We start from the raw sequence: 115,343 nt of genomic DNA on the forward strand, positions 1-115,343 counted from the left end.
TTGGCTTGGGGTTTTTCAATCCGAACATTGGTCGTATAAATAGAGCCAAGAGTGTACCGAGCATTGCCATGATCATCCAGACCCAGCCATGCAAGCTGAAGGAGGCAATACCGCCGAAATACGCTCCGATATTACACCCGTATGCAAGTCGTGCCCCGTACCCCATCAGTAGGCCTCCTATAATGGATGCCCCTGCTATGCCGGGCTTTATTCTCTTAGGTTTAAAGGTACCTTGCGCAGTAGCTGCAATGAAAGCCCCGAGTATAATCCCAAAGTTCATTACACTTGTGGAATCCGCAAGCACGGTCTGGGTTAAGGCCTCTCCATTTACTCCTGCGAAGTACCCCCAGTTTGATACGTCCACCCCTACTGCCATCAGGGCTTTTCCTCCCCATAGCGCAAATGCGGACGTGATGCCCCAAGGGTTCCCACGAACAGCTAACGTCAGGGCGTTTAGCAGTGCCAGTATAATGGCAGCCGCAAATAATGGCCAGGAACCTCGAACCACCTTTTTCCAACCTGTCGTTGTCGCTAGAGGTTTCATATGTGGTGGGTTCTTTTTCTTGGCAATTTGCACGGTAATCCAATAGATACCTGCGAATATAACCATTTGAACCGCCCATCCCCCAAAGAATCCAAGGCCTGTCGACTCTGCGATTGAAATTGGCGGAAGAGCTGGAGTTTCTTCCATCCAGAACGTGAAATGATACGCACCGATAACAGAACCTGCTATAAAGGAAATCAGTGTCAATATCATGGAGGAGGATCCCCCACCCACTGAGTATAATGTCCCCGATGCACAGCCACTTCCGAGCTGCATGCCGATCCCGAATAGGAATGCTCCTAAAAGTACGCTTATTCCCACAGGAGATACATACCCGGTCGGTGTGTTACCTGTAAAACTGAATCCCGTACTTAAAATGATGGCAAACAAGGTTGTTGCCACTGCAAGCATCAGCATATGTGCTTGCAAGCCTTGAACATTTCCGACAGATATCAGTCTTCTGAATGCGGAAGTGAATCCGAATCTGGCATGCAACAGCGTAATACCCAGTGCCACCCCTATTATATAGAGAGTTCCCTGTACCCAATCAGTGGTAGCAATTATCGCAACCAGTAACAGAATTCCTGCTGCCAATCCAAGTGTTAAAAATGGTTTCTGTATAGGGTTTAACTTTGTCACAATGGTTGTTTTCGATTTTTCCTGGTACATTGTATGTTCAGTAGTTGTAGTTGTGTACGGCACTTCAATCACACCTTATCCTATTGTTTTTATCGGAATTTATATTAGTTGCTATGATAACTTTTTTCGACATGGTTGTAAACCTTCTAGCTTGTATTCTATATTTCTTAAAAAAATTTGACCATTTCATCTACTTATCTATAATTCGATTAATCTATCGAATTTCTTACATGTTGATTATATAGTCGAATTGAAATACAATGAATGAAGATACTATCATGTAGCGGCGTTTGAAAGGATTGTGAATAAATGAAAAAGCCAATCTCCATATTCATAATGGATGTTACTAATTCTACAAAGAACTGGAATGAAATAACGGGTTATCTCGAGGAAGTGGAAAGTATTACAAAAACATGGACAAGAGGTTTACCCAGTACAAAAGTGAAGCATCGACTTGGTGACGAGATTGTAGGAATATTCGACCACTTTTCTACTGCCTATACGGTTGCTTTTTATATCAGCCAACTTTGGAAGCACAGAGAACAGCCGCCCTATTTCGGTATTACCTTTGGTATGGTTGAGGATGACATTAAGAATATTGATCTCGACAAATGGAATCATCCATTAATGAGTTTTGCACGGAATGCGAATGAAAAAATAAAGCATTCTACTCAAAGGCCGTCCATGCTGTTGTTACCTGAGGATGAGATAATGCCAAGCGCATCATTGGACATGGCAAACTTATTATTGGCTTACCAGCATAAATTAATGAGCGAACAAACCGCGCTACAGCATTTGATAACGAAGCTTTTCGCCATACTCGATGAGCAAAAAGCAATAGCAGGACTAGTAAATAAGTCTCCATCTACTATCTCCAGCCACTACAAGAAAGGGAATTGTGAGATAATATTGAAAACCCTTAAGACCATCCAGGAAACGCTAGATCAAATGGAAGCGAAAACTATAGGGAACTATCCGAACAATATTACGAAAGAATTGACAAAAACGATAAAAAACCAGCTTCATCAGAATATCAACACAATTATCTCTTCGTGAACTGGAAAGTTAGGAGCGGTTTAAATGATTGTCCTGTGCCTTATCTTAGCTCATATGGTAGCTGATTTTTATCTTCAGACAGAGAAAATGGTGAAGGATAAACGAAGATATTTCAAGCTTCACCTATCCCACCACGCGGTAATAATGTTCCTGTCCCTTTGCATCCTGTTTTTCATACAAGGACAGAATTTCTTGAATGAAGTGGTAATACCCTCCGTTCTCCTGGTGATTTTTCATGGGATTATCGATTTCTCGAAAATTGCCCTACAGGAGAAAGGTGCAAGATGGACACAGAGAAACACTTGGAATCTGGGACTGTTCATAGGTGATCAGGTCTTGCATATCATTACTATTTTGGCAGTTTGCTATTTTACTTTACAGGTAGATTTGAATGAATTGCTTCAACAGTTGCTGTTAACATTGAAATTAATTGAAGGAGTACAGCCGGAGCTTGGGCTTGCAAACAGTCTCTTGTTCATCCTAATCATGTTCATCCTATGTACCACGGTAACAGGACATCTAATTCGCATCATGCTGGGGTCCCTGACCAAGCATATCTCCTTATTTGAAGGTAAATACACCTTGCGCGATTTAGCAGTCAGTCCTAATAGTGAAAAAAACATGTCGGAAGAATATACCTATATGGTGATGAAACACCAGGATCTTTCGCGCGGTAAAGTAATCGGCTATTTGGAAAGGTTGCTGGTGGTCGCATTGATACTCATGGGGTCCTTTCATGCAGTCGGGTTCATTGTTGCTGCTAAATCTCTTACCAGGTTCAAGCAGATGGATGACCGGGATTGGGCAGAGTATTTTCTGCTCGGAACCCTGACCTCCTTCCTTTTGGCGATCATTTATGGAGTAATTTTGAAGGTTGTGCTATTCGGATGACTCTCCTAATTAACAATGGAAATTAATAGACTCTAAATAAATTAATAGAAAGCAGGTAAACACCCTGTCCAATTCTATCAACTTTCATATGATAGAAACAAAGGGGGTGACCAACATGTTACGTTATTACCGTTTTGTGACAAGGTTAGGGGAAAACCTGATCGAAGAGGGCGAAGATTTCTTGGAAAGACGAGCAAAAATGGCCAAGAAAGTCATTAAGAGAGTAGCCCGCCGCTTGGATGATCTGATTGACTAATCGATTTATGCTCCACTATTTAAAAGCCCTGTAAGTATCCTTCAGGGCTGGCATGGGAAACAGCACCGTTTTTGACGGTGCTGTTTTTCCATGCTACATATTTTTGCTTTGCTGAAGAAGCTTGGATTCTCCCGTTCGCTCCCACTCTTCTACGGTCTCATAGGCTTGTTGAGGGGAATACCCTTTTCCTACAAGAACCCCCATCAGGACGAATTCTTGTAGGATGTGAACAGCATTTATTCCTCTTTTCACATCCTCTAATCCTTCTTTGACCAAGAATTCTGTGTACTGGACCCATTCATCCGGTGTCTTTCCATCAATAATAGGCGGCCCTTCTCCATTCTCTTTAGCCGCTTCCGCAGCCTCCGCATCTGCCTTAGTAGCATGAACCGTTCCAAAAGGATGATTTGGAGGGGCATATATCGAGTAAAGCTTGAGCGGAGTATTACCAGTATTGGTCAGGTTATGCCAGGTGCCTGCCGGAATCACTATGGCATAGTCATCCGATACCATTCTCTCAAAGGTTAGATTATCCTTGCTTTCACCCATCTGAACCATTCCCTGTCCTTGTTCTAAACGCAGGAACTGATCCACGTTAGGATGCATTTCCAAACCGATATCTTCACCAGGATTCAGGGTCATTAATGTGATCTGAAACTGTGTTCCCGTCCATAAAGCGGTACGAAACGAATTGTTTTGCAAGGTGGCTTCATTTATATCTGCCACAAAAGGATTTGGCCCATAATCCGTTAACTCAATCGCTCGATGACCGTTATGAAAATGGTAGGAATTAAACGTGTTAGCATATGGCAGGTAATTGTTTCTTGCGTAGTTATAGACGGTCGGATTCACACTATTTGGGTATAGATATGGATACATATTTGGATGATAATACATTCCTTCAACCCCTTCAAATTTCATTAAGGTATCCTATGCAGTTTTTTTGGGAATGTACTTTGGGATGGTTGGTTAATTTTTGGTCAGTTAGCATGTTGTTTGGACGAAAGCGATAAACCAAAAAAAGCCTATCTCTTCGTGAAATAGAGATAGGCTGGTTTAAAAACTTATTCTGTTTTAAAGTCTTTTGTACTTCTGACTGTATCAATTGGTCTGACAAGCTTCTCGATTTGTTCCCTCTTAGGTTCGAGGAACGGAGGTAAAGAAAGTTTCTCACCTAATGTTTCATATGGCTCGTCTCCCATGAATCCGGGACCATCCGTTGCAAATTCGAATAGAATTTGAGGGGCAACCCGTGCATAAAGGGACTCAAAGAAATAGCGGTCCACATGTCCTGATGTGTTAAAGCCGAACCCCTTCAGTCTGGCATCCCATTCATCAATGACAGCTCGATTGTCCACTCGGAAAGCTGCGTGGTGTACTGTTCCGAATCCTTGCTGAGCTTGAGGCAGTGTCGCATTGTGTTCCACAACAATCTGTGCCCCGTTGCCTCCTTCTCCTACCTCAAACAAATAAGTATTCCCGTCTTGAGCAATTTCTTTGAATAGCAAAACTTTCTCCAATACTTCCTTGAAGTAGTCAAAGTTTGCCACACGAATGTGTAGAGGTCCTAAACCGGTAATCGCATTTTCTAATGGAATTGGCCCCTTCTGCCATGGTGTGCCTGACTCTACTCCCCTATTGTTTTCATCGGAAACAAGTTGATACTGCTGATCGTCAAAATCAACAAATGAAAGGGTTTTTGTCCCGAACTGATCTTTGACGCCATCGTGCTTTATATTTAATCGGTCGAAACGATCTACCCAATATACTAATGCTTTGTCTGAGGGAACTCTGAAACCGGTTCTGAAAATCTCATTCGTTCCATGGCTTCCTTTTGGAATACCGGGAAAATCAAAGAAAGTCATGTCTGTCCCCGGGCTTCCTGTATCATCAGCAAAAAACAGATGATACGTTTGAATATCGTCCTGATTTACCGTCTTCTTTACAAGTCTCATTCCAAGAACATATGTGAAGAATTCGTAGTTTTTTTCTGCACTGCTGGTTATGGCTGTTACGTGATGGATACCTTTAAGTCCGTTCATTTGAGGATCTCCCCTTTATATGATTGAGTTTGTTGTATTTTTGGGTTGAAATTAATTATCTTGAATTCGAGATAATTATACCGTGGTTTAAGGTGGATGTCAAATTGGCGGCTGGTGAATTAGGGTTGTTAAAGAATACTTTCTGGATCTTGTTTTTCCTGAAGTTGGTAGCTGTAGAGAGCAGAGAATCCTTTTGATGGTGTCAGGTGATGAGCAATGCAAAAACTCTCTTGCTTCTTCGTTTGTAATTGTCTCATTGAAAATAAGGAAAAAGTCTTTCAAGGCTGGTATGTGTGCATCCTTAGATTTGTGTAGACACTCATCGCAATGCCATAGTGCATTATTTCTTACCATAGGGATGTAACTACAGATTGGGCATTGTACTCCAGTTTTTATTTCTGAGGGGTCTATATCTAACAAACGAAGGATATGAGTGGTATTAAGTTTGTGGTGTTTTATTAATGTTCGTGCCAGCTTTTTCATCTCTTTCAAAGAATATACGGTCTTATTCGTAATGGTTTTTTGCTGTTCAATCTTAGTTGGTAGGTAATGACTATGAATTACTTTTTGAAAAGTAGTTCTATCAGCAGGATCTATTTTAATCATTGAAGAAGGATCGCTAATTACTACTAAGGAAATTATGGGGATTTCATTAAAATTGTGTTGTTCACACCACTGTCGGAGAAGTCTTTCTTGGTTACTAACTTGAATAATTGGACATGTATAACTGTTAACGTTTCCGTGATATGTTTGAATAAGTTGATTGAATTTCCTATCGAAAAATATGGTGCCACCAATGTTTTTCACCTCTAACAATAGAATAAAACGAGAGCAAATAAGTAAAGTGTCAATCTGAAAATGAAGTTTTTGGAACTGTAAGCGGATGTTATGGAGAATGAGGTTTTCCTTTTCTGGGATGATGCTTAAAGGGTAATCAATGGAGTGTTCGCCTTTGTGGCCTTTTCGGTACTTAGCTAATAGTTCTTTAACTCGAGGCATTTTTGGGTGGTCATTTTCAAGTCGTCTTTCAATAGCTTCTAAAACTAGTATATTGAGAGGTAATTCTCTCGTTTTAAGTATCATTTTCTTCCTCCAATCAGTTGTGTGTAGTAAATTATACATCATTATAGGGATTTAGTCCCGAATCACACGATGATTTTTATCAGTTTTTCTCATTCCGGCGAAAATATGGATAATTCAGCGATTTTGAAATTAATCCGGCGAAAATAGAATTAATTCAGCGATTCCAAACATAATCCGGCGAAAATGAATTTATTTCAGCGAAAACAAAGAACAATTCGGCGGCACCTTAAAATGCTACTACTTACACCACCTAAAACTCTAATTTGTTGTTTCTAATAAAAACGAAAACCGAAGTTCTAATGCTCCAATCTCCCCTTCAGTGAAAAAAGCGGCGTATCCCGGAAATTAGGCTCTCCTCCCGACCGGAACCTAGCCAACACGCTTATCCCAACGCCGCTCCCCCCACCACTACAATCTCGAAACTCACCCCCACCTACAACTCATACTCCCACTCTTCCTTCATCTGCAGATAAAGCACCAGTAGCATATCTTCCAACTCATCATAATGTTTACTCGTCGGATCAAGTCCGATCTTCGGAAATAGGATATCGGCTATTTTTCGGGTCAATACGATGCGGTCATCTGTGCTTAAGGATTCAAAACGTTCCGCGTATGTCTTCAGCAACTTCCATTCCTTTGCCCCGAGTGGCTTCAAAGCCCACTCATCCACCAGACGAACCTCTGTACTTAGACCTTTCTCAGCGATCAGTTTGTCTAGCTTCGTAGCCTTCTTTTTCTTCTTTCCTCTTCTTTCATGTACCACAATCGTTCCGGCAACAAGGTCTCCGAGGCGTTTGTGCTTGGAATGGAAAAAGATCATGAGCATTCCAACTAGGTAATTGACAGGCAGCATATCTATGATTCGCAGGAAGTTTCGTATCAGGCTGGACAGCAAGGTAATGCTGTGGCCGTTTTCCTGAATGACGCGGATTCCGAGCACTTTTTTACCCAGTGTTCGTCCGCCTGTAAAATACTCTAGCAGGAAGAAGTAGCTCCAGTTCAGAATAAACATTAGAATGATGACACCTGCAAACAGATAGGATGGAATGTCCGATTGGAAATAATCGAATAAGCTGGCATTAAGTCCGAATATTAGTGCTATCACAATGAGAATGTTGATGGCGATCAAGATGAGCGAGTCTATAATGAATGCTGCTGCCCGGCTGCCTAGGCCTGCTGCATGGAATTGCAAGGATACATATTCGGGAGTTTTGATATCCACTTGTTCTGTGTTCAAGATGATTCCCTCTTTCTATGGATAAATTTAACTAAGAAGTGTTTCTATTTCTCTACAATATTACTATAATGAAGTAGATTGCTGAAATCAGACACGAGGTGTATAAGAATGAATGTCAAACAATTTATTAAACAGCATCGTAATCAATGGAAAGAGCTTGAACAGCTTGCTTCCGACTTACATAAAAGAAAAAATATATCGGGTGAAAATCTGGAAAAGTTTCATCGTCTCTACCAGAAAGCAGCACAACATCTGTCCTATAGTCAGACCTACTTTCCGGATGAGGAAGTGACATCGTATTTAAATGGTCTGGTATCCAAATCTCATAATCTACTTTATAAAGATCAGATTACAAGCTGGAAGCAGGCTGGAGATTTTTTCGGACATAAATTCGTCGGTCTTTTATATGAACAGTGGAAATTCGTGGTAGTTGCCATGCTGCTATTCACCTTTGGAGGGCTTGGGGCATTCTTTGCCGTGTTGCAAGACCCTCTTTATGTGTATTCTATTCTTTCCACTGATATGGCACAAAGCATTGATCCGGATAAGCTTGGTACAAGTGATGGGATGCAGGATGCGCCAGTAATGTCTGCCAGTATCTTGACTAATAATATTCAAGTTGCAATTCTTGCGTTTGCCGGTGGGATTACATTTGGCTTGCTGACAGTCTATGTACTAATCTACAATGGTATCATTGTAGGAGCCATTGCCGCATTATTTTGGCACCATAGTATGACGTATGAGTTCTGGGCATACATTGTTCCGCACGGAATGATCGAATTGACAGCGATTTTTATAGCTGGTGGTGCGGGCCTGCTGATGGGATATAAGCTGTTCGTGCCTGGAGAATATTCAAGAGGCTACCAACTGAAAGTGAATGCCAAGCGTTCTGTCCAGTTGTTACTTGGAACAATACCGTTATTCATAATAGCAGGGATAATTGAAGGTTTCATTACCCCTGCTGCAATACCGTTAGAGGCTAAATACTTAGTTGCAGGCTTGACGGTCGTCGGTCTAATTCTTTATGTGGTATTAGGTAAATTCAGATTGCATAAAGAGCAGCTACAATAAACCTCTGTTTATGGTGTCAATATAATGGGATACAGCGGCTGTAGCAAGCCGTTCTTCACGGGCCTCCATCATCAGGAGGCCTTGTTTTTCCCATTTTGATTTCTCACGTTTCTTTATGAGGAGCTGCTGTTGAGCGATACTTTTCACCATGGTTTCTTCAAGGTTGTTGGCAGCTGCCTTTGCCCTAGTCACCAATGTCTCGTCCTCGACACCAATCATGAAGAAAAGGTGCCTTTGTCTGACTCTTTTCAAGTAGATAAGGACGCTTTCTTCATGCAGAAATGTTTTAACATCACTGAACAAAAGAATGAGACTTCGTTTCTTCTGTACAAGCTGTAGATATTGGAAAACTTCTGCATAATTGGATTCTGCTGCGTCAACTTGGACGTTATAGATCGACTTTAAGATGGTTTGCAAGTGTGCCATCCCTTTTGCGGGTGGTATATATGCTTTCACTTTCTTGGAAAAGGCCAGTACAGCGACATAGTCCCCTTTTTGCAGAGCCGCTGCCGCAACGGTTAAGGCTGCTTCAAGTGACTTTTCCAAGCGATTCCCACTTTTGAGCTCGGCCCCCATCATCCTTCCGCAATCTACAAGTATCGTAATATACTTCCCATGTTCAGGTTCATACTCATTTGTCATGACTTCATGTAGTTTTGCAGTCTGGCGCCAATTTATCTTCCGGGGGTCATCACCAACAACATAAGAACGGATTTTTGCAAACTCACCGACCCCGCTTTTTTGTTTGCGGATATTAACACCCTCATGAATCAGAAATCTTTGGGCATTCTCCAAATACTGCTTGGTTTCCGTCATATCAGGAATCACTTTAACGGAATGACTCTCCTCCACCACTAGTTGCTTTTGCCACAAACCGATTCGGCTTTTATACCGTAAAAAGAGTTTATCTACCTTATAGTCGCCTCTTACCGGTGCGACCGTATCATAGGTGAATTGTTTTCTAGAACCTTTCCCGACCGAACCTCTTACAGGAAACGGCCTGGTAAAAGACTGTGGGATTCCATCTTTTAACTCACAAGCCATGTCCTGGTCGCTTGAATTATCCACTACAATTTGAACAGGATATGTGATGCCGCGCTCCATCTCTGCAGGTAGAACCCTTGCAACTTTCACTGCTTTTTTACTTGGAGAGAATACAAGGTCCACCAAGTTGAAGAGAAAGAAAAATCCGTTTAGCAAAAAGATGACCGGCCAGGAAATTGCAACAAAAAAGCTGGCAATGATAAAGGTAAAAGAAAGTAAAGCATGTAGCAGTATCAGTTTTCTTGTTGGCAAAATACCTTTATCTCGGAACAGGAATCGACCCCACAAGTTCTTCAATGATTTGCTCAACAGTCGCTCCCTCCAATTCCATATGAGGCGATAATTGTATCCGGTGTCGCAAAGCCGGTTTTGTCACCATTTTTATATCATCAGGCGTTACATAGTTCCGGTTGCTCAAGTAAGCCCACGCCTGGGCAGCTCTACCGATTGATATTGCAGCACGTGTACTTGCTCCAAAGCGGATGGAATCCGATTCACGTGTCTTTCTGACGATTTGCATGATGTAATCCATGATGTTGTCACTAAGTGTGACCTGCTGTATTTCCTCTCTTATGGAAAGGAAGGTTTCCATGTCCAAGACGGGCTGGACATCAGTGTGGGTGAATTTCTTGCCTATTACCTGTTTCAGAACGGCGGTCTCTTCTTCAAGACTTGGAAAATCGATATTTAACTTGAAAAGGAAGCGATCCTGCTGTGCTTCTGGCAACGGATAAGTCCCTTCATACTCAATTGGATTTTGAGTTGCCACTACGAAAAATACCCCTGGCAAAGGGTAAGTTTCCCCTTGTATGGTTACCTGCTTCTCTTCCATTGCTTCAAGCAATGCCGCCTGGGTTTTGGCCGGGGTCCGATTTATTTCGTCTGCAAGCATAATGTTTGTAAATATGGGGCCTTTCAACGTTTCAAAAGTCCCTTCCTTCATATTGTAAATGGAGCTTCCCGTAATATCACTTGGCAACAGGTCAGGGGTAAACTGTATTCTGTTGAATGTACCTCCCAATAAAGTTGCGAGTGTACGGACAATCTGTGTTTTCCCCGTGCCAGGCACACCTTCCAACAATACATGCCCACCTGCTAATACGGAAGCTAGGAGAAGTCTTACATTCAACTGTTGTCCCAGTATTCTTTCCTCATATTTCTCAAGTAGAGATGCTAATTCCGGCTTCATCCCTCTTCCACCTCTTTTCGTAATGTATCCAGTTGTCTGGACCAGAGTATATATTCCTGTTTCGAAATCTTATCTTTTCCTAACACCATCGTTAACTGATGCAAAAATAAATCTATTTTCCCGTTATCCTTTGTCTTCCATTTCCTATGAAGAATCCCAGCACAATCTTTCCAATCCCTATTGAAAGGTACTCCCCATTTTTCCTGCAGTATGTATTTTACATACTCAGCCTGGGTTTCCAGGGAATCGTGATACGCATTTCCCTTAATATGCCAAGCTGCCAATGCCCGGATGCTCTCATCACTGAACCGGACCGTTTCTTCACGTGGCTGAGAAATAGGGCCAAACCTTTTACCGAGCATCCAAAGCAATAGAATCGTCAATAATAGACCTTGAAAAAGTAGAAGCAAGAACCAAGCCTGATAGACATCAATAGATGATGTTCCTGTCTCTCCATGATTGTACTCATCAAAGAGAATGGTGGTATAATCCATCTCATCTCCTTGTAAAAGTCCAAGCACTAAAGGAAGATGGTCCTTAGCCAATATCTCGCCATTCATAAGCCAGTTCGGTGCCAATGAAACAATAAGGGCGCCTTCCCCGTATTCCCGCTTCACAGCAATAGCACCGTGAGAATCAGAAAGCAGAACCTCATCATCCATCGATTCTTCTATTCTTACGGAAGAATGGATATCCGCTTCATAACTCGTTTCGGTTGAATCAAAAACTGTTTGTTCAGGAAACATCATCTCTATAAACGTGGTACGAATATCAAAAAATCCCCTCGGATTGCTTTTCAATAAAAAGATGGTATTACCCGCTTCCATAAATTCCATATACGCTTCCATCTCTTCTGTGTCCGGTGTGAAATATGGTTCCACCATCAGCAACAATTGACGTTCTTGGGATTGGGGAAGTAGTTTGGATGACTGTTCCCATCTGTTCACAACAGAGGTTTCATCATCCAAATAGTTGTAGAATCCCTTGATGCCGCTAGGAGAAGGTGACTCGGAATCATATGGTGAAAATTCCTGTGGCTGTTTGGATAATATAAGGTAGATGCAGATCAGGAATAGAAAAAATAATAGACCGAGCCATATCCAACCTCTTTTCTTAGCTGCAGAACTTTGCAAAATCCTCCCTCCTTCCTTCTAGCCTTCATCATGTGTTTCATGAATCCATTTCATCGCAACGTCCCGATAGCGTTGATATTCTTCCTTAAGCACTTGTTGCTTGCCATATGTTGCCCGGTCAAACAAGAGCGCAAAGTTGAAAAATAGATCTGCTTGATTTTTATGTCCTCTTTTCAATTCCTCGAAATACTCCCAGTTCGTTTTCCAGATTTTTGCCTCGAGCCATTCTTTTTCATGGAAAAATAGAAGTATTCCCAGAAAAAGATGGCGCGTTGCAAGCGAATAGTCTTCCAAGTCTTCATATTTTTTTGCCTCTGCCACATGTTGAAAATAGGACCATTCCATTTCATTGCTGGATTGAAATGGCTGTTTTGCTTTTATGGCACGATTTTTTCTGTATCTGCTTATGTACATTGACAGCACGACTACCATGAAAATAATGACAAGCCCTAAAATTAGAATCAAAATGTTACCGGCTGTCCCGCTTGTATTTTCCATAGATGGAAAAAGCCTGGAGAGTAAGTCCGCCAGCCAGGCTTTTACTTCATCCCACCACATCTGCAATGAGTTTCTATTGTCAGCATAATATATCCGGTATTCATCCTGTTTCAATATTTCCTCTAGCTTTCCCCTAGCTTCTTTTTCTTTCAGCATTACTCATCACCTGCCTTTTGAAAGCGTACGGATGCACGCATTAACTAGTGTGATAATCATCAATTAATTCTCTTAAATCGTCTGCATCATGACGAACCTTCAGATCCAAGTACATGACTGCATACCCCACGGACATGATGAGAGAAGTAAATAAAGTTGTAAAGCTTACAATTAATCCCAGCAGAACACTATTACCAAGTACTATCTGAAAGGAAAGCTCCACGGCTGCACCTATGGTAAGCGTGATTAAAAAGAAAATAATATAAATTCCTATTAACTTGAATGTTCTACCTTTGGAAAGCCTCCAACTCCGTGTTAATCCAGGAGAGTTTCTATCCAATACAACTGATCCGAAGTAAAAGCTCCACCTTGTAAGCAGGAATGCTCCAATAAGGAATAATGCGATTGTTAAAACAATGGAAATAATGATTCCTATAACCATGTCCATAGCTATTACAATTACGGAAGTGAATATTCCGACAAAAACAAAACCTACAATAATACCAAAAGCAATAATTATGTATAAAAGGGTTGAGCCGATTAATGGAGCAAACCGGCCAAATGCCTGTTTAATCAATGCCCCAAATGTAAATTCACGATTATGTTTGATGTGGTTAACACCTATTAATATAGCGGCTTGTGCAACTGGATAAGTAAATAAAATCAATAAAGAAACAAAGCCCAGTCCTATGTCGGCTGCAAAATTGGTGGAAGTTTCTTCTGTCAGTTCAAAATTGTTCATCATTTGCTCATACCAAGTGGCTCCCCCTCCCTCTTGCCGTAAAAAGCTCTTACCTGCAGCCAATTCGATTAGTGCTTGTAGTATATATACCGGTCCAACAAGGAGCAATAGAATGGTGATAAAATCCTTGAATTTATATTTGCTTATCCGGAATGTCTGATCCAAAATCTCTCCGAATCCTTTAGGTTTATTTAACTGGTTATTCATCCCTCTTCCTCCTTCATACTATTCCAAATGTTGTCATATCGACTATTTTACCATTAATCTATCAATTTTCGAGTTTTATTTATGTAATATCTATTTTAAATTCTACTTGTGAAAATAGAGAAGTGGCATCCGTTTTCATAGGACACCACTTTTTGTTTTTTCTATTCATACATCGTTTCAACTGATGGTTGATCATCTATCCTCATTACCATCCACCCACTCACGAACAAGATGATGGAACCTAAATAAAAGATGAAATCTACCGTAAATAAATCTATAAGAAAACCACTAACGATAACAGCAAATCCGGAAAAAATCGAGACCCAAAAATGATACTCACCAATCTGTTTTCCCCTTTGTCTAATATCTGTCATATCCGCCAACAACGCCTTTTCACTTGTTTTCTGCATTGCCCCGATTACTCCGAGAATGATTTGAAGGGAAAAGACCTGCCATATGGCATTGACCATCGGGAATAGCAGAAACAAGACGGAGGTCCCCCAAGCGTTGATTAAAAGGAAAACTTTCCTTCCTTTTTTATCCGATACTTTTCCAATCCAGCGATGAACAAGAGCTGCACTTAATGTAAATAAGCCGTAGGCAATTCCGAAATCTGTAAAGTTCCCTCCTGCTTCACGGAGGAAAATGATATAGAACGGAAATACGAGACCTGTTCCAAAAAGTACAACACTTTGGGAAACGATAATCCATTTTAGCCGCATTATTTTTTGTACCTTTCAAAGAAATAGTGGTAAAAACGTTCTTCCTGGTCAAATTGCTTCTTACTATCAAAGAATTCATCCAATTGAGGGTACGCTTGGCGAATTTGATCGTCTGTCGGAAAAAGTTGATAGGTTAAATAATAGGTTCCCTTCTGTTCCAAGGCAGCATCCACTATTTTTTGTTCCATTCTGTTAATATCTTTTTCATTCAATTTTTGATTGAAATATAGGACAAAGGCGAAAGTTTCTTGCTCTGAGTAACTCAGGAATGCTTCTTTGTTTGCAGGGGTATATCTTACCGTTACATTCAAGAGGTTCAAGTTCTCTTCTTCTATAATCTCTCGCAGGTCATCCACGAAACCAGCAAAGTTCTCAGTCGGAATGAAATACTCTTGTAAAATATCCGTATCTCGAGAAGAATCGTAATCAAGAAATTTTATCGGAGGTCTCATGGCATTATTTCTTGAAACAAGTTCCCCTTCTGTTCCATCACCATAGATTTTCTTCTGGAGATACCAGGTTAATGTTTTACCCCAGTCGTATTTCCTTGATAACCCTAGAAAGAATTTGTCTCTTGCAACATTTTTTTCTTCTACTAATAAAGATAATTCTTCCACATCTACATCAGCAGGATAGTTTGCGTTATCTGGTTCCAATTTTTCATAAGTGGTCATATACATTTCGCTCAACAGAGAGTCGGGTGTAACTGAAAGTCGGGCAAAATGAAGCCCTACTTGATCATTTCCTTTAATGTTCTCGTTAAAATGATTGACATAATCGTTGTAGTCCATCTTATTAGTGGTAGACATGTATAATGCATCATCCGTAAGCTCAAGGGTTACATCCAAAATGACTCCAAAGAGACCAAATCCACCGATTACTAGCGGAAACAGTTTTTGATTTTCTTCTCTGCTAACAGTGATAATGGAGCCGTCCGCCTGAAGCAGACGAAAAGATTTCACCGTTTCGATGATTGGGCCATAATTGGGATCTCTTCCATGAACATTGGAGCTCAAAGAACCTCCCACGGTAAATACGTTGGATGACTGCATCACTTTTACTGACAGACCGAAAGGGTTTATGTATTCTTGAATTTGATTCCAGGTAACCCCGCTCTGAACAGTGATGGTTTTATCCTCTTCATTCAGTTCCAGTATTTGGTTGTAATTTCTCATATCAAGGAATACCGAGTCCTCATAAAAAGAATGGCCCCCCTGGCTATGTTTGGTCCCTCCAATAGAAATTTTCCAGTTGTTTTCTGATGCTTCTTTGACTACATCAATTAGTTCGTTTTCCCCTTTACCGCTAATAATCTCTTTTACTTTCACTTTTGTAAGTCTGCTGACATCATGGATGAGCAAGTCATCTTTGGACTGGTTCAGCAGGATGGAAGTTGAGAAGATGCAGGTATAGAGAAGCAATGCTGCAAGCAGCATAATAGGCAATTTTCTCTTTGTCGGCCGAAATTTCATGTGTTTCCCCCATAATTTCAAGTTTCTTTATTTATATAGTTAAACGTTTTTTATCGAGTAAAAGTTTCATTGTTTTGTTTCGTCTGGGGAATTCGGGTGGAAAAGACATATAATCAACAAAAAAAGCCGTCCCCCACCTCTATTGGCGAAGAACAGCTATGGCATTACTTATAAAATACCTTCTCGACATTATATCTTGCTTGAAGAGTATTGGCGATGTATGTCTCATAGATTTCTCTTTCCATTGGATCTTCTACAATACAAACATCGATGCGATATACTTCATCGCGGTGGTTTTTGATTGGGGAGACGTTGTCCTCAAAATGTTTTTTAACTCGTTGGCGCAGCTTTCTCGCTTTTCCTACGAATAGCAGATCATCATTTATGTTAAAGAACATGAAGATTCCGCCTTGGTCTCTTGGTATTTTATGAAAATCAATAAACCCGTTGATAGGTGTAATGATCGGTTCATCCTGTACACGGATTTGTTGGCGTTCTGTGATGGAAACGCTCGGGTTTGGTATAGATATTTTTATCATGGTATATCACGTCCTCTTTTTCAGTAGAGCTAAATACTAACACAATCAGCTAGTAATAGCTAATCATTTTCTTACACTTGCTTTCTTAATGCACCACCGACATCGTAGTTGTGGATATCAAGTTCCATGGGTACCCCCATTGCGAGTCTTGCCAGCTCTGCACCCAAAAAGGGACCGCTGGTTAACCCCGATGCACCCAACCCATTTGCTATAAGGATATTCTCATGGGTAGGGATACTGCCAATGACCGGAAGAAAACCTGGTGTGAAGGGCCGGAAACCAACTCTTGTTTCTAGGAATGTACCATCTGACAGGCCAGGAGCAACCTCAAGACTCTTACTTAAAATTTCATTCATTCCTCCTGCAGTCACTCTTGTATCGAACCCTGCTTCATCTTCATGTGTAGCACCGACTACTACCCGTCCGTTGTCAAAAGTCAGGATGTATTGATTATTTGGCGGCATCACCACCGGCCAGCTCTGGGTTTCTTTATAATCTATTTCCAAGTGGATGATCTGAGCTTTTTGCGGGGCAACATCGAAATGAATCCCAAGCGGTTGAAGAATTTCCTGAGACCAAGCTCCATTTGTCAGAATTACTTGATCAGCTTGGATGCATTTGTCTCCTACTACCACACCTGTTACCATGCCTCCATCAATGATAAGCTTTGCATCACCAGACAAGTATGTTGCGCCATGTTTTTTAGATGCGTTTATTAGCGCATTACGTAATGCTCTCCCGTCAACCTTTGCACCTCCGCTTACATGAACCGATCCGTATTCTTCTGATAAAACCGGGAAAAGCTCTTTTGTTTGTGCAGGAGTAAGCACCGTTACCTCGCCTATTTCGGGTGCGTCTTCTCTCCGTTTTATGGCTCTTTCCGCCATTTTCATAAGTTTTTCCGGGTCTTTATGTAAACTGATAGCCCCAACCCGGTTATACCCGGTTTCTGTTTCACCGTCCTGTTGTAGCTGTTCAATTAGGGATGTGTAGTATTTCGCCCCTTTTTTAACAAGTGTGTACCATGCTTTGTTACGTCGTTGGGAGATCCATGGGCAAATGATTCCTGCTGCAGCATCTGTCGCCTGTCCTTTGTCAAACCGGTCCACTACGGTCACAGGTACTCCGCATTTTGCTAGATGGTAGGCGGTAGAGGCCCCAAGTATGCCTGCCCCGATTATTGCTACACTTTTCATTCATATGCCCCTTTTCATATATTCTTTATTGATAAGTGTACAGGATTTGTGGTCTGTTCTCAATTCCAACCGAAAAACAATAACCCATTCTCTGAAAAGAATGGGTTTCTTTTAAACTGTTAATTAAGTTTCATTTTCATCGCTTTTGCCATTAATTTTGGAAGATCTGTATTATCTAGCAGACCACTGAACATATCAGATTTAGGTCCGTATGCATAGACTGGAAGATCCGTCCCGGTATGAGCAGTGCTTGTCCACCCGATAAGGGCACGATCACTTACCACCTCATTAATAGCAATGTTAGGTTCCTCCGCATTTTTTATGCTTACCACTTCTTCCTCAGTCAAATTAAGGGAAGTGTATTTTTTTACCACTTCTTTTACGTTGCTTTTTTCTTCATTTAACTCACTGGCCATGGTGTCACCTGTCGCAGTAACATCATGCAAAATATCAATATTCAAGTCATACTTTCCGTTTGCTCCAACTGACATTCCGCCAGTCTCATGGTCGCCTGCTACAACAACCAATGTATTTCCGTCCTTTTCCGCAAATTTAAGAGCAGCTTCTACCGCCTTGTCAAATGCCTCTGTATCATTCATTGCCCATGCTGGGTCATGAGCGTGTCCTGCCCAGTCAATTTGTGATCCTTCCACCATTAAGAAGAACCCTTGCTTATTTTGCTTTAATGCATCTATGGCCGTGCTGGTCATTTCGGCTAAACTGGGCTCTCCAGTTTCTTTACGTTCCATTTCAGGAGCCATGGCATCTTCAGCAAATAATCCTAATAACTTCTCTCCATCCGCGTTTTTCAATTCGTCCTTATCCGTTACATATTGATACCCATTCTTCTTTGCTTTCTCTATTAAATTGTCGCCTTCCTGCTTTCCGCCTTCATCCTTACTGGTGAAATAATCTCTACCGCCACCAAGTAGTACGTCCACTCCATTTTCAAAATACTGAGGAGCTATACTTGCTTCATCATCCCGCGATAAAACACTTGCACCAAAAACTGCGGGAGTGGCATGAGTAATAGTCGAAGTAGCTACTAGACCAGTAGATTTCTTGGAGGATTCAGCTGCATCCAAAATGGAATCGACTTCCTCCCCATCAGGTGTCACGCCGATCATCCCATTATTTGTTTTCTCACCAGTTGCCATCGCTGTTCCTGCTGCTGCGGAATCAGTAACTTCCGTGTCAGCTGAATGGGTCTTGATCAGCCCTTTTACATGTGGATCAAACGAGGATTCCTCCCCTTTATACCAACGATAATTCGTTGCATAGTCTGAGTTATATCCATCCGGGATCATATAGATTACATTTTTAACTTTACCTTGTTTTTGCTGTTCATTAACCTCTGCCTTTTTTGCTTGAGCTTCATTAAAACCAAAATCCACCTGCATTCCTGAAAATAATAAACCTGCTGCGATGCCTACACTTGCAATCTTTTTGTACATGTTTTCTTCCTCCTTTAGCGCTTTTACTACAAGTCAAAGATAGCAAGGCCATGTAAAGGAGGTATGAAGAAACGTTTAATGTTATTTGACAAAAATAGTGTGATTTCTTAACAGTAGATTTACATTTTCAAAATGATCACCTAGTAATCTAAAATACTCTTAGACTGATTGACAATCTCCCTCATCACTTCATCCACACTTTGACCACTCTTCATCATCCTTACCCCTTGTCCAGCCCATAAGGAAAGATATTCTTGGTTCCCTTGCTGTTTTGCTGTTGATCTAATCGGAGATGTAAGGAGGTTTTGAATGGGATAATTAAGCGGTTGCATCCCTTCTTGTTGATGTAAATCAGTAAATTTGTTTTTAACGGCTCTGGCAGGTCTACCGGTAAAGGAACTGGTAATGACTGTGTCAACCTCAGTGCTTTCAAGAAGAGCGTTTTGATAGGTGGGATCTGTTCCGCTCTCCGTTACATGCAGAAAGCGAGAACCAAGCTGTACCCCCTGGGCCCCAAGTGCCAGGGAAGCAACCAATCCTCTCCCATCCATTATTCCACCTGCAGCGACGACGGGTACTTGAACTGCATCTACCACTTGTGGAATTAGCGCCATCGTCCCAACTAAAACACCTTGGCCATCGTTAATATGAAAAGTCCCTCGATGTCCTCCTGCTTCACTACCTTGGGCAACCAAAATATGTACACCTGCACTTTGAGCTTCCAAAGCCTCTTGAACAGAAGTGACCATGGTCATCAAGATAATGTTTTTCTCTTTTAAGCTATTTACTTCCTGTTTGCCCGGAATCCCAAATGTTGTGGATATAACAGGGACCATCTCATCAATCAAAAGATCAAACTGTTCATGATAATAATTTTTTGAAAGTAATGGATCTTTACCCGGGATTATATCCAGTTCTTCATAGATGGGAATATATTTCTCTTGAAGCGCACTTGTCCTGGAATCCGAAGCGGCCATCGCCACTTTAAAGATGTTCACACCGAACGTCTTATCTGTGAGACTACGCACTTTATCAATTGATACTTTTAATTCTTCGGGCGTCATATACCCTGCTCCTATCATACCAAGTCCCCCCGCTTCAGACACTGCAGCCACAAGTTCGGGTGTGGTGACGCCCCCGGCCATGCCGGCTTGAATGACGGGAAAGTCGATATTCAACATGGAACAAATTGGGGTCTTCAACTTCATGATTTCCCTCTTTTCTGAATCGTTATTATGGAATAACTCGCAAAGAATCAAACTGCGAGTATGTGTACATATATATATTAACATTTTGAAGCCCTGGTGACGGTAACCATGCTAGCTATAGACTATTTGATTTTTTATAAAATATGGTATCAAGTAAAAAAAGCAGGAGTGCTGCTACCAGTTCCGTATATAAAGGGACTACCATGGAACTCATCAGCTCATCTGTAATATACAAAGGAATCCATATAAATATAAATTTAATTCCTGCTGATACAAACATTACCAGCCATTTATTTGTTAAAAAAACAACGAATCTCAAAAAAATGAAAAATGTTGCGACTTCAAACAATAAAGTAAGCGGTATCAGTAGCATGACATAATACACTAGAGCACTTTTGGTTTCATAATGAACACTGAAGAGCTGGAAAAGTCCGGCGAAACCGAACACAAATCCCCCACCAATTACAAAAATGGCCAGGAACACAAGAAACGTCATGGAAATAGCTAAAATCAACTTTTCTGAACCGTTCAAATTCGGATCGTGATGTCCCATGTTGACAACCCCTTTATTTATCCTATTAATAGGTGTTATTCAGAACATAGGTTATTCATGACAATAAAAAAGTGATAAGTCTTATATCGACTTATCACTTTTTTATAATTACTCGTCCTCACGGTAGCCAAAGTTGATATTCTTCCCATAGAAAATTTCATCCATTTCATTGGTAAGTTTGTTGGTTATTTCATACCGTTCATCGTCTGACAAGGTATCCTTTGAGTAGCCGAAAAGGTAATTGTTCAGGTCAAAATCTTTTAGACGGCATTTAGTATGGAAAATATTCTCTTGATAAATATTAACATCAATCATATCGTAAAGGCTCTTTACATCATTTGGTATGTAGTTTTGGATGGAATTGATGTCATGATCGATAAACAGTTTGTTACCATTGATGTCCCTAGTGAATCCACGAACTCGGTAATCCATAGTCATAATATCCGTTTCAAAAGAATGTATCAGGTAGTTTAATGCTTTTAACGGTGAAATTTCTCCACAGGTTGATACATCAATATCTGCACGGAAAGTACTAATCCCTTCTACCGGATGGTATTCCGGATAGGTATGAACGGTAATATGGCTTTTATCGAGTTGGCATACCACAGAATCGGGTAATGGTCCGGGTGACTCTTCATAAGACTCTGTCGGCACCTCTACCACAGGTCCCTCAGAAACAAGCACTGTAACACTTGCACCTTGAGGAACATAGTCCTGTTTTGCAACATTCAGGACATGTGCTCCAATGAGATCTGCTACATTTTTCAATATCTTCGTTAACCGGTCCGCATTATATTGTTCATCAATGTAATCTATATATGATTCACGTTCCTGTTTTGTTTTGGTATAGCAAATATCATACATATTGAAACTCAGGGACTTTGTTAAATTATTAAATTCATGTAATGTAATCCTTTTTTCTGAAGACAACTTAAAATTCCCCCTTCATTATTTTTCTATTATCTATAGTACCCCTTCTGTTATAGAAAAAAACAATTCAAGATTTCAGGAATCCTCTAATTACTTCTTTCTGTTCATGATAGACCGCCTGCCCCAATTCAATTAGTTCTTCCATGTATGTAATATCATCAAACGATACTTCCCCCCCCAACTCTTTATTGAGCCGGATGTAATTGTCTCCCAAAAGGTTTCTGCATTGATAGGACACAGATTCAGAGGATAACTGTAAAGCTAAATCCAATAGTTTCGGAGTGACCTTCATTGATGGAAAATGAAATGGCAGCCACTGTTTCACTCCCCAGTATTTATTTTTTTGAATGGTAAAATCAATTTTTTGGAGCCCTGTCCCTATTGAGAGTATCGCCATGTCTTCCAGTTTCATTTTGAAATATCCCACCCCCTCCGTAATGCAAACCATAGATGGGTTGTTCGCCCACAATCCCCCGTCAATCGAGAGATAGTCGTTTCCAATATTGTTAGGAGGGAAATATACAGGAGCAGAACAAGAGGAAAGTACGGCATCCCAAAGATGAACGGAAAGATCCTTCGCAGCCTTGTTTCCATAATTGGAGCGGTGAACAAATGGCCGGCCATGTGTTAAGTCCACAGCTGGAATTAACAGGGGACTTGTAATGTCCGCCATCCTACGCTTACCAAACGCCTGCATGATGAATCGACGAAGCTGGCGGTCGCTATATATACTTTTAAAAAGTCCCACCTTTGCTTGACGGGTGAAAATCTTTTTTCCATATACCTTATATCCAACCAATACCTCTTCCATCGGCTTTTTGATGGAAATGGAAGAGGCGATGATGGAGCCTGTACTCGTTCCAGCAACAAGATCCACTAATTCCGCTATCGGCTGCTTGTATTCTCTTTCAATCTCCTGGAGAATGGAAACGGCAAAAACACCTCTTATTCCTCCCCCATCAAGGCATAACATTTTCATTTACACTAACTCCCGCACTCGTTTCTTAATAGGCTTTCCATCTAACAGGAAAAAACTCTAAGAAAAACCGGGCAGAAACCGCCCGGTCCTTTTAGTGCTAAAAAACTTTAGTTGTTTGGTTAATCGCCGCTGTTCCTTTACGCAAATAGCTTCGCTTTCCACGGGAAGATTGTCGCTACTCCCCCGTAGGAGTCTACGCTATTTGCTCCAATCTACAGCTAGAAACCAGTCACTTCTTTAAGATAGTTTTTAGTTATCCTTTCGGTAAATGAAATCAACCGGATTTTATATTTTCTTACTTTTTAAGAAAGGGTGAACTTGACCCTTCCTAGGAGTTCAATAATGAGTGGGAAGATTTCAGTGTATTCGCATACTTTTTTAAATGTTCTGCAGTAGAAATATCGTGTTCAAACAAAGGAATTTTAATAATTTCTTGTTTGTGAAAAATACCATGGATCTGTTGTAAATAGGGACGTTCATTTTTCCTCCTGTTTTGCATAAAAACACCGTCTGCATTATCAGGAATAACCTTATTTACAAAAACGGTTGATACTTTCATGTCATGCTTTTCCAACATGCCTATCGCTTTTTCCGTTTCAAGGATGGGTAGTCGTTCTGCATTCAGTACGAATCCATAACCCGTTTTACTTGGGTCTAGCAGAATATCCCTTACTTTTACGAACTTCTGTTTCCTTGCCTGCAATTTATCGAAAATTGGATCATCGACCGGCTCTCCATCATTTAACAACTGGGTATAGTTTTGTTGTACCTTCTTTCTTTTTTCCAGAAGGCCACTGATCCAAACGTTCATCAGTTCAGGCAATGTAAGCAGCCGGATCGTATGTCCAGTTGGAGCTGTATCAAAGATGATGTGGTCATAAGATTCGTATTCTTCCAATACTAAGGAAGTGATCTTGTCGAACAGAGCCGCTTCATCAGCTCCTGGTGATGCGCTGGCAAGATCAATTTGCCTGTGCACTTCTTCCACCATAGTTGCCTTTACCAGTCCCTTTAAATTCGTTTTCACTTCTTCTATATATCTCTTTGATTCCGCCTGTGGGTTAATCTCTAATAGATGCAGATATGGATTAATCGACAATGCTGTATCTTTGGGTTTTACATGAAAGATATCCCCAATATTGTGAGCAGGATCTGTCGATACCAGCAAGACCTTTCTATTGTCTTCGGATAATAATAGTGCAATGGCCGAAGCTGTAGTTGATTTTCCGACTCCTCCTTTACCGCCGATAAACATGATCTTATGGTTTAATAGTTTACTCATTCTGAATCCTCCTAGCAGCAACGTATTCCATTAAGCGGAGATTTCTCCATTCCCATTCGAAGGTGCCAATCATGGAACCTTTCAATGACAAATGGATATAGCTCTAGGGTATAGTAGAATGCAGGATTTTGGAGTCCCAGCATTTCCGAAAAGCAGAGTAAGGTGAAAAGGTCCTCTTCATCTCTCAATTCCCGAGCGATTTCGGTTCTGTGTGGCTGTTGTAGTATCTCATCATAAATATCTATGACTTTCTTGAATTTTTCCAGGATGTCCATTTGATTGGGAACTCCTTTCTTCTTTCTACACGTATATTTTGAAAAAAAGAGGATGCCGCATAATGCTTCATCCTCTCGTTATTTGTTACATAGACGGATCTATTGGAGGCTTATTGTCACTCTTAAAAAACACTCTGAAGGCCTCCAGTATGATCCAAAATGCGAATACAAAAATGATTCCACCAAGAATGAATAAAAGCATATTTGCGTCTGTTTCTCCAAGTCCTGACCATTGGAATACCACTTGAACAAACATGGCATAAAGCGTCATGGAGAAAACAAATACCATTGGCACAAATGTATAGAAGAAGTTCCTTCCTTGCTTCTTCAACCATACGGAAATTAACAATAGGCTGACTCCCGCCAATAGCTGATTACTTGTACCGAATAGCGGCCAGAGCAAGTAACCACCTGAACCGAACCCGTTTGGACCTTTAGGTATTAAAACCAATGCAGCACTGGATACCACTGCTACTGAGGTTGCCACATGCATTTTTGTCAATGGTTTAAAATTGTACTCGCTTCCAATTTCTGAGATGATGTAACGCATTAATCGTAGAGATGTATCCAAGCTTGTTGCCGCAAAACTTACAACAATGACCGTAACGATTGTTCTGGCAATATCAGCTGGTATCGCAATACCAGTAGCAAGCTGGGCAGCCCCGTTGATGAAGTTGGACATACCACCAAGGCTAGCTGCTCCGAAGTCAGAATAAGCAGCTCTGAAATCCCCTGCATTGGCGAAAAGTGTCGCTACTGCGATAATAGATATCAGTGCAAGGACCCCTTCTCCCACAGACCCCAAATAACCTACAAAACGTGCATCTGTTTCTTTATCCAACTGTTTTGAAGTAGTCCCTGAAGCAACAAGCCCATGGAATCCAGAGATTGCCCCACAAGCTATCGTAATGAAAAGCAATGGGAACCAGGAAACGTCGCTCACTTCATTTGTCATCGGAGCAGTAAGTTCAGGACGAAGGACAAGCAATCCGGCATAAAGCATAACTAATCCTACAACCAATTGATGGGAATTGATATAGTCACGCGGCTGAAGTAGCTTCCATACAGGTAACGTGGATGCGATATAGCAGTAGATCAGCAAAATAACTATCCAGACGAAAAAGGACATCGATACTCCATCCAATCCGAAGATTACCGTATTTTCCGCTCCTCCAAAGTAACGGACCAAGTCAATTTGTAAAAAGGCAACCTTACTTGTCAGTACGGCTGTTCCATACATCACCGCAAGGGCGATCAAGGAAGGAAGCAGCATTTTTGCTTTTCTTTTATAGACAGCATAGCCGATCCAAATTGCAATCGGAATTTCAATGAATATTGGCAGGACCGCTGCAGGAAATTGAATGAACAGGTTCGAGATTACCCATGCAAACACTGCATTAACCATAAGTACTAATATCAATATGATAAATAAGAATAGCATTTTTGCTCGTTTACCGATCAAACGGTCAGTCAATGTACCAATAGATTGTCCTTTGTTTCGCACCGAAAGCACCAGTGTTCCGAAATCATGGACTCCAGCAGCAAACACGGTACCGAGGATGACCCATAAGAACGCTGGACCCCATCCCCAATAAAGCGCAATAGCAGGACCTAAGATAGGAGATGCTCCCGCTACCGAGGAGAAATGATGTCCCCAAAGCACCACTTTCTTTGTTGGTACGAAATCCACCCCATCGTTGTATTTATGGGCAGGTGTTACATATTCAGGATCCAGGCGATAAATCTTTTCTGCAATGAACTTGGAATAATAACGATACCCTAAAGCAAAGACAACAATTCCGACAATTGCCAACCAAACAGAATTCACCATAACTCCTCCCTTGTTCTATGTATACAAGAAAAGAGTACTAATCAATGTAAGCGTTGTCAATATTAATTTCTGAAAATTCATACTAAATATTCGCTACTTTTATTAGTAGGTCTTAAATCAGGAAAATAGTCGGAGTTGTTGATTATTCATTATGTATGCTATAAGTACTAATAGCAGAAAGCACCTCACAATAAAGTTGTGAGGTGCTTTTATTCTACAGGAATTATATCTAACAGATATGTTAAAGTGGCTTCGTTAGTGGTGATATTTACAAGTGGTTTTCTGGAGAAAAGCATGCCACTAACAATCCACTTCCCTGTTCGTATCCATTCTATTTTTCTATAGGAAGGTGAGTTAGGGAACTCCGGAAACATATAGGGCGAGCTTATTCGGCCGAAACCAACGATTTGCTCTTTATCATTTTTAACAAAAACATAGTCCCCATCTTTCATCTCATGACAAAATTGATATAATACAGAGGTTTCTAAATAAGGTATTTGGGTCGCGTTATAAGCCTGGCGGTAGCTTTTCCATACGTCTTTTCGAGTTGAATAGTTTCTGATATCACCCAGTTTCCCATGGTTAAACGTCAACATACAATCTTCCAAAAAGGAGTTAGCATCAACTGATTTGGGAATCGAGTAAATCCAATATTGGCTATTTTCTTTCACTTTATTTTCTTTCACTTCATACCTTTCTACCGTTACACTATCTTCCGAATGTGTGTCGTATATATACTGTAGAAAGCAGTTTATTTCATAATAAATTGGAAGATCCGTCTTTCGACCTACAATATTCAAATATTTATTTAATAAATAGCTCTCATTGATTAATTTCTGAAAGTGGTAAATCTTTGAACCAATGGTGTATGTACTCTTTACAATGTCCGTGTCTTTAAACAATTTTTCTAATGCCATAATTTCTTGATTGGTAAATCGACAAAAGAAGTTTGGAAAAAAATAGTGAATCATTTCGCCGATTGCTTTATTACCAAAACCGATTAACCTTCGGTCAGAATCCCGATAAAAACTGTCTAAACGTTTATCAATACTGCCTTCTCCAAAAAGAAGTGATAAAAAATATTGCCTGTAGCGTTCAATAGGTGCTTTTTGTTTGGCAAAGATTCTTTCTTTTGGAGGAGTTACTTGTAACACCGACAATTGGTCCCCAAGATTCTGGAAATCTTCCCAGCTCATGGTGGATAAAAACTCCTCTCTTCTGAACGCACTGAAGAACTGATACTTAGAAGTTTGTTTCTCTATGTCACCTATCCAAACCTCTGCAACTCGACTGTACAAAAACAAATGTAAATCTAAATGATCATATTTTACTAAACCTTCAACTGATCCGGGTACTTTCCAGTAAGAATAAAGCAGTCTTTCCTCGTCTTTTTCCAATAAAAGCACTTTGATATCCGCTACTTTGAATATATCCAGATTTTTAAGCCCCCATAGCTTTCTTACGTATTTTAAAGGAAGAGGGTCTCCCAGATCTACTATATCTAAGGTGATGTTAATTTGATTGTACATGGTGATTGATTTTACCTGGCAGATGCAGATAATGTCCGTAGTATCGCAATAGAAGACTTTATCTCCTGCCTTCATTTCTTGTAAGTGAAATTGTTCATACATATCTAACTGAAATGAAATAGTGTTTGATTTCATATTTATGCTTTCACCACGTAAAATCCAAGTAGACATGTCGAACACTCCTCTCCCAAAGATACTCTTTTATATACTGTATTAAACATTTAAGGAAACATTCGAAAAAAAAAAGATCCCGCAGTTGCGGAGACCACTGAAAAAGCAATTAATTCTAGTCTTTGGTTAAACATCGCTGTTGATTTCCGCAAATGGCTTCGCTTTCCACGGGGCGACCTTGAGCCTCCTCGGGCTTTGCCCTGTGGGGTCTCAAGATTGTCGCTACTCTCCCGCTAGAGTCTACGCCATTTGCTCCAATCATCAGCTAGAAACCATCATAAACTAAAAGGTTTCGTTTTTCAGTGGCCACCAGCTGCGAAATCATTTTTTCTTTCAAATTTCCTTCGTTTAAATTTGGGTCAAAATGGACGTTTCATCTGGAAATTCTTATGTTTTTTCCGTATTTTGGAGAAGTGGCAGGCATCACAAACCGCATACTGGAAATCCGGATCCAGTTTTTTGCCGCACTTCTTGCATTGTTTTGTAAGTAATTTCACATCCGTTTGTAGTCGCTCATGTACTTCATCACTGAAAGATTCTCTTATCCGCTCCCAATATGCTGCCTCCGTCCTTCTATCCAGACGGTACAAAAATAACAAATGCAAGCCGATGGATTTATAGGATAATTCCACGTTTTCAAGTGTCTCCTTATTCATGAACGGCTCAGGCAAATCCGCTCTCGTTACAATAGCTTCCATTGTTTGATGCCATTGATTCACAAGGGTTTGTTCTTTCGTCGAGAATGGTAAGTGCAAGAAGCCATACAAATCATTTACCGATAGTTTCGCTTCTATTATACTGTCTTCAATGGTCTCATAAAGAAGTTGCTCTTCGGCAAGAGAGGCCTTTTCTGTACCTGCTGGACTTTCGAATTTTTCCCAGAGATCAAAGAAAATGCCTAGCTTGCTGGAGTACTTCTGAAAACGTTCCAGGATTGAACTTGTAGGTGCTATAGCAAATGTGTGAACTTGCCGGTCATTCACACTTAACAGTTTTTCCATTGCTTTAATATCCCCTGTAAATGCTACTTTTCCGATATTGTACATCCCTTTTCTTCCTGCTCGGCCTGCTATCTGTTTTACTTCCTGGGAGGTCAAGCGTCTCCTTCTTGTTCCATCAAATTTTTCATTTTGCAAAAAGACCACTCTTCTGATTGGCAGGTTTAAGCCCATACCGATTGCATCGGTGGCCACAATTACCGTTGTTTCCCCATCGAGAAAACGCTGCATCTGCTTTTTTCTAGTTTCAGGTGGCATACTACCATATATCATACTGACCTGATGCCCGTTGTTCTGGAGAACGGATGCCGTTTCAAGGACCCGTTTACGGGAAAAGCAGACAAGTGCATCTCCTCTTTTTGTATCTGAAAGGCTGAAAGGACGGTTCTCCACTTGAAGAGGAGTGTCCCTTTTATATTCGTTAATTTCGATATCCGCATTTCCTAAAAGCTGCAAGACCATTTCCTTCATACTGAAGCTGCCGACTATGTGCACTTCATCTGCATTAGCCTTTGTAATTGCTTTATACCATGAGAAGCCTCTGTCCTTATCCGCAATCATTTGTGCTTCATCGATGACAATCACTTCATAGAATTCTTTTTCATAAAACATTTCAACCGTACTGGAGAAATGGGCTGCTCCTCGAGAAAGCTTCTCTTCTTCTCCTGTTTTAAGGGAGCATGGGACTCCATCCGTATTTAACGTATCATATACCTCCAACGCCAAAAGCCTTAATGGGGCAAGATATAGACCACTTTTAGCTTCTTTCATTTTCTGCAGAGCCTGAAAAGTTTTCCCTGTATTTGTTTCTCCTACATGCAAGACATACCGTGTACTTCTTCCAGTAGAAGGAATATATTCTCTTCCGAAGATGTCTTCAAGCATTCTTTCCTCTTCTTCTTGTTTTCGGTGGATTTCTGCGAGGATTTCTTCTTCTTTCCGTTTGCGATCTATGATATCCCTTTCTAAAAATTGTTTATGATCTTTCAAGTCAAACGGTTTATCAGCAAGGTGATTGAGATCCGTTACAAATTCTTCTTGGAGTTTTTCCATATAATCATTGATCAATAAATAGAAGGAGTTTGCTAGCAGTTTTCTGAGCTTGGATACAGTAAACTTTTCCGTTGTAATTGTTTCGTATTCCGCTACAATTCCACTTGGAAGTTCCTCCATTATTAATCCGGGAAGAAAGCCGAATAGGTAATCCGTTATTCTTTTCTCATAGTAGAAATAATACGTTTCGTACTCCAGGTATTCTTCATAATAATCAAAGCTTTGATGAACAGCCCCGGTCAGTTCACTGAAAAAATCCGATAATGTATGGTAATCGGAAGCATCCAGAGGTCCCGCCTCTTTTAACACTTCCTCTCTTCTATTCGAATTAGTTTCTTCAAATTTCGGGTTCTGCTTTAGGTCCTCTTTGACTTTCTTGGCAACAAAATGTCTGACATATAGAAAGTAAGAGGCTTGATTAACTTCTACGATCTTATGGGCAGCTTGATCAACTTTATCCCTTACTTCCTCTATTCGAAGTTGCACACGTTTCTCTTCCAGTCTTTTTTGAAAATACTTACGGGCTTGAACATATTTTTCTTCCCAAACGGCTGGGTTTGAATATGAAGAATTCCGCAGCCACTCCACTGCGTCAAAGGGGTCGTATTTCCTCATTTCATTTTTAAATATTTGGTTAATTATTTTCTTGTCTACACCTTCCATTTCATAGCCGCGTTCACTCAATATCTGTTTCTTCTCTTTTCTGGCAATATCGTTTGTCGCCTTATTAAGCCAGACATTTAGCCAGATTTGCTCCACATAATGCATGCGATCCTGCAAATACTCTGCAAAGGTTGGAAGGTCTTCTTTTGTTTCAAAATATTGCTGAATATCCTCATCTATTTTATATTTAGTACGATCCAAGGATGTGGAATGAATGATGTTTAATTTGTCCATAAGTTAGTCTCCTTCTATGTATGTTTAGAGACTCTAGATATTTGTTTTAGTCCATGTCTAAAAGCTCTAATATTTGTTTAGTTGGTACTGCTAGTCCCTGGTTGTCATCGGTTGTAGCATATACTACTCCCACAACTTTCCCTTCAGGTGTGATGACGGGACTCCCACTGTTTCCGGAATGGACAGGAACATCTATGGTCAAGACGTCCGAACTAAGAGAAGTATGTACCATTTCTCCAGTGGTTCCTTCATTTACAATAAAGGTATGTGCGAGTGGATTTCCTATGATATATATAGGCTGATTGGGGTCAACCTTTTCGTGACTTAACGCTAATGATGGGAAATCCTTAATCTTCTCCTCCACCTTCAACAAAGCAATATCATTTTCGGGGTTTGTCTTGAGAATCTCCGCCGAAAAGATTTCTCCATTAGAGAAGGAAATCTGTATAGGATTCATTGTATCAATAACATGAAAGTTTGTAACAATTAATCCTTCAGGATCAATGACAAATCCGGTTCCTTTTCTCCCGTTTCCATTAATCGATACAACCGCTTCCTTCCATGCCTGTATATCACTATCTTTTGATAATTCATTGGATTTTAACAAAAATTGTATAGAAGGGATATTCACGATACGGGGAAAGATGCCCCAGATATTCACTAACAGGGCCATTATGATAAATAAAGTAATGTATTTTATCATTTTTTGACGTTTATGTTTTTTCTTTTCTTTAGCTTCCAATTCTTCTTCTGTTGTTTGGAAATCTTCAAATGAGGGCTCCTCGAACTCATTTGATTCACCTTCTTCTTCCTTTTTCACGATTCCACCCCTTCTCAAACTAGTGTTTCCTGCAACATATCATAAGGATATTCCCTTGTCACTATTTGAAATTTCCATTTTCTATATTGAGTAAAATTAAGGAAAAAATAGTTGTTGACAATTAACCATACCACGCATATAATTTATCTTGAAGTTATAAATCTTGAATTAAAGATATTTCAATAAAAGGGAATTTAGGAGGAATATTTGAATGGCTAAAACAGTTTGGAACGTAGACAAATCTCATAGTACAGTAGACTTCTCGGTGAAACACATGATGTTCGCTACAGTAAAAGGTGGATTTCATGATTATGAAGCAACCATCGTTGCGGACCCAACAGATTTAACTACAGCGGATATCGAGTTTACAGTGGATGTGGCGAGCATTGATACACGCAGCAGCGACCGTGACGCTCACCTTCGTTCTGCAGATTTCTTCGATGTAGATAACCACCCGAAGATGACTTTCAAAGCAATAAATATTGAAAAAACGGACGATAACGAGTACAACGTAACAGGCGACTTTTCCCTTCGTGGTACGAAAAAATCCGAAACATTCTCCGTTGTTTTCGAAGGAACTGGTCAGGATCCATGGGGAAATGAAAAGGCTGGATTTGCAGTGGAAGGTAAAATCAAACGTAGTGACTATGGTCTAACTTGGAATGCTCCACTTGAAGCTGGAGGCGTGCTGGTTGGAGATCAAATCAAGATTTCATTGCAGTTGCAGGCTGCTAAGGGATAAGGAAATCTTGTTATACAATACTAAAGGGAATTGCCACATTGGCAATTCCCTTTTACATTCACTCATTCACTTCTTCCCAGATTAAAACTGCAACTTGCAAGCATGTTATTGAGGAAAAATCGGTTGAAAAAGAATAATCCAGGCATAGTTTGATCCGGGCTGCGAATTCGTCTACGGTGTCGGTTTGATACAGCCCATCAACAATCTGTTCTATTTCAACGATATACCTATCTTCCCGTGCTCCCATCGCAATCAGGCCCATTGGATCCCAATCATTGATAATCTTGTTGACAATTTCTTTTTTTCTTTGCATGGATACACTAGAAGAACCTTCCATCTTTAACACCTGCCCCTGTTTAGTTTGAAAGAGCTTTGTAGAATTTGTTTGTCAACTCTATTGTGTATCTGCTTCCGCCTCTATCGATAACATCCTCAATCAGCATTGCGGTTAACAATGTCGGGTCCTTCTGGTCATAGGAAACCCAAAGGCCATTTTCAAGTCTTTCTTCTTTTTTGATTTCAGCAGTTCCTGTTTTCCCGGCAATTTCACGACCCGGAAGGCTTGCAACACTTGACTTTCCGTCAGTTACAGTTTTTCTGAGATTGTCCTGCAACAGTTTAGCATTTTCAGGAGAAACGATATCCTTCCAGACTTCCGAAGATTCTTCCTCTAACAGTAATGGCTTCATCATCGACCCTTCATTTACCACTCCTCCATAGATACTGGCCAAGTGAACAATGTTCATCAAGATCTCTCCTTGGCCATAAGCGGTATGCGCTAACAGGACCTCGCTGTCAATGGTTCCGGAATTGGAAATTTGGGAATCCCTATATGGTTGATATGCAAATGGAAGTTCTTCACCAATTCCAAGCTTTGCTAACCCTTCTTCAAAATCTTTAATTCCAATGTCTACAGCGGCTTTAGCAAAATAGATATTGTCTGAATTGTTCAATCCACTACCAAGATTGACTTTTTTATCATCCTCATACACCCTTGTCACTTTACTGCCTCCGATATCCCACTGTTTTTCTGGGATGTCGTATTGATGATCCGGATCAAGCTTACCGCTCTCAAGACCGATAATGGCAGTCAACAATTTCATGGTCGAACCTGGTGAATAAGTACCACGGAAGCGGTTTTCACTTGCAACGAGTCCCGACTCTTTCAAATCATCCAGTCTTTTTTTCTTACTAAGTGAAATTCCCATGTTGATAGCATTAGGGTCGTATGCAGGTGTACTGACAAGACTTAACACTTTACCAGTTGTTGGGTCGATGACTGTAGCATGTCCTGCGTCGTCCTTCATGACTTCATACAATTCAGTTTGCATTTCAGCATTGATTGTCAAAGTGATATCTTCCCCACGCTCAGGTTCAGTTCTTGCAATCGTTTTTTCAGAGCCGTCTTCTTTTACCTGGGTTACTTCCAACCCCTTTTCCCCTTTTAAGCGTTTTTCATATAATCCTTCTATCCCCGTAACGCCAAGTCTGTCCCCTGGCTCATAGCCTTCAAAATTCTCTAGGTCTTCTGCAGTTATTTCATCTATATAGCCTACAAGGTGTGCAGTGGCTTCTTCATATGGATAAACACGCTCCATCAATCTGCCATTGGTAACCCCTTCGATTTCAATTAACTCTAAAACTAAAGGCCTGTCCTTTTCACGGAAGTCTTTGATAGGCATTGCGTAATGAGGTTGTGCCCAACTTAGAGTATAGAGGCTAGTAATCTCTTCCTCTGACATATCTATCATCTCAGAAAGCTTCGCCAGATCTCTTTCAGCATTAAATTCACCTGGAACAATTTGAAGATTCATCACTTCTTCATTCGCAGCAAGCTTGTTCCCTTCGCTGTCCAGAATCTCACCGCGGGTGGCGTTGGTGTAATCTATTTCAAATTTATCTGTTAATTCGTAATCCGGGAAAATAAAGCTTGGTTCCCACTGAATAAACCACTGCTCGTTTTCCTCTTCATCTAGCACTTTTTCCATGACAAAATTCACTTCGTAATCTATCTTTCTAGCAAAAGTGTCATAGGTAATCTTGCCAGGGATGGTGACGGATTCCTGTTCTTCCCATACCACCTCTTGATTCAGCACTTCTATATTTAAATTTTCCATTTCAAAAATGTTATAAACCTCTTTATGCTTCTCTTCGAACAATTGTAATGGAACGTTTTCTTTTGACTGGGGTTGGAGATATTCTTCATACATAACCGAGAATTCCTGTTTCTCCCAGCTAGTTATGTATTCATTCAATACATCATAAGGATTGACGGGTTCTTTTTGACACCCGGCTAGTATAAACAACATGATTATCATCAAAAACAGTTTTTTCATTGAAGCCCCCATCCTTTCTTTATCTCTTTAATTTAAGGATACATGAATTTCCATATCTATAAAAGGAAAAAGATTCAATCGTTTCATAGAATAACCAATATTCCACCTCTTATTTTAAAGGAATCCGATGGCCATCCTGTTCCTGAAATTTAAAATACCTCTACCATAAAAGTAGAGGTTAGAGTAAATATTAGAGCTTCTGTTTTCCAAACCAGGTATCGGCAAGTAAATGATACGATTTCAACCTTGCTTGGTGGTCATATACATGCGTATTTACTATTATTTCATTGGCTTGTGTCTCTTCTGCAATGGCTGATAGCTTCTTCTGGATGGTTTCCGAATTCCCGGTAACCGTGTATTTGAGTTGCTGGGCAACCGCATGCTTTTCATACTCACTCCATAGAGTGTCCATATCTTCCACTGGAGGCTTCAACCTGCCCGGATTGCCACGGATCAAATTCAGGAACTGCTGCTGGATGGACGTGGCTAAATATTCGGCTTCCTCATCGCTATGTGCAGCAATTACATTCACACCTATCATCGCATAAGGCTTTTCCAGATGCCTGGACGGTTTGAAGGAATTTCGATAGATCTGGAGCGCCGGCAATGTGTAGTCCGGCGAAAAGTGACTGGCAAAAGCAAACGGCAATCCTTGTTCTGCCGAGAGCTTTGCGCTGAAACCGCTTGAACCAAGCAACCAGATAGGGACGTCCAATCCTTCCCCAGGAACTGCTTTTACTTTAGTTGACCCATCCGGATGAAAGTAGGAACTCAATTCCGCTAACTGGTTAGGGAAATCCTCTCCTCCGGTACTCCGATTCCGCCTGAGGGCAGCCGCTGTCAATTGATCACTTCCAGGAGCCCTGCCTAAACCAAGATCAATTCTACCAGGGTATAGGGATTCCAACGTACCGAACTGCTCAGCAATGACAAGTGGTGCATGGTTCGGAAGCATAATGCCACCAGACCCCACTCTGATAGAATTGGTTGCTCCTGCAATATGTCCAATCACAACAGATGTTGCAGAGCTTGCTATGCCTCTCATGTTATGATGCTCAGCAAGCCAATATCGGGTAAAACCCAATTTCTCCACATGTCTTGCAAGCTCCACACTATTTTTAAAGGAAGTCTGTGCATTACTACCTTCCACTATGGGAGCCAAATCCAGTACGGATAATGGTATTTGGCTTTCAATTTTATTCATATACAATTCACCTTTCTTACAAACGATCTATTATTTTGGAGCGTGTTCAAACTCCTCTTTAATTTTGACGAGAAGTTCTTTATTGGTTAATAGTTCATAGGCGGTTGAAGCCATTGCTTTCGCACCAAGAATCATCGCCTCTTTTCCTTGTTGACTCAATGCCGCATCGCGAAATTCTGTAGTGTGGCAGCTGTATAATTCATTGCAGATTTTTATATATGGATGAATGGACGGAACCAAAATGCTGACATTTCCCATATCCAATGAGCCTGATCCGTCTCTATTTTCTACAATCTCTCCAGGATCCACTCCCAGTTCTATTAGTTGGTGTGTGAAAATGTCCGACAAAGTTTCATTCGTAACCATGTTATCGTAGGACAATTCATAATTGGACATTTTCATCGATGCACCTGTCATCATTGCAGCGCCTTCTGCTATAGATTTAACTTTCTCAACCAATTCATTCACATAACTGCGTGTTTTTGCACGAACATAAAATTGAGCGACAGCATATTCCGGCACCACATTGGCAGCCTTCCCGCCTTCCGGGATAATTCCATGTATTCTTGTGTCAGAAGTAACATGCTGCCTAAGCGCATTGATGCCATTAAAGGTCTGGATGACTGCATCCAAAGCATTAATCCCTTTCTCAGGATTGGCAGCAGCATGGGCAGGTTTTCCAAAGAATTCAAATTGGATAGCATCCATGGCAAGGGAAGAGCCACTTTTCACATAAGAGTGTAGGGGGTGTACCATCAAAGCAACATCCAGTTGATCAAAGATTCCCTGTTCTGCCATTGTCACCTTTCCACCCTTTGTTTCTTCGGCCGGGGTACCAAAGACTATCACTTTACCCCCTGTTTCAGGTAACACTTTACTTGCTGCGATAGCAGATGCTATCCCCATTGTTCCAATCAAATTATGACCACATGCATGACCTATTTCAGGTAATGCGTCGTACTCGCACATGAAACCGATAACCGGACCGGGCATGCCGCTGTCAAAGACTGCTTCAAATGCTGTAGGAAGGCCGCATGTTCCCATCTCCACCTTAAAACCATGTTCCATCAGTTTTTCGGCCAGTATTTCGGAAGACTTATGTTCTTCATGTCCAAGCTCGGGATTTTCTCCGATATATGTACTGATTTCAAAATAATCTTGTTGATATTGATCAAGGAAATCAACTATTTTTTTCTTCATCCTGTATTCCCCTTTAAAGTTGGATAATTAGTGGTTAGAAAATATAGTAACACGAAGTTTCTTGGAATAATAATAATCTGCCTAACGTCTTTGTACCAAAAAAGGAGACCCTAAAGCGGGGTCTCCTTAAGTACCTTATACCCGTCTCATTTGAAACACATCTAAACCATTTTTCCATAATGACTGTAATAGGGCCACTTTTGGAGAAAGATCAGGTTTGGGTTCCTGTCCTTTTCCTATTCGTTCCAACTGATTGCTATACCATGTCAATTCCAGCATTGCAGTCTGATCGACCATTTTAATTCCTGTTTTTCGTGGCTTCAAATCAATTGTTTCTCGGTCTCCTTGAAGTAGCTCTTTGGGTAGATATGGATAAACAGCCATAGGACGCGCCAAGCCAATCATAGATGTTTCCCCCGTATGGACAGCATCACTCATCCCTTTTAACGTCCTGAACCCACCGGTTACAACCAACGGAGTTTTTGAAATCTTCCTTGCTTCTGCTGCAAATTCCAGAAAGTATGCTTCTCTCTTTCTTGTGTTCTCTTTCACATTTAAACCAGTCATCTGCGGGCTTTCATAGGACCCCCCTGAAATTTCGATCAAGTCAATACCCAGTCTGTCCAATGTTTTTATAACCTGAAGGGCTTCTTCTTCTGTAAAACCGGCCTTTATAAAATCTGCAGAGTTGAGCTTTACGCCAATCGGAAAAGATGGACCAACTTCCTCTCTGACTTTCTTGTAGACTTCCACAAGGAATCTCATCCTGTTTTCGAGTGGTCCACCCCAATAATCCGTCCTTTTATTGTGTCTCGGGGATAAAAACTGACTGATGAGGTATCCGTGTGCACCATGCAGTTGAACTCCAGAAAAACCAGCTTCCATTGCAATTTTTGCTGTGTTACCAAATCTTATAATGATATCCAGTATATCTTCTTCCCTTAGTTCTCTTGCAATAGGAAAATATCGCTGAAGCTTTGGTTCAAACACCACTTCCGACGGCGCGACAGCTTCTTTGACTATGCCTTTGAAGACCTGTTTGCCAGGGTGGTTTATCTGCATCCATAACTGCGTATTGTTTTTTGTCCCAGCTTCCGCCCATCTGCGCAATAAATCGAGATCTCTCCTGTCTTCCACCACCACATTCCTTGGTTCCCCCAAGGCCCTTCTATCAACCATGACATTCCCAGTCACGACTATTCCTGCTTCACTTTCCGACCATGTACGATAAAGTTGTATGAGCTTATCTGTAGGCTTGTTGTACTTGTCCGCCATCCCTTCACTCATAGCTGCCTTAAAAAATCTGTTTTTGATTTCCACTCCATTTGGTAACTGGAGTATGTCGGTTAGTTGAGTCATGATTCCTCCCACCTTCTGCTTGTCCGAATTTTTTGTAAGAAAAAATGGTTGGAACGAATCATCCAACCATTTACTCTTATATACTATTAGTATCTTAACGCACCGGCACCTGCGATAATTAGAATAATGAAAAGCACAACAATTAGCGCAAAGCCTCCACCATAATTCCCACCTGACATACAATTCCCTCCTTAACGTAGACTACAATACAATCTATGCATGGTACTTGTCCTACGTATAGGCTCAGGAATTACTTTTCAGTATATTATGCCCAATTTCCTTGTCGGAACAAAGGAACTCTTGCTCCATCATGAGTTATTCCATCGATATTCATATCACTTGATCCAATCATGAAATCAACGTGGGTTATACTGGAGTTTGCCCCAGCTGCTTCAAGTTCTTCTTCTGACATTTGCTTCCCGCCTTCAAGAGCGAAAGAATAAGCGTTTCCTATCGCCAGGTGGTGAGATGCATTTTCGTCAAATAGCGTATTATAGAAGATAAGGTTCGTATTTGAAATAGGAGAGTCATGCGGTACAAGTGCAACTTCTCCCAAATAATGTGATCCCTCATCGGTTTCAATCAGCTTTTGTAAAGTTTCATAGCCTTCCTCCGCTTCGAAGGAGACAATTTTGCCATTTTCAAAAGTGATGGAGAAATTATCTATCATGTTCCCGCCATAGTTCAACGGTTTGGAGCTTCTTACCGTTCCGTTTACACCGGTCTTCAAAGGCGTTGTGAACACTTCTTCTGTCGGCATGTTGGCGATAAAAGCCACACCTTTTTCATTGATGCTCTCTGGACCAATCCATACATGCTTTTCAGCCAGTTCAATAGTCAAATCAGTACCTTCTGCTTGGTAGTGAAGGGATTTGAATTTCTTATTGTTCAAAAACTCCACTTTCTCACTTAATTTTTCTTTATGTTCTATCCAGGCTTGGACAGGGTCCTCAAGATTTGCCCTTGTTGCATGGAAAATTGCTTCCCATAATTTCTCTTCCTGTTCCTGCTCTGATAGGTCTGGGAAAACCTTTGCCGACCACCCTTTAGAAGGAACGGCTACAATTGACCAGCTGATTTTATCTGCCATCACCATTTTTCGATAGCCTTTGGTAGCTTCTCCTGCAGCTTTCTGCAAGTTGGCAATTTTAGACGCATCCACACCCTTTAGAAGGTCCGGGTTAACGGATGTGATGGCAAGCATTGCTGCCCCCTCTTCATAGGCCTTTTCGAACATTTTCGCTCTCCAAGTCGGAAAATGTTCAAATGATTCATCCGGTGCGTGGTCGTAACGGATTCTTGTCGCCTGTTCATCGGTCCACTCGATCTGCACAAGCTTTGCTCCTGCTTCATATGCTTTTTTAGTTACAAGTCTGACAAATGGCGCTGTTGCAATGTCAGCGTTTACAATAAGTGTCTGCCCTTTTTGGACATTGACCCCGACTTTTACTGCAAGTTCCGCGTATTTCTCCATAGTTGTGTGTAAATTACTCATTATGTAAATACCCCCTAAGAAATTTCCTGTGTTCCCAAAAAATATCATGTTCACTAAGATTTGTCTAGTTTTTCCTGAATGAAAAGACAGTAACCATTATAGTTACTGCCATTGTTACATTTCCTATTTTAATACCGTACTTACTCTCGGAAGATTTGTACTGAAGAATGACATACCATGCTTGAATGCAGCCAATCCATAGAGCATACTGCTCCAGTCAATTAGGGTAACTTTTGTTGGATACCAGCGGTCCGGTTGATTCAGATGCCACCAGGAGATTCGGTGCAATCCGTATTTGTATGCCGCTCTGAACTTTTCTTCTTCTTCTTTATCTTGAGGGTTTGTATACACATCGTATGGGATGTGCAGGGAATATTGTGCATAAAGATCATAGATCCCAGCTGGGTACACCGGTAAGTAGCCACCGATAATATAGGAGGAAGCTATGTTGTGTGGTGCATTATTTATTTTATCAGCATGGTATCCATCGAAAAGTCCATCATTAGGCCCTGCACCATACCCCCAGATATAGGAAGGAACATCCTCAAGCTCTTTCCATTTCATCCTGTCAGCAAGACAAGCATTCTTAAAGTACTCCAAATAGGTTTTACTCTCTGCATACTCCGGAACTAAATAATATGGAAACTGATGTACAAAAGAAGATAAAAATGCACCTGGATGGTCATTTAAAACAGCTAGTCCACGGAAATCTTCTTGAGGGAGCTCGTTTATTTTATCTTCAGCAAAATTGTTTAACCAAAGTGCCTGAATATCCTCGTCATGAGGTTTCCCTAGTAGGGCCAGGTAGGAGACCATTACATATTCGTTATAGGCCGGAAGAGGAGCGATACCTTCCCCGTCCTTAGAAATCATGTTAATGACGTCATTTTCCTTGTCTGCCACCACTATGCTCCAGTCGATGGAATATAAAAGTTGTTCTGCCATTTCCATAATCTGTGGCTCTATTTCTGCAAAATGCTTACCTGCAAAAAGTGCACCTGTTACTAAAAGGGTTGTGTCAATGGTAGAAAACTCCGAATTAAGGTTCTCTCCTGTTTCCATATCAACGAAGTGAGCAAAAAATCCGGATTTTTCGTCTCGTGCAACACGGCATCCCTCTATTTCTCCGGATACCCCTTTCAATGTTAACAACGCCTTCTTGGCTGCATGTTTGTCCCAGCCTTCCATATCAGCCACGGATAAACTGATCAGTCCTACACCTGTAGCTGCAATAGAGCAGCGAAAGTCAGGATTCTCCCCTAGTGTCATATATCCATCTGCATAAAGACCTGTTCTTTGATTGCGTGAAGCTTCAAATAGTGCATAGGAATCAAAATATTGTTGGTCAAAGAATTCTTTTACTTTGGCCGGTAAGGTTTCATAAACGTTGGTTGGCATATTATCTTGCTCCTTTCATCTTATGTATTCTAAAGAACTTGTATATTTCATTGCTAGTCATTTACTATTTTATCTCACAAAAATACGTATCAAGGTAAAGATGATATAATTAATCATACAAAATTAAATAGAAAGTGAAAATAGATAAAACTATAATAGTTGTATGATTCATCGAATATAATAAAAGGGAGAGAATTTGATGTCCATCATCCATGGAGTTTTTTACGATATTTCTCCTCATTGGAATGTAGAAAAAGCAAAAGGTTTGGATACGCTTGTTTATGTTACAGAAGGAAAAGTGCATTATCAAGTGGAGGACCGCCCTATTGAATTGTCGAAGGGGAATCTTCTGTTCATTCCATCCACTAAAGTCCGAGCTTGGGAAAATGATAAAAAAGAGAGTCATCGGAAATACACAATTGTCTTTGAAAAGGACGACACGAGTGAACAAGGTTTTGTCGGAGGTGAAGTCTTTCTATTCAAACCTAGAAAATCTGCCTATTATGAACAGAGGCTTACCTTCTTGAACGACCAATGGCTAAGTAAAAGAACTTTTTACGAGGAATTGTCTCAAAACATTCTGTTGGAACTTTTAATTATGATTGCTCAAGAGAAAGCTGAATGGCATACATCACCTGTCAAGGAGACTTCCGTCCGTGAGATGCAAGAGTATATCCTGCAGAATTATCACAGAAACATCACAATAGAAGAATTGGCATCGATTTCCAGGGTTACACCAAATTATGTCACAGTTTTATTTAAAGAAGTGATCGGTATCACCCCTATCCAATACCTTCATCAGACTAGGATCAATAACGCTTGGAACCTGATTAGTACAACCAGCATGACCATAAAGGAAATTGCTGAATACCTTGGTTATTGTGATCAGTCCTATTTTAATCGGATGTTTAAGAAATGGATGGGTGTACCACCTTCTCAAGTGAAAAAGACACAAGAAAAAGCATAGAGCGAAACACTCTATGCTTTTTCAACAGTTTTGACTTCTGATTTAACTACGGTGCGGAAAGCTTCCTGGAACTTTAGTGTATAAGGACCCGGCTTCCCTTGGGAAAATGTAACATCATCAATTTTAACTATGGGCATGACTTCGCTGGTCGTGGAGGTGAGAAATACTTCGTCAGCTTCCATCAGAGCCTCTTGGGTGAATGACTCTGTTTTATACTCCCATCCGTTCTTATCCAAGATTTCAATCAGTTTGGTCCTCGTAATCCCGTTCAAAATTTTGTTATTGGCAGGATGGGTATACAAAGTACCGTCTTTCACAATGAAAATGTTAGAGGAAGAGCCTTCTGTTACCACACCATCTCTTACAAGAATGGCTTCAAATGCTCCAGCCTCGTGGGCTTTTTGCTTCACCATTATATTATATAAAAGGTTTAAACTTTTTATATCGCAGCGGAGCCAACGCAGATCCTCTGCCGTAATTACTTCAACCCCCTTGGATTGATATGCTTGCACGCTTTTATAAGGTAATGGATAGGCAACAAGCTGTGGCTTTAAAGAATGTTCATATTGATGCGCCCTTTGTGATACGCCTCTTGTAATTTGGAGGTACAGACCTCCATTGATCATACTATTTGCTTTAATAAGCTCAATTAGCCTAGTACTAAGCTGTTCCGGCTCTTCGTTTATTTCCATACCTATTTCTGTCGCACTTCTATATAAACGTGTAATATGCTCTTTTAGGGTAAAAGGGACACCTTCATAGATGTTGACTACTTCATATACCCCATCCCCAAATTGATAACCCCGGTCTTCAATATCCACTTTTGCTTGATTTCTCTCAATAATCTCATCATTCACCAATACTTTCATTATTCAGTACCTCCAGATGTGTTATTTAAAATCTGTTTAACACCGCTGTTGATTTCCACCTTTAACTTTACCTATCCCTTTATTTAAAAATAGAACAATAGGACAATGGTCGCTCCCCATAATAAGAGAATGTATCTCCGCGTCCTTCAACGAATTACGTAAACCTTGGGAGACGATAAAGTAATCGATGCGCCAACCGATATTTCTTTCTCGGACCTTATTCATATAGGACCACCATGTGTAATTGTCCGTCAAATCGGGATAGAAGTGTCGGAATGCATCTGTAAAGCCTTCTCCAAGCAATCTCGTCATTTTCCCTCTTTCTTCCTCTGTGAAGCCGGAATTATTGCGGTTGGATTTAGGGTTCTTCAAATCAATTTCTGAATGGGCCACGTTCAGATCACCGCATACAATGACCGGTTTCACCTGGTCCAACATTTTTATGTAAGCTAAGAACCGGTCCTCCCAATCAAGCCTGAACGGTAATCTCGCTAGGTCGCGCTGGGAGTTTGGTGTGTACACGTTCACCAGGAAGAAATTCTCGTATTCAAGTGTAAGAATCCTTCCCTCAGGTTCACATTCTTCCGCCTTTTCCTGATCCAATCCATAACAAACTTGTAGTGGTTTTATTTTGGTAAAGACAGCTGTCCCTGAATACCCTTTTTTAATCGCATAATTCCAGTATTGATGATAACCGGGAAGTTCCAATTCAATTTGACCTTCCTGGAGTTTCGTTTCCTGTATGCAAAATATATCCGCATCCATTTCGTTAAAATAATCCATGAATCCTTTCTTTACACAAGCTCTGATTCCATTCACATTCCAAGATATCAATTTCATAGGTGTAAATAATCTCCTTCTAAACTATTATTATATTTAGCCCAGTATATCAAAAAGAATCGCTTCTCATAAAGAAAAGCGATTCCAATTCGGGTCATTATACTTGGAATAGATGAAATTTTAATCCATAAGGGTCTTTTACCATCAGACTCTTCTCGCTAAACTCCTTTGTAAAAGTGCAGTTATTTGCGATTAAGGCTTCCTTTGCAACTGCAATATCTTCTACAGCGAATTCGAAAAATACGGAATTATCATCTTTATTATGATTCTCTATATAAATGTTCGTCCCATTAATTGTAAATAGCGTTTCAGAATCTGTACTTTTTTCAGGCTTCATCCCTAGAACCCTATGATAAAATTCAATCGCATTCTCGTAATCTTTCACTTGTATCGCTATGTTATTTGTCAGCTGGTAAGGCGAACGCTCATTGATTTTCTTGCTTGGTTTATAATCTTCATATCCTGATGGAAGTAGATCGAATAACGGCCATACAGAGCAAAAATCATCTCCTGGTCCGAAAAATGCACTTGCATGACGGTATATGTTTCCTTTATCATTTTTTGTAAAGACGGTAACACCAGGATAATAGCCCCCATTTACAACAAATCCCATGTCTTCTTTAAAAGTCGTTTCTTTTGTGGAAACAACCGGGAAAACCCAACTTCTTTCTGCTGCGAAGTTCTCCTGCACTTCAGGTTGATCCGGAGTCGATACGACAAAGGCCGCTTTTCTGCGTATATGATGGTACACACTGTTAAATCCATCAGCCCACATGGTGCAATAAGAACAGCTTTTCCCCATATTGTGGACCATGAACAATTCATCTTTATCTTCAAACAACTCTGCTAAGCTTACCGTTCCATTTTGAAAAGAAGAGAAGACATAATTATCGACCTCCTCTTTATCTATGTTTCGTTTCAATTCAGCTAATTGCTTTTTCTTTTCCTGGATTTCCTTTTCCAACTGTTGGATGTCTGCCAACACTTCGGTCTGGTTCATTATGACCACTCCTTTTCATATAGAAGAAATTTGTCAAAAACATACACTGTTCTTTACCATGGATATCATTTATGATGTTAATAATATTATGTACGGTCGGGAGGGATGGGATGTATTCATATAAAATATTTTCGATGTTTACTATTTTCCTAATGACTTCGCTTTTTCACCTGTACGATTCCACTCCCAATAATATTCTAGCTATCTATGAGAAATCCTTTTATTTTGAAATGGAAAATGGTTCTCTCGATGAAAAGCCAGATGATGAAGGCGAATCTGGGTCAGTGTTAAACAGCATTCCATACAGTACCGCCCTCTTGTCCCGTATTCCGGAACAACCTGATAATAAATTACAATTTCATCTTGTGACTGTTTTTTATCAGGGGAGCTATATTTGACCCGTTGGTGATCTACCTCATTCCTATTAAAAAAATGAAGGAGGTATTGGATCATGTTATGGGTTCGCATAATAGCCATCTGCTTTTTTTCATTCACTTCTATCAGTCTCTTGTTATTTCAAGGAATTGAATTTGTTAAAGCATTCAGTGATTTTTTTCATCAAAGATAAACAAAGGTATGAAAAAGTCGAGTCCAAGTGGATTCGACTTTTTCACTTTCTGCAAATAAAATTTTCTAAAAATACAAAATATTTTAGTTGTTCCTTCATATAATAATACAACTACTACTAGGGACGGTTCTTCCGCTTCCTTGGTTTACACTAGGGAAGCGGAAGAACCGTCCCTACAAAGGAGAGATGTTTATGAGAGAGGCTCCTAATTACGGAGAATTTTACCCGAAGTCATTGGTGCCGATCAACAAAGATGATCTCGTTATTTTTCTGGAAAAAGTGACGGACTTTGATTGCTGTGATAATTACAGTCACTGGTTGATTGCATTAGAGGGTAGGGCAATGGGGAACGGAGACGAATACTACCATTGGCAGGTTGTTGTCTTTCCTGCAGAAATCGGTGGTGGCTTTGATTATAAGCACCCACTCTATGTATCTTCGTTCTTCCTATCCATCGATGAAGCGATTGATTACACTTCAGAAGTGGAACGGATCGCAAGTGACGGTCAGCTTTATACCATTGCTGGATAATTTGTCATCATCTTGAAAAAGAAAAACGCCATGTTTTTCTTTTTGGAAGTGTTTGTGAAAGAATATACATAAGGTTTAGTGTTGAATCCCCCCTTTCTCTCCCCCCAGATCTCGAAATTCCATTTTCCCTTGAAATTTACAGCAAGACCGTTTCCAAGAAAAAAAGCCCACCGCAACAGCGATGAACTCCTATGCTAATCTGAACACTATGCCATGCCCGCCCTTAGGATACTCCCATTTGATATTTTGATGTGGACAGCCTATACGGCAGCTACCACATTCATGGCAGCCCTCATATCCGACATGCATTCGGATATTCTCCCATTTGTAGATTTCCGCAGGGCAAAAGATGGTACATATCTTATCGGGACATTTGGTTAAACAGATATCTTCATCCATTACTGTGAGATGTGACTTGGTGTCAGCATTGAAACGAACAAGATATTGTTTCTCTTCAATTGATTGCCCCTTCTTTTGTTCACTCATTACTTCATCACCTTCCATGCCCGGTAAGCGTCTCGAGCTAGTTTGAGTTTTTCTTTCGGTGAGCCCAGGTCCTTCCAAATCTTTTTCTGTTTCTCCCACTTGGACTTACCATCAACCGTAAACATTTGACTTGCTGCCCGGTTGACCATCGGGATGTACTGGTCGAAGTACTGAGGAAACTTATTAAAATGATGAGTGGAATCCTTGTACTTCTTCATATCCTGGCCAACAAAACTCTTCATCAAGTTCACCCTGTATTGATCCAAGGTTCGTTCGGAAAAATCCTCTACTGACATCGCTTCAAGAATGGTTGCAGCAGCCAGTCTACCTGAAGTCATTGCAAGGTTTGACCCTTCGCGGTGTATCGCATTTACCAGCTGGGCGGCATCCCCGACCACCAATACCCCATCAGCTACAATGCGCCCCATCGATTTGAGTCCACCCTCAGGAATGAGATGGGCCAGGTACTCAACCGGTTCCCCGCCAGCAAGATACGGCCGGACCATCGGATGTGTCTTCACATATTCCAACAGCTCATATGGTCTTATTTTATGCTCAATTAATCCAGATAGAAGTGTTCCTACCCCAATACTTAAGGTGTCTTTATTGGTGTACAGAAAACCGGTACCTAGAATGCCTTTAGTCGCATCTCCCAAAAGTTCAATCGTACATCCTTGATTCTTTTCTAGGTTAAAACGGTCTTCTATCACTTTGCTATCCAGTTTGATAATTTCCATCGTGGCAAGGGCCACTTCATCAGGGCGGTATTCTTTATGGAAGCCAAGCGATTTCCCTAGAAGGGAGTTTACTCCGTCGGCAAGAACGACTACGTCTGCATAGACCTCCCCGTCGGGCCGATCTGTCCTTACCCCCACCACTTTCCCGTCTTCCACGATACATTCCAGAACGACTGTTTCATTGACAAGTAAAGCCCCTTGTTCCACCGCTTTCCCCGCAAACCACTGATCAAATTTCGCCCGCAGGACAGTAAAATTATTAAAAGGTTCCTGTGCCCACTCTAGACCCTTATAGCCGAACGTGACAGCTGACTCTTTGTCCATCATCATGAAACGCTGCTCGACAATCGGCCTTTCAAGGGGGGCTTCCTTATGGAATTCCGGAATGATATCTTCCATCATTTTTCGGTACAATACTCCACCCATCACGTTTTTGGAGCCCGGGTACTCTCCTCTTTCCAATAGAAGGACCTTGGCACCACCTTTAGCAAGTTCATAGGCACATGATATACCCGCCGGACCCGCACCAACTACGATACAATCAAATTTCTCAGACATATTAGACCTCGACCTCCTCTCCATGTAAAGCTTTATTAAACTCCTTCACAAGCAATGGGACAACTTCGAATGCGTCCCCGACAATGCCATAATGGCAGGATTGAAAGATAGCCGCCTCCGGGTCCTTGTTGATTGCAATAATTAATCCGGAGTTTTTCATTCCCACGATATGCTGGATGGCACCAGATATACCTATCGCAAAATAGATCTTTGGCGTTACGGTGACTCCTGTTTGTCCGACCTGATGATGGTGTCCTACCCATCCGGCCTCGACTACATCACGGCTTGCACCTACAACCCCGCCGAGGGCTGCTGCTAGTTGATGGACAAGTTCAAATCCCTGTGCGCTGCCAAGCCCCTTCCCGCCTGCCACCACGATGTCTGCTTCATCAATCCTGATTTTTTTTGTCGCCTCTCTAACAATCTTCAATACTTTCGTACGCATATCTTCTTCTTTTATATTAATCTGCTCTTCTATCAGTCTGCCTGAACGCCCATCTACCGGCGGGAGTGCCTTCATCACTTTTGGTCGTACAGTCGCCATCTGCGGTCGATATTTTTTACACAGGATGGTCGCCATGATGTTGCCCCCGAATGCCGGACGGCTAGCTAAAAGTAAACCCGTATCCTCTTCTACATCTAATTCTGTCGTGTCTGCTGTTAATCCGGTTGGAAGGTCCGTTGCCACCGCACTTGCAAGATCCTTCCCTGTTGAGGTCGCACCGTACAGAATAATCTCCGGCTTGTACTTTTCACTGCAGTGAAGCAATGCCTTCATAAAAGATTCTGTTCGATAGAGCTTGAAGATTGGCTGATCATATACATATACCGTATTCGCTCCATATTCGAAAACAGTTGCGGCAATCTCTGTCACATTTTCCCCAATAAGTACGCCGGCAAGCTCTACTCCTCGTTTATCAGCAAGCTTGCGCCCCGCCCCAAGCAGCTCCAATGAAACTGGTGCAATCTTCCCTTCATTTTCCTCAATGAAAACCCAGACACCGCTATAATCTTCGAAACTCACTTAGATCCCCTCATTTCTGCAAACAGTTCTTTCTTTTCAAGCAACACGGAAAGCAGCTGTTGCACCTGTTCTTCAGGACTACCTTCCATCAGTTTTCCCCCTTCTGGTTTAGGAGGTGCCCATACTTTAGCCACGATAGTTGGTGATCCTTTCAAGCCTAATTGTTTCCGATCAATATCCTCCAAATCATTGACAGACCAGATATGTGGTTGGTATCGTGCAGCCTTCAACATATTTGGAAACGAGGAATAAGGAACTTCGTTTATTTCCTTTTCGACGGAAAGCAAACAAGGTAATGTAGTCCTGATGATTTCATACCCGTCCTCAATTTTTCTATGAACAACCATACAGCTTTCCTCTTTCTGGATTTCGACGACTTTGTTTACAGAAGTTAAGGGTGGAATATCAAGTCGCCGAGCAATACCGGGCCCAACTTGTCCCGTATCGCCATCAATGGTCATTTTTCCGCAGATGATCATATCAATCGGCCTGATTTCGCTGATTTTGTTGATAGCCTTTGTCAGAGCATAACTGGTTGCCAATGTATCTGCCCCGGCAAAGGCCCTGTCGGATATCATATACCCCTCATCCGCCCCAATCTCGATGCATTTTCGAATGGCTTTCACCGCTGGAGGTGGCCCCATTGTAACAACGGAAACGGTTCCTCCGTATTTATTTTTTAGCCGTACAGCCTCTTCTACCGCATGGGCATCATACGGATTTAATATTGCCGGTGCACTGGAACGGTCCATCGTATTGGTTTTCGGGTTCATCTTGATTACTTTAGTATCTGGTACTTGCTTTATACAGGCAACAATATGAAGCAAATCTATTCCCTCCTGCCCCTTTATCTATTTGGTGAATATGTTCAGGGTGATTAATGTATATTCGTCCCACTACTATTACTATATAAAGTAGATTGAGAGAAAATACCGGTTTTTCTAGATTTGTTGACAAGCTGAAGCAAAAGAAAAACATTACTCCTCATTTGGGGAGTAATGTTAGACTGGTGACGAATCTTTATATAACCGTTGTTCTGAGCTTCAGGTGCTTCGCTTTCCACGGGAGTTCCTTTATTCTGCTAGCGTATCACTATTAATCTACCTGTACTTCTGTTTCTGGGTTCTCATAGTGATGGAACATCTGCAAAATTTGGGATTCAGTATTTCTATCAATTGAAAGGGTGGGTAGCTCGTTCTTATGAAAAAAAGCGACATTGGATGTCTCCATTCCAGAACGAGCTCCGCCTCCGATAATTTCGCAAGCGATAAATATTTTATAAACATGATAAGGAGAAGGTGGGTGTGGATGACACTTCTTGTCCAAGACGGCAAGTAACTTCTTGGCTTTCACATGAAACCCGGATTCCTCATAAACTTCCTTGACTGCAACTTCCTTTGGAGAGAACCCAATATCTCCCCATCCACCTGGAAGTGACCAACTGTCATCTTGCCGTTCCTTTACAAGCAGTATTCTGCCCTCTTGAAATACAACCGCTCGATTATCAACCTTTGGAGTTTGGTATCCCGTTTCATTGGCAAACAAGTCTTTAATTCTTGTTTTGTCTTCGCCTGTCTGTTCTGACATCATTTCAACACTCATACTTCTTAGTTGTTCAAACCGCTCTATATCATAGATGTCCTTGGAATAGGTTAATCCTGCCTGTGCTATTGCTTGAATTTGTTTTGCCCAATCCAACCATTTATCTGTCATATTATTACTCCCTTCTTTTAAACCATAAACCTACTTCTCTATTATTATTGATATACCTTCATAAATTGGTCATATTCTGTATTGTGATAAAAACCTCAAAAACTCCTTCTGTATCGAATGCTCATATTTCAACAGTGCGTAAGTCTTTGTATCGGGTAGACTTATCGACCGGCACTCCACTTCGAGAAGCCTTCCTTCTAGCAGTTCACGCCTCACTGTTGATTTAGGTAGAATGGATACCCCCAGTCCTTCTATAATAAATCTCTTGGTAATATGAGTCTGTGAAACCTTCATCATTTTCGTGTAAGGATACTTTGCCTTAATCTGCTGACATAATTCATCCCAATAACCGGGATGATTGTGAGTCAACAAGGTATGATGATGAAATATTTCCTCTTCCTCTATAGGAGCTCCCGCCTCAAGATCGAATCCATCATGAGGAACAACAAAAACCAGGGGGTCATCATATAAAGATCGGCAGTTCAAGTCCGTTTTTTTGTTTGGAAGACATGATAATCCGATATCCACTTCCTCTAGTTCAACTGCCTGTTCAATTTTGATAGATTCTATAATTTTAACAGAAATTTCTATATTCGGATGTGATTGAAGGAATTGTTTTAGCACAAATGGCAAAATGGTATCAGCAATCAATGGCGAAATGCCGATTGTGAGCTGTGATGTGAACCCCTGCTGAAAGGAATGTAACTCGGATATTCCCTCTTCATAAAGGGATAGCAATTTTTTTGCATGTTTCATGTATCTTCTCCCTGCCTCGGTTAACATCACTTTTCTTCCATCTCGAACAAACAGGTCGGCACCCACTTCCTTTTCCAATTGCTTGATATGTACAGTCACTGTTGGTTGTGAAATATATAAAAGTTCTGAAGTCTTCCTGAAATTATTATTTTCTGCAGCTACAACAAACGTTTTCAGCCAATTAAGCTCCATCTAATCCCACCTCTAATTAATATTATTAATCAATCTAATTCGTAATCTTTAATATTCATAATCACTGTTATTTTATAAAATATAGCTAATAAAAGAAAGGATGATTATGGATGAATGTACAAAAAGGGTTAAAGGGTGTCACTGCTGCTGAAACAAGTATTGCTGAAGTAGATGGATCGCATGGCCGTTTGATTTATCGGGGATATGAGATAAGAGACATTGCGACTACTTATTCTTTCGAAGAGATTGCTCATCTCTTATGGTTCGGTGAACTGCCTACTGGTAGACACTTAGAGAAATTTAAATCTAATTTCGCTTCATGTAGGAGTCTCTCCTCAACGATGGAAAAAGTCTTATTAGCTCTCCCGGAAGATATGGATATGATGAGTGTGGTGAGAACAGTAATTTCAAGTGCCGAGGACCAATCCATGAAGTGGAAACCGACTGTTGAAGAAGCTATCAAACTGACAGCAGTTGTCCCTACAATCATTTCTTATCGAAAGAGGATTTTAGAAGGAAAAGAAGTTATCACACCTATCGAAAATTATAGTCATGCTGAAAATTATCTTTATATGTTAAATGGAAAAACAGCAAATCCTGAACACATCCGCGCATTGGAAACCTACATGATACTGACGATGGAACATGGAATGAATGCGTCAACCTTCTCCGCCAGGGTAACTGCTTCCACCGAATCGGACCTTGTATCTGCGGTAACTTCTGCAATGGGAACGATGAAAGGACCGCTACATGGTGGCGCTCCTTCTGAGGTAATACTATTATTAAATGAATTAAGTGAAGTAAAGGACAAGAAAACCTACTTGCGTGAGAAAATCCTTGCTGGCGAGAAGTTGATGGGATTTGGGCATCGGGTGTACAAGACTCATGATCCTCGCTCCATTGCGCTAAAGAAAACGTTATCGAGTCTTGTGGGAAAAGATGTATGGTTGGATTTGGCCTTAGAGGTAGAGAGTGATGCTATAGAAGTGCTGGAAGAGCTCAAGCCTGGTAGAGGGCTTTATACGAATGTAGAATTTTATGCTGCAGCCATCATGAAAGCGATCAATATGGATGCATCCCTCTTCACGCCAACCTTTACAGCAAGTCGAATGGTCGGCTGGACCGCGCATGTACTTGAGCAGGCAGAGGATAATGTGATTTATCGTCCGTTGTCGAGGTATGTGGGGAAATAAGTGGTTTTGGTAGAGGCGCCTTTTACATATGGCGCCTTCATTACTTCAAGTAGTGTTTACATAATAATATTATAAGATACATAATCGGTCATGAAGACACTTTCATCAGAAAAAAACCAGAACCTCATTAAACTGGTTCTGGCCCTCATACGTATTCCTCATTACTCACAGCAATCATCCGAGCAGTAAGATGTTTCACTACTATTCTTCGACTCAAAATTTTGCAGCTTCGGTTTTTCATTTTCCTCTTCCCACACTTTGTACAAAGCTTCTGCGAACACTTCCGGTGGCTGAGCTCCAGATATGGCATATTTGCTGTTCAATACAAAAAAGGGAACTCCCTGAACACCAATCTCTTTTGCTTCCCTTTGATCGAACCGGACATCTTTTTCATAAGCATCCCCAGCTAAGACTTTTTCCACTTCCGAAGCATCCAAGCCAAGACTTACACCTAATTCCTTTAAATAGCTTTTATCGCCAATATGCTTAGATTCAGTAAAGTGAGCTTTCAGAAGCTTTTCTGTCACTTCTTTCGCTTTGCCTTGAGTTTCCGCATATTTCGCTAAGCGATGTGCATCAAAAGTGTTGGTTGGAATGGATTTATCAAAATGGAACTGCAATCCGACTTCTGTCGCCTGTTTTGCAACCCCTGCACTCATTCGTTTCGCCTCTTCAACAGGCATTCCGTATTTTTTGGCAAGTATTTCATATATGGTCAAATCAGTATCACGCTTTGCATTAGCGTCTAATTCAAAGCTCTTAAATTCAATATCAATTTTATCTTTATGTGGGAAATCTTCCAATGCTTTTTCCAATCTTCTTTTTCCGATATAGCAGAATGGACAAACATAATCAGACCAGATTTCTATTTTCATCGTTGCACCTCTTTTCCTGTACTAGTATTTATTATCATATCATAATGTGCGAAAAAGCTCTTACAATATGCATAGTAACTAAAGAGAGGGCCTACCTGAACCACTTGATATACTTCTTCAATAAATTTGGGAGTATTCCCTCAAAAAACTTCTCCCGCCAGTAAAGATCTGCTGTTCGTTGCACGGCTGCAGCATGGTTCGGGTATGGGTGCATCACCATGGATAGGTCGCCGATCCGTTTGCCGAATTGAACAGCGGCGACCACTTCCTGCATCCAGTCCCCGGCACCTTTACCGATAGCATGGGCCCCGATGATTTTCCCTTTTTTATCTGTCACCAGTTTCACAAAACCGGCTGTTGAATTTGCCGTTACAAAACGGTCCACTTCAGTTAAATCCATTTTGTAGACTTTATAGCTTAAACCGTTCTCGTTAGCTTCCTGTTCCGTCAATCCCATATGGAATATTTCAGGAGAAGAATACGTTACCCAAGGAGTTTGAGAATAGTCTACTTTTCGCCGCAAACCAAACACAGCATTTTGTACAACAAGCTTTCCTTCCATACCGGCAACATGTGTAAAAGGATAGCTGCCGTTTACATCTCCTACCGCATAAACTGTAGGAATAGAGGTCTGCAATTGTTTGTTCACCTTGATGTAACCCTTTTCGTCCGTTTCCACTCTGATACGATCTAGTGCTAGATAGTCGGTATTCGGTACTCTCCCAGCGGCTACAAGAATGGCGTCCGTTTGGATAGTTATTACTTCTTTTCCAACCTGTACTGCCGCAACTTTGTTTCCTTCCTTTATGTAAACCTCCAGCAGATGTGCTTCTTTATGAATGTGAAGTTCTTCTGAAAGTACGTTTTCGGCAAAATGAATAATATCTTGATCCTCTTTTACGAGAATGTTTTCCGATCTCTGCAACACCGTCACATTACTGCCCAACCGGGAAAATGCTTGTGCAAGCTCGATCCCTATTGGCCCTGCACCTAATACTAATAATCGACCAGGCAATTCATCTATATTAAAAATGGTTTTATTGGTAAAAAAGCCGGCTTCCTTCAAACCTGGAATATCCGGGATAAATGGTCGCGATCCCGTGGCCAGGACTATTCTTTTGCCAGATACTATTTTCTCTCCATCGTTAATCGCAACCTCATTTTTGGTAAGAAATGAACCATACCCTTGAATTACATCCACTCCCATTTTCCGGAAACGTTCGACATCATCGTGTTCTTGTATCGTTGCAATTACGTCTTTGACTCGTTGTTGCACTTTTTTAAAATACCTGTCATAATCAGGGCGAAAACCTAAGGTAACTGCTTGATGCAACTTATTAGCTTCCTCAATCAGTGTCTTGGAAGGAACACATCCATAGTGTAGGCAGTCTCCGCCAGGTTGGACCTCTTTTTCAATCAGTGCAACCTTAGCACCAAGTGAAGATGCACCTGCTGCTACCGTTAGACCTCCCGACCCTCCGCCTACCACAATTAAATCGTACTCAAACATCGCGATTAACCCCCACTTCTATTATCATGATGATACCTAAAACAGGGTAGTTCTTCCAATGAAACAGGTGAATGGATGTGCAGATTGGACAGCCTATAATCCCAGTTGATGGATAAGCTCCCTGCATAAAGCCGGAGAATCAACCCTCACACTTACATAGGGAGGCTTAGTATTTCGGGTTGCTTCTACTGGTACCCCTAGCCAAAGAACTCGGTTGTCTATCATGATAAAAGGAAAGGATATTCCCTCTGATATTCTCGAAACCCTCTTCTTCAGCTTGCTCAATGTGTTTTCCCATTCCTGCGGGAGATTGGCCTGATCCGGTGTTCCCAATATAATAGAGGTTTTTGAATCTTTAATATCCTTCCAAACTCTTTCCTTTTTTCTTGCATGCAGCCATTGAACACGGGGGTGCTGATGCTTAATCCAGGCTCCTATTTCATGTGGATGCATGTGATATTGGGAATTTTCCTGAAAATCAACAAGTTTTCTAATCATTTTATTTGCAGATACCTTCCTCTTGATAAATTGACTGTCACAAACATGAATAAACTTTCCTTTTGTTCTTGTAACCGCAACGTTCAATAGGCGCTCGCTATCTTTACCTACTAATAACATACCGGGTCTCTCAAGGGGATAGCTATCCACCGAGTCGAAAATGATGACATCCCGCTCACTCCCTTGGAAGCGATGAACCGTAGCCGCCATGATATCAGCAGAGTTTTTTTCTAAATGATACAAATCTTCCAGCAATATATCCATCCACTGTGCCTGAGCACGATATGGGGAAATATAACCTATCGAACGTGCCCCATTTAAATATGCTTCGTGAATAAGTTGGAACGATTGTAGCAGATGCCAAAGGTTGATTCTGGATCTGCTGCTCTTATCGATGAAAGCATGCTCCCCGGTATCATTGGTACTAAGAAGAATTGAAGCTTTTTTAGGAAATGGATGCTGTTTGGAAACATCAATCCTGGCCTTTAAGACACTCGGATGATCTCCAACCAGAGAATGATACATATATTTGTTCGTAAAGGCAGATATGTCGGGGTGCATTCTCCGTTGCTCTTTTAACAAAAATAAATGGGGGTGCAGGCCTGATGAATGAATATTGTCTGCCACTCCCGTACGGTGAAAAACATCCTCTGTCAACCATTTTTCCACTAATTCATTTCTGGCAGATGCGATGGGTGGAAGTTGTTTAAAATCACCACAAATAATAATATTTTTTGCCATGGACGCCGCAAATGCAGCTTGTGGGACATAGGCCATACTAGCTTCGTCCAATATAATCACATCATACTCTTTTTCATATATGGCAGGATCCATCGCTGCTTTGGCCAGAGTGGTTCCAATAATAAATGCATCCTGCAAAAAGTCCATTTCCTTCTGTCGGATCTTCTCCAAAATTCTCGCAACCTTCGTTTCAAGCTTCAGTAATTTTTCAGAATCCCGCTTACTGAAAGAATTGGATAAATCCGATTTCAGGTGTTTTCTTTCGTCCATTACTTTATCTCTTTCCTCTGCAAGCACGGGATCACGGTTTTGGAGTAGCTGTGAGGAGGTGATGGCAGGAAGGTTTGCTAACAGTTCACTATTATGCGAACCGTACCTAAGCACATCTCCTTCATTGTAACGTTTCTGTTTGGAAAGAAAGGTTGAAATTTCTCGCATAAGTACGTCTACGGATTGATTACTGTGAGAAAGTATTAAAACCTTTTTCTTTTTGAAATATTTATTGGCAGCAACCCTGGCAAGCGTGTACGTTTTTCCTGTTCCGGGAGGGCCCCATACAAAGGTGACAGGATTGTATTTAGAGCGGAGAATCAATTCATGGACATTGCTTTTAATGATATTGGTTGGATGCTTTGTCATCATATCGGGATTCATCAGTTTATTGATGCGAGATCTCTTTTTCTTACTTTCTTTAATTTCATCCAGCCGTTGGATAAGCTGATCCAACAGCTCCCAAGGATCATGAAAGAGGTATGCTTCTGTGATGATGTCCCCAAGCGATTCTTTAAAAGAAATGATGACGTTTTTTCCTTCTGAAGAAAGGATCTGCCCTTCTATTTTTATTCCTCCCCATTCCATTTTCACCAAAGAACCGACAGGAATTCGAACAGAAGAATATGTATCAAAAAAATACGTAAAGGTTTTATTTTTTGTCACAAGGTGCCCGTTCTTGATAAGGTACTTCGTGCTTCCGTATTTCTTTAAATGCTGTATCTCCGCCTGCAAAGCTTTTTTCCATTCTTTAATATAATATGAAGTCTTCATTTCATTTCCTCAAATCATTTCTTTTTCAATTTTTTCATCTCATTAAACAATTCACTTTATCAGAACAAAATAAAAAAGCCAAGAAACTAACAACCGAGTTGCTGAATCCTGGCTTTTTCCAATCCGTTTATTTATAAAAACTTACAACGTTCTTTAACACCTTTTTATCCTGTTTACTTACTTTTTTCGGTTTGATGGGAGAAACGGCAGTCTTATCAGCATTTTCCAGGGTGGAAATTTCCAAATAGAAAGGATTGGAGCTTTTATCTCCATCCAGATACCCTTTAAGTATTTTCACTTTAGTGGTAGAACCTTTCAATAGCTCTTCATAGTCCCATGTAATATTATTTTTGTAGGTTTTATCCATTCTTTCTTTTAATCCAAGTGCTTCTGATACAGCATCCTCTGCAGTTCCCAGGAAAGTATCAGATCTTTTTAATCCTCTTTTTTTGATTCCGTCTCCTGCTTTAGCTTGGAACAATAGACATGACATATAGGTCATCCTCTCTGTGTGTCGGCTTCAGACCTTTAGACGGTTAATCTTAACACCAGGATACCAAAGGAACTTACCTTCTCTCTATAGTGTAACCCCTCAAACCAGTTTCTACCACTATTTTTTATAATTATACGTTAGGAATGAAAAATATATTTACGGTTTAAGTGGGAATGTAGTCGTATTTATGAGATAATGAAAGAATGATTAGAAATTTCAAATGGAAAGAAGGAACCTAAATGAAACAAAAAAACAAGTTCCAAGACAATGAAAAAGTCATTTTGAAAAGCACTGGCGAGGAAGTTACCATCTTAAAATTCAACTACGTCCCCAATTTAAAAAGATACTCCTACACTATAAAAGAAAATCCTAAAACTTTTTATTTCGAAGAAGAGATCAAACATAGTTAATTCTTTTTCACACCATAAATGATGTTACATTAAGAAACCTCGCGCATCCTGCCCTGGTTTCTTTTTTGTTATCTTTAACGCTAAACGGGTATTGTTTATAAAGGCTCTTTTCTCAAAGATTATTGCTATAGCCTTTATAAATTACCCTTTGGAGGCATGATCATGATATTAGTATATGTAAGTATTGGCATTTTCGTTGTTGCAGCAGGATTAATGATTTTTTCTTTTATCAGTTTTAAGAAAAAAACACAGCCGACTTTTTCATTTTTTAGCTCTGTAGGAGAACGTATCCAAGAAGAAAATAACGCTATACAAGAACAAGTAGAACAAATGAAGAACAAACAAGAGGACATCAAAAATGATATGGATTGGAAGAAATCGGTTTTCACTTTTACACTGGCTGAACTAAAAAAGCTTCCAAACACTTTTAAGAGCAGCTCTAAACAAGAGCTAAAAGAATACAAACGTGGTATGTAGTAAGATTTTACAAACAAAAACCCGACCATTTCTGATCGGGTTTTTGTTTGTGATCTTTTTTTACAGGGCAGTAAACTTTTCATCATGATAATTTATATCCGTTCGTAGTCTATCTTTATGATAAATCGCATTAATTTCTCCGCCTATTACAAGGGCAAGTCCAGTCAGATATAGCCAAAGCATCAGAATGATCACCCCACCGAGGCTTCCGTAAGTGGCAGAGTAATTTCCGAAATTGCTTACGTAAAATGAAAACCCAATGGAAACCAGTTGCCAGATAACTGTTGCGACTATTGCACCGGGGAGAAGCTCCTTGAACGTTTTGTCAACATCTGGTGCAATCCTGTAGAGCGTAGTAATAATGGTGAAAATAACGAAAAACGCAATGATGAACCTAAGCACATTAAGAATGATTGCCGTGCTTCCAGGAATATTGATAATATCTTCAAGTTGACTGATGATGATTCCCCCAAATACCGGAAGGAAAAAGGCAATCAGGAATGCGACTATCAAACCGATGGTAAGACCGATGGAGAGTAATCTTACAAGGTAGAAAGGTCTGGATTCTTCAACGTTAAAGGCTTGATTCATGGCGCGGATAAAGGCGTTCATCCCATTAGATGCTGACCAGATGGTCCCTAGAATTCCGACTGTCAATAGTCCTCGATTGGGTTTATTGACAAATTCATTTATGTTCTCCTCAAAAATAGATACTGTCTCTGGGGGCATCAGAGTTTGAAGGAATTCTATGACTCTTTGTGGATCAATGTTTAAATACGGGACAATGGAGAGTGCCAAAACCAGTAAGGGAAATACCGACAGCATATAATAATATGCTTGTTCTGCCGCTAGTCCTGTTGCTCTGTCTTTTTTCATTTCATTGCCAAGTCTTTTTAAAAATTGAAAAAGACGACCCATAGTTTTCCCTCCCTTACTGCTAAAATAGATGATTATACTGTTATATAACGATGCGCTTTTTTTGTTTTACGCACTAGCTAATTATTTTCTTATTAATGGTAATGTACAGCATCTGAAGGATCCACCGGACTTGATGATTTCGGAAATATCCACTTCCAAGACCTCATATCCTCTTCTTCTAAGCTGCTCATTAACATTGGTGTTACATGGTAGGCTGAATATCTTTTTATTACCTATAGAAAGCACATTGGTCCCCATCGTGAATTGTTCGTCCTTTGATACTTCAATCAATTCATATCGATTGGATAAAAAGTCGATTTCTTCTTTTTTCAGTGCTGGAGAGAATATCAACGCTTCAGTTGGGGAAATCACATTGAATACACAGTCCAAGTGTAGGTACGATTTGTCGATAGGAATAGGATACACAGTATGTTCGGGAAGTGCATCTCTAAATCTACCCAGACCTTCATGGCTTGTTCGGCCACTAATTCCAACATAGACAATATCCCGATCAATCATCACGTCCCCACCCTCTATACTATGGCCGGATAACGGAGTATAAGAAGCATGATTTTCGTCTAACCATGATTTGAGAACATCTTCTTCTCCAGACCTGATATCACTTCCCATATGAGATACAAAAACGTGGTCTCCCAAAGTGAAACCGATATCGCGGGTGAATACCTGTTCAGGAAATTGTTCGGAAGGTGGCAGACTGTAGACATCAATTCCATGGGAAAGCATCGTTTGGGTGAATGACCGATGTTGTTTGGTTGCAAGTGTCTCATCGATATTATCCTCTACATAATGTTTCTGGGTCTCGTTTATTACCTCGCTGATACTCATATGCGTTGGTGGACAAACAACCACCTTCTTCAATTCACCGAATTCACTTGTACATGTATGTTTTATTGCAAGATTGGCTGGTTCTAAATTTATCGTCACTTCAAAATCCTCCGATCAACTTATATGTATGTTCTATGAAGTGTATTCCCCTCACCAATAAATGCTTAAACCTTTTATAAAATAAAAAGGCTCTTTTCTCAAAGATTGTTGCTATTCGCTTGTAAAAAGTCGGGAATTGGACTTTTTACCAAGAAAAATCGGCCTTTGGATTTTTCACAGTGTATCTACTTTCAAAATATCATGCAATCTCTCCGAATAACCAGGAAAAGAGCACGACAGCAACAATTATTACTGTCGTTGTAAAATACGAAATAGCAACAAAGTTTACGAAAACAGCCAAAAAAAAAAGCAAATCTAATTTTTAGAAACTAGATTTGCTTTTTATTTTAAATTAGTTATTTTCCGATAAACATTTGTGTCCAATAGTTGCCTTCTTCTACATAACCGACACCGATATGGGTGAATTCACCATTTAGAATATTTTTACGATGGCCTTCACTGTTCATCCAAGCTTGAACGACTTCTTCGGGAGAACGTTGACCCATTGCAATGTTCTCACCTGCTGTATTATAAGAGATACCGTAGTCTCTCATCATATCAAATGGAGAACCGTGTGTTGGGCTAGTATGTGAAAAGTAGTTGTTAGTTTGCATATCCTTCGATTTGTCACGTGCAACATTGCTTAAAGATGCATCTGCTTTCAGGTCTGAAAGGCCGTTCTTACGGCGTTCTGCATTCGTGAGTTCGATGACTTTCATCTCTGTTTCAGAAATACCTTCTGTTGACTCTTCTGTTTGCTGCTGATTATCATCTGCCGGTTCTTCTGAAGGTTGGTTTTCTGGAGGTGCAGCTTGTTCATTTTGTGGTGCTTGACCTTGCTCAGGCTGACCTTGTGGTGCTTCCTGTTGGAATTTGTAGATGGCAAAAGGTCCTTGCTCCTGGAACTTTTCAACATGCGGGAACTTTTCACTTGGTATGGAAGTACTGAAAGAGTTTTGATCAATCGTTAAATATCCATTATTAATTTCTTGGACATCGGCACTTTGACCTTTTCCTCTTGCATCATTTCTGACATGTGTTATTCCGTTCTCGTTACCGAAACCATTATCATCGAATGCGGTATTATTTGAACCCATATTATCGTTGCCCGTGTTGTTGTTACAACCGACCATCAGAGATAATGCAAAGGCGGTAGTTGTCATGATTTTAATAATTTTTTTCATGGTACATCTCCTTTTCATCATTAATACTTCTTTAGTTTTGCTTATTTGATTGAAAGTATTATTGGTAAAATTGATGAAAAAGAGATATTTTTGGAAATGTTATTGTTTGATTATTTTCTCCAGCACTCGTTGGACCTGTAGACCTTGGTCAAATCCAATTACTTGGCCTTCTTGATTGTTTAATTTTTTCACAAATTCTTCAACTAATGAGATGCTTGAATGTTCCAAATTGGAATCATTCAGTTCTGTCCACTCTTCACCTTTTCTTGCAATTCTCACTTGTCTCCAGTTGATTAAAGACAAGCTTTGTTTTGAACCGTGAATCGTAAAGGCGATTTCTTCTTTTTCTGCCTGACCTACGAGTCCATCAATTAGTACTTGAATTCCATTACTTAGCTTCAATGTGGCAATGACGCCTCGTTCGCTAAGGTCAGGGTTTTCCGGATAGTCGACTAAACTGGAAACTTCACTTACCTGTCCAAAAAAATGTAGAACCATTTGTAGATAATGAGGAGAGATCTCCCTGATGAATCCACCCTGCAATCGGCTATTTATCCAGTTTGTTTGTTGCCAAGGTCTTGGCCATTGATCGAAATGCATTCTTAAAGTTATACGTCTTATTTCACCGAATTCATCTGCATTCAGTTGTTTTTCAATGGTGGCAAATGCTTTTTCATAAACAAGCGGAAAATGCATGGCGTGTATCAGTCCGGATGTCTTGGCAGCTGATAGCATCTCTTGTGCTTCTTGCTCGGAATTTGCCAATGGCTTTTCACATAGCACATGTTTATTGTTTTGAAATGCTGCCATTACCACCTCATAATGGACAGCAGGTGGAACTGCAACATAAACAAAATCGATTTCCTCTATTCGTAATAGTTCATTGTAGTCTGTAAAACAATGTGGACCTCCACATTCTTGTGCTGTCTTTTGGGCCAATTCTTCATTAAAATCACATAAAGCAATAATTAAAATGTTTGAGGACTTTTTAAATTCTGAAATCAACCGCTGACCGACTACCCCTAACCCAACAATTCCTACTTTATATACCTTTTTCATAATTCTTCTCCCCCTTAAGAAAAGACAGCCTTCTAGATGAAAGCTGCCTGCCTTGCTTTTATAATCGTATCATCTAATCAGCCAAGACACGGATGAATTCTCTCATATAGTCGGGAAGGTCTGGTGGTCTGCGGCTGGACACGATGTTGCCATCCACGATCACCGCTTCATCTACCCACTCTGCACCTGCATTCATCATGTCATCTTTAATTCCTGGAGTACTTGTTACTTTCTTTCCATGGAGAATGTTTGCGGAAATGAGTACCCAGCCGGCATGACAGATCTGTCCTATTGGTTTTTGTTGATCATTCATTGTCCGAACCATGGATAAAATGTCTTCATACCTTCTAAGCTTATCAGGAGACCAGCCTCCCGGAACCAATATGGCGTCAAAATCATTTGGATCGGCATCATGGAAAGAAATATCGGATTGAATGGGAACACCATATTTTCCTATATAAGTAGTGTCCGCCTTTTCACCCGCAATAATAACTTCTGCCCCTTCTTCGCGCAATCTCAAAACGGGGTACCATAGCTCCAAATCTTCAAAATCATCGCTAACCAATTGAATCACTTTTTTGTTATGTAATGTCAATGAAAAACCCTCCTCCACAAAGTATATGTCCATTGTGAACGAGGGCTGAAGCTTTTGCAAATTTTTAGAAAACGAGTACATCTTAAATATGTTGTTCGGCCAGAACCAATTGATTTTTCACTTGTTCAAACGAGGTTCCGCCTTCGCTATTACGAGCACCTACAACATGTTTCGGCTGAAGAATCTCAAAAATGCCTTCTGAAAACAAAGGAGAAAATTGTTGATATTCTTCCATAGAAAGACCTAGAAGATACTTATCATGGTTAATAGCATAAAGAACAATTTTTCCGATAATTTCATGGGCCTGTCTAAATGGAATCCCTTTTGTCACTAGATAGTCCGCAATATCGGTTGCATTGGAGAAATCCTGCGAGACCGCTTCAAACATGTTCTTCTGATTCACTGTCATTGTTTCAATCATTGGCGCAAGTAATCTTAATGAACCATCAAGCGTTTTTACTGTATCAAACATTCCTTCTTTATCTTCCTGCATGTCCTTGTTGTATGCCAAAGGAAGACCCTTAAGGACAGTTAATAATCCAACAAGATTTCCATACACTCTTCCTGTCTTCGCACGAAGCAACTCGGGTACATCCGGGTTTTTCTTCTGTGGCATGATACTTGATCCAGTACAAAAAGAGTCGTCAAGTTCAATGAACTGAAATTCTTGGCTTGACCAGATCACTAATTCTTCCGAAAGACGTGATATATGAGTCATGATCAGAGATGCATGAGAAAGGAATTCCACGATAAAATCACGGTCACTGACGGCATCCATGCTATTTGGATAGACTTTTTCAAAACCAAGTAAGGAAGCGGTCTGTTCACGGTCTATCGGGAAGGTTGTTCCTGCCAATGCACCTGCTCCAAGCGGCGACCAGTTGATTCGCTTCAAGCTATCCTGCAATCTCTCCTTGTCACGCTCCAACATCCAGAAATAAGCCAACAGATGATGGGCAAAAGATACCGGCTGGGCACGCTGCAAATGGGTGTAACCTGGGAGAATGGTATGCACATTTTCTTTGGATTTCATTAAGATAGATTTTTGCACATCCGTCAATAATGTAATAATACTCTCCGTTTGCTTTTTTAAATACAAATGCATATCTGTCGCCACTTGGTCATTACGACTTCTTCCGGTATGAAGCTTCCCTCCCACCGGTCCTACTTCATCTATTAATAACTTTTCAATGTTCATATGGATATCTTCATGTGCAACGGAGAATTCCACTTCCCCCGCAACTATCTTATCTTCAATGACTTTCAGTCCATTTTTGATTGTTTCTGCATCATCATCGGAAATGATCCCACAGTCACTGAGCATTCGCACATGCGCCAAGCTTCCTTGTATATCCTCAAGTGCGAGCTCTTTATCAAATTCAATGGATGCAGTAAATTCCTCTACCAGCTTGTTTGTTTCCTTAGTAAAACGTCCACCCCAAAGCTTTGTCATGTTGTTGCCTCCCTTGAATTTTAAGCTAGTAGAAGTGGTCCATATTCCACTTCTTTACAATGTTACCTTTTCTTTTTTGTGGATTTCAGCATATACCTTTGTAGGTAATCCCCACAGTTTGATGAATCCGACTGCAGCATTGTGGTCAAACATATCCCCTTTGGAATATGTTGCAAGTTCTTCGTTATATAAGCTATATTCTGACTGGCGACCTACTACTGTGTGGTTGCCTTTTTGCAATTTTACACGTATCTTTCCTGTTACATATTTCTGCGTCTCTTCAACAAATGATCCTAGAGCGTTCACTAATGGAGAGAACCATAGACCTTCATAGATAACTTTTGCCATCTGGTCATCTATGGAAGCCTTGAATTGTGTCACTTCTCTTGGAAGAGTCAGGAATTCAAGCTCTTTATGTGCTTGAATTAAAATTAAAGCAGCTGGGTTTTCATACACCTCACGGGATTTAATTCCAACCAATCGATTTTCGATGTGATCGATTCTTCCTACCCCATGTTTTCCTCCGACCAAATTCAATTCCTCAATTAGATCTACCAGTCCCATCTTTTTGTCATTAATGGCAACTGGTACCCCTTTATCAAAAGTGATTTCTAAATATTCAGGTTGATCTGGTGTAAGCTCTATTGGATTAGTCCAGTCAAAAGCTGCCTCAGGTGCTTCATTCCATGGATTTTCCAACACACCAGCTTCACAAGCTCTACCCCAAATGTTAGCATCAATTGAAAATGGATTATCCAAATTCACTGGAATAGGTATGTTATTCTTCATCGCATATTCAATTTCCTCATCTCTGGTCATTCCCCACTCACGTACAGGTGCAATGACTTTCAAGTTTGGATTCAGTGCCTGGATGGAAACTTCAAAGCGTACTTGATCATTCCCCTTTCCAGTACAACCATGTGCCACTGCTACTGCTCCCTCTTCTTCCGCCACCTGTACAAGCAGCTTGGAGATGAGCGGACGTGATAGTGCAGATGATAAAGGGTACTTACCCTCATACATAGCATTTGATTTCAGTGCAGGAACAATATAATCTTTGGCTAGCATTTCTTTTGCATCCACCATTATCGCTTTAATGGCGCCAACATCTAATGCCTTCTGCTTAATTGATTCTAAATCCTTCCCTTCTCCAACATCCAAGCCGAGTGCAATGACATCATACCCATATTTCTCTTGCAACCATTTAACAGAAACGGAGGTATCTAGTCCTCCGGAATAAGCTAATACCACTTTTTCTTTAACCATACAAATTTCCTCCTCTGGTATAAAAATCTACGTTGTTGTATTTTTATACATTCTATTGTAAAAAAAATTAGTTCCCTAGTAAAGCCTTTAATATGGCCTTTTGTGCATGAAGTCGATTTTCGGCTTCATCGAATACGACTGAATGTGGTCCATCGATAATTTCTGATGTTACCTCTTCCCCACGATGTGCAGGCAGGCAATGCAGAAAGATGAAATCATTTTTCGCGTGTTTGCAAAGTTCCTTGTTCACTTGATAAGGTGCAAATGCATTTAGTCGATCTAGTGTTTCGGCTTCTTGCCCCATACTGGTCCAGACGTCTGTCACTACCACATCTGCCCCCTTGATCATCTCTTCGGGACACTCGCCAACCAAAATGGTGGAACCAGTTGCTATGGCCTCCTCCTTCATATAGCTTAAAATGGAGATATCGGGCTCAAAATCAGGCGGGCATGCTATTGAAATATCCATTCCCACTTTTACAGCCCCTTCTATTAAAGAATGGGACATATTATTGTTCGCATCTCCCAAATAGCAAAGCTTTAATCCTTTCAGCTTTCCTTTATGCTCTTTAATGGTTAGCAGGTCTGCCAACACTTGAGCGGGATGATGTGAGTCGGTCAGTCCATTGATGATTGGTACGGTTGAATGATGCGCGAACTCTTCCAGGATTTGATGTTCGAACGTACGAATCATCAGCCCATCCACGTAACGTGATAGAACTTTCGCAGTGTCAGAAGGAGATTCCCCTCGTCCCAGTTGGATATCATTGGAGCTCAAGAATATCGCATGGCCACCAAGTTGCAGCATGCCAACTTCAAATGACACTCTGGTTCTGGTGGATGATTTTTCAAAAAGCATGGCAAGTACTTTTCCCTGTAGATAAGGATGTGGTGTTCCTTCTTTTTGATATTTTTTAAGTTTTATAGCATCTTCCAATAAATAATGGATATCATTTGGAGTTAAGGATCCAAGTGTCAGAAAATGAGATTGACTCAATTGATAGGTATCCTTGTTCGTTTCCCATTTTAGTACACTTTGCATAAATATTCAACCTCTCTTTTTTCATTTTTTAAATAATTTTTGATGGTTTGATAATTTTGCTCAATTGTATGATCCAACTGGTTTGCTTGATACACCGTCTCTAGACAGGTAAATGTTTTTATACCGTGTTTTGTACATAATGCCCGATACATGGCTCCATCACGGGTTTTATCTCTTCCTTTAGTTGGAATGATGATGGCTGCCGCCAGATTTTCTGTTTTTAACGTAGAGTTGATTTCCTTCTCGGAAACTGTTGTCACAGCTATCCCATTGTTTCTCAAGAATTTTGCCGTTCCTTTTGATGCGAAAATCTTAATACGCTTCTTTTGTAGCTCCGTTAGTAATGGGAGTGCTTTTTGTTTTTCACGATCAGCAATGGAACAAAAAACAACTTTTTCATCTTCCGTTTTTGTGAATGGACTTTTCTTGCCGAGAAACAATGCTTTATTCATTGCTTCTTCTACTGTCATCCCCAATCCGATAATTTCTCCGGTTGACTTCATCTCCGGTCCGAGAACATGATCGACATCTTTTAATTTGGTAGCGGAAAAGACTGGAGCCTTTACCGTCCAGAAGCCTGGTTCTTCTTTTAACCCTGTCTGACTCAGTTTCTCACCCAATTGTGCCCTGACAGCAATCTCTATCATGGGTACATCTGTTACTTTGCTGACAATCGGTACAGTTCTAGATGCTCTTGGATTGACTTCCAGTACGTAAATTGTGTTTCCTGAAATGACAAATTGAATATTTGCTATCCCAATGATTTGAGCACTCTTGCAAATTCTTTTAGTATAATCCATCAATATTTCTTTCATCTGTACTGTTAAGGACAGTGGTGGAAAAACGGCAAGACTGTCACCTGAATGAACACCTGCTTTTTCGATATGTTCAAAGATTGCAGGAATAAATACCTCCTCGCCATCCGATATCACATCCAGTTCGCATTCAAGACCCGGAATAAAACTATCGACTAACAAAGGCCAGAGCGAATCATTCGATTCATGGATATGGATAAACTCTTCCAACTCTTTTCCCTCATATAGAGTGTACATGGATTGACCTCCTATTACATAGGATGGACGCACTAGTACCGGAAATCCGATTTCTTCTGCTGCAGCCTTCAATTGATTTGGTTGATCCACCATCTTCCCATTAATGTGAGGAATACCTTCTTTTTCTAGCAAGTTGTAAAAGTGGGATCGGTCCTCGAGCTGGTCGATGGAGGCTCTGCTGGTTCCTGCAATTACTACTCCCTCTTGTTCCAAACCTTCCGCCAGGTTTATAGCAGTCTGACCTCCAAATTGTATAAAGACTAGGTCGACATTTTCTTTTTGGATAATTGCTAGAATGTCCTCTACAGTAATCGGCTCAAAGTAGAGCTTGTCAGCTATTGAGAAGTCCGTACTGACCGTTTCAGGATTATTGTTTACCACGATTGTTTCGAATCCTGCATTTTTCAAAGCTTTCACTGCATGGACGGAACAGTAGTCGAACTCAATTCCCTGACCGATCCGAATCGGTCCTGAACCGATGACAAGAGCCTTCTTTTTTTGACTTACATTCACCTCATCCTTCCCGTTGTACGTGGAATAGTAATAAGGGGTGATCGCTTCGAATTCTGCAGCACAAGTATCTACAAGTTTATAAGATGGATTAATCTGATTTTCATGCAATACCTCTTTTAAATCTTCACTAGAACATCCTAGAAGAACACAAAGTCTTTCATTACTTATATTTTGTCCCTTAGCCATTCTCAACAAATCAACAGAGAGTGTATCCAATGTCTTATCGGAAAGTTGTTGTTCCAACATGACCATTTGTTGTAGTTTACTCAGAAACCATTCATCGATTGATGTCATTTCATGTATGATACGGACGGACAACCCTTGATTTAAAGCATGAGTGATGGCGAATAATCGCATGTGTGTCGGTTCACGGAGAAGGTCCATCCAAGCGACTTCACTCATCTTGTCCATGACTGGATGCGTTATCCCGTGGACTTTAATCTCCATAGAACGGAGCCCTTTATTTAATGCCCCCTCAAATGTTCGGTCGATTGACAGTACCTCACCAGTAGCTTTCATTTGTGTACTCAGGGTAGTATCCGCTTCAGGGAACTTGTCAAAAGGAAATCTTGGGAGTTTCACTACTACATAGTCCAGAGCTGGCTCAAAGGATGCAAAAGTGCTTCCTGTAATAGGATTTCTGATTTCGTCCAAATGGTAGCCGATGGCACACTTGGCTGCAATTCTGGCAATCGGATATCCCGTAGCCTTTGAAGCAAGAGCCGATGAACGGCTTACACGCGGATTCACTTCAATAATATTGTAATCATCTGAACGGGGGTCCATGGCAAATTGGATGTTGCAGCCTCCGACAATTCCCAAGCTTCTTATTATTTTCAGACTTGCATTTCTCAATATCTGATATTGTCTGTCTGTCAATGTTTGTGAAGGTGCCACTACAATGGAGTCTCCGGTATGGACGCCGACCGGATCAATATTTTCCATGTTGCACACAATGATGCATGTATCATTTTCATCACGCATCACCTCATACTCCACTTCTTTCCAGCCCTTGATGCTTTTTTCTATTAATACTTGGCTAATCGGGCTGAGGTTCAATCCATTTAAAAGTAGCGACTCAAACTCTTCGTCGCTGTACGCGAAACCTCCACCCTCTCCGCCTAAAGTGTAAGCAGGTCTGATAATGAAGGGGTATCCGATCTCATTTACAAATTTAAATCCTTCCTCTAACGAGTGGACTATTTGTGACTCCGGAATTGGTTCATTCAGGTCCATCATCAGTTGTCGGAACTTCTCTCTGTCTTCTCCTTGTTGAATAGAGTTTACGGATGTACCAAGGACCCGCACGTTATTTCCCTCCAGTATTCCTTTGTTGGAGAGCTCCACAATCAAGTTTAAGGCTGTTTGACCGCCCAGGGTGCCAATAATTCCGTCAGGCTTCTCTTTTTCGATTATTTTCTCCAAACAATCGACCGTCAAAGGTTCCATATAAACACTATCTGCAATATCGGAATCCGTCATGATGGTTGCTGGATTATTGTTTACAAGTACCACTTCAATTCCTTCTTCTTTTAGAGCCAGACACGCTTGCGTTCCCGCATAGTCAAATTCTGCTGCTTGACCGATAACTATAGGACCTGACCCGATCACTAACACTTTTTGTATTTCCTTAATGAATGGCATATGACATTACTCCTGTTTTTTCATTGATGAGTTTCAGAAATTGTGCAAATACATAATTGGTATCTTGCGGGCCGGGGTGGGCTTCCGGATGAAATTGGACACTTATGGCAGGCAGTTTTTTATGTTGAAGCCCTTCCACTGTCCCATCATTGATATTTTTATAGGTAACGTCAAAGATTTCTTTATTTATAGAGTCTTCACAGACGTTATAGCTGTGATTCTGGGATGTGATGTACACTTTCCCTGTTGCAAGATCTTTGACAGGATGATTACCGCCTCTATGCCCAAAAAGTAACTTGTTTGTCTTTGCTCCGAATGCAAGCGCGAGTAATTGATGTCCCAGACATATTCCGAGGGTGGGAAACGCTTCTGTGATTTTTTTAATTTTTGGGAGGTGATCGAATAAGCTTTTAGGATCTCCAGGTCCATTGCTTAATAGTACGCCATCCGGATTAAGTGCCTGTAATTTTTCATAGCTTGTCGTATAAGGCAAAACCGTTACTTGGCAGCCTGCATGGAGTAGTGCGTCCAAAATGGATTTTTTATAGCCGTAATCCATTAAAGCTATATGGGCTCCAGTTCCTTGATAAGTTTTTTGTACTTTGGTGGACACAAGCTCCACCCAACTCTCTTCTACCTCCACATTTGGTAAGTCTTTCACAGAGTCTGTGATGAACCCTTTTACTAATCCGCGTCTCCGTATTGTTTTTACCAGCTCCCTCGTATCAACATTACTTAAACCGCTGACACCCATTTTCTCTAGTAGTTCCGGAGCAGCCGTAACGGAGGAATAGTGGTTAGGGTAATGGCAGGCCTCTCCCATCACAACACCTTTTGCATATACATTATCCGCTTCGTAATCATGAGGGTTAATACCGTAATTGCCGATAAGCGGGTAACAAAACACGATAATTTGGCCTGCATAGGAAGGATCTGACATGATTTCCTGATACCCGGTCATACTTGTATTGAATACCACTTCCCCAATCGCTTCCTCTTTACTTCCAACTAATATGCCGGGGAAAACCTCCCCCGTTTCAAGAACTAAAAATCCATTATCCATGATGATCCTCCTCGAAATGCTGTAATACCTTGGTGAACTTCTGAACAAATAAATTCACTTCTTCTTTTGAAACTGTAAGAGGTGGAAGAAGCCTTATTACATTCGCCCCTGCACTTAGAATTAGTAATTTTTCATCCATTGCTTTATTTACGATTTTCATAGCGTCACCATCGATTAGAATTCCGATTAACATGCCTCTTCCCCTGATTTCCTTCACATTAGAATAGTTGGCCTTTAAGGACTCAAGCTCTGTCAATAGATATTGGCTTTGCTCGACGGAATTTCTTATGACGTCGGTTTCGCTTAATACTTTTAATGTTGCTGTTCCAGCAGTACTTGCTAATGGATTCCCTCCAAAGGTGCTTCCGTGCATGCCTGGCTGAAAGGCGGCGGCTACTTCCGCTTTTGCCAGCATGGCTCCAATCGGAAAACCAGATCCCAATCCTTTTGCAAGTGTCATAATATCCGGTTCAATGCCGTACTGTTCATATAAAAAAAGGCTCCCAGTGCGCCCCATTCCGGTTTGTACTTCATCCACGACTAGCAGGATTCCATCTTCCTTACAGATGGAAGACAATTCCTTGATCCAATTCGAGTCTGCTGGAATCACCCCGCCCTCCCCTTGGAGAAGTTCGAGCATAACAGCCGTCGGGGACAGTTCTCTGATTGTACGGAGGGATCGATAATCGTTGTAGGGCAAATGGGTGAACCCTTCAAGCATCGGCTCAAAGCCGGCCTTTACCTTTTCCTGCCCGGTAGCGGCTACTGTAGCAAGTGTTCTTCCATGAAAGCTTTGCTGAAATGTCACAATATTTGCTAGCTTGCCACTTTTATGTTTTGCAAATGAACGAATAAGCTTGATGGCAGCTTCATTTGCCTCTGCACCACTATTACAGAAAAACACCTGATTGAAGCAGGAGTTTTCCACTAATAATTGGGCAAGCTCATCTTGTTTTGGTATATGATAAAGGTTGGAAATATGCCACAGCTGTGTCAGCTGTTCTTGCAGGGCCGCCTGGATTTTTGGAGGGCAATGTCCTAGATTGCATGTTGCAATTCCGGAAGTGAAGTCCAAGTACTCCTCTCCGTTGTCAGTCCAGACATAAGTCCCCTTACCTTTTTGGATGGATAGTGGAAGCCTGTTGTATGTATTCATTACAGGTGAATAATTCAAGGTGGATTTAGACACTTTTCTCCATAACCTCCTCCAAATAGAATGTAGTCCCTACTTCGCACTCACTTAAAGTAAATTGGGTAAGGGCATCAGGTGTTGATCCGTTTATGATTCCAACCTTACTCACACCTTTCATTAAACAAGATACAGCTGCGTTAACCTTCGGGATCATTCCTCCTGTAATGTGACTTTCTTCTATTAAAATGGCAACTTCTGTATCTGATAAATTAGCAGCGATAGAATCTCCCACAAGAACCCCGTCTACATCTGTGACCATGCATAACGGAGAACCGAAAGCCTCAGCGATTGCCGCAGCTGCAAGGTCAGCATTAATGTTATAGTGCTGTCCTTGGTTGTCTACAGCAACAGGCGAGATGATGGGAATAATCCCCTGTTTCATAAAAGGTGCTAATATTTGTCTATTAACTTCTACAATCTCTCCGACAAGCCCTAATTCCTCTGCATTGGAAATCGGCTTTGCAATAAGAAACTTCCCATCCACGCCGCTAATACCTAGTGCAATACCTCCTGCTTTCATCACTTGACGCACTAGATGTTTATTCATACTCCCGGATAAAACCATTTCCACCACTTCCAATACAGGTTCAGTTGTTTTTCTCAAGCCGTTTACGAAAGTGGTTTCCACTTTCATCGCGGAAAGAAGCGATGAAATGGAAGGGCCTCCTCCATGCACTATGATAGGTTGGATATCATGGATGGTTTTCAATTCCACAAGCTCCGTATAAAAGGTTGAGGGAAGCTTCTCGATGGTACTGCCACCACACTTGATAACGAGTGATTTCATCTTTTACCCTCCTTTACGTTCGATAGGATGCATTAATTCGTACATAGTCGTATGATAAATCACAGCCCCATGCCTTAGCTTTTTGTGTCCCATTAAAAAGATCTACCTGTATTTCTATTTTTTCGTTTTTGAGATAGGTTTTCGCATCTTTTTCACAGAACTGGACTGGCATTCCATTTTGGACAACTGTGATCGGCCCTATTTTCACCTCGATCTGTTCCGTGTTAACTATTATTCCGCTATAGCCGACTGCGGAAACGATTCTCCCCCAGTTAGGGTCTTCTCCAAAAACCGCCGTCTTCACTAAGCTAGAGCCGACAATGGTTTTGGCGATTACTTGAGCATCATGGACAGTTATAGCACCCTTCACGTGTACTTCAATTAATTTGGTTGCACCTTCTCCGTCTCGAGCTATCTGCTGTGCGAGTGATTGACATACCATCTGAAGCCCTTCCTTGAAAAGGTTATATTCCATGTCACTTTGCTTCCACTCTTCATTTCCTGCCATTCCGTTTGCAAGCACCAAAACCATATCATTTGTACTTGTATCCCCATCTACAGTAATCATATTGAACGTATCACTGGTGACTTCTTTCAGGGCTTGTTGTAGGGCACTTTGCTCAATGTTCACATCCGTTGTGACAAATCCAAGCATTGTTGCCATGTTGGGATGGACCATTCCAGATCCTTTAGCAGCACCGGCTATCGTGATGATTTTTCCTCCGAATTGCAATTGAAAACATACATTCTTCGTAAAAGTATCAGTTGTTAGAATGGCTTCTTCAAACGATGTGGCATCGTCCAGGCAGTTAACCGCTGATATCGATTCCACTCCTGCTGATATTTTGTCCATAGGCAGGTGCTCTCCGATAATACCAGTGGATATAACAGCGACCCCGTGTTCCTGCAGATCAGCCTTTTCAGCAAAGACTTTTCTCATTTTATATGCGTTTTCAAGCCCTAATTTTCCGGTACATGAATTGGCATTTCCGGAGTTCACCAAAACCGCCTGAAGTGTGCCATCCTTCGCAATGCTTTCCTGTGTAACCTTTAACGGTGGTGCCTGGAATTGATTTGTTGTATAAACTGCTGCCGCATTTGCAGGCATAGCACTGTATATCCAGCCTAAATCTTTTCTTTTTCTCTTTATACCACAGTGCAACCCAGTAGCGGAAAAGCCTTCAGGTGTACAGATGTTCCCATCTTCAACCACTTTCCATTTTTCTGTTTTTGATAAAACTTCCACTTTCATAATCTCACCTCTTTTTTTATGGATAGACAGGTGTAAAAGTCAGTCCTAAATCCTCATTCCACCCGTTCATTATATTCATGTTCTGCACTGCCTGCCCGGATGCGCCTTTCATAACATTATCAATAACAGATACAATCATTATTCTGTTGGTCCTTGCATCAACCGATAAACCAATATCGCAATAATTGGAACCAAATACTTCTTTTGTTGCCGGCCATTGATTTTCCTTTCTGATTCGAACAAAGTGTTCTTCTTGATAAAACTCCTGATATATCTTTTGTGCTTCTTCAGAGGAGATAGTTTCGACCAAATTCGCATATATCGTACACATGATACCTCTCGACATAGGTACGAGGTGTGGTGTAAAGGTAATGGTTGCAGACTCGCCGGAATATGCTTGAATCCCCTGTTCCATTTCTGGAATATGCTGATGGCTACCAAGCTTGTAGGCTTTTACATTTTCGTTCACTTCACAATAATGGGTAGCCATAGAAGCTTTTCTACCTGCCCCAGTCACGCCGGATTTACCATCAATGATGATGGAATTATGGTGCACCAGCTTGTTCTTCAATACTGGTGCAAGCCCAAGCAATGTTGCAGTTGGGTAACATCCCGGATTTGCAATCAAAGTGGAACTTTTGATGTCTTCCCTGAAAAGTTCAGGCAAACCATATGTAGATTTTTGTAAAGCCGAATCAGGAGCTGCTGAATATTTATACCATTTGTCGTATAAAACAGAATCTTTCAACCTATGATCCCCAGATAAATCGATACAGGGAATCTTATTATCCACTAATCTATGAATCAAGTTTTTGGATACCCCTGATGGTGTAGCAAAAAAAAACAGGTCCGCCATTCCTCTAATTTCTTTTGTGTTAATCTCCTCCAGCCTTGTCTCTGCAATCCCCTGTAAATGTGGATATTGTTCCGTAATCAACTGACCGCTCGTAGAGTGGGATGCCATAAAGCTCAATTCCACTTCAGGATGCTGCTGTAGTATTCTTATTAATTCTGCACCGCTATAACCGTTTGCTCCAATAATTCCAACCTTCAAGTTTTTCATCCTCTCCATGGATTTATAATATGAATTATTATAACTACGTATGTATAAAAATACAACAGGTATTTTAAAAGAATACAAAAAAATGACCAAAGTAGCAAAATGCTCCAATGGTCATCATCTTTTTTCAGGTTATTCTACTAAAGCTGCAATAGTCCTAGCTAGAAGCTCCGTTCTTTTGGTCAAGGATGGAACTTCAAGATATTCCTTTTCACTATGGGCATTTCCCCCAACAGGGCCCATGCCATCAACCGTTGCTATCCCCATTGCAGCAGTGAAAGATGCATCAGAACCACCACCTGTAGCAGTATCTTTCACCTTAAGGCCCATCTGTATCCCCACCTTTTCAATAACTTGCAACAAGGATTCTGTCCGTTCTGTCTTTTCCATGGGAAGCCTATTCATTTCACCGCTAAGCTCCACCTCTGTTCCTTGAACATCCGAAGATGCGCAAATCTTTTCCAATTTCCGTTCGATCGGTATTGCCTGATTGCGATTTTTGATTCGTATGTCCACATGTGCCACTGCACTATCGGAGACAGTATTAACGGATGATCCTCCTTCTATTAGCCCCACATTCACACTGATCCCTTTGGAATAATCATTGAGTTCATGCAACTGGATCACTTTATGCGCAAGTTCTTCAATCGCACTTCTCCCCTTTTCCGGTTCAATTCCGGAATGAGCTGCCCTTCCCTTTACACTAATTGTATATTTTCCTTTTCCTCTTCTCGCAGATACAAGGGAACCATCCTTTCTCGCAGGCTCCATTATAAGAGCAAACTCTTTACCTTCCGCTTTGCTTTCTATAAGGCTTTTGGAGGATGGGGAACCTATCTCTTCATCACTGTTCAAAACTAGGACAACATCCCTGTATGCGTTCGAACGAGAGTATATCAAGGCTTTCATGGCATATAGAATGGAAACCTGGCTTGCCTTCATATCGATTACCCCCGGTCCATATGCCCTTTCACCTTCCACCTTGAACGGACGGGTCTGTACAGTTCCATTTGGAAACACCGTATCCATGTGGGCAACTATTATAATTCTCGGCTCTTTTGCCATCGGGTGTTGAATGACCAGGTGATTTCCATATCTCTCCTCTTCGATCACTTGTACAGAGAAACCAATGGATCTATATTCCTTTGAAAGAATAGACCCAATTTTATCTATGCCTTCTTTGGAAGTGGAACCGCTATCGATATTTACTAGTTTCTCCAACAGGTTAAGCATCTCTGTTTGGTTGTTCTGTAAAAATTCTTGCATCTTACTCTCTCCTGACATATAAACGAATTAAACTGATACTCTAATTAACGTATATTTTATTTACCAATCCATTATACCCTTTATGCTTAATTACTCCTATATTTCCTTTATTCTACCTATTTACAGATTTCAAACCTCATTTTTAGGTATAGATCAACAGCGGCGTTTAACAGAGCCTTCTGAAAAAACAATTTATTATGCTTTTCATATATATTATGTTATATTATTTATGCGATGAGCTGAATTGTGTAAGTCGATGGACACGCTCTGTGAGCAAGGCATGAATGTGGTCATGCTGTCCTTCGCCTCAATACGCAGGAAGACACCTTTTATAGGTGTCTTCTTTTTTTTGTGTAAAATTAATTTTTTCAATTCACCACATTCTTCTGCTATACTGACAACATCCTTAAGGAAAGAAGGTATTACTATGATACGTTTTGGGATTATCGGAACGAATTGGATTACAGAATCTTTCATTGATGCAGCCCAAGAACTTGAAGACTTTAGCTTAGCAGCTGTTTATTCAAGAAAAGAAGAGACAGCAAAGGAATTTGCCAGTAATTATGAAATAACCGCTACTTATACTAATCTAGAAGAATTTGCTAAAAGCGATGAAATTGATGCTGTCTATATAGCCAGTCCCAACTCCATGCATGCACAACAAGCCATTGTTTGCATGAATCAGGGAAAGCATGTCATTTGCGAGAAGCCGATAGCTTCAAATACGAAAGAGTTATTGGAAATGAGAGCAGCATCAGATAGGAACAGCGTTGTCCTTATGGAAGCCATGAAGACCACACTTTTACCTAACTTCCTGGCTGTTAAGGAGAACCTACATAAGATTGGAAAGATCAGGCGTTACAATGCCAGCTATTGTCAGTATTCCTCACGCTACGATAAATATAAAGACGGCATTATTCTAAATGCTTTCAAACCTGAATTTTCCAATGGGGCATTAATGGATATTGGAATCTATACTATTTATCCCATGGTGGCACTGTTCGGTAAACCAAATGGCTTGCAGGCAAATTCCTATATACTGGAATCCGGTGTAGACGGACAAGGAAGTATCTTGTTTAATTTTGACGGCATGGAGGCTACTGTTACCTACTCAAAAATCGCCAACTCCTACCTCCCATCTGAAATACAGGGAGAAGAAGGAACAATCATTATTGATAAAATTCATACCCCAGAAAATGTATTGATAAAATATAAGGATGGGTCAGAAGAAAAGATAACTGTTTCACAAAATACAAAATCCATGTTCTATGAAGCAGAAGAATTCATTCGTATAATTAAGTCGGGAGAAACGGAATCTTCCATCAATTCTCTTAAAAATTCCCTAACAACCATGGGATTGATAGAGGAAGCTCGTTCTCAAATAGGGCTGATCTATCCTGCTGACAATTAATAAATCCAGTGTTCTAAAGGAATTCTCCATTTTACAAAGGGGGGTTCCTTTTTAATTTTGGTTAATTTTGCCCATTTTTTAGTAATCTTATAAAAATGGTCTTATACTAGGGTACATTTGTCCACTCTCTTCTCTATTATCAACATACAATGTGGTAGATAAGAAAAAGGGGGTGTAAGAATGGCAGATAATAAAGATATGCAACGAGAGATTTCAAAACTTACCCAGGCTACAACAAACATGATGCTTCAAAATGTAATGAAAAAACACAATGTCAAGTTAAGTGGAGATAATTTCTCCAAAGAGCAAAAAGAGCAGCTGAGAAAATTGGTTGCGGATATCCAAGATTCTTTCGGGAAGATGGAAAAACTTCAAAAAGAAGAAAAATAAAAACCAAAAAATAAAAATAATTAAATGGGGGATTTAAATAATGAGTAAAGATTGGTTATTCGGTGGAAGAGGCTGCGGCCACGATAAAGGTTGCGGTTATGATAATAATAGTTGGAGCGCTTTGGATGACGGATGCAGACATCCACTAGACAATGAAGGGGTAGTGCAAGAGGCTGCCCAAGTGAACAAAATGATCCAGAAATCCTATGAGCAGATTGTCATTAAAGATTCTTGCGACGTTGAAGTTACAACAACTGACACTAAAATCGCTGTTTCTCTACAAGCGGCAATTCAAGCTGCAATCGCTCTAGTAATCAGTGTAAGCATCGCTGACAGCGACAAAGCTGAACAAATTATCCAAGAATTGCTTCAAAGCTCCAAGTCCGTTCAAGTAAATCACCAACAAACGTATATTCAGAACTCTCGTGGTGTACGTGTAACTACTACTGACACAGACCTAGTATTAAACATCCAACTACTTCTTCAACTATTGATTGCCCTAGTTGTATCTGTAGACATCTTATAATCCTGTTGAAGTCTTGCCCACTTCAACGCCTGTAAATTACACCACCACATGTCTAGTTACACTCCATCTTATCTAAGGGGACAGCCACCTCTTGTTCCCGCTATATCATAGTTGATTACTGATAGTACCTCCTTGCATCACCCGTCTTACACCACCACACCTACAATTAGTTCGTTTAAGAAGAAGACCATTGGTCTTCTTCTTTCTCAATTCCGGCTACCTTGAGAATATAAAATACTCTCCCCTACTACTTATGCAATAATCTTCAGATTGTCATTCATATTCTTAATCTAGTTATTTGCCTAGTTTTACTGAATTTACGCGCAAATCCTAGACTCATTCATAAGATACTGTATCCCAGCAACCTAATAAAAATAAAGGAGTTAACTTATGAGTGAGAAAAATAAAGCCCTGCTTCCCCTCCCTAAGATTTTTCATCAAAATACATTAAGTACATCTAATCAGCAGGAATATCGAAAAAATTATTTAACAGAAATTTTAAAACAACAGGAAGAAACCAATATGACATTTTCTTCTACCGTCACAGATTTAAACAAAATTCTACAGCAAGGATTGTCTGTTCAAGAAAACAACTATCAGCATTTATATGAAAAATTGAACGTTCATGATGAGTATCATCAACGGATAACTGATAAATTGGACGTTCATGATGATTATCATAAAGAGATAACTGACAAATTGAGCGTTCATAATGAGTATCACCAACAGATATCTGAAAAATTGAACGTTCATGATGATTATCATAAAGAGATAACTGACAAATTGAGCGTTCATGATGAGTATCACCAACAGATATCTGAAAAATTAAACGTTCATGATGAGTATCACCAACAGATATCTGAAAAATTAAACGTTCATGATGAGTATCATCAACAGATAACTGACAAATTGAACGTTCATGATGAGTATCACCAACAGATAACTGAAAAATTGAACGTTCATGATGGGTATTTCCAGCGGATAACTGACACGTTGAATGATCAGAATAATGATCATCAACTACTACATGACCAATTAAAGGTACAGGTAACTAAAAGTGAAGAACTTCATGAAACCCTATTGGCAAATGAATCCAGCAGTATGCATATTGAGCAAAGATTGGATAAGCTGGAAATGCTAGTTGAAGAAGAAAAACTTTTGAGTCAGGCAACCATCGATCAGTTGGCGTTTCAGGAGGACCTAACGAGAGGAATTCATACAAAGCTGGAAAAATATGAAGAATTGTACGAGGATATTCAGTCAAAAATATATGAGCAGGAACACTTTTATCAGGAAATCAATGACAAGCTCCAAATTCAAGAAATGTTCCACCAGTCCATTATGTCAAGGCTTGATAGTCAAGACGCTGCATCGCAAAAAATGGCAGTACAACTGGATATGTTAAGACAGACTCTGGTCGAAAAATTGGAGGCTGCCATACTTTCCATTGATAGTAAATATAAACAGACACTTCAATACTTGGCTGGTATGGTTGGCTTGAAGGAAAGGATTATTCAAAAACCTTCACTTGAAATGGCAAACAAAGATGCGAAAAAAGTGGAAGTAAAACAGGAGTAGCCTTAGGGCTGCTCTTTTTGCTATTTGATTTTTCTGAACATTCATAATAATATTTAACTAAGTACTTACATTTTTATTGGAGGTTGAACGAATGGCAGAGCTAGTACATAAAACAATAGGTGAACTATTGGACGAAACCGTATCAATGTATCCGGAAAAAGAAGCTGTAGTTTACCCTGAATCAGGACTACGCTACACCTACAGGGAATTTCAACATGCCTGCAATAATGTTGCAAAAGGTCTTATGCGTTTAGGTATTAACAAAGGAGAGCATATCGCGGTTTGGGCATCCAATAAACCGGAATGGCTTGTTGCTCAATATGCAAGTGCAAAAATTGGTGCGGTCCTTGTGACAGTTAACACAAGCTATCAATCCAAGGAATTGGAATATCTATTGCGACAATCAGATTCTACTACACTACTCTTAATGGATGAATTTAAAGGAGCCAGTTACCTGGACATGTTATATGAATTATGTCCTGAACTTAAAAACAGTACCCCTGGGGAACTCCAGGCTGAAAAACTTCCGATGTTGAAGAATGTTGTGTATATGGGAGAGCAAAGGCATCCGGGAATGTTGGTTTGGAACGATTTATTGGATAAGTCGCCGCTTGTTTCTGATCAAGCATTAGAAAAACGACAAAAAAGCACCAGCTTTGATGAAGTCATTAATATGCAATACACTTCCGGAACAACCGGCTTCCCGAAAGGAGTTATGCTTACCCACTCCAACATCATCAACAATGCTATCAATGTGGCCGAATGCCAAAGGCTTACATCCGAAGATAGAATATGCATTCCAGTTCCCTTCTTCCATTGCTTTGGGTGTGTAATGGGGACTTTGGCCGCTGTAGCTACAGGAGCGACCATGGTGCCACTTATCATGTTCGATCCTCTACAGGTTTTAAAGGCGGTGGAAAAGGAAAAATGCACGGCCCTATATGGGGTCCCTACCATGTTTATCGCGGAATTAAACCATCCTGACTTTGCCGAATTCGATCTTTCAAGCTTAAGAACCGGTATCATGGCCGGATCCCCTTGTCCAACAGAAATCATGAAAAAAGTAGTACATGAAATGGGGGCTAAAGAGATAACAATTGCTTATGGGCAGACAGAATCCTCCCCAGTTATCACACAGACCAGATCCTTTGACAGTATTGAAAGACGTGTTTCTACAGTTGGAAGCGCTTTAGAAAATGTTGAAGTGAAAATTGTAGATCCCACCTCAGGAAAAGAAGTACCAAATGGTGTACAAGGTGAGCTTTGTACCCGTGGGTATCTCGTCATGAAGGGGTACTACAACATGGAGGATCAGACTCGTGATACCATCGACCCAGCAGGCTGGTTGCATACAGGAGATCTTGCGACCATGGATGACGACGGATATATTGTCATTACGGGTAGATTGAAGGATATGATTATACGTGGAGGAGAAAATATATACCCTCGTGAAATTGAAGAATTTCTATACACCCATCCGAAGGTTTTTGATGTCCAAATCGTCGGTGTTCCTGATGAAAGATTGGGTGAACAAGTGGCTGCCTTTATTAAAGTCAAACCAGGGGAAGCGTTATCCAGCCAGGAAGTTAAAGATTATTGTACAGGAAAAATATCCAAATACAAGATTCCTTATTATGTAGAGATTGTTGAGGAATATCCGATGACCGCTTCAGGGAAAATACAAAAATTCAAGTTAAGGGAACATGCTGTCCGCACACTGGTTAATCAATAAAAAGTTATGGGAAAGGGCACTTTTAATTAAAGTGCCCCTTCCCTCTTCCCTTTTAACCTTCTACTATTTCACCGATGGCACCCACTGCTTTTTCAATATCTCTTCTATTAACATCGTAATGAGTGGTAAGACGGACAAGAGTCTGGCCGAATGTTACAGCCATTACACCCTTCCCTTTTAATAGTTCGACAAATTCATGGGCATTCATATTCAGGCCGGAAACATCGAGAACGACAATATTGGTATCAACGGAATTAACAATTTTCAGCCCTTGAATGTTTTTAAGGCTTTCAGCAAGAAAGGCCGCATTTGCATGATCCTCCGACAGCCTTTGTGTCATCTTTGTTAAAGCAACCAATGCTGGGGCAGCGATTATCCCAACTTGTCTCAATCCCCCACCAAGCCTCTTTCTCCACTTTCTGGCTTTCTTGATAAATTCCTCTGGTCCGGCAATGATTGATCCCACAGGCGCCCCTAATCCCTTTGACAGGCAAACCTGAACGGTATCACATTGCTTGGTAAATTCTTGAATGGAGCACCCGACACTTGCTGCAGCGTTAAATAAACGTGCTCCATCTACATGCACAGGAATGGAATACCGTTTTGCTACCTCATAAATCTCCTTCATATTAGAAGAAGGTACCACGGCTCCTCCTGCACGATTATGAGTATTTTCTATACAGATAAGTCCCGTTTCAGGAAAATGCTGGTCTTCCCCACGAATTGCCGCCTCAATATGTATAGGACTCATCACCCCATTAACTCCGCTAATTGTTCTCGTCTGAACTCCAGCCAATGCCGCTACTGCTCCGGATTCATAATAGAAAATATGAGACTCGGCTTCTAGCAATATCTCATTTCCAGGTCGGCAATGGGTCAGAACAGCTATCTGGTTCCCTTGCGTACCACTCGTAACAAATAATGCGGCTTCCTTTCCTAGCATTTCTGCTGCCTTTACCTCCAATAGGTTTACTGTCGGATCCTCTCCATATACATCATCCCCTACTTCGGCTTCATATGCTGCCTTTCTCATTTCTTCTGTTGGCCTTGTAATAGTGTCACTGCGTAAATCAATCATTGCTCATGTCCCCTTACCTTTTTTATTTCAGTTTACCAGATTCCGATTTATTTCGCATTCCGTAAAATAGTCTACCATCTTCCCCTTTCCCCATGCTATGATTATTTAATTAGAAGGCTCACACAGTTAAAAGGAGTTCATATCATGCAGGCACAGAAAATCAGATTAGATACAGCGAAAGCTGAAAATAAAACCGTATATCCCATTCTTTACATCATCGGACTTGCCCATTTACTAAATGATGCTCTTCAATCAGTTGTTCCGGCTTTGTTTCCCGTTCTACAGAGCTCCATGGGGCTTACCTTTACCCAGTTGGGACTTATCGCATTTGCGCTAAATGCGACTTCCTCCCTTATCCAGCCTGTAGTTGGCATTTATACGGATAAGAGACCTTCTCCATATGCATTACCGATAGGACTAACCTTTTCCTTATTTGGAATTATTGGATTGGCCCTTGCGCAGAACTTTTGGCTTATCATCGTTTCGGTATTATTCATCGGGCTTGGATCGGCAGCGTTTCATCCGGAAGGTTCACGTGTCGCGTATATGGCCGCTGGAAATCGGAGAGGACTCGCCCAATCCATTTATCAGGTGGGAGGAAATTCAGGTCAGGCTCTTGCTCCTTTGATGGCAGCTTACATTCTTTTGCCTCTCGGTCAGAAAGGTGTGCTTTGGTTTACAATTGTTGCAGCAGCTGGAGTGATCTTACTTTTATATATCGCAGCATGGTATAAACAGCAAGTATTAGAAAATGCCAAACCGGTAAAGATGAAGACAGCTGTGCAAACAAAAGAAAAGAAAAAAACAAAGTCGAATAAACGAATCATTTTATTCTCCATTTCCTTGTTAATTTTCCTTGTGTTTGCACGCTCCTGGTTCCATGCAGGAATTACGAACTTTTATGCTTTTTATGTCATTCAAAACTATGGACTTCCTATAGCAGATTCACAAATTTATATTTTTGTGTTCCTTGGCGCAGGTGCAGTCGGAACATTTTTCGGTGGTCCTTTGGCTGACCGCTTCGGTAAGAGAATGGTCATTTCGCTCTCCATGCTCGGTTCTGCACCACTGGCTCTGCTCCTTCCATTTGTCGGCGCAACCTTTGCATATGTACTCGTTGCAATTATCGGGTTTATCATTCTCTCGAGCTTCTCGGTGACCGTTGTTTACGCTCAGGAGCTTGTCCCGGGAAGAATCGGGTTGGTTTCCGGACTCATTGTAGGACTGGCGTTTGGAATGGGGGCAGTAGGTTCTGTTGCACTCGGTGTATTGGCGGATTGGATCGGTTTGACGAATACGATCATATTTACCGCCTGCCTTCCATTGATAGGACTATTGACTTTCTTTTTACCAACTGATCAAAAGGTTAGAGAAATGCATGAATAGTATGGAGAAAGGGTTCCTGTTGACCCTTTCTTTTCTTTTGCCTATACTTGTTAGGTGCTGAAATATATCTACTGAAAATGGTGATAATGATGGATTTTGATATAAAGTCATTGGCCTTTTACATAATTGAAGTGGAAGGCAGTGGAGATAGTGCTAAAAAGCTTTATAAACCGATGGCAGTATTAGATGAAGATACATATGAAGAAAGTGCTTTAAAGCCCTTCCTTGATGGGGAACTGATGAAGATCACGAAGAGGAAAGTGGATCGCCACCCTAAAAATGAACAAGTCCCGACGAAAATTGGCAGATTCATTGTGGAGCCTGGTTACGACTTGGGGTCCAATCCCAACTATAATCTTTTCAATCGAATTAAAAATGCCGACACGCTCGATTCATTTTCCCAGGCTGCGGAGGAAATTGCTACTACTTATACAGATACGACTGCTGTAAGAGGTGGAGTTCTGATTGTTGCAAGAGCAAAGTTGAATAAATACTTTGATGAACCTTTTGTTTTCGTATTAAAATGTGACTTCGAACAGAAAGTAGCATCCATAACTGATGAAAGAACCCTTATTCATAATGTTCAGATGGCCATCACCACGAAAAATATGAAGTCCGTTCAGTACCCTTTCATGGTGGAGGATGGGATGGTGGAAGATGGGGAATTAAAAATCCATCAATCCTCCCATTCCAGATACTTCGAGGATTTTCTTAAGTATGTGGAATACGGTGAATCGATGCCGGAGATCATCAAGAACCAGGTGATGGGGATGGTGCACCAGGAGATTTCTGAAACCTATAAGGAAGAAAGCGAAGAAAAAGAAAAAATGGAACAAGCGATGGAAGCGTGGGCAACTTCCCCGAAACGGGAGCTGCAGGAGCGCTGGTCGGACGAACAGGTGATGGAGGCATCGTCGACCATCATAGAACAGACTCCTGATATTGAGCTGAAGTTCAAGCTTGATCATATATCTGTTAAAAGCTTGTTAGCCGATTTTGGAGAAAATGTTCACATAGCCAAAATCAATGACAGGTATGTTGTGCTTCTTGAAGGTGATTTTCTTCAATTCGAAAAAAACGTTTCTCCTGTCGAGATGCTGAAGCCGAGCGAACTTACGTTGATACTGGAAAGAATGAATAAAAAGTACAGTGATTAATCTCCCTATGAATATTTGGAAAAGATATAGAAAGAATAGGAACAAATACCTTTTAGGGGTGACAATCATGGATTGGATGTCCATCATTCGGTATGCCTGTTCTTTTACTGGAATTATCTGTCTTGGCTTTACGTATAAGCATATGTTGAAAAGTGCACGTGCCAAGGGAAAATCAATAAGTAAAGATTAAGTTGTGACTTAGACGGACATAAGAAAAACCAGGCAAAAACCGCCTGGTCCTTTTTTAAGCTAAAAATCATTAGTTGTTTGGTTAACCGCCGCTGTTCCTTTCCGTAAATAGCTCCGCTTTCTACGGGGCGCCCTTGAGCCTCCTCACAACGCTTGAGGGGTCTCAAGATTGTCGCTACTCCCCCGTAGGACAAGGAAGGCTACGGCAGCGATACATCGCACGCAGAAAATGCTCGCATTTTCAAGGAGTCTACGCTATTTGCTCCAATCCACAGCTAGAAACTAAGATAGTTTTTAGTTATCCTTTCGATGAATGAAACCACCTTGTTGATTGCAGTGGAAGGCGCGCAGACTCCCTGTGGGAGGAAGGGACAGGGGAGACCCCACAGGAGGCCTGAGGAGGCTCCCGGACCGCCCACTGGAAAGCGAAGCGCCTGGAACGGAAATCAACAGAAGTATATACTTTCTTATCCTTTAAAAAAGGCAAGGGAGCTATAGCAAAGCTCCCTTGCCTTCTTCTTACTATTTTACTGGCGTTTCAAACAATTCTATCCATTCGCCGTCCGGACCTGAGAAGAAGATGTATCTTGCCCCGTTTGGCAATGTAGTGATCTCCTGTTCAATGAATGTTACATTCAGCTGCTTCAATCTTTCATATTCCACTTCCACATCATCCACTGTTAATGCGATATGATGCACTTTCCCTTCTGCAGGTAAGTGATCGTTATAGCCTTGAATGAGCTCTAATTCCGTTTCATCACTGTCATTAAAACCTAAAAAAGCCAATTTAATTGTTCCATTAGGGTGGTCAAGCTGTCCCTTTAATGAAAATCCTAATATCTTCTTATAAAATTCTATCGAAGCTTCGATATTCCGCACCATAATACCAACATGTTCTAAACGTTTAATTGCCATCTCTGCACTCTCCCCGACTCTATTATATGTCCGTACGTAACCTTCTGATGTTTTCCACTAAAAAGTTCACATACTCCTCGTCTTTGACCAACCAAGCAGCATAGCTCCTTTTAATGAATGTTTCCGCTTCTCGGAAGGATGAAAAAGTCTTATCCATAAGCTTTTCTTTGTTTTCCACTTGCCAGGTTCCGTCTTCCTTCGGTAAAAGAAACAGAACACCTTTTTCCTTAGAATCATAAAGTACCCCATTAGGTGACTCTTTTACATTAAAGACGTTCTTAGGTGCATCCTGTTTTAAAGGACCAAGCGGGAATGCTTCAGCAACAAAGAGTTTATACGCCTGTTCATTCAGGGTACAGCCTGAAGCCTTTGCATGCCCTCCCCCATCAAACTTACCTGCCACCTGCGATACATCTACATCGTCATGTATGGTTCTGAGACTGATTCGCTTGTTGCCCATATTAATCATTGCAATATAGTCAAGATGGGGATTTTCTTTTCCTAAGGTATTCCCTATCTCCGAGAGGAATGATTCAGCATGAACGATCCCTACCCACTTGTCACCTACAGGCTTTTGTACAATTTCCCGCCGTTTTTTCCGCAAGTACCTTTCCAGCTTCTGTTCTTCCATATCAAGGATCTGTGTTTCAAAATCATCAAAATCGAATCGGACTGCATTTGAAAGCTTCTGGAGCATCCGCTCTTCAAAGTCATCTATAGAAATCATATATAGGAGATCGTTCAACCTTTTGGCTTTTGTATTCTTGTTATGGTCCCACTCCCATGTATCATACTGCCGTATCAATTCCACCACTTCATCAAGCGCTTCCCCGCGACTGATCAATTCATTATCAAGCAAGTGCTCATAAAAAAGTGAGGTTGCACTCGTTAATCTGCCATCCTCATATTCCACGGTGACAGCGGCCCAATCATACTCATTTAAATGTAGTGCTGTTTTATGATGGTCGATGAATTGGACCTTTCCTCCTAGCTGTTTGACAAAGTAATCAAGCTTCTGCGCATTTTCCTCGTTAACAGAAAGGTCAGTTATGTAAATTTGATGCTGTGGAGTCGCTTCTTCCATAAAATCCGCAACCTGATAATTGAGACTGCCGACAGAATTATAATGGACCTTCACCTTTTCTTTGAAAGCCAGTTTGGCCAAAATACCGCAACCGACCCCGTCCAAATCGTTATGGGTAAATAAATGAATCAAAAGTAATCCCCCTTTTTAGAATGCATGATTTAGATGAGCCAGACAGTATTGTTGCTCGCACACATATGCACTCTATTTTGTATATTCTTCTCCCCAATATTCTTTAATATGAGCATCTCTTCCAGATTCTTGACGCTCCTGTTTATATTTCTCTGGGTTTTTTTTATAAAACTTCTGGTGATACTCTTCAGCTTCATAAAACGTCGTTGCTGGTTTTATATCTGTTACAATCTGTTTCTGGAAGCGTCCACTTGTTTGAAGCTCTTCTTTTGTCTTCTCAGCAAGCTCTTTCTGATGGTCATTATGGTAAAATATCGCCGTGCGGTATTGGCTTCCTCTATCAAAAAATTGGCCACCATCGTCAGTAGGATCTATTTGCGGCCAATATAATTCCAATAACCTTTTATATGGAAATAGTTCCGGATTGAACTCGATTTGGACCGCTTCATAATGTCCGGAATTCCCTTTTTTGATTTCCTCATATGTAGGATCTATGATTTCCCCGCCGGTATATCCGGACACTATCTTTTCTATTCCAGGCATTTCATCAAAAGGTTTGACCATGCACCAGAAACATCCACCTGCAAAAGTGGCTAATTCTGTTTTTCTAGTTGACATTTTTATACATCCTCTCATTCTTTATTAAACAGTGCTTGATGGAATTTTACACTATACAAAAAACACTTACAATAACTATGCATTATATCTGATTATGAGTTTACATAATTTAATTATAATAACCTAATATTAACTTAATAATTAAACATTTTCGTGATTGCGTTTTCATTCATTTACACTTTCATAAGAGTATTGTACGATATTTCTTTGTGAATAAATGAACGATAGGAGTCTGATTAGAGAAATGTTAGAACAATTTTCAAATATAGAGTTATTGAATCAATTTTGGTTAATCCTCTTTTTTCTAATACCTATGGTATTGGTATCCAGAATGGTTGTCGCAGGCACACGTTTTTCCCCGATCTTAATTATTGTCGTTTTGGGGCTCGGAATGGGTTATTTACTTGTGTTTACAGGTGCAGCCACTCCTGGGTTGGTCGAATTTCCATTCGTGGATCTAATGGCAAGAACAACCATTATTGCTTTAACCGTATCTTTTTTCGTAGGTGGACAAGAACTTCGAAAAATACTTGGTAATAAGGAGTTAACAGTAGAGGATACGGTAGTTGTTTCTGAAGAAGAAACCTTCCTTGGGACCTCAAGAACGCAATTCTTCTTTATTATCCGCGCATTTTTCCTATTGTTTGGTCTTGAAGGGATAACTCGTCTGATCCTTTCAGATGGTACCGGTATATTTGACAGTGTTTATCCATTGATTGCATACATCGGTATCGTAGGTTCCATTCTTTTTATTGATAATAAAGCTAAAATTACGAATAAGCATCAATATATAAAAAAGGGAATGGTGGAGATGGTAGCCATAATCATTCTTCTAGTCATTTCCTACCATATTGCTATGGCAATTAAACCTATCATTGCTTTGCCTCAAATATTCTTTGCCATGATGATTGCTGCGGCTTTAGGGGCCATCTTCTATAATTGGAGTTTTGGACCGACCATTCGTGCACTTCTTGTGGCAGGTATCCCGGTCGTCCTTGCTGCAAATTTCATGGTAGGTGGATCACGAATCGGTGATGCATTTGCTATTGAAGGAATGAATGCCGTACTTGCTTATGGGTTCTTTGGGCAATTGTTCTGGATGTTTGGTGGAATCGCTTTGATTATGTTCTTTGCAAGAACGGCGAACGCACGAAATCTTGCTCCTGGTATGGCAGGGTCTCTTTCTCATTCCGGTTTGACTGGTGCATGTACAGCAGGTGACTTTGGCAAGACCGCTGCACAACGTGCTCCAATCATGATTAACATTCCATTCTTTGGTCATATTTTCGTTTTCTCTGTTCTAGCCATCAGCGCAGAGCGAGGAAGCCTTTGGGTATTCCCTTCCTTATTGATTGTTGCTATAGGAGTTGGATTGACCATCCTAGCTTTAATCAATCTGAGAAAATCCAATGGCGAAGATAAAAAAGAAGTGAAGGCTTTAATGCAATTTTCTTTCGGCTGGCAGATGTGTGCTGTATTCGGTGGTTTGGCATTGTTGAGTTTAAGTACCATGCCTATTGATTATGCAGCGATGGCGCAATCCTCTGCGATTTCCCATTTCGGACTATTTGCAGCGATTCAAGGTGATATGTTCGGATCTGAGGCTGCTGCCTTAATTCCTTTCATTTTCTCTATGCCGTTTTTAGTCCATCCGCTTGTATTCTTCATGTTTGGGAAAGCGATGGAGAATAATGGAGAAATGCCGATAAAACCAGTTTATTCTTTGGCACTGATCGGTGTAATTGGAGTGGCATACGCAATATTCTTTGTTTAATATAGATTGGTTAATCAGAGCCGAAATTAAAAGAGGCGCGCCGGTAAAAATTCCGGTGCGCCTCTTTTCTATTGCATTTTTTTGTTGTAATAGTCTACAGAATACTGGGCTCCCTCACTAACCATGCTGTTATCCTGAATATCCTCTGGATCAGGGTTCCCTGCTTTTTCTATAGGAAGGTCTGTATTTCTGAATTTTAATGGAATAACCTTATTCTTTATTCTTTTGGAGTATTGAACAACTTTTTCTCTATATGGTCTATATGCAAGCAATCCTGCACTTGTTAAGCTGGCTGCCCCTGCAATCAATAACGGCTTTTTAAGTTGACGTGTATTCATAATGGAAACGCCTCCTGTTAGATGTTTTTATTTATAAGTTAGATATTCCCTGCTGAGAGGAAACTAAACATGAGGAGAATTTCCTTAATTGATAGCTCGAAAGATAAGAAGCATGTTTAACTCAATCCGTGCTTGAGCATTACCGACTTGATTGCCATGTAGTCCACACTTTCAGGAAGGCTTTCCTTTAATGGTTTTAATTTTTCCGTACCTATTTCTTTTATGACTCTGACAATCTCATTTTCATGTTCCACTGGAATGAAAACATCCCAGTCCACTTCAATATCTTCCTCTGCGGAACATTTGAACAGGTGGTTTTGGATAGTGATTAAGCTCATATCTCTAGATTTGGCTATTTCCTTTAAGGACATCCCCTCTTTAAATAGCCTATAGGAGAACATATGGCTTGTTTCTCCGTCACTTGGAGTTATTTTAGCAGGACGTCTGACAAGCTCAGTACGGGCCGTAACCGAATCTGAAATCCCTTCCTCATTGTTTTCAAAGTTATTTATTTCTTTTAAAAATACTTCTCCGTATTTTTCAAACTTTAGCATCCCTACTCCTTTGATGTCGAGCAAGGACGCTTCATCTTTTGGCATGAACTTACTCATTTCCGTCAATGTACTATCAGGAAAAATGACATATGGAGGAACTCCCTCCTCCTTCGCCAAATCTTTACGTAATTTCCTTAAACGTTCGAATAACTCATTATCTTCCACGATGGATTGAACTTGTTCCTTCATTTTGAAAAGGACTTTCTCCTTCCCCTTCAAGACCGGAACAGCCCGGGCACCAATTTTTACAATGGGATACTGCCCTTCGGTTAAGACTAGATATCCTTCTGCAATAAGAATATTGATCAAATCGACTAATTCCTTTTCCGTGTAGGACCTCATTAGTCCATAGGTTGGCAATTGGTCAAAGCGGAACTGCTGGATTCGCTTGTCCTTGGAACCCTTCAATACTTTTGCTATCAAGGTGGCTCCGAACCTTTCATTCATTCTGTGGATGCAACTGAATATTTTTTGCGCTTCAAGCGTAATATCCTGTTCGACAAAGTCTTGTGAGCAATTGCTGCATTTGTCACACGTTTCATCCGTTTCCTGTCCGAAATATTGGACGATGTATGTCTGGAGGCACTTTTGTGTATAGCAATAATCCATCATTGCTTGAAGCTTTTGGTATTCCTGCATTTTACGCTCGGGTGATCGGACACTTTCCTCGATCAAAAACTTTTGTATCTGTATATCACGGGCATTAAACAGAAGAATGCATTCACTCTGTTCTCCGTCCCTTCCTGCCCTTCCTGCTTCCTGATAATAGGACTCTACATTTTTAGGCATGTTGTAGTGAATGACAAATCGGACATTGGATTTATCGATTCCCATACCAAATGCATTTGTAGCAACCATCAGTTTGAGTCGGTCATATAGGAACTCTTCTTGATAGTTCTTTCTCTCATCTTCTGAGAGTCCTGCATGGTACTTTCCAATCTGGTAGCCTTTTTTTGTCAGAGTTGAATGGATCTGGTCCACTTCTTTTCTGGTAGTGGCATAGATGATTCCTGATTCTTCTTTGTTAGCCTTTAAAAACCTTTCCAAATAGGAGTCTTTATTTTGACCTCGTAATACAGAAAAAGTAAGGTTTTCACGTGAAAAGCCGGTAACAAAAGTATTTTCTGGAGAGATCCCTAACATGGATTGGATGTCATCTATCACCTGCCCGGTAGCTGTTGCAGTGAATGCCGTAACAATTGGCTTCCCTGGAATTCTTCTTACAAATGTTCCCACTTCCCGGTAGCTTGGCCTGAAGTCATGTCCCCATTGTGACATACAATGGGCTTCATCAATCGCCACCATTGATACATCTATCGTTGCAAGGACGTTTTGAAATTCGTAGGAATCCAATCTTTCAGGAGCAAGATAAAGTAGTTTAATATCTCCCTGTTCTACGCTTTGCATTCTTGCCCTTATTTCCCCTGCACCCAAAGAGCTGTTGATATATGTAGCCTTAACTCCAATATTTACTAATGAATCGACTTGGTCTTTCATTAATGAAATTAATGGGGAAATAACAATTGTCAGACCGTCAAGCAACAAGGCCGGAATCTGATAACATATTGATTTCCCGCCCCCAGTCGGCATCACACCGAGTGTATTAGACTGATCTAAAATACTGGATATTATCTTCTTTTGACCAGGTCTGAAATCTTGATACCCAAAATGTTTTTGCAATAGAATTTTGCCTTGTTCGTACATGATACACCTCGTTTAGTGGAAATAGATTTGATGGAGTTCGACAATCGATAAGAAGTAGATTACTAGAAGGAGGATGAATAAAGGATGCTACATAGCACCACTTCATTTTAACCGAATATTTTCCGCTCTGCAACCAAGTTTAGGCATGGCTGGTGCCAATCAATTTACTAAAAGGTAGGGGCAATTTGTATTTCCTTTACGAGTATTTATTTTAGCGTCCCCTCATGCTTTTTTCTTGCAATTTATTATCTGAATGTTTAAAATTTACTTTACAATAGGTTGTCTAACCTCTTTCTTTTTTGTGGCATTTTGGATGCGCTTACATATTTGGTTAACTATCTATTAATCTATTTGAGGAGGAATTTTCATGATTTATGCTAATCCGGGTGAGAAAGATTCAAAAGTCTCTTTTAAAAGTCGTTACGACAACTTTATAGGCGGGGAATGGGTCGGTCCAGTAAAAGGTGAGTATTTTGAAAATGTCACTCCTGTAACTGGACAAATTTTTTGTGAAGTTGCAAGGTCCACCTCAGAGGATATTGAACTTGCATTAGATGCTGCACATAACGCCAAAACAGCATGGGGCCAGACTTCTGTGGCAGAAAGAGCCAATATTTTAAATAGAATAGCAGATCGAATGGAAGCAAATTTGGAGATGCTGGCTGTAGCGGAAACGTGGGAAAACGGAAAGCCGGTTCGCGAAACCATGGCTGAAGATCTTCCCCTTGCCGTTGATCATTTCAGATACTTTGCAGGTTGTGTCAGGGCTCAGGAAGGTTCTTTAGGAGAGATTGATAATGATACGATTGCTTACCATTTCCATGAACCACTAGGTGTAGTTGGTCAGATTATCCCATGGAACTTCCCATTGCTTATGGCAACTTGGAAGCTTGCACCTGCACTGGCAGCGGGTAACTGTGTCGTATTGAAACCTGCAGAGCAGACACCTGCTTCCATCATGGTATTGGCAGAATTGATAGCGGACCTATTGCCTCCTGGTGTGTTGAATATCGTCAATGGATTTGGTGTGGAAGCAGGAAAGCCGCTCGCTTCCAGTGATAGAATTGCAAAAATTGCGTTTACCGGTGAAACGACAACGGGTCGCCTAATCATGCAATATGCTTCCCAGAACATCATTCCTGTAACATTGGAGCTTGGTGGAAAATCACCGAACATCTTCTTCGAGGACGTCATGGCCCAAGATGATGATTTCTTTGATAAAGCTGTGGAAGGGTTTGTCATGTTTGCATTAAATCAGGGAGAAGTGTGTACATGCCCTTCCCGTGCCCTCATTCATGAATCAATCTATGACAAATTCATGGAACGTGCGCTGGAACGGGTCTCACAGATCAAACAGGGTAATCCACTTGATACCGAAACAATGATAGGAGCACAGGCCTCTTCGGAACAATTGGAAAAAATCCTATCCTACCTTGAAATTGGTAAAGAAGAGGGTGCTGAGCTCCTTGCTGGTGGAGAACGTAACATGCTCGAAGGCGATCTTGCTAACGGCTATTATGTTAAGCCTACCGTTTTCAAAGGAAACAATAAAATGCGAATTTTTCAAGAGGAGATCTTTGGTCCTGTTGTTTCCGTCACTACATTTAAAACGCCTGAAGAAGCACTGGAAATTGCTAATAACACACTTTACGGACTTGGTGCTGGAGTCTGGACACGGGATGTTAACACTGCCTATCGTTTCGGTCGTCAAATTGAAGCAGGACGCGTATGGACCAACTGCTACCATGCATACCCTGCCAATGCGGCATTTGGTGGATATAAAATGAGTGGAATTGGGAGGGAGAATCATAAAATGATGCTTTCCCACTACCAGCAAACTAAGAACCTTTTGGTAAGCTACAGTCCGAAGAAATTAGGATTCTTTTAAAATGAAAAAAGTACTGGCTACGGATTCTGCTCTGGAATTGATCGAAAAGCTGGTAGGAAAACATGGACCTGTACTATTCCATCAATCAGGGGGTTGCTGTGATGGCAGCTCCCCTATGTGCTATCCAAAAGATGATTTTTTGATTGGAGATTCCGATGTACTTCTCGGTGAAATAGGCAACGCTCCCTTCTATATGAATAAAAAGCAGTATGAGTATTGGAAGCATACCCAGCTCATTATAGATGTGGTACCTGGTCGAGGTGGAATGTTTTCACTAGAAGGTCCGGAAGGTCTTCGTTTTTTAACCCGCTCAAAGGTTTTCCCTAAATGATGAAAGGCGTCCTATATGCGGACGCCTTTTTATTAATTCTTCGTGTTTTTTATTGTCTGAGGGGGTTCTTCCATCCAGCCATTTTTTATCATCAACTTTCCACCCTCTTTGGCATAATCAAATATGTCCTTTGCAATTAAAGTCATCTTGGCAGGTAAATCCGAACGAAGACTGAAAGATGTACCAAGTGCGTTACTTGTCAATCCAAAGCTACTGAGCAGGCTGGTCAGGTACATCATTAACTTTTCGGAAAATGGGGAATCGGTTGACAAAGTAGGATTCCCCCAAGCTACAACGGGAGGTTGGATGTCACTTTTAAGCAATGTATCACTAAATGTTTCTATTACGCTTTTTGCCAGGCTTTTCCCCTTTTTGAAATATGCCTTTACCTCTTTATCCTCGCTTACCTGTTCAAACCCTCTCAATAGTTGGAAACCTAAAACATTAGTTTCAATCCCTTGATACAGTAAAGAAAGTTCTATAGCATTCAAAGGCCTTTTCTCACTGAACAGATTAAACCCTGACATGTAGCCTTTCCCTTTAATAAACTCCACCTTTTCCGGCATAGGAATCATGGGAGGACGGGTTAGAACCCCTTCCTTTAACAGGAATTGCGTTGTTTCATTGTATGTATTTTGGGATACATCGAAAAACCTCTTAAAGAGTTGAGTAATATCTTCCCGGTATGACATGCTGACATGAAGAGCGTTAAGCCCGATAGTCAGCTTCATCATGACACGTAGGAAAAGTGCATCAAAATACTGGTCGTACAATGGTTTGGTGGAAGGACTTACATCGCTTTCAACATACCCCACTGGCACCACAAATTTTTCTTGCTGAAAAAGTTCAGTAATTTCATTGATAAATTTAATTTCTTGATTGTATAAAGTTTGTATCAAAGAGTGTATTTCTTCGTTCTGTTTGTTAGCAAGAAAATACTCCAAAATTCTCGCCAGCATCGTTTTTTGTTGATACGTCATCCACATGTTTCCTACTTCCGACGAAGTCAATTGCTTATCCATTAAATCTATCCTCTCCCAAGTTGAATTTTTCTTAGTATATCCTGTAACAAGATTCGATATTAAGATAATGACGTATTTAAAAAAATTTAGACAACCCTCCCCTTTTGGTTGCATACATTTAATAATGAGACAAGCAATATGAAGGGTGGAGATTACATGAGATTTTTTGTAATAAAAAAGAGCTTCCTCTTATTGGTGGCGCTGTGTATTTTAGTGGGGTTTGGCGGGTGGTTTGTTGTTAACAAAGGCGTAGTGCCTACTATTGGTAAGCCACAAGAAGGCGAGAAACTGTTATTTCATATGATTACATCAGAATTCAAAACTGAATTGGAAGACGGTACAGAACTTGAAGCCTATCGCTTTGACCCTGGAACCATCACTGTACCTAGAGGGAAAGATGTTACTCTGAGTATTTTTGGCGTCAACGGAAGTGAACATCCTTATTCAATTGAAGGAACAGATGTTAGCGGGGTCATTAAAAAAGGGGAGGAAACATTAATTAATGCCCGCTTTGATCAACCCGGTGTATATAAATTAATCTGTTCCACCCATTCACAACACAAAGGACACCACAGTCCCCCAATGGTTGCTTATATTTATGTCTATTAGCAAATTCCAATAATCAAAAAATAGAAATTCCGTCTGAAAATGACCAGCCAATAAGGGCCTTGGTCATTTTTTTTGCAAATAATATACTTTCCTAGTAAATGAATCTTTTGCAACTTACGCATTTAATGGTATAATTTCAACGACATTAATTTTGGAGGAAACTAATTACATGCTTACAGTTACTAATATAGGTTTACGCTATGGCGATCGAAAATTATTTGAAGATGTTAACATAAAATTCACCCCTGGAAACTGTTACGGGTTGATTGGTGCAAACGGTGCCGGAAAATCAACGTTCTTAAAGATTTTATCTGGGGAAGTAGAAGCACAAACCGGCGATGTCCATATGAATAAGGGTGAACGTATGGCTATTCTGAAACAGAACCACTTTGAATATGAGGAGCACGAAGTTCTTAAAGTGGTAATCATGGGTCATAGTCGCCTTTATGAAGTGATGCAGGAGAAAGATGCTATTTATATGAAGGAAGACTTTTCAGATGAAGATGGCATGCGAGCTGCAGAACTTGAAGGTGAATTTGCTGAATTAAATGGTTGGGAAGCAGAATCAGAAGCAGCAATCCTCTTAAAAGGTCTAGGAATTTCCGAAGATCTTCATACAAAGAAAATGGCTGATATCACTGGTGGCGAAAAGGTAAAAGTACTATTGGCACAAGCTCTCTTTGGGAAGCCTGACGTCCTTTTACTGGATGAGCCTACCAACCACTTGGACATAAAAGCAATTCAATGGTTGGAAGAGTTCCTTATCAACTTTGAGAATACAGTCATTGTTGTCTCCCATGACCGTCATTTCTTAAACAAAGTTTGTACTCATATTGCTGATTTGGATTATGGAAAAATCCAAATCTATGTTGGTAACTATGATTTCTGGTATGAGTCCAGTCAGCTTGCGTCAAGATTGGCATCTGATGTGAACCGTAAAAAGGAAGAGAAAATTAAAGAGCTTCAAGCCTTTATTGCCCGCTTTAGTGCGAACGCATCCAAATCCAAACAGGCAACGTCCCGGAAGAAGCTTTTAGATAAAATATCACTAGACGATATCAGACCTTCTTCCCGTCGTTATCCGTATGTAAACTTTACCCCTGAACGGGAAATTGGCAATGATCTTTTACGTGTAGAAGGATTATCTAAAACGATCGATGGGGTTCAAGTACTGAACAATGTCAGTTTTATCATGAACAAAGATGATAAAATTGCCCTTGTTGGAGGAAATGAAATCGCTAATACCACTCTTTTAAAAATAATTTCTGGTGAAATGGAACCGGATAGTGGATCATTTAAATGGGGTATCACAACCACCCAAGCATACTTCCCAAGAGATAACTCCACCTATTTCGAAGGTGTGGACATGAACCTTGTGGACTGGTTACGCCAGTATTCCCCTAATGACCAGACCGAAAGCTTCCTTCGCGGCTTCCTTGGAAGAATGCTGTTCTCAGGTGAAGAGGTAATGAAAAAGGCAAGTGTTCTTTCCGGAGGAGAAAAAGTTCGTTGTATGCTTTCTAAAATGATGTTGAGCGGATCAAATGTTCTATTATTGGATGATCCTACGAACCACTTGGACTTGGAATCCATTACTGCACTGAACAATGGATTAATCAGCTTCAAGGGCTCTATGATCTTCACTTCCCATGACCATCAGTTTATTGATACAATTGCTAACAGAATTATTGAAATCACGCCTAAGGGTATGGTTGATAAGCAGATGAGTTATGATGAATATTTGGAAGATGCAAATGTACAACAGCAATTAGCGGAGCTAAATTCTTAATTATTGTTAAAGGCCCTTTTTATAAAGGGCTTTTTTCAAATTATGAAACCTTTCCCCCATTCTCTTCGTATGAATGAAGTATTCTCTTAATATGCATTACTTTTTTAGCAATACCTGTATAGTAAATTTAATATTTATATTTTCAACAGAATGAGGTGTCGGACATGCCACAAACGAAGTGGTTCAGGATTGGTTATGGCATTATTGTCGTATTATTAATTGTTTTCTTGGCTTCATTGGTGGACTTTATTTTCACCCCTATTACGGTGATGATAAGTACATTATTTGCACCAATTATTCTCGCAGGTGTTCTCTATTATTTACTGAGACCTTTGGTCAACTTGGCTACTCGTTATATACCTAGAGCCTTAGCGATTTTAAGTATCTATCTCATATTTATAGGATTAATTACTTTACTTCTGTTTCTTATCGGACCTACTTTACAACAACAGGTGAACAGTCTAGTAGAAAACACTCCAAAAATCATCAATGAAATTCGAGAATTCACTGTTGAGCTTCAGGAAAATGAGTATATTGCAAGGTTCCAGCAGGATGAGAGATTCTCTCTGGAAGAAATTTCTGGAAAAATTGCTGATAATTTAAATGCCTATCTCACTTCCTTGGGATCCAATGTGGTGAATGTCATCAGCGCCATAACCGGATTCCTTATACTGCTTGTTGTCATTCCATTTGTCCTCTTCTACATGTTAAAGGATGGAGAAAGATTACCTGAACAGGTTCTTAAGTTCATACCTCGTCAGCATGAACGCGAAGGCAGAAATGTACTAAAAGACATGGATATAGCTTTGAGCTCCTATATCCAAGGCCAGATTATTGTAAGTGTGTTTGTAGGTGTATTAATCTATATCGGATTCTTGATTATTGGCTTGGAGTATTCCCTTGTCCTTGCTTTGATTGCGATGTTCACAAATGTGATCCCTTTTATTGGTCCTTTTATCGGAACGATTCCGAGTGTGGTTGTAGCTTTTTTTGACAGACCTATTATGGCCTTATGGGTATTATTGGTGGTTATCATTGTGCAGCAGGTGGAGAGTAATCTTATTTCTCCACAGGTAATGGGGAAAAAATTAGATGTTCATCCATTGACCATCATTCTATTGTTATTGGTAGCCAGTAAGTTTGCCGGATTGCTCGGATTGCTTTTGGCTGTACCAACCTATGCAGTGTCTAAAGTGATTGTCCTTCATACAATTCGTTTCATCAAGTTAAGAAAAGTGAAAGTAACGGAAGATTCACTGCTATAAAAAGGGCGGGAGGTAGCGGTTAGTGGAGCCCACCCCGCAGGCTTGAAGGCCACTGAAAAAGTACTAAATTTTAGTTCTTGGGTAAGCACCGCTGTTGATTTCCGCAAATAGCTTCGCTTTCCGCAGGGCGACAATCTTGAGCCTCCTCGGGCTGCGCCCTGCGGGGTCTCAAGATTGTCGCTACTCCCCTGCAGGAGTCTACGCTATTTGCTCCAATCCACAGCTAGAAACCATTAAAAACAATTCGTTTTCAGTTTTTTAGTGCCCTCCAGGCTTGCCGAGTAGGCACCACAAGTGCCCTTCGGAAAGCGAAGCCCGGTCCAGAAATCAACAGCGGCGTTAATCAGAACTTATTAATAAATGCTATTACCAAAAAAGCATGACAATAGAGGTTTACCTCTTCCCTGTCATGCTTTTTTAATGGCAAAAAGTATCTATAATTGATATGATGGTAGTAATTAATTTAGTTCATTAAATGATAAAAGTGAGATGATAATAGATGGCTCAGACACATACCTTCTCAAAAGGTGAAGAAATCGCCAACTCCATCACGCATGGAATTGGTATCTTGACAAGTATTGCAGCACTCGTTTTGCTCATTGTTTTTTCTACCATCAATGGGACAACACTTCATGTTTTAACTTTCATTGTATATGGAGTAACCATGCTCATGCTCTACACCGCCTCGACGTTGTTACATGCCCTGCCAAAAGGAAAAGCGAAGAATGTTTTTGAAATCTTAGATCATTCCTCCATCTACTTTTTTATTGCCGGCAGCTACACTCCTATCACGCTCATTGTCATGGATGGTGTTTTGGGTTGGACACTGTTCGGGGTTGTATGGACTTTGGCTATTGGGGGTACTGTATTTAAAGTATTCTTTGTAAAAAGATATGTTTTTGCATCCACCCTACTATATGTCTTGATGGGCTGGCTAGCGGTCTTTGGTTGGGGAGAAATAACAGCCAAAGTCAGTACGACCGGGATTGTTTTTCTCGTAATGGGAGGGGTGGTCTACAGCCTTGGTGCGATCTTTTACGTATGGCGCGCCTTCCCTTATCATCATGCAGTATGGCATCTGTTTGTTCTAGGTGGCACTGTTCTGCACTTCTTTTTTGTCATACTGTATGTTCTCCCTGTTCAATAAATGAAAAGTTATAAAAACACCACGAGTCATCAAACTCGTGGTGTTTTGTGGAATAAGATGGTTTTGATTATATTTATTTTTAATAAGTTGTAAATCTTAGTATTTTTTGGATACGATACATGGCCTTCTTGATAAATGGCATTTCATCTTTATACGATTCCATAGGCAAAGTATATATTTCATCCTCATTGCTCCATAACCTTAAGAAGTATTCGTTCATATCAAGCATTACCTCTTCGTCATTTGGAGCGGTAACTTTAATATCCGTTTCCAAGTTGAGATCGTATAAGTTCCGTCTTGTGAAATTTGCAGAACCTCCAATGATCGTCGATTCTTCCGATCTTTTGAAGTAAATCATTTTAGGATGGTATTGTTCGCCCTGTGTGTTGTACCATCTCAATTCAATATTTCCGTTTCCTTCTTCCTCAAGTTCTGCTGCTACCGGCCTGTTTGGAAGACCTATTTTCTGTTGTCCGAACGCATGTTCATTCGGGTCGAGTATCAAATTCACTGTCACTCCCCGGTCTGCAGCGTCTATCAGTTCTTCTATGATCTTTCTTTCTGCAATATAAAACATCCCAAGCCAGATTTCTTCCTTGTCCTTCGATTTTTTTATTTCTTTAAGCACATGGTCCAGTATTTTACGTTCTGTTAAGAGCTGAACAGCAATGGCCCCTTCTTCAGCGTTCCCGTTATACTCTGGTAATGATTCTCCACCTGAGAAATCGAGGACCGCCTGTTCTGTCTTTAAGATATCCCCGATAATTGGACCGGACACTTCAAACGCTGTGTTAGAGTGGAGACCGCTTGCATCATGGGGGTTCGCAGAAGAAATGATGGCAGTTTTATCTGTCGCGATAACCTTCCGGTGGTTTGCTTTAATATTCATAAGCTTTAGATAGGAACGTACCGTTGTTTCCGGTGCATCTTTGGCCATAGGGTTTTGAATCCATCCTGAGCCACCTTGTCCGAACCACTGAAAGAACACCCTCCATAAGCCGGAATACAATGGATTGGAATCCCTCAATACGTCTACGTTTGTTTCAATCACTTTTATTCCACTCTCTTCCAATCTTTTGAGCTCTTTCGCTTCATGTGACCCGTAGGTAGTATTGATTTCATCAGTAATGAAAACAATTTCTACTTCAGGATGTTCCTGTCTTTTGGAAAGTAGGCTGTCCATTAAAGTGTCACTCAATGGAGGATAATTCATTTCTCCGTCGTTATATCCATTAAAAAGGAACATATCTATTACAATAAACTCCTCTGCTTCCTCTATCACTTTGTAGATTCGATCAAATATTTCGTGTTCTTTTTGAAGGGAATCCTTATCTCCATACGTTAAATCGTATAGAAAATCGACTTTCGAAACATAGTGAACTTCCCCTTCATAGGAAACACCATCAGGTAACGGCTTATAACTATGATAAATACTTGTGATAGCAACAATTAGAATAAGTGCCAAAAATAGAGTGAGAAATCTATTCTTTTTTATAAGATTTTTCATACCAAGACCCCCTAGAAATTGTAACGACAGAAACATAAGAAAAAAGCTTGCCTTCTTACAAGCTTCTTCAAATTACAGTTTTCTCTATCTTTTATTTGTTAGTCAGTTGTTAATTCAAGTCTTATCAACTGATCATCATCTGGCCCAGGTGTCCCTCTTCCATCCTTATTATTAGAAATGATATATAGGTAGTTACCATCAAGCAGTATATCACGAATTCGCCCATTTTCATTCCAAAGGATGGATTGCTGGCCAGTGTTCAGCTCAAATTCCCTCACCATTTCCCCTCTGAGGCTCGCTACAAACAATTTTTCTTTTTCAAAAGCTATACCAGAAGGTGCCCATGTATCCGTTTCCGAGTGGAACAGTGGTGCTTCCATCCCTTCGCTCAGTTTATCACCAGTAATTTCTGGCCAACCATAGTTCTTCCCTTTTTCAATTCTGTTTATTTCATCATAAGCGGATGGCCCATGCTCTGACGCATACATCTCTCCTGATTCCATATTCCATGCCAGACCTTGCGGGTTACGGTGCCCATAGCTGTACACATAGGAATCAGGATAAGGATTATCTTCCGGGACTGAGCCATCAAGGTTCAAACGTAGAATGCTTCCAGTGAGAACCTCCTTGTTTTGTGCACTATCCGGTTTATTGGCATCCCCTACTGTTGCATACAATTTATTGTCCGGACCTATTTTCAATCGTCCGCCATTATGGAAGATTGCCCCTTCAATGTCTTCTAAAAGAACATCTTCCTCTACCCATTTATTTTCATGATATTTCAATAATACAATCCTGTTCTTAACTTCCTGCTCCGTCCCGTAGGTATGGTATGCAAATGCCTGTCCGTTTGTCTCAAAATCAGGGTGCAATTCCAAGCCAAGCAGGCCACCTTCCCCATAGACAAGCAATTGTTCACTGAGATCGACATCTTCCCTCTTTAGTCCTCTATCTTGCACCTTAACGATGTGACCGGTTCTTTCGGTAATGTAGAAAGCATCTCTATTTTGGGTGATGGACCACGGAACATTAAGGTTTGTTGCAAATACTTCCTTATTCTTAACGCTATACCTCGGCTGTTGAACCTCTTTTTCCGGTAAAGTTGTCGTCTCTTTCGATTCATTTCCTTTTCCTCTATCTTGTTGTTCCCCTAGATTACAGCTTGTCAAGAAAAGAAATGGGATTAAGCTTGTTAAGAGTAGTTTATTTATCACATATTCACCCCTCTATTCTTTTCCCTACATTTTATGAGTTTAATCCAATTTTTATAGAAAAATACAAAAAAACAAGACGTATTTATTAACGTCTTGTTTCTTCTCATACCTGCTCAAAATATGTTTTATAAAATCCTCCAATATGTCCGCTGTTATCTTTTACAAATATGAACTCTTCTGTTTCATTTTTCACTTCGTAAACTTTTCCGACAGTCAGCATATTACTTACAAGATATTTTTTCGCTTTAGTATGTACACACTTCACTTGTTTTGACGTTTCCTTATTATCCCAGGAATTATGAATCATTCTTTTTGCACCTCCAGCTTCATTCCCCATTATTTTACCTTAACTTTCTCTCGTGAACAATAAGAACCCCTCAGTCAGATGATTAACCTTCTTCTGTTACATCTTGGTGTTTAGGAATTGAATCATCACTCATTATTATGGTTATGAGGTTTCTTTTACCAAATAATAGTAACTTTTCATACATCTCTTCTGGCCGAAAATTCACCAGTCGAATAGGTAGTAGCTTGTTTGTATATATATATGCACAACGAGAAGACCTTCCACTACGTTTAAACACAATTTTACGTATGTCCGATGTGATAATTTCCCTTGAGAAAATGACACTTCTCAAAAACAATATATTATATAGGATAGCAGTTTTCTTTAGCGTAACTTGATAACGAATGAAATAGGAAAAGACAATTAATAATCCAATTGTAATTTGTACAAAACCTCTTCCGTAATTACCATGTAGAAACTGATAGATCCCTTGAACTAACATCAACGACAGAATAAAACTGTGTACAGCTGTTGGATATTTGGCCGAATAAGTCATTGGACACTCCTCCAATTCTTCTAACAAAGGCTATTCTTGGTGTTATGAACTTATATTCCCATTAATATCCCATTTTCATCCTTAAAATTGTGAAAACTAGGTAAAATCTACAATATATATCTTCCCATCCCAACATTTATATAGTGAACTAAGCACATATTCTTGTTACTATGGTTCGTAGAGTGTCCGAAAGTTGATGATTAACACACAACACAAGGAGGAATTCTTATAATGAAAAAACTTATTGCAATCTCAACTGCAGCTGTAGCATTATTTGTAGGAACAGGATTTGATGCGCAGGCAGCAGGATCACATAAAGTACAATCAGGCGATTCGCTGTGGAATATAGGTAAAACGTACGGGGTATCCGTTAAAGATATGCAGGAACTGAACAATAAAAACAACCATTTGATTTTTCCTGGTGAAGCATTACAGTTACCAGAAAAGGTTTCTAAAGAGGACAAAGAAATATTGGCACGACTAGTTCATGCCGAGTCAAAAGGTGAACCTTATGAAGGAAAAGTAGCAGTGGCAACTGTTGTTTTAAACCGTGTAGATAGCGATATCTTCCCTGACTCCATTAAAGATGTCGTCTATGAAACATCTGCTGGCGGAATTTATCAATTTTCACCTGTGGGAAATGGTCAGATAGACAAAGCTGCCGACGAAGAAGCGATTAAAGCTGTAGAAGAAGCTATCGCTTTTCGCGGAGACGGTAGCAATTCTCTATACTTCTTTAATCCGGGTAAAACAAGTGACGAATGGATCCGTACTAGAAAAGTAACAAAAACTATAGGTAATCACGTATTTGCTCAATAATTAAAAAGAGAAAGAGGTGCTGGATTTGATTCCGGCACCTCTTTTTTTCTTAGATTTCTTTATAATTTTTATGGTTAATAACCGTACGAATCGGTTCTCCTGTATTCGGATTTTTCCCTAGCTCCACTATTACAGAGCTATCTCGGACGACAATCACTGTCCCTTTGCTTCCTTTTTTAGATCCTTTATTGATCTGAATCATGTCCCCGACTTGAACATTGACTGTTTTTGTTTCTTCCATTTTTATACTCCACCTTTTGATCAGTTTTTAATAGGCTCTTTTCTTAAAGATTGTTGCTATTCACCAGTAAAAAGTCGGCAATTGGACTTTTTATCAAGAAAAATCGACCTTTGGATTTTTCACCGCTTATCGACTTTTAAATAGGCATGCAGAGTATCCTGTATAACCAAGAAAAGAGCACGATAGCAAGGAATATGACGTTTGGTTTATAAATACGAAAAAGCAACAAAGTTTACGAAAACAGCCTTTTAATATTATTTATCCTTCATTATCCACTTAATTCGTTAAAAACCTTTTTATATGATAAAAAGTTATTTCCCTAAGAACTTCTCTTTCATTAAATAGTTGATGATTTCCTTCATCTAATAAGATACATTCCGAAATAGAATATTTTTTCAACAGGAATGGGATATTGTATCTCCAATCAACTGTCGTATCTTTGCTTCCTTGAATGATGCAAAGTTGCTCATTGTTGCTCGGAAGGTTAGAAAAGTTATCGTACCATTTCTGGAAAGAATGCAGCCAGTTCATTGGCAATTGGGAAAACTGAAGGGGATCTTCTTTTACGAATTTAAGATAGTCCAAATCCGAAGAGTTTTTCCGAAAAGTCCTTTTTATATGCTTCACTTTCTTCCCAATGATTTTAACACCTATTCTGGAAAAAGACCACAAATATGGTTGTACTAAAGGCGCTACCAGAATCGTTTTATAGAATGCTCTTTTCCTACGGCTTATATAATCGAGAACAATGGCAGCTCCTGTACTATGTCCAATAACGGACCTTTGCGTGTCGTTTAGACCTTGAAGTTCATAATGAAGCTGTACTGCATGGAGTGCTTCCGTATAATCATTAAAATTTTTGATGTCGCCTCTTTCACCACGAGAGTGTCCGTGTCCTGGCAGATCAAAGGTGATTATCCCATATCCGTCAGTTAATAAGCAATCAATCAGTTTCGATAATGAACCTGAATGATCAAGATAGCCATGCACTATGGTCACAAGGCCTTTTCTTTCTTTCGGAATAAAGGATTGAACAAAAATATCCAGATCGTTGTGGCAGATTCGATTACTGGCCTGGATGGAATCCCACTTGTCGAGATCATAAAATTCCAAATATGTACTTTTTTCGTATCTTACCATAATCGACCTTCCTCCAACCGGCGAAACCTATTTTATTGTTCGGTTCCATTAATTATCTTACCTTATTATAAACAAAAAGCCGTATAATTTTTCTCTTCTTGTCAAAACATAACGTTAAACGCAAAGAAAGAGGTGCTTAAGTTATGAAGTTGAAAGGTTTAGCCGTCACGGGTCTTGCACTATCAATACTTGTTACAGGTTGTGGTAATGTTGATGATTATGGAACCGCACGACGAGACAATCCTGATGATGCGCTTAATGTAAATTATGATAACATGGGGCGTTATACAGAAAATGTAAGAAATGATGGAGTTAATCCAAGACGTGTGAATGAAACTAACGAGCCTCGCTTAGCTGTTGCAGACGAAGCATCCAAGAGAATTACGGACTTGAATGAAGTTAAGAGCAGTAACGTTCTCGTTACCAATCGTAACGCATATGTTGCAGCGGTATTGGAAGGGCAAAAAAACAAAGAATTAACTAAAGAACTAGAAGACAAAATTGCCAATCAGGTTCGACAATCAGATCCTAATATCCGTAATGTATATGTGTCAGTCAACCCTGAATTTGTGGACCGCATGGAAGGTTATTCTAATGATATCCGTGACGGTCGTCCAATTGCTGGTATTTTTGATGAATTTACGGAAGTCGTACAACGCATTTTCCCGACTTCGAGATAACATTAAGGAAAAACAAGAAATTGAAAACAAGAGGGAATCGCAAAATCCCTCTTGTTTTTTTGTTTGGTTTTTTCATATTTTTTTAAAAGGCAACGTTAGTGAAGATTTATTATGGTATGTCAGTTTCTTTTTGCTTTGGATCGGACTTCAAGCAATTTATTCTTTAAGTCGTTTTCCATCTGAACAAGTTCCAGCTCTACTTGATGGCGCTTTTCACGGCCTTCCTGTTGAATCTGCAACGTTTCTTCCAACGTTTCTATCAAATTCTCTTGCGTTTTCTTCAGTGTTTCTATGTCAACGAGTCCTCTTTCATTTTCCCTTGCAGCGGAAATGGTATTCTGTTTCAGCATTTCGGAATTGCGAAGAAGCAATTCGTTGGTTGTTTCAGATACATTCTTTTGTGTATCAACTGCTTTTTGCTGATTATATAAGGAGACAGCAATAACAAGCTGGTTTTTCCACAGTGGTATGGCAGTGAGAATGGATGATTGGATTCTTTCCACCAATGTTTGGTTGGTGTGCTGAATCATTCTTATTTGAGGAGCCATTTGCAATGTAATCTGCCTGCTTATTTTCAAATCATGCGTCCGTTTTTGGAGTCGATCTGCAAACTGCATCATATCACTTACTGCTTGTACATCCATCTGATCATTCGTTTGCCGTGCCTTTCGGTCTAGTTCCGGGATGGTGGTTGTTTGAATTTCATCAAATTTATGTTCAGCTGCCGCAATATATATGTTTAATGCCTGGAAATAATCTTTGTTTTTATCATACAGGGACTCCAACATAATATTGTCACGTTGAAGAATTTTCTTGAAGCTTTCCAACTGGTCGGAAATCTTATCGATCTCAAAGCCAATTTTACGATATTTAGCAAACAATTGTTGAACGGAGTTGTTGACATTTCCGAAGAGCTTTCCAAAAAAGCCTTTCTTTTGATGTTCAAGCTCCCCAGGTTTTACTTCTTTGATCTTACGCATCAAATCTGACACGACTTCCCCTACTGGTCCGGCATCTTTTGCCTGCACGTGGGAAAGGATAGAGTTTGAAAAAGTGGATAGCTCGTTCTGGGCAGTTACCCCGTAGGAGGAGATTGCATGCTGATCATTATGGTCTATTTGTTTTGCAATTTCCAAAGCGCGAGCCTTGAATTCGTCTGATAAGGAGTCCATCACTTTTTCTTTTTTAGGTTGAGCTTGCTCCTCTGTTTCCTCTTGAGGCATCATCTCGTTTTCCATCTTTGGAGTGGAAAATGGATTGCTCAAAAGATCATTCAAAGTATCTTCTTTTACTTGTTCTTTTAATTTATCATTATTTTTCATTATCAATCACCCCATAAGCTACTTCTTTTCTATAATTTTATTATTCGACTCGATCTGTTGAAAGTTGGTTTGGTTCATAAGCCGTATTTCCGTATTCAAATGAGTCATATCACCCGATAGGACCGACATCATCTCTTTTTCCATGTTCCGCTCCAATTGTTTCAATGCTTGTTCTGTTTCACGAAGTGCAAGTGAAACTTCATGGCTGCGTACCGGCTGATTTAATAAATGTACATATTTCTCTGTAATAATTGCTGATGAATCAAGATGTTGATGGAAAAAATTCTGTGCGGTTCTGTAGCGGACAGGTTCTTTTTCCACCATTTTAATGATTCTGCTTGATATTTTTGAGATTTTTGTGATGGTCTGATAGACAAAGATGGATCGGACCCGGAATCTGGAATTGTTGATTTTCTTTGCTTTTTCCTTTGCTTCCCGCAATTGAGCATGAACATACTTTTTTTCTTTCCGTTCAATCTTCTCTAAATCGTTGCTTGGGAGGAGTTTCCTTTTCAATGCCCAATAACTGAGAAGGAATCCAGCAAAAGCGCCCAATACCCCCAACTGAAGTTGGTTACCCGTCAATAGAAATGCTATAAAAAAACCTACAACCGCTAAATTGAAGGAAACTATTACAATGAAGCTCTGCAACATGAATCGTTTCATTTTTTCATTCCTCACCTTCTAGAGAAATTTCCTAATCTATACCTTTACTTACGAATCTCTAAAGAAAAGGTTTCATTTATGAATACTTTTATTATATAGGATAATGGATAGAATACGAAATGTTTTGTTGTCAAGCAGTTGTGTATAGACTCTAAAAGTAAGAAAAACCGGGCAAAAACCGCCTGGTCCCTATAAAGCTAAAAATTTTTGTTGATTGGTTAATCGTCGCTGTTCCTTTCCGCAAATAGCTGCGCTTTCTGCGGGGCGACCTTGAGCCTCCTCGGCAAGCCTGCGGGGTCTCAAGATTGTCGCTACTCCCCCGCTGGAGTCTTCGCCATTTGCTCCAATCCACAGCTAGAAACCAGTCACTTTTCTTTTTTTCAAACAAAGAACCCTTGATACCATGATCAAGGGTTCGCAGTACATGATTTAAATTCCAATAGAAACATATTTCACTTCCAGATATTCTTCCAAGCCGTGGTGTCCACCTTCACGGCCGATACCACTCTCTTTCAGTCCCCCAAATGGTGCTTGGGCAATAGACGGCCCACCATCATTGACACCGATGATTCCATAATCAAGTCCTTCCGTTACACGATAAATTCTTGACATTTTTTCCGTGAAAACGTAGGCTGCCAACCCGTATGGCGAATTGTTGGCACGTTTGATTACCTCCTCTTCATTTTGAAAGGTTGTAATCGGTGCAAGCGGCCCAAATGTTTCCTCTTGCATACATTGCATTTCATCGTTAACACCTGTGATAACAGTAGGTTCCATGAACGTTCTATCTTTCACCTCTCCACCATACGCAACAGATGCGCCCTTCCCTTTGGCATCACTAAGATGCTCCTTCACTTTATCAAGGGCATCCTCATCAATCAGTGGTCCAATGTCAATGCCTCGTTCCATACCGTTGCCTACTTTCAATTTCGATACCTCATCAACAAACAATGAAGTGAATTTTTCCGCGACACTCTCTTGAACATAAATTCTATTCGCACAAATACACGTTTGTCCTGCATTTCTAAATTTGGATTGGACAAGACCTTTTGCCGCCTTTACAAGGTCAGCATCCTCAAATACGATGAATGGTGCATGCCCGCCAAGTTCCAATGAGAGCTTTTTGACGGTATGTGCCGCTTGCTCCATCAGTATCTTCCCAATTTCCGTGGAGCCCGTGAAAGTCAGCTTCTTCACATCCTGATGTTTCATCAAGGACTCGCCGATCACACTGGACTTTCCTGTTACCACTTGAAGAACGCCTTTTGGTATCCCTGCTTCATCTGCAAATTTCGCTAACAACAGTGCAGTGAGTGGAGTTTGCCCTGCAGGCTTTACAATAACCGTACACCCTGCAGCAAGGGCAGGAGCCACTTTCCTGGTGATCATGGCAGCCGGGAAATTCCAAGGAGTGATAGCCGCCACTACTCCGACCGGCTGTTTTTGGATTAACACACGCTTATCTTTTGAAGAAGAAGGAATGGTTTCCCCGTAGACTCTTTTTCCTTCTTCCTTATACCATTCTACAAAGCTATTGGCATAACCCACTTCTCCAAGTGCTTCCCGGAATGGTTTCCCCTGTTCTTTTGTCAATGTTTCGGCAATCAGCTTTTTATTTTCCTCCAACAACAGAAACCATTTGTTCAGAAGATCTGCTCGCTCATACGCGGTATAATTTCTCCAAGTATGAAAGGCTTCATGTGCGTATTGAACCACTTCTTCCAGCTGATTTTCAGAGATGCTTGGTACCGTACCGATCACTTCACCTGTTGCAGGATTGGTCACCTCAATCACTTCATCGGTGTTTACCCATTCACCGTTTATGTACATTGAATATTGTTCCATTCTTTTCCCTCCTAGCAAAATGTCAGGTATTACTCTTTTAATATATTCACTCTTTATTGGTCATTCCCTTTATTAAAAAGAAAAAACACCGGTTAGGGTGTTTAAGACTGTAGACAAAACCTCATACATTCTGGTTTGTTACATTTAACAGTTGCTCTCCGTTCCAGGCGCTTCGCTTTCCGCGGGCGGTCCGGGAGCCTCCTCAGGCTTCGCCTTGTGGGGGGTCCCCTGTCCCTTCCTCCCGCAGGAGTCTGCGCGCCTTCCTCTGCGATATTGCTTTTTCTACATACTAAAACACCGGTTAGGGTGTTTTTTGTTCGGCTACAGCAACAGGCTGTCGACGCAGTAATCTTAATCCATAGAACAATATTAAGGTCAAGGAAAGAAGTCCGAAAATGATCGCCATCATCTGCAGACCTATCGTATCCAGGAACAAGCCTGTACCAAGCAGGACGACTTGGAAGAGAACACGGTCAAGCATATTACGGAATGAAAAGAATCTGCCATGATATTCTTTTGGAATTTTCGTTTGGAAAATGGTCGCAGCAATTGGAAAGAAGCCGCCGACTGCCAAGCCGAAAAGTCCAAATGAAAACAAGGTCACCGATTTAATATCCGCAAAATAGAGACTTAAATGGGATATTGCGATAAGTGTTACAAAGCCGAACATCAAAGGAATCATGTTCCTGTCATTAGAAATGCGTTTCACTGCAAATGCACCTATCATAAAACAGATTCCTTCAATGGTATAGATAAGACTTTTGATTGTTTGATCATCCTGAATTTCACTGATGTTGATGACCATCAAGTTGAATCCACCGATAAATAGAAACGGAATAAAGGTGAGTATCAAAACAGTTAGAGCAATTGGTGTTTCTCTTAATACTGGTAACACTTCTTTGAAGCTCCCTGCCTTCTTTCCCTTCCCTTCCACCTTCTCCATGCTAGAAGAATCTTCAAAGTTCAGTAGAAAAGTTAATGCAAACAGAATTCCATAAGCGACCATGGAAGCCATATATAAAGATGTCAAGCTCATTACCACAAGCATTGCTCCTGCTAGCGCTGTTCCGGCAATTCTGGAAACCGTGGAGACGTTCATGTGGACACCGTTCATTTCCAATAGGTCCTTATCTTTTACAATCATAGGGATAGAAGACTGTAATGCAGGGAAATAAAAGGCAGCAGATATCTGGATGGCAATCATGAATACGATCATGAAGATAATAGATTGGAACTCTATCGCCATGAACATAAACACAACACTGACCATCCGTCCAAAACCTGAAATCAACATAACTCTTTTTTTACTTGAAGCATCTATTACCCTTCCGGCAATTGGCCCTACGATAACTCCAGCCAGAAGCCCTGCAAACAGGATGAGTGACTTGGCAAAGTCAGAAGGGACCAAAGCCTGCATAAACTCCAAGTTGCCTATAATACCCGTCCACAGCCCTAACCCTGCTATAAACTCACCTATTAAAATTATCCATACATTACGGTTTTTCCACATATTCTTTTCTCCGTTCACTTGTGTTGTTGTAAGAACAACTATATCATGGAACGAATTGATTCGCCACTCGAAATTTCTAACCTGTTTAACTTATTTTCACATATAAAAAACACTTGAATCGGGATAATCCCTTCTTCAAGTGTTTGTATGTTTTATCGTTTATCCTCGTATTTCTTTTTTGTACCATCTTCAAAAGTGACTTCCAATTCGAACTCTTTATAGTCATCCTGAAGCCCGAACACTTCCATTACCTGTGTTATGACTTCCTGGTCGTCTGAGTTGCTGTCGATATTTAACTGCTCCATTAAAGGGGAAAGTTCGGTGTATGCTTCGTCCCCTTTAAGGGAAACTTCATTTAGATCATCCTCGATTTCAGCCTCTCCGTTTCCTTCTGCTTCGTATTCCGCTTCGTATTTCACATCCTTATCATATTCCACTTCAAGATCGAACTTGGTAAAACTGTGACCTGTTCCTCCCTGTTCTTCATCCGTTTGAGACCCTTGGTTTGTTTCATCTTCTGTACCTGTATCCTCATTTTGAGCTGGTGCGTTTTCCGGTGGTGCAGATAAATCATTATTTGTCCCGCAACCCGCAACAATTCCTGCAGTTAATACAATACTCATTACTGCAAGCATCGGTTTCTTCTCTAACCATTCCATTAACCTTCAACTCCTTAAAGTAGTGTAAAGTTATTTTTACCAGATGTATCATATTTACCCATTGTTATGGAACGAAAACAATTTTCTTTTCTTCTGTTCCACTTTTACCAAAATTGCTGTAATCGAAAGTAGCCACGATGCCCCCATTAAAAATCCACCAAGAACATCTAGCGGATAATGGACACCTAGATATACCCTGCTCAGTCCTATTAGTAAAATCAATAATAAGCAGGAAGCAATGACAGATTTCTTAATCCAATCAATCTTAACCATCAAAAGTACCATGATGGCAATTGCGCCGAAGAATGCCATCGAATTCATGGCATGTCCACTAGGGAAACTGTAATAACCCGCTTCAACAATGTGGTCCAAGGGTGGCCTTTCCCTCGTAAATATGCTTTTCACAAATGTATTTAAAAGGCGAACGCCAACTAGGTTACACCATAAGAATACTGCAAATGCCCAATTTTTCTTATAAAGTAGAACGATTGAAATTATGATAAGAACGGGATAAAAGAACAGCCTTGATCCGATAAATGACAGAAAAATAAAGAAACGATCCATCTCTGCAAATTTGTACACACTTTCTCCAATCATACTGTCCCAGGAGGAGACTGCATCGAGCAATGTTAAACCTGCCACCAATAGAAATAGAAGAAAAAGTATGAGACTTGTTTTAAAAAACGCTTCAGGTCTTATTTTAAAAACCATAAATATTCACTCCCGACATAAAAAGGCTAACTCCTTGTATCTTAGAGTTAGCCTAACTGCCTGTTTTATAAACTTTTTAACAATAATTTTTTTAATAATGGAAAGAGTACATCCGGTAGCTCTTCAATATCCGGAACTAGAATACTGTACTTTCCATACATATTTTGAATGGTTTTTACTTGCCCCTCATCAATTTCACCATTGGCCAAAAACACATTAATAACTTCAAGGCCATTCTTTCTTGCTTCCATGACCGCCTGATGGGTATCTACTATCCCGTTCTTCTCATAGTCCATCGCTGCTGGTTCTCCATCTGAGAATACAAGTAGAAACTTCTGCTTTTCGCTTCGGTGTACTAGTCTCTTA

General features: G+C 40.5%; 109 protein-coding genes (2 of these 109 running past the window's edge). 28 read left to right on the top strand and 81 right to left on the bottom strand.

Translation table 11 applies throughout. From position 1 onward, the window contains the following. On the bottom strand, positions 1-1,213 hold the 5' portion of the coding sequence (locus AB685_RS00890; RefSeq protein WP_047969667.1) for a YeeE/YedE family protein. Its footprint begins 17 nt before the window's first position; 1,213 of the gene's 1,230 nt are visible here — the first part of the coding sequence; the start codon lies at positions 1,211-1,213; the stop codon falls past the left edge of the window. A gap of 279 nt (positions 1,214-1,492) precedes the next feature. Here AB685_RS00890 and AB685_RS00895 point away from each other — a divergent pair, with 279 nt between their 5' ends. The 3 genes from AB685_RS00895 to AB685_RS31160 all read left to right on the top strand — a co-directional run bounded on the left by AB685_RS00895 (position 1,493) and on the right by AB685_RS31160 (position 3,386). Further along, positions 1,493-2,239 carry a hypothetical protein gene (locus AB685_RS00895; RefSeq protein WP_047968677.1) on the top strand — a complete coding sequence of 249 codons (747 nt, stop codon included), beginning with the start codon at positions 1,493-1,495 and terminating at the stop codon, positions 2,237-2,239. A gap of 24 nt (positions 2,240-2,263) precedes the next feature. Then, positions 2,264-3,130 carry a DUF3307 domain-containing protein gene (locus tag AB685_RS00900; RefSeq protein WP_047968678.1) on the top strand — a complete coding sequence of 289 codons (867 nt, stop codon included), beginning with the start codon at positions 2,264-2,266 and terminating at the stop codon, positions 3,128-3,130. Positions 3,131-3,245: 115 nt separating this feature from the next. Further along, a complete protein-coding gene (locus AB685_RS31160; RefSeq protein ID WP_157860686.1) occupies positions 3,246-3,386 on the top strand; it encodes a hypothetical protein in 141 nt (46 codons plus the stop codon). Between the two features lie 93 nt (positions 3,387-3,479). Here the strand turns inward: AB685_RS31160 and AB685_RS00905 are convergent, their stop codons facing one another. From AB685_RS00905 to AB685_RS00920, 4 genes are all read right to left on the bottom strand, one after another. Further along, positions 3,480-4,283, bottom strand: a complete 804-nt coding sequence (locus tag AB685_RS00905) for a cupin domain-containing protein (protein WP_047969668.1) — start codon at positions 4,281-4,283, stop codon at positions 3,480-3,482. Positions 4,284-4,450: 167 nt separating this feature from the next. After that, the gene (locus tag AB685_RS00910; protein WP_047968679.1) at positions 4,451-5,428 is read right to left on the bottom strand and encodes a ring-cleaving dioxygenase; all 978 of its coding nucleotides are present in this window, start codon (positions 5,426-5,428) and stop codon (positions 4,451-4,453) included. Between the two features lie 99 nt (positions 5,429-5,527). Then, entirely contained in the window at positions 5,528-6,511 is a 984-nt protein-coding gene (locus AB685_RS00915; RefSeq protein WP_047968680.1) for a nuclease-related domain-containing protein, read from the bottom strand. 433 nt (positions 6,512-6,944) lie between these two features. After that, positions 6,945-7,748 carry an RDD family protein gene (locus AB685_RS00920; RefSeq protein ID WP_047968681.1) on the bottom strand — a complete coding sequence of 268 codons (804 nt, stop codon included), beginning with the start codon at positions 7,746-7,748 and terminating at the stop codon, positions 6,945-6,947. 108 nt (positions 7,749-7,856) lie between these two features. On the opposite strand from AB685_RS00920, the gene AB685_RS00925 reads away from it, so the two are divergent. Next, positions 7,857-8,819: a stage II sporulation protein M gene (locus AB685_RS00925; RefSeq protein WP_047968682.1), complete on the top strand. Its 963-nt coding sequence runs from the start codon at positions 7,857-7,859 to the stop codon at positions 8,817-8,819. On the opposite strand, the gene AB685_RS00930 is transcribed toward AB685_RS00925, so the two are convergent. From AB685_RS00930 to AB685_RS01025, 20 genes are all read right to left on the bottom strand, one after another. Then, complete coding sequence (locus AB685_RS00930; RefSeq protein WP_082153453.1) at positions 8,811-10,172, bottom strand: DUF58 domain-containing protein; 1,362 nt, start codon at positions 10,170-10,172, stop codon at positions 8,811-8,813. The two genes, AB685_RS00925 and AB685_RS00930, sit on opposite strands and share 9 nt — an antisense overlap. Then, complete coding sequence (locus AB685_RS00935; RefSeq protein WP_047968683.1) at positions 10,123-11,052, bottom strand: MoxR family ATPase; 930 nt, start codon at positions 11,050-11,052, stop codon at positions 10,123-10,125. The genes AB685_RS00930 and AB685_RS00935 overlap by 50 nt, the downstream gene beginning before the upstream one ends. Beyond that, positions 11,049-12,185 (bottom strand): DUF4350 domain-containing protein, encoded by a 1,137-nt coding sequence (locus AB685_RS00940; protein ID WP_047968684.1) that lies wholly within the window; start codon positions 12,183-12,185, stop codon positions 11,049-11,051. Before AB685_RS00940 ends, AB685_RS00935 begins: the two co-directional genes overlap by 4 nt. Before the next feature lie 18 nt (positions 12,186-12,203). Next, entirely contained in the window at positions 12,204-12,839 is a 636-nt protein-coding gene (locus AB685_RS00945) for a DUF4129 domain-containing protein (RefSeq protein ID WP_047968685.1), read from the bottom strand. Positions 12,840-12,879: 40 nt separating this feature from the next. Then, on the bottom strand, positions 12,880-13,788 hold the full coding sequence (locus AB685_RS00950) for a hypothetical protein (protein ID WP_047968686.1): 909 nt from the start codon (positions 13,786-13,788) through the stop codon (positions 12,880-12,882). A gap of 161 nt (positions 13,789-13,949) precedes the next feature. Further along, positions 13,950-14,510 (bottom strand): MFS transporter, encoded by a 561-nt coding sequence (locus AB685_RS00955; RefSeq protein ID WP_047968687.1) that lies wholly within the window; start codon positions 14,508-14,510, stop codon positions 13,950-13,952. After that, a complete protein-coding gene (locus tag AB685_RS00960; protein WP_053073685.1) occupies positions 14,510-15,982 on the bottom strand; it encodes an FAD-binding oxidoreductase in 1,473 nt (490 codons plus the stop codon). Before AB685_RS00960 ends, AB685_RS00955 begins: the two co-directional genes overlap by 1 nt. Before the next feature lie 164 nt (positions 15,983-16,146). Further along, positions 16,147-16,521, bottom strand: coding sequence for a nucleotide excision repair endonuclease (locus AB685_RS00965; protein WP_047968688.1), 375 nt, complete (start codon positions 16,519-16,521; stop codon positions 16,147-16,149). A gap of 71 nt (positions 16,522-16,592) precedes the next feature. Next, a complete protein-coding gene (locus AB685_RS00970) occupies positions 16,593-17,717 on the bottom strand; it encodes an FAD-dependent oxidoreductase (RefSeq protein WP_047968689.1) in 1,125 nt (374 codons plus the stop codon). Between the two features lie 119 nt (positions 17,718-17,836). After that, positions 17,837-19,171: an alkaline phosphatase gene (locus AB685_RS00975; RefSeq protein WP_047968690.1), complete on the bottom strand. Its 1,335-nt coding sequence runs from the start codon at positions 19,169-19,171 to the stop codon at positions 17,837-17,839. 140 nt (positions 19,172-19,311) lie between these two features. Further along, entirely contained in the window at positions 19,312-20,379 is a 1,068-nt protein-coding gene (locus AB685_RS00980; RefSeq protein WP_047968691.1) for a nitronate monooxygenase, read from the bottom strand. A 115-nt stretch (positions 20,380-20,494) separates the two neighbouring features. After that, the gene (locus AB685_RS00985) at positions 20,495-20,932 is read right to left on the bottom strand and encodes a YrvL family regulatory protein (RefSeq protein WP_047968692.1); all 438 of its coding nucleotides are present in this window, start codon (positions 20,930-20,932) and stop codon (positions 20,495-20,497) included. A 108-nt stretch (positions 20,933-21,040) separates the two neighbouring features. Further along, positions 21,041-21,862 (bottom strand): adenosylmethionine decarboxylase, encoded by an 822-nt coding sequence (gene speD, locus AB685_RS00990; protein ID WP_047968693.1) that lies wholly within the window; start codon positions 21,860-21,862, stop codon positions 21,041-21,043. 67 nt (positions 21,863-21,929) lie between these two features. Next, positions 21,930-22,841, bottom strand: coding sequence for a CBASS cGAMP-activated phospholipase (locus tag AB685_RS00995; RefSeq protein ID WP_047968694.1), 912 nt, complete (start codon positions 22,839-22,841; stop codon positions 21,930-21,932). Between the two features lie 328 nt (positions 22,842-23,169). Next, on the bottom strand, positions 23,170-24,123 hold the full coding sequence (locus AB685_RS01000) for an ArsA family ATPase (RefSeq protein WP_047968695.1): 954 nt from the start codon (positions 24,121-24,123) through the stop codon (positions 23,170-23,172). 11 nt (positions 24,124-24,134) lie between these two features. Continuing rightward, on the bottom strand, positions 24,135-24,398 hold the full coding sequence (locus AB685_RS01005; protein ID WP_047968696.1) for a cory-CC-star protein: 264 nt from the start codon (positions 24,396-24,398) through the stop codon (positions 24,135-24,137). An 85-nt stretch (positions 24,399-24,483) separates the two neighbouring features. Next, positions 24,484-26,226 (bottom strand): carbon starvation protein A, encoded by a 1,743-nt coding sequence (locus tag AB685_RS01010; RefSeq protein WP_047969671.1) that lies wholly within the window; start codon positions 26,224-26,226, stop codon positions 24,484-24,486. Positions 26,227-26,438: 212 nt separating this feature from the next. Beyond that, entirely contained in the window at positions 26,439-27,929 is a 1,491-nt protein-coding gene (locus tag AB685_RS01015) for a hypothetical protein (protein ID WP_047968697.1), read from the bottom strand. 359 nt (positions 27,930-28,288) lie between these two features. Continuing rightward, complete coding sequence (locus AB685_RS01020) at positions 28,289-30,877, bottom strand: DEAD/DEAH box helicase (RefSeq protein WP_047968698.1); 2,589 nt, start codon at positions 30,875-30,877, stop codon at positions 28,289-28,291. A gap of 46 nt (positions 30,878-30,923) precedes the next feature. Continuing rightward, positions 30,924-31,697: a serine protease gene (locus AB685_RS01025; RefSeq protein ID WP_053073686.1), complete on the bottom strand. Its 774-nt coding sequence runs from the start codon at positions 31,695-31,697 to the stop codon at positions 30,924-30,926. A gap of 211 nt (positions 31,698-31,908) precedes the next feature. Here AB685_RS01025 and AB685_RS01030 point away from each other — a divergent pair, with 211 nt between their 5' ends. Next, positions 31,909-32,439 carry a YceI family protein gene (locus AB685_RS01030; RefSeq protein WP_047968699.1) on the top strand — a complete coding sequence of 177 codons (531 nt, stop codon included), beginning with the start codon at positions 31,909-31,911 and terminating at the stop codon, positions 32,437-32,439. A gap of 58 nt (positions 32,440-32,497) precedes the next feature. On the opposite strand, the gene AB685_RS01035 is transcribed toward AB685_RS01030, so the two are convergent. The 8 genes from AB685_RS01035 to AB685_RS01065 form a co-directional block, all read right to left on the bottom strand. Continuing rightward, a complete protein-coding gene (locus tag AB685_RS01035) occupies positions 32,498-32,776 on the bottom strand; it encodes a DUF1871 family protein (protein WP_047968700.1) in 279 nt (92 codons plus the stop codon). Positions 32,777-32,795: 19 nt separating this feature from the next. Then, positions 32,796-34,775 carry a penicillin-binding transpeptidase domain-containing protein gene (locus tag AB685_RS01040; protein ID WP_053073687.1) on the bottom strand — a complete coding sequence of 660 codons (1,980 nt, stop codon included), beginning with the start codon at positions 34,773-34,775 and terminating at the stop codon, positions 32,796-32,798. A 190-nt stretch (positions 34,776-34,965) separates the two neighbouring features. Beyond that, complete coding sequence (locus AB685_RS01045; protein ID WP_047968702.1) at positions 34,966-35,979, bottom strand: LLM class flavin-dependent oxidoreductase; 1,014 nt, start codon at positions 35,977-35,979, stop codon at positions 34,966-34,968. A gap of 30 nt (positions 35,980-36,009) precedes the next feature. Beyond that, positions 36,010-37,179 (bottom strand): M20 family metallopeptidase, encoded by a 1,170-nt coding sequence (locus AB685_RS01050; RefSeq protein WP_047968703.1) that lies wholly within the window; start codon positions 37,177-37,179, stop codon positions 36,010-36,012. A gap of 135 nt (positions 37,180-37,314) precedes the next feature. Then, positions 37,315-38,538, bottom strand: a complete 1,224-nt coding sequence (locus AB685_RS01055) for an NADH:flavin oxidoreductase/NADH oxidase family protein (protein WP_047969673.1) — start codon at positions 38,536-38,538, stop codon at positions 37,315-37,317. Between the two features lie 86 nt (positions 38,539-38,624). Further along, entirely contained in the window at positions 38,625-38,717 is a 93-nt protein-coding gene (locus tag AB685_RS30015; protein WP_010199532.1) for a YjcZ family sporulation protein, read from the bottom strand. A gap of 86 nt (positions 38,718-38,803) precedes the next feature. Beyond that, a complete protein-coding gene (locus tag AB685_RS01060) occupies positions 38,804-40,033 on the bottom strand; it encodes an aminopeptidase (protein ID WP_047968704.1) in 1,230 nt (409 codons plus the stop codon). Positions 40,034-40,156: 123 nt separating this feature from the next. After that, on the bottom strand, positions 40,157-41,431 hold the full coding sequence (locus AB685_RS01065; RefSeq protein WP_047968705.1) for a hypothetical protein: 1,275 nt from the start codon (positions 41,429-41,431) through the stop codon (positions 40,157-40,159). Positions 41,432-41,630: 199 nt separating this feature from the next. Here AB685_RS01065 and AB685_RS01070 point away from each other — a divergent pair, with 199 nt between their 5' ends. Continuing rightward, entirely contained in the window at positions 41,631-42,398 is a 768-nt protein-coding gene (locus AB685_RS01070; RefSeq protein WP_047968706.1) for a helix-turn-helix domain-containing protein, read from the top strand. Positions 42,399-42,409: 11 nt separating this feature from the next. Here the strand turns inward: AB685_RS01070 and dat are convergent, their stop codons facing one another. The 3 genes from dat to AB685_RS01085 all read right to left on the bottom strand — a co-directional run bounded on the left by dat (position 42,410) and on the right by AB685_RS01085 (position 45,107). After that, entirely contained in the window at positions 42,410-43,267 is an 858-nt protein-coding gene (gene dat, locus AB685_RS01075; RefSeq protein WP_047968707.1) for a D-amino-acid transaminase, read from the bottom strand. 36 nt (positions 43,268-43,303) lie between these two features. Further along, positions 43,304-44,107, bottom strand: a complete 804-nt coding sequence (locus AB685_RS01080) for an exodeoxyribonuclease III (RefSeq protein WP_047968708.1) — start codon at positions 44,105-44,107, stop codon at positions 43,304-43,306. Positions 44,108-44,204: 97 nt separating this feature from the next. Then, entirely contained in the window at positions 44,205-45,107 is a 903-nt protein-coding gene (locus tag AB685_RS01085; protein ID WP_047968709.1) for a DUF899 family protein, read from the bottom strand. Positions 45,108-45,217: 110 nt separating this feature from the next. On the opposite strand from AB685_RS01085, the gene AB685_RS01090 reads away from it, so the two are divergent. Next, positions 45,218-45,505 carry a hypothetical protein gene (locus AB685_RS01090; protein WP_047968710.1) on the top strand — a complete coding sequence of 96 codons (288 nt, stop codon included), beginning with the start codon at positions 45,218-45,220 and terminating at the stop codon, positions 45,503-45,505. 362 nt (positions 45,506-45,867) lie between these two features. After that, a complete protein-coding gene (locus tag AB685_RS01095; protein ID WP_053073688.1) occupies positions 45,868-46,206 on the top strand; it encodes a hypothetical protein in 339 nt (112 codons plus the stop codon). 189 nt (positions 46,207-46,395) lie between these two features. Here AB685_RS01095 and AB685_RS01105 read toward each other — a convergent pair whose 3' ends face one another. The 6 genes from AB685_RS01105 to AB685_RS01130 all read right to left on the bottom strand — a co-directional run bounded on the left by AB685_RS01105 (position 46,396) and on the right by AB685_RS01130 (position 51,672). Next, entirely contained in the window at positions 46,396-46,710 is a 315-nt protein-coding gene (locus tag AB685_RS01105) for a 4Fe-4S dicluster domain-containing protein (RefSeq protein WP_047968712.1), read from the bottom strand. Beyond that, complete coding sequence (locus tag AB685_RS01110) at positions 46,692-47,987, bottom strand: FAD-dependent oxidoreductase (RefSeq protein WP_047968713.1); 1,296 nt, start codon at positions 47,985-47,987, stop codon at positions 46,692-46,694. Before AB685_RS01110 ends, AB685_RS01105 begins: the two co-directional genes overlap by 19 nt. 1 nt (position 47,988) lies before the next feature. Next, a complete protein-coding gene (locus tag AB685_RS01115; RefSeq protein ID WP_047968714.1) occupies positions 47,989-49,011 on the bottom strand; it encodes an electron transfer flavoprotein subunit alpha/FixB family protein in 1,023 nt (340 codons plus the stop codon). Further along, on the bottom strand, positions 49,008-49,838 hold the full coding sequence (locus AB685_RS01120) for an electron transfer flavoprotein subunit beta/FixA family protein (RefSeq protein WP_047968715.1): 831 nt from the start codon (positions 49,836-49,838) through the stop codon (positions 49,008-49,010). Before AB685_RS01120 ends, AB685_RS01115 begins: the two co-directional genes overlap by 4 nt. Before the next feature lie 268 nt (positions 49,839-50,106). After that, on the bottom strand, positions 50,107-50,724 hold the full coding sequence (locus AB685_RS01125; RefSeq protein WP_047968716.1) for an NUDIX hydrolase: 618 nt from the start codon (positions 50,722-50,724) through the stop codon (positions 50,107-50,109). Between the two features lie 69 nt (positions 50,725-50,793). Then, entirely contained in the window at positions 50,794-51,672 is an 879-nt protein-coding gene (locus tag AB685_RS01130; protein ID WP_047968717.1) for a LysR family transcriptional regulator, read from the bottom strand. Between the two features lie 110 nt (positions 51,673-51,782). Between AB685_RS01130 and AB685_RS01135 the strand changes: the two genes are divergently transcribed. Continuing rightward, positions 51,783-52,865 (top strand): citrate synthase/methylcitrate synthase, encoded by a 1,083-nt coding sequence (locus AB685_RS01135; RefSeq protein ID WP_047968718.1) that lies wholly within the window; start codon positions 51,783-51,785, stop codon positions 52,863-52,865. 161 nt (positions 52,866-53,026) lie between these two features. On the opposite strand, the gene AB685_RS01140 is transcribed toward AB685_RS01135, so the two are convergent. The 4 genes from AB685_RS01140 to AB685_RS01155 all read right to left on the bottom strand — a co-directional run bounded on the left by AB685_RS01140 (position 53,027) and on the right by AB685_RS01155 (position 58,026). Then, the gene (locus tag AB685_RS01140) at positions 53,027-53,740 is read right to left on the bottom strand and encodes a DsbA family oxidoreductase (protein WP_047968719.1); all 714 of its coding nucleotides are present in this window, start codon (positions 53,738-53,740) and stop codon (positions 53,027-53,029) included. A 91-nt stretch (positions 53,741-53,831) separates the two neighbouring features. Continuing rightward, positions 53,832-55,250: an NAD(P)/FAD-dependent oxidoreductase gene (locus AB685_RS01145; RefSeq protein WP_047968720.1), complete on the bottom strand. Its 1,419-nt coding sequence runs from the start codon at positions 55,248-55,250 to the stop codon at positions 53,832-53,834. Positions 55,251-55,343: 93 nt separating this feature from the next. Further along, on the bottom strand, positions 55,344-57,533 hold the full coding sequence (locus tag AB685_RS01150) for an AAA domain-containing protein (RefSeq protein ID WP_047968721.1): 2,190 nt from the start codon (positions 57,531-57,533) through the stop codon (positions 55,344-55,346). A 127-nt stretch (positions 57,534-57,660) separates the two neighbouring features. Beyond that, positions 57,661-58,026, bottom strand: a complete 366-nt coding sequence (locus AB685_RS01155) for a hypothetical protein (protein WP_047968722.1) — start codon at positions 58,024-58,026, stop codon at positions 57,661-57,663. A gap of 239 nt (positions 58,027-58,265) precedes the next feature. On the opposite strand from AB685_RS01155, the gene AB685_RS31615 reads away from it, so the two are divergent. Continuing rightward, positions 58,266-58,436: a hypothetical protein gene (locus tag AB685_RS31615; RefSeq protein ID WP_168865731.1), complete on the top strand. Its 171-nt coding sequence runs from the start codon at positions 58,266-58,268 to the stop codon at positions 58,434-58,436. 162 nt (positions 58,437-58,598) lie between these two features. After that, positions 58,599-58,913, top strand: a complete 315-nt coding sequence (locus AB685_RS01160) for a hypothetical protein (protein WP_047968723.1) — start codon at positions 58,599-58,601, stop codon at positions 58,911-58,913. 60 nt (positions 58,914-58,973) lie between these two features. Here AB685_RS01160 and AB685_RS01165 read toward each other — a convergent pair whose 3' ends face one another. The 15 genes from AB685_RS01165 to AB685_RS01235 form a co-directional block, all read right to left on the bottom strand. Further along, entirely contained in the window at positions 58,974-59,831 is an 858-nt protein-coding gene (locus tag AB685_RS01165) for a YihY/virulence factor BrkB family protein (RefSeq protein ID WP_047968724.1), read from the bottom strand. Positions 59,832-59,912: 81 nt separating this feature from the next. Continuing rightward, the gene (locus AB685_RS01170; protein ID WP_082153454.1) at positions 59,913-60,776 is read right to left on the bottom strand and encodes a dimethylarginine dimethylaminohydrolase family protein; all 864 of its coding nucleotides are present in this window, start codon (positions 60,774-60,776) and stop codon (positions 59,913-59,915) included. Between the two features lie 356 nt (positions 60,777-61,132). Beyond that, a complete protein-coding gene (locus AB685_RS01175; protein WP_047968725.1) occupies positions 61,133-61,960 on the bottom strand; it encodes a CAP domain-containing protein in 828 nt (275 codons plus the stop codon). 99 nt (positions 61,961-62,059) lie between these two features. Further along, positions 62,060-63,019, bottom strand: coding sequence for a Gfo/Idh/MocA family oxidoreductase (locus AB685_RS01180; protein ID WP_047968726.1), 960 nt, complete (start codon positions 63,017-63,019; stop codon positions 62,060-62,062). Between the two features lie 73 nt (positions 63,020-63,092). Then, entirely contained in the window at positions 63,093-63,614 is a 522-nt protein-coding gene (locus AB685_RS01185) for a type 1 glutamine amidotransferase domain-containing protein (RefSeq protein WP_047968727.1), read from the bottom strand. Positions 63,615-63,696: 82 nt separating this feature from the next. After that, positions 63,697-65,067 carry an argininosuccinate lyase gene (gene argH, locus AB685_RS01190; RefSeq protein WP_047968728.1) on the bottom strand — a complete coding sequence of 457 codons (1,371 nt, stop codon included), beginning with the start codon at positions 65,065-65,067 and terminating at the stop codon, positions 63,697-63,699. Positions 65,068-65,121: 54 nt separating this feature from the next. Beyond that, positions 65,122-66,333: an argininosuccinate synthase gene (locus AB685_RS01195; protein WP_047968729.1), complete on the bottom strand. Its 1,212-nt coding sequence runs from the start codon at positions 66,331-66,333 to the stop codon at positions 65,122-65,124. Positions 66,334-66,400: 67 nt separating this feature from the next. Continuing rightward, complete coding sequence (argF, locus tag AB685_RS01200; RefSeq protein WP_047968730.1) at positions 66,401-67,375, bottom strand: ornithine carbamoyltransferase; 975 nt, start codon at positions 67,373-67,375, stop codon at positions 66,401-66,403. Beyond that, a complete protein-coding gene (carB, locus tag AB685_RS01205; RefSeq protein WP_047968731.1) occupies positions 67,360-70,584 on the bottom strand; it encodes a carbamoyl-phosphate synthase (glutamine-hydrolyzing) large subunit in 3,225 nt (1,074 codons plus the stop codon). Before carB ends, argF begins: the two co-directional genes overlap by 16 nt. Further along, positions 70,571-71,647 (bottom strand): carbamoyl phosphate synthase small subunit, encoded by a 1,077-nt coding sequence (locus tag AB685_RS01210; protein ID WP_047968732.1) that lies wholly within the window; start codon positions 71,645-71,647, stop codon positions 70,571-70,573. The genes carB and AB685_RS01210 overlap by 14 nt, the downstream gene beginning before the upstream one ends. Continuing rightward, positions 71,640-72,836 (bottom strand): acetylornithine transaminase, encoded by a 1,197-nt coding sequence (locus AB685_RS01215; protein WP_277814264.1) that lies wholly within the window; start codon positions 72,834-72,836, stop codon positions 71,640-71,642. The genes AB685_RS01210 and AB685_RS01215 overlap by 8 nt, the downstream gene beginning before the upstream one ends. Further along, positions 72,829-73,626: an acetylglutamate kinase gene (gene argB / locus AB685_RS01220; protein ID WP_047968733.1), complete on the bottom strand. Its 798-nt coding sequence runs from the start codon at positions 73,624-73,626 to the stop codon at positions 72,829-72,831. Before argB ends, AB685_RS01215 begins: the two co-directional genes overlap by 8 nt. A gap of 13 nt (positions 73,627-73,639) precedes the next feature. Next, entirely contained in the window at positions 73,640-74,878 is a 1,239-nt protein-coding gene (gene argJ, locus AB685_RS01225) for a bifunctional ornithine acetyltransferase/N-acetylglutamate synthase (RefSeq protein ID WP_047968734.1), read from the bottom strand. A 16-nt stretch (positions 74,879-74,894) separates the two neighbouring features. Then, entirely contained in the window at positions 74,895-75,932 is a 1,038-nt protein-coding gene (gene argC / locus AB685_RS01230; protein ID WP_047968735.1) for an N-acetyl-gamma-glutamyl-phosphate reductase, read from the bottom strand. Between the two features lie 138 nt (positions 75,933-76,070). After that, positions 76,071-77,204 carry a M20 family metallopeptidase gene (locus tag AB685_RS01235; protein WP_047968736.1) on the bottom strand — a complete coding sequence of 378 codons (1,134 nt, stop codon included), beginning with the start codon at positions 77,202-77,204 and terminating at the stop codon, positions 76,071-76,073. Positions 77,205-77,631: 427 nt separating this feature from the next. Between AB685_RS01235 and AB685_RS01240 the strand changes: the two genes are divergently transcribed. The 5 genes from AB685_RS01240 to AB685_RS01260 all read left to right on the top strand — a co-directional run bounded on the left by AB685_RS01240 (position 77,632) and on the right by AB685_RS01260 (position 82,841). Beyond that, positions 77,632-78,615 (top strand): Gfo/Idh/MocA family oxidoreductase, encoded by a 984-nt coding sequence (locus AB685_RS01240; protein ID WP_047968737.1) that lies wholly within the window; start codon positions 77,632-77,634, stop codon positions 78,613-78,615. 180 nt (positions 78,616-78,795) lie between these two features. Next, complete coding sequence (locus tag AB685_RS01245; protein WP_047968738.1) at positions 78,796-79,005, top strand: hypothetical protein; 210 nt, start codon at positions 78,796-78,798, stop codon at positions 79,003-79,005. Positions 79,006-79,045: 40 nt separating this feature from the next. Continuing rightward, on the top strand, positions 79,046-79,531 hold the full coding sequence (locus AB685_RS01250; RefSeq protein WP_047968739.1) for a spore coat protein: 486 nt from the start codon (positions 79,046-79,048) through the stop codon (positions 79,529-79,531). Positions 79,532-79,921: 390 nt separating this feature from the next. After that, positions 79,922-81,109, top strand: coding sequence for a hypothetical protein (locus AB685_RS01255; protein WP_047968740.1), 1,188 nt, complete (start codon positions 79,922-79,924; stop codon positions 81,107-81,109). A gap of 91 nt (positions 81,110-81,200) precedes the next feature. Beyond that, positions 81,201-82,841, top strand: a complete 1,641-nt coding sequence (locus AB685_RS01260; protein WP_047968741.1) for an AMP-binding protein — start codon at positions 81,201-81,203, stop codon at positions 82,839-82,841. Between the two features lie 52 nt (positions 82,842-82,893). Here the strand turns inward: AB685_RS01260 and ltaE are convergent, their stop codons facing one another. Then, positions 82,894-83,919: a low-specificity L-threonine aldolase gene (gene ltaE, locus AB685_RS01265; RefSeq protein WP_047968742.1), complete on the bottom strand. Its 1,026-nt coding sequence runs from the start codon at positions 83,917-83,919 to the stop codon at positions 82,894-82,896. 144 nt (positions 83,920-84,063) lie between these two features. Here ltaE and AB685_RS01270 point away from each other — a divergent pair, with 144 nt between their 5' ends. The 3 genes from AB685_RS01270 (at position 84,064) to AB685_RS32315 (ending at position 86,652) form a co-directional block, all read left to right on the top strand. Further along, entirely contained in the window at positions 84,064-85,305 is a 1,242-nt protein-coding gene (locus AB685_RS01270) for an MFS transporter (protein WP_047968743.1), read from the top strand. A gap of 89 nt (positions 85,306-85,394) precedes the next feature. Continuing rightward, complete coding sequence (locus AB685_RS01275; RefSeq protein ID WP_047968744.1) at positions 85,395-86,462, top strand: DUF3900 domain-containing protein; 1,068 nt, start codon at positions 85,395-85,397, stop codon at positions 86,460-86,462. A gap of 67 nt (positions 86,463-86,529) precedes the next feature. After that, entirely contained in the window at positions 86,530-86,652 is a 123-nt protein-coding gene (locus tag AB685_RS32315) for a hypothetical protein (RefSeq protein WP_277814265.1), read from the top strand. Positions 86,653-87,173: 521 nt separating this feature from the next. Here the strand turns inward: AB685_RS32315 and AB685_RS01280 are convergent. The 3 genes from AB685_RS01280 to msrA form a co-directional block, all read right to left on the bottom strand. After that, entirely contained in the window at positions 87,174-87,566 is a 393-nt protein-coding gene (locus AB685_RS01280) for a VOC family protein (protein ID WP_047968745.1), read from the bottom strand. Between the two features lie 22 nt (positions 87,567-87,588). Further along, positions 87,589-88,782, bottom strand: a complete 1,194-nt coding sequence (locus AB685_RS01285; RefSeq protein ID WP_047968746.1) for a DHHA1 domain-containing protein — start codon at positions 88,780-88,782, stop codon at positions 87,589-87,591. 72 nt (positions 88,783-88,854) lie between these two features. Continuing rightward, complete coding sequence (gene msrA, locus AB685_RS01290; protein WP_047968747.1) at positions 88,855-89,400, bottom strand: peptide-methionine (S)-S-oxide reductase MsrA; 546 nt, start codon at positions 89,398-89,400, stop codon at positions 88,855-88,857. A gap of 244 nt (positions 89,401-89,644) precedes the next feature. Between msrA and AB685_RS01295 the strand changes: the two genes are divergently transcribed. Further along, the gene (locus AB685_RS01295; RefSeq protein ID WP_047968748.1) at positions 89,645-91,174 is read left to right on the top strand and encodes a hypothetical protein; all 1,530 of its coding nucleotides are present in this window, start codon (positions 89,645-89,647) and stop codon (positions 91,172-91,174) included. Between the two features lie 68 nt (positions 91,175-91,242). Here the strand turns inward: AB685_RS01295 and AB685_RS01300 are convergent, their stop codons facing one another. Next, positions 91,243-91,512: a hypothetical protein gene (locus tag AB685_RS01300; protein ID WP_047968749.1), complete on the bottom strand. Its 270-nt coding sequence runs from the start codon at positions 91,510-91,512 to the stop codon at positions 91,243-91,245. 116 nt (positions 91,513-91,628) lie between these two features. Continuing rightward, positions 91,629-93,770 carry a DNA helicase RecQ gene (recQ, locus tag AB685_RS01305; RefSeq protein WP_047968750.1) on the bottom strand — a complete coding sequence of 714 codons (2,142 nt, stop codon included), beginning with the start codon at positions 93,768-93,770 and terminating at the stop codon, positions 91,629-91,631. Between the two features lie 367 nt (positions 93,771-94,137). Here recQ and adh point away from each other — a divergent pair, with 367 nt between their 5' ends. Together adh and AB685_RS01315 are read left to right on the top strand one after the other, a co-directional pair. Next, positions 94,138-95,658 carry an aldehyde dehydrogenase gene (gene adh / locus AB685_RS01310; protein ID WP_047968751.1) on the top strand — a complete coding sequence of 507 codons (1,521 nt, stop codon included), beginning with the start codon at positions 94,138-94,140 and terminating at the stop codon, positions 95,656-95,658. Between the two features lies 1 nt (position 95,659). After that, entirely contained in the window at positions 95,660-95,989 is a 330-nt protein-coding gene (locus tag AB685_RS01315) for a DUF779 domain-containing protein (protein ID WP_047968752.1), read from the top strand. 32 nt (positions 95,990-96,021) lie between these two features. Here the strand turns inward: AB685_RS01315 and AB685_RS01320 are convergent, their stop codons facing one another. Continuing rightward, complete coding sequence (locus AB685_RS01320) at positions 96,022-97,011, bottom strand: DUF3231 family protein (RefSeq protein ID WP_047968753.1); 990 nt, start codon at positions 97,009-97,011, stop codon at positions 96,022-96,024. A gap of 156 nt (positions 97,012-97,167) precedes the next feature. Between AB685_RS01320 and AB685_RS01325 the strand changes: the two genes are divergently transcribed. The 4 genes from AB685_RS01325 to AB685_RS01340 all read left to right on the top strand — a co-directional run bounded on the left by AB685_RS01325 (position 97,168) and on the right by AB685_RS01340 (position 101,821). After that, positions 97,168-97,620: a cupredoxin domain-containing protein gene (locus AB685_RS01325; protein ID WP_047968754.1), complete on the top strand. Its 453-nt coding sequence runs from the start codon at positions 97,168-97,170 to the stop codon at positions 97,618-97,620. A gap of 169 nt (positions 97,621-97,789) precedes the next feature. Then, the gene (locus tag AB685_RS01330; RefSeq protein WP_047968755.1) at positions 97,790-99,409 is read left to right on the top strand and encodes an ATP-binding cassette domain-containing protein; all 1,620 of its coding nucleotides are present in this window, start codon (positions 97,790-97,792) and stop codon (positions 99,407-99,409) included. Between the two features lie 164 nt (positions 99,410-99,573). Then, positions 99,574-100,674 carry an AI-2E family transporter gene (locus AB685_RS01335; protein WP_047968756.1) on the top strand — a complete coding sequence of 367 codons (1,101 nt, stop codon included), beginning with the start codon at positions 99,574-99,576 and terminating at the stop codon, positions 100,672-100,674. A 499-nt stretch (positions 100,675-101,173) separates the two neighbouring features. Next, positions 101,174-101,821, top strand: a complete 648-nt coding sequence (locus tag AB685_RS01340; RefSeq protein WP_047968757.1) for a hemolysin III family protein — start codon at positions 101,174-101,176, stop codon at positions 101,819-101,821. Positions 101,822-101,900: 79 nt separating this feature from the next. Here AB685_RS01340 and AB685_RS01345 read toward each other — a convergent pair whose 3' ends face one another. The 4 genes from AB685_RS01345 to AB685_RS01360 all read right to left on the bottom strand — a co-directional run bounded on the left by AB685_RS01345 (position 101,901) and on the right by AB685_RS01360 (position 105,384). Further along, positions 101,901-103,328 (bottom strand): phospholipase D family protein, encoded by a 1,428-nt coding sequence (locus tag AB685_RS01345; RefSeq protein ID WP_047968758.1) that lies wholly within the window; start codon positions 103,326-103,328, stop codon positions 101,901-101,903. A gap of 98 nt (positions 103,329-103,426) precedes the next feature. Then, a complete protein-coding gene (locus AB685_RS01350) occupies positions 103,427-104,542 on the bottom strand; it encodes a PQQ-dependent sugar dehydrogenase (protein ID WP_047968759.1) in 1,116 nt (371 codons plus the stop codon). A gap of 103 nt (positions 104,543-104,645) precedes the next feature. Then, the gene (locus AB685_RS01355; protein WP_047968760.1) at positions 104,646-104,849 is read right to left on the bottom strand and encodes a DUF6501 family protein; all 204 of its coding nucleotides are present in this window, start codon (positions 104,847-104,849) and stop codon (positions 104,646-104,648) included. 82 nt (positions 104,850-104,931) lie between these two features. Then, a complete protein-coding gene (locus AB685_RS01360; protein WP_047968761.1) occupies positions 104,932-105,384 on the bottom strand; it encodes a hypothetical protein in 453 nt (150 codons plus the stop codon). Between the two features lie 231 nt (positions 105,385-105,615). On the opposite strand from AB685_RS01360, the gene AB685_RS01365 reads away from it, so the two are divergent. Next, entirely contained in the window at positions 105,616-106,203 is a 588-nt protein-coding gene (locus AB685_RS01365) for a cell wall hydrolase (RefSeq protein ID WP_047968762.1), read from the top strand. 49 nt (positions 106,204-106,252) lie between these two features. On the opposite strand, the gene AB685_RS01370 is transcribed toward AB685_RS01365, so the two are convergent. Together AB685_RS01370 and AB685_RS01375 are read right to left on the bottom strand one after the other, a co-directional pair. Then, positions 106,253-106,444, bottom strand: a complete 192-nt coding sequence (locus AB685_RS01370) for a DUF2187 family protein (protein ID WP_047968763.1) — start codon at positions 106,442-106,444, stop codon at positions 106,253-106,255. A gap of 276 nt (positions 106,445-106,720) precedes the next feature. Then, positions 106,721-107,584 (bottom strand): alpha/beta hydrolase, encoded by an 864-nt coding sequence (locus tag AB685_RS01375; RefSeq protein ID WP_047968764.1) that lies wholly within the window; start codon positions 107,582-107,584, stop codon positions 106,721-106,723. A 143-nt stretch (positions 107,585-107,727) separates the two neighbouring features. Here AB685_RS01375 and AB685_RS01380 point away from each other — a divergent pair, with 143 nt between their 5' ends. Next, on the top strand, positions 107,728-108,264 hold the full coding sequence (locus AB685_RS01380; RefSeq protein WP_047968765.1) for a YhcN/YlaJ family sporulation lipoprotein: 537 nt from the start codon (positions 107,728-107,730) through the stop codon (positions 108,262-108,264). Between the two features lie 119 nt (positions 108,265-108,383). Here AB685_RS01380 and AB685_RS01385 read toward each other — a convergent pair whose 3' ends face one another. The 7 genes from AB685_RS01385 to AB685_RS01415 all read right to left on the bottom strand — a co-directional run. Beyond that, complete coding sequence (locus AB685_RS01385) at positions 108,384-109,586, bottom strand: toxic anion resistance protein (protein ID WP_047968766.1); 1,203 nt, start codon at positions 109,584-109,586, stop codon at positions 108,384-108,386. Between the two features lie 18 nt (positions 109,587-109,604). Beyond that, positions 109,605-110,252 (bottom strand): 5-bromo-4-chloroindolyl phosphate hydrolysis family protein, encoded by a 648-nt coding sequence (locus AB685_RS01390; protein ID WP_047968767.1) that lies wholly within the window; start codon positions 110,250-110,252, stop codon positions 109,605-109,607. Between the two features lie 429 nt (positions 110,253-110,681). Beyond that, on the bottom strand, positions 110,682-112,082 hold the full coding sequence (locus AB685_RS01395) for an NAD-dependent succinate-semialdehyde dehydrogenase (protein ID WP_277814271.1): 1,401 nt from the start codon (positions 112,080-112,082) through the stop codon (positions 110,682-110,684). 316 nt (positions 112,083-112,398) lie between these two features. Beyond that, a complete protein-coding gene (locus AB685_RS01400; RefSeq protein ID WP_047968769.1) occupies positions 112,399-113,607 on the bottom strand; it encodes an MFS transporter in 1,209 nt (402 codons plus the stop codon). 152 nt (positions 113,608-113,759) lie between these two features. Continuing rightward, on the bottom strand, positions 113,760-114,266 hold the full coding sequence (locus tag AB685_RS01405) for a YusW family protein (protein ID WP_053073689.1): 507 nt from the start codon (positions 114,264-114,266) through the stop codon (positions 113,760-113,762). Positions 114,267-114,320: 54 nt separating this feature from the next. Further along, complete coding sequence (locus tag AB685_RS01410; protein WP_047968770.1) at positions 114,321-114,977, bottom strand: phosphatase PAP2 family protein; 657 nt, start codon at positions 114,975-114,977, stop codon at positions 114,321-114,323. Positions 114,978-115,042: 65 nt separating this feature from the next. Then, positions 115,043-115,343, bottom strand: partial view of a VWA domain-containing protein gene (locus AB685_RS01415; RefSeq protein ID WP_047968771.1) — the final stretch only. The gene runs 1,625 nt beyond the window's last position; only the last 301 of its 1,926 coding nucleotides appear in the window; the start codon falls outside the window, past its right edge — the gene reads right to left on this strand; the stop codon is at positions 115,043-115,045.

The organism is Bacillus sp. LL01 (assembly GCF_001037965.1).

What these genes read in the sequence shown, in the direction of transcription:
- AB685_RS00895 (WP_047968677.1), top strand. Translation starts at nt 1,493, where the DNA reads ATGAAAAAGCCAATCTCCATATTCATAATGGATGTTACTAATTCTACA.
- AB685_RS00900 (WP_047968678.1), top strand. Translation starts at nt 2,264, where the DNA reads ATGATTGTCCTGTGCCTTATCTTAGCTCATATGGTAGCTGATTTTTAT.
- AB685_RS31160 (WP_157860686.1), top strand. Translation starts at nt 3,246, where the DNA reads ATGTTACGTTATTACCGTTTTGTGACAAGGTTAGGGGAAAACCTGATC.
- AB685_RS00905 (WP_047969668.1), bottom strand. Translation starts at nt 4,283, where the DNA reads ATGTATTATCATCCAAATATGTATCCATATCTATACCCAAATAGTGTG.
- AB685_RS00910 (WP_047968679.1), bottom strand. Translation starts at nt 5,428, where the DNA reads ATGAACGGACTTAAAGGTATCCATCACGTAACAGCCATAACCAGCAGT.
- AB685_RS00915 (WP_047968680.1), bottom strand. Translation starts at nt 6,511, where the DNA reads ATGATACTTAAAACGAGAGAATTACCTCTCAATATACTAGTTTTAGAA.
- AB685_RS00925 (WP_047968682.1), top strand. Translation starts at nt 7,857, where the DNA reads ATGAATGTCAAACAATTTATTAAACAGCATCGTAATCAATGGAAAGAG.
- AB685_RS00935 (WP_047968683.1), bottom strand. Translation starts at nt 11,052, where the DNA reads ATGAAGCCGGAATTAGCATCTCTACTTGAGAAATATGAGGAAAGAATA.
- AB685_RS00945 (WP_047968685.1), bottom strand. Translation starts at nt 12,839, where the DNA reads ATGCTGAAAGAAAAAGAAGCTAGGGGAAAGCTAGAGGAAATATTGAAA.
- AB685_RS00950 (WP_047968686.1), bottom strand. Translation starts at nt 13,788, where the DNA reads ATGAATAACCAGTTAAATAAACCTAAAGGATTCGGAGAGATTTTGGAT.
- AB685_RS00955 (WP_047968687.1), bottom strand. Translation starts at nt 14,510, where the DNA reads ATGCGGCTAAAATGGATTATCGTTTCCCAAAGTGTTGTACTTTTTGGA.
- AB685_RS00960 (WP_053073685.1), bottom strand. Translation starts at nt 15,982, where the DNA reads ATGAAATTTCGGCCGACAAAGAGAAAATTGCCTATTATGCTGCTTGCA.
- AB685_RS00965 (WP_047968688.1), bottom strand. Translation starts at nt 16,521, where the DNA reads ATGATAAAAATATCTATACCAAACCCGAGCGTTTCCATCACAGAACGC.
- AB685_RS00970 (WP_047968689.1), bottom strand. Translation starts at nt 17,717, where the DNA reads ATGAAAAGTGTAGCAATAATCGGGGCAGGCATACTTGGGGCCTCTACC.
- AB685_RS00975 (WP_047968690.1), bottom strand. Translation starts at nt 19,171, where the DNA reads ATGTACAAAAAGATTGCAAGTGTAGGCATCGCAGCAGGTTTATTATTT.
- AB685_RS00980 (WP_047968691.1), bottom strand. Translation starts at nt 20,379, where the DNA reads ATGAAGTTGAAGACCCCAATTTGTTCCATGTTGAATATCGACTTTCCC.
- AB685_RS00985 (WP_047968692.1), bottom strand. Translation starts at nt 20,932, where the DNA reads ATGGGACATCACGATCCGAATTTGAACGGTTCAGAAAAGTTGATTTTA.
- AB685_RS00995 (WP_047968694.1), bottom strand. Translation starts at nt 22,841, where the DNA reads ATGAAAATGTTATGCCTTGATGGGGGAGGAATAAGAGGTGTTTTTGCC.
- AB685_RS01000 (WP_047968695.1), bottom strand. Translation starts at nt 24,123, where the DNA reads ATGAGTAAACTATTAAACCATAAGATCATGTTTATCGGCGGTAAAGGA.
- AB685_RS01005 (WP_047968696.1), bottom strand. Translation starts at nt 24,398, where the DNA reads ATGGACATCCTGGAAAAATTCAAGAAAGTCATAGATATTTATGATGAG.
- AB685_RS01015 (WP_047968697.1), bottom strand. Translation starts at nt 27,929, where the DNA reads ATGTCTACTTGGATTTTACGTGGTGAAAGCATAAATATGAAATCAAAC.
- AB685_RS01020 (WP_047968698.1), bottom strand. Translation starts at nt 30,877, where the DNA reads ATGGACAAATTAAACATCATTCATTCCACATCCTTGGATCGTACTAAA.
- AB685_RS01030 (WP_047968699.1), top strand. Translation starts at nt 31,909, where the DNA reads ATGGCTAAAACAGTTTGGAACGTAGACAAATCTCATAGTACAGTAGAC.
- AB685_RS01035 (WP_047968700.1), bottom strand. Translation starts at nt 32,776, where the DNA reads ATGGAAGGTTCTTCTAGTGTATCCATGCAAAGAAAAAAAGAAATTGTC.
- AB685_RS01040 (WP_053073687.1), bottom strand. Translation starts at nt 34,775, where the DNA reads ATGAAAAAACTGTTTTTGATGATAATCATGTTGTTTATACTAGCCGGG.
- AB685_RS01045 (WP_047968702.1), bottom strand. Translation starts at nt 35,979, where the DNA reads ATGAATAAAATTGAAAGCCAAATACCATTATCCGTACTGGATTTGGCT.
- AB685_RS01050 (WP_047968703.1), bottom strand. Translation starts at nt 37,179, where the DNA reads ATGAAGAAAAAAATAGTTGATTTCCTTGATCAATATCAACAAGATTAT.
- AB685_RS01055 (WP_047969673.1), bottom strand. Translation starts at nt 38,538, where the DNA reads ATGACTCAACTAACCGACATACTCCAGTTACCAAATGGAGTGGAAATC.
- AB685_RS30015 (WP_010199532.1), bottom strand. Translation starts at nt 38,717, where the DNA reads ATGTCAGGTGGGAATTATGGTGGAGGCTTTGCGCTAATTGTTGTGCTT.
- AB685_RS01060 (WP_047968704.1), bottom strand. Translation starts at nt 40,033, where the DNA reads ATGAGTAATTTACACACAACTATGGAGAAATACGCGGAACTTGCAGTA.
- AB685_RS01065 (WP_047968705.1), bottom strand. Translation starts at nt 41,431, where the DNA reads ATGCCAACCAACGTTTATGAAACCTTACCGGCCAAAGTAAAAGAATTC.
- AB685_RS01070 (WP_047968706.1), top strand. Translation starts at nt 41,631, where the DNA reads ATGTCCATCATCCATGGAGTTTTTTACGATATTTCTCCTCATTGGAAT.
- dat (WP_047968707.1), bottom strand. Translation starts at nt 43,267, where the DNA reads ATGAAAGTATTGGTGAATGATGAGATTATTGAGAGAAATCAAGCAAAA.
- AB685_RS01080 (WP_047968708.1), bottom strand. Translation starts at nt 44,107, where the DNA reads ATGAAATTGATATCTTGGAATGTGAATGGAATCAGAGCTTGTGTAAAG.
- AB685_RS01085 (WP_047968709.1), bottom strand. Translation starts at nt 45,107, where the DNA reads ATGAACCAGACCGAAGTGTTGGCAGACATCCAACAGTTGGAAAAGGAA.
- AB685_RS01090 (WP_047968710.1), top strand. Translation starts at nt 45,218, where the DNA reads ATGTATTCATATAAAATATTTTCGATGTTTACTATTTTCCTAATGACT.
- AB685_RS01095 (WP_053073688.1), top strand. Translation starts at nt 45,868, where the DNA reads ATGAGAGAGGCTCCTAATTACGGAGAATTTTACCCGAAGTCATTGGTG.
- AB685_RS01105 (WP_047968712.1), bottom strand. Translation starts at nt 46,710, where the DNA reads ATGGAAGGTGATGAAGTAATGAGTGAACAAAAGAAGGGGCAATCAATT.
- AB685_RS01110 (WP_047968713.1), bottom strand. Translation starts at nt 47,987, where the DNA reads ATGTCTGAGAAATTTGATTGTATCGTAGTTGGTGCGGGTCCGGCGGGT.
- AB685_RS01125 (WP_047968716.1), bottom strand. Translation starts at nt 50,724, where the DNA reads ATGACAGATAAATGGTTGGATTGGGCAAAACAAATTCAAGCAATAGCA.
- AB685_RS01130 (WP_047968717.1), bottom strand. Translation starts at nt 51,672, where the DNA reads ATGGAGCTTAATTGGCTGAAAACGTTTGTTGTAGCTGCAGAAAATAAT.
- AB685_RS01135 (WP_047968718.1), top strand. Translation starts at nt 51,783, where the DNA reads ATGAATGTACAAAAAGGGTTAAAGGGTGTCACTGCTGCTGAAACAAGT.
- AB685_RS01140 (WP_047968719.1), bottom strand. Translation starts at nt 53,740, where the DNA reads ATGAAAATAGAAATCTGGTCTGATTATGTTTGTCCATTCTGCTATATC.
- AB685_RS01145 (WP_047968720.1), bottom strand. Translation starts at nt 55,250, where the DNA reads ATGTTTGAGTACGATTTAATTGTGGTAGGCGGAGGGTCGGGAGGTCTA.
- AB685_RS01150 (WP_047968721.1), bottom strand. Translation starts at nt 57,533, where the DNA reads ATGAAGACTTCATATTATATTAAAGAATGGAAAAAAGCTTTGCAGGCG.
- AB685_RS01155 (WP_047968722.1), bottom strand. Translation starts at nt 58,026, where the DNA reads ATGTCATGTCTATTGTTCCAAGCTAAAGCAGGAGACGGAATCAAAAAA.
- AB685_RS31615 (WP_168865731.1), top strand. Translation starts at nt 58,266, where the DNA reads ATGAAACAAAAAAACAAGTTCCAAGACAATGAAAAAGTCATTTTGAAA.
- AB685_RS01160 (WP_047968723.1), top strand. Translation starts at nt 58,599, where the DNA reads ATGATATTAGTATATGTAAGTATTGGCATTTTCGTTGTTGCAGCAGGA.
- AB685_RS01165 (WP_047968724.1), bottom strand. Translation starts at nt 59,831, where the DNA reads ATGGGTCGTCTTTTTCAATTTTTAAAAAGACTTGGCAATGAAATGAAA.
- AB685_RS01175 (WP_047968725.1), bottom strand. Translation starts at nt 61,960, where the DNA reads ATGAAAAAAATTATTAAAATCATGACAACTACCGCCTTTGCATTATCT.
- AB685_RS01180 (WP_047968726.1), bottom strand. Translation starts at nt 63,019, where the DNA reads ATGAAAAAGGTATATAAAGTAGGAATTGTTGGGTTAGGGGTAGTCGGT.
- argH (WP_047968728.1), bottom strand. Translation starts at nt 65,067, where the DNA reads ATGACAAAGCTTTGGGGTGGACGTTTTACTAAGGAAACAAACAAGCTG.
- AB685_RS01195 (WP_047968729.1), bottom strand. Translation starts at nt 66,333, where the DNA reads ATGGTTAAAGAAAAAGTGGTATTAGCTTATTCCGGAGGACTAGATACC.
- argF (WP_047968730.1), bottom strand. Translation starts at nt 67,375, where the DNA reads ATGCAAAGTGTACTAAAATGGGAAACGAACAAGGATACCTATCAATTG.
- carB (WP_047968731.1), bottom strand. Translation starts at nt 70,584, where the DNA reads ATGCCATTCATTAAGGAAATACAAAAAGTGTTAGTGATCGGGTCAGGT.
- AB685_RS01210 (WP_047968732.1), bottom strand. Translation starts at nt 71,647, where the DNA reads ATGGATAATGGATTTTTAGTTCTTGAAACGGGGGAGGTTTTCCCCGGC.
- argB (WP_047968733.1), bottom strand. Translation starts at nt 73,626, where the DNA reads ATGAAATCACTCGTTATCAAGTGTGGTGGCAGTACCATCGAGAAGCTT.
- argJ (WP_047968734.1), bottom strand. Translation starts at nt 74,878, where the DNA reads ATGAAAGTGGAAGTTTTATCAAAAACAGAAAAATGGAAAGTGGTTGAA.
- AB685_RS01235 (WP_047968736.1), bottom strand. Translation starts at nt 77,204, where the DNA reads ATGCAAGAATTTTTACAGAACAACCAAACAGAGATGCTTAACCTGTTG.
- AB685_RS01240 (WP_047968737.1), top strand. Translation starts at nt 77,632, where the DNA reads ATGATACGTTTTGGGATTATCGGAACGAATTGGATTACAGAATCTTTC.
- AB685_RS01245 (WP_047968738.1), top strand. Translation starts at nt 78,796, where the DNA reads ATGGCAGATAATAAAGATATGCAACGAGAGATTTCAAAACTTACCCAG.
- AB685_RS01250 (WP_047968739.1), top strand. Translation starts at nt 79,046, where the DNA reads ATGAGTAAAGATTGGTTATTCGGTGGAAGAGGCTGCGGCCACGATAAA.
- AB685_RS01255 (WP_047968740.1), top strand. Translation starts at nt 79,922, where the DNA reads ATGAGTGAGAAAAATAAAGCCCTGCTTCCCCTCCCTAAGATTTTTCAT.
- AB685_RS01260 (WP_047968741.1), top strand. Translation starts at nt 81,201, where the DNA reads ATGGCAGAGCTAGTACATAAAACAATAGGTGAACTATTGGACGAAACC.
- ltaE (WP_047968742.1), bottom strand. Translation starts at nt 83,919, where the DNA reads ATGATTGATTTACGCAGTGACACTATTACAAGGCCAACAGAAGAAATG.
- AB685_RS01270 (WP_047968743.1), top strand. Translation starts at nt 84,064, where the DNA reads ATGCAGGCACAGAAAATCAGATTAGATACAGCGAAAGCTGAAAATAAA.
- AB685_RS01275 (WP_047968744.1), top strand. Translation starts at nt 85,395, where the DNA reads ATGGATTTTGATATAAAGTCATTGGCCTTTTACATAATTGAAGTGGAA.
- AB685_RS32315 (WP_277814265.1), top strand. Translation starts at nt 86,530, where the DNA reads ATGGATTGGATGTCCATCATTCGGTATGCCTGTTCTTTTACTGGAATT.
- AB685_RS01280 (WP_047968745.1), bottom strand. Translation starts at nt 87,566, where the DNA reads ATGGCAATTAAACGTTTAGAACATGTTGGTATTATGGTGCGGAATATC.
- msrA (WP_047968747.1), bottom strand. Translation starts at nt 89,400, where the DNA reads ATGTCAACTAGAAAAACAGAATTAGCCACTTTTGCAGGTGGATGTTTC.
- AB685_RS01295 (WP_047968748.1), top strand. Translation starts at nt 89,645, where the DNA reads ATGTTAGAACAATTTTCAAATATAGAGTTATTGAATCAATTTTGGTTA.
- AB685_RS01300 (WP_047968749.1), bottom strand. Translation starts at nt 91,512, where the DNA reads ATGAATACACGTCAACTTAAAAAGCCGTTATTGATTGCAGGGGCAGCC.
- recQ (WP_047968750.1), bottom strand. Translation starts at nt 93,770, where the DNA reads ATGTACGAACAAGGCAAAATTCTATTGCAAAAACATTTTGGGTATCAA.
- adh (WP_047968751.1), top strand. Translation starts at nt 94,138, where the DNA reads ATGATTTATGCTAATCCGGGTGAGAAAGATTCAAAAGTCTCTTTTAAA.
- AB685_RS01315 (WP_047968752.1), top strand. Translation starts at nt 95,660, where the DNA reads ATGAAAAAAGTACTGGCTACGGATTCTGCTCTGGAATTGATCGAAAAG.
- AB685_RS01320 (WP_047968753.1), bottom strand. Translation starts at nt 97,011, where the DNA reads ATGGATAAGCAATTGACTTCGTCGGAAGTAGGAAACATGTGGATGACG.
- AB685_RS01325 (WP_047968754.1), top strand. Translation starts at nt 97,168, where the DNA reads ATGAGATTTTTTGTAATAAAAAAGAGCTTCCTCTTATTGGTGGCGCTG.
- AB685_RS01330 (WP_047968755.1), top strand. Translation starts at nt 97,790, where the DNA reads ATGCTTACAGTTACTAATATAGGTTTACGCTATGGCGATCGAAAATTA.
- AB685_RS01335 (WP_047968756.1), top strand. Translation starts at nt 99,574, where the DNA reads ATGCCACAAACGAAGTGGTTCAGGATTGGTTATGGCATTATTGTCGTA.
- AB685_RS01340 (WP_047968757.1), top strand. Translation starts at nt 101,174, where the DNA reads ATGGCTCAGACACATACCTTCTCAAAAGGTGAAGAAATCGCCAACTCC.
- AB685_RS01345 (WP_047968758.1), bottom strand. Translation starts at nt 103,328, where the DNA reads ATGAAAAATCTTATAAAAAAGAATAGATTTCTCACTCTATTTTTGGCA.
- AB685_RS01355 (WP_047968760.1), bottom strand. Translation starts at nt 104,849, where the DNA reads ATGATTCATAATTCCTGGGATAATAAGGAAACGTCAAAACAAGTGAAG.
- AB685_RS01360 (WP_047968761.1), bottom strand. Translation starts at nt 105,384, where the DNA reads ATGACTTATTCGGCCAAATATCCAACAGCTGTACACAGTTTTATTCTG.
- AB685_RS01365 (WP_047968762.1), top strand. Translation starts at nt 105,616, where the DNA reads ATGAAAAAACTTATTGCAATCTCAACTGCAGCTGTAGCATTATTTGTA.
- AB685_RS01370 (WP_047968763.1), bottom strand. Translation starts at nt 106,444, where the DNA reads ATGGAAGAAACAAAAACAGTCAATGTTCAAGTCGGGGACATGATTCAG.
- AB685_RS01375 (WP_047968764.1), bottom strand. Translation starts at nt 107,584, where the DNA reads ATGGTAAGATACGAAAAAAGTACATATTTGGAATTTTATGATCTCGAC.
- AB685_RS01380 (WP_047968765.1), top strand. Translation starts at nt 107,728, where the DNA reads ATGAAGTTGAAAGGTTTAGCCGTCACGGGTCTTGCACTATCAATACTT.
- AB685_RS01385 (WP_047968766.1), bottom strand. Translation starts at nt 109,586, where the DNA reads ATGAAAAATAATGATAAATTAAAAGAACAAGTAAAAGAAGATACTTTG.
- AB685_RS01390 (WP_047968767.1), bottom strand. Translation starts at nt 110,252, where the DNA reads ATGAAACGATTCATGTTGCAGAGCTTCATTGTAATAGTTTCCTTCAAT.
- AB685_RS01395 (WP_277814271.1), bottom strand. Translation starts at nt 112,082, where the DNA reads ATGTACATAAACGGTGAATGGGTAAACACCGATGAAGTGATTGAGGTG.
- AB685_RS01400 (WP_047968769.1), bottom strand. Translation starts at nt 113,607, where the DNA reads ATGTGGAAAAACCGTAATGTATGGATAATTTTAATAGGTGAGTTTATA.
- AB685_RS01405 (WP_053073689.1), bottom strand. Translation starts at nt 114,266, where the DNA reads ATGGAATGGTTAGAGAAGAAACCGATGCTTGCAGTAATGAGTATTGTA.
- AB685_RS01410 (WP_047968770.1), bottom strand. Translation starts at nt 114,977, where the DNA reads ATGGTTTTTAAAATAAGACCTGAAGCGTTTTTTAAAACAAGTCTCATA.